The 115,343-nt window shown below is 44.7% G+C and carries 90 protein-coding genes, 1 tRNA gene and 1 pseudogene (1 of these 92 running past the window's edge); 28 read left to right on the top strand and 64 right to left on the bottom strand.

Annotation, left to right across the window (positions count from 1 at the left end; all coding sequences use genetic code 11):
• On the bottom strand, nucleotides 1-1,583 hold the 5' portion of the coding sequence (locus AB4Z50_RS23965) for a glycoside hydrolase family 2 protein (protein WP_441882906.1). It extends 1,174 nt beyond the left edge of the window; 1,583 of the gene's 2,757 nt are visible here — the first part of the coding sequence; its start codon is at nucleotides 1,581-1,583; the stop codon falls past the left edge of the window.
• Between the two features lie 255 nt (nucleotides 1,584-1,838).
• A complete protein-coding gene (locus AB4Z50_RS23960) occupies nucleotides 1,839-3,575 on the bottom strand; it encodes a hypothetical protein (protein ID WP_441882905.1) in 1,737 nt (578 codons plus the stop codon).
• A gap of 158 nt (nucleotides 3,576-3,733) precedes the next feature.
• On the opposite strand from AB4Z50_RS23960, the gene AB4Z50_RS23955 reads away from it, so the two are divergent.
• The 5 genes from AB4Z50_RS23955 to AB4Z50_RS23935 all read left to right on the top strand — a co-directional run bounded on the left by AB4Z50_RS23955 (nucleotide 3,734) and on the right by AB4Z50_RS23935 (nucleotide 9,356).
• Complete coding sequence (locus tag AB4Z50_RS23955) at nucleotides 3,734-4,729, top strand: sugar-binding protein (protein WP_441882903.1); 996 nt, start codon at nucleotides 3,734-3,736, stop codon at nucleotides 4,727-4,729.
• Nucleotides 4,726-6,177: a sensor histidine kinase gene (locus AB4Z50_RS23950; protein WP_441882901.1), complete on the top strand. Its 1,452-nt coding sequence runs from the start codon at nucleotides 4,726-4,728 to the stop codon at nucleotides 6,175-6,177. Before AB4Z50_RS23955 ends, AB4Z50_RS23950 begins: the two co-directional genes overlap by 4 nt.
• Nucleotides 6,152-7,486 (top strand): AraC family transcriptional regulator, encoded by a 1,335-nt coding sequence (locus AB4Z50_RS23945; RefSeq protein WP_441882899.1) that lies wholly within the window; start codon nucleotides 6,152-6,154, stop codon nucleotides 7,484-7,486. Before AB4Z50_RS23950 ends, AB4Z50_RS23945 begins: the two co-directional genes overlap by 26 nt.
• 234 nt (nucleotides 7,487-7,720) lie before the next feature.
• On the top strand, nucleotides 7,721-9,094 hold the full coding sequence (locus AB4Z50_RS23940) for a sugar porter family MFS transporter (RefSeq protein ID WP_441882897.1): 1,374 nt from the start codon (nucleotides 7,721-7,723) through the stop codon (nucleotides 9,092-9,094).
• 52 nt (nucleotides 9,095-9,146) lie between these two features.
• Nucleotides 9,147-9,356 carry a YrzA family protein gene (locus tag AB4Z50_RS23935; protein WP_139997791.1) on the top strand — a complete coding sequence of 70 codons (210 nt, stop codon included), beginning with the start codon at nucleotides 9,147-9,149 and terminating at the stop codon, nucleotides 9,354-9,356.
• A 226-nt stretch (nucleotides 9,357-9,582) separates the two neighbouring features.
• On the opposite strand, the gene AB4Z50_RS23930 is transcribed toward AB4Z50_RS23935, so the two are convergent.
• Entirely contained in the window at nucleotides 9,583-11,034 is a 1,452-nt protein-coding gene (locus tag AB4Z50_RS23930) for an amidase family protein (RefSeq protein ID WP_441882895.1), read from the bottom strand.
• 305 nt (nucleotides 11,035-11,339) lie between these two features.
• Here AB4Z50_RS23930 and AB4Z50_RS23925 point away from each other — a divergent pair, with 305 nt between their 5' ends.
• The gene (locus AB4Z50_RS23925; RefSeq protein WP_441882893.1) at nucleotides 11,340-12,359 is read left to right on the top strand and encodes an alpha/beta hydrolase; all 1,020 of its coding nucleotides are present in this window, start codon (nucleotides 11,340-11,342) and stop codon (nucleotides 12,357-12,359) included.
• Between the two features lie 94 nt (nucleotides 12,360-12,453).
• A complete protein-coding gene (locus tag AB4Z50_RS23920; RefSeq protein WP_441882891.1) occupies nucleotides 12,454-13,311 on the top strand; it encodes an SDR family oxidoreductase in 858 nt (285 codons plus the stop codon).
• Nucleotides 13,312-13,430: 119 nt separating this feature from the next.
• On the opposite strand, the gene AB4Z50_RS23915 is transcribed toward AB4Z50_RS23920, so the two are convergent.
• Nucleotides 13,431-13,721, bottom strand: coding sequence for a hypothetical protein (locus tag AB4Z50_RS23915; protein WP_441882889.1), 291 nt, complete (start codon nucleotides 13,719-13,721; stop codon nucleotides 13,431-13,433).
• 410 nt (nucleotides 13,722-14,131) lie between these two features.
• Nucleotides 14,132-14,485: a VOC family protein gene (locus AB4Z50_RS23910; RefSeq protein WP_441882887.1), complete on the bottom strand. Its 354-nt coding sequence runs from the start codon at nucleotides 14,483-14,485 to the stop codon at nucleotides 14,132-14,134.
• A 195-nt stretch (nucleotides 14,486-14,680) separates the two neighbouring features.
• Here AB4Z50_RS23910 and AB4Z50_RS23905 point away from each other — a divergent pair, with 195 nt between their 5' ends.
• The gene (locus AB4Z50_RS23905; RefSeq protein ID WP_441882885.1) at nucleotides 14,681-15,142 is read left to right on the top strand and encodes a VOC family protein; all 462 of its coding nucleotides are present in this window, start codon (nucleotides 14,681-14,683) and stop codon (nucleotides 15,140-15,142) included.
• A 97-nt stretch (nucleotides 15,143-15,239) separates the two neighbouring features.
• Here AB4Z50_RS23905 and AB4Z50_RS23900 read toward each other — a convergent pair whose 3' ends face one another.
• Nucleotides 15,240-15,854, bottom strand: a complete 615-nt coding sequence (locus tag AB4Z50_RS23900) for a glycerol-3-phosphate acyltransferase (protein WP_441882883.1) — start codon at nucleotides 15,852-15,854, stop codon at nucleotides 15,240-15,242.
• Nucleotides 15,851-16,945 (bottom strand): glycosyltransferase, encoded by a 1,095-nt coding sequence (locus AB4Z50_RS23895; protein WP_441882881.1) that lies wholly within the window; start codon nucleotides 16,943-16,945, stop codon nucleotides 15,851-15,853. The genes AB4Z50_RS23900 and AB4Z50_RS23895 overlap by 4 nt, the downstream gene beginning before the upstream one ends.
• A 333-nt stretch (nucleotides 16,946-17,278) precedes the next feature.
• Here AB4Z50_RS23895 and AB4Z50_RS23890 point away from each other — a divergent pair, with 333 nt between their 5' ends.
• Complete coding sequence (locus tag AB4Z50_RS23890) at nucleotides 17,279-18,028, top strand: class I SAM-dependent methyltransferase (RefSeq protein ID WP_441882879.1); 750 nt, start codon at nucleotides 17,279-17,281, stop codon at nucleotides 18,026-18,028.
• 56 nt (nucleotides 18,029-18,084) lie between these two features.
• Here the strand turns inward: AB4Z50_RS23890 and AB4Z50_RS23885 are convergent.
• The 8 genes and pseudogenes from AB4Z50_RS23885 to AB4Z50_RS23850 form a co-directional block, all read right to left on the bottom strand.
• Nucleotides 18,085-19,164 (bottom strand): annotated as a pseudogene (locus tag AB4Z50_RS23885) (sodium-dependent transporter); the annotation flags it as partial.
• A gap of 258 nt (nucleotides 19,165-19,422) precedes the next feature.
• Entirely contained in the window at nucleotides 19,423-20,394 is a 972-nt protein-coding gene (locus AB4Z50_RS23880; protein ID WP_441882877.1) for a hypothetical protein, read from the bottom strand.
• A gap of 1 nt (nucleotide 20,395) precedes the next feature.
• Nucleotides 20,396-20,881, bottom strand: a complete 486-nt coding sequence (locus tag AB4Z50_RS23875; protein WP_441882875.1) for an RNA polymerase sigma factor — start codon at nucleotides 20,879-20,881, stop codon at nucleotides 20,396-20,398.
• A 162-nt stretch (nucleotides 20,882-21,043) separates the two neighbouring features.
• Nucleotides 21,044-22,396 carry a HAMP domain-containing sensor histidine kinase gene (locus AB4Z50_RS23870; RefSeq protein WP_441882873.1) on the bottom strand — a complete coding sequence of 451 codons (1,353 nt, stop codon included), beginning with the start codon at nucleotides 22,394-22,396 and terminating at the stop codon, nucleotides 21,044-21,046.
• The gene (locus AB4Z50_RS23865; protein ID WP_441882871.1) at nucleotides 22,393-23,067 is read right to left on the bottom strand and encodes a response regulator transcription factor; all 675 of its coding nucleotides are present in this window, start codon (nucleotides 23,065-23,067) and stop codon (nucleotides 22,393-22,395) included. Before AB4Z50_RS23865 ends, AB4Z50_RS23870 begins: the two co-directional genes overlap by 4 nt.
• A gap of 56 nt (nucleotides 23,068-23,123) precedes the next feature.
• The gene (locus AB4Z50_RS23860; RefSeq protein WP_441882869.1) at nucleotides 23,124-25,082 is read right to left on the bottom strand and encodes a serine hydrolase domain-containing protein; all 1,959 of its coding nucleotides are present in this window, start codon (nucleotides 25,080-25,082) and stop codon (nucleotides 23,124-23,126) included.
• A 167-nt stretch (nucleotides 25,083-25,249) separates the two neighbouring features.
• A complete protein-coding gene (locus AB4Z50_RS23855) occupies nucleotides 25,250-26,755 on the bottom strand; it encodes a M56 family metallopeptidase (protein WP_441883068.1) in 1,506 nt (501 codons plus the stop codon).
• Nucleotides 26,756-26,768: 13 nt separating this feature from the next.
• Entirely contained in the window at nucleotides 26,769-27,143 is a 375-nt protein-coding gene (locus tag AB4Z50_RS23850) for a BlaI/MecI/CopY family transcriptional regulator (RefSeq protein ID WP_430060724.1), read from the bottom strand.
• Between the two features lie 243 nt (nucleotides 27,144-27,386).
• On the opposite strand from AB4Z50_RS23850, the gene AB4Z50_RS23845 reads away from it, so the two are divergent.
• A complete protein-coding gene (locus AB4Z50_RS23845) occupies nucleotides 27,387-28,283 on the top strand; it encodes a diacylglycerol/lipid kinase family protein (RefSeq protein WP_441882867.1) in 897 nt (298 codons plus the stop codon).
• A gap of 1,317 nt (nucleotides 28,284-29,600) precedes the next feature.
• The gene (locus AB4Z50_RS23840; RefSeq protein ID WP_441882862.1) at nucleotides 29,601-30,677 is read left to right on the top strand and encodes a protein kinase family protein; all 1,077 of its coding nucleotides are present in this window, start codon (nucleotides 29,601-29,603) and stop codon (nucleotides 30,675-30,677) included.
• Between the two features lie 948 nt (nucleotides 30,678-31,625).
• Here the strand turns inward: AB4Z50_RS23840 and AB4Z50_RS23835 are convergent.
• The 5 genes from AB4Z50_RS23835 to AB4Z50_RS23815 form a co-directional block, all read right to left on the bottom strand.
• Nucleotides 31,626-32,828, bottom strand: coding sequence for a trans-sulfuration enzyme family protein (locus tag AB4Z50_RS23835; RefSeq protein WP_441882860.1), 1,203 nt, complete (start codon nucleotides 32,826-32,828; stop codon nucleotides 31,626-31,628).
• Between the two features lie 7 nt (nucleotides 32,829-32,835).
• On the bottom strand, nucleotides 32,836-33,663 hold the full coding sequence (locus tag AB4Z50_RS23830; protein WP_076269999.1) for a carbohydrate ABC transporter permease: 828 nt from the start codon (nucleotides 33,661-33,663) through the stop codon (nucleotides 32,836-32,838).
• Nucleotide 33,664: 1 nt separating this feature from the next.
• Nucleotides 33,665-34,555 (bottom strand): carbohydrate ABC transporter permease, encoded by an 891-nt coding sequence (locus AB4Z50_RS23825; RefSeq protein ID WP_339209580.1) that lies wholly within the window; start codon nucleotides 34,553-34,555, stop codon nucleotides 33,665-33,667.
• 60 nt (nucleotides 34,556-34,615) lie between these two features.
• Nucleotides 34,616-35,929, bottom strand: a complete 1,314-nt coding sequence (locus tag AB4Z50_RS23820; RefSeq protein WP_441882857.1) for an ABC transporter substrate-binding protein — start codon at nucleotides 35,927-35,929, stop codon at nucleotides 34,616-34,618.
• A 110-nt stretch (nucleotides 35,930-36,039) separates the two neighbouring features.
• Nucleotides 36,040-36,720 (bottom strand): FadR/GntR family transcriptional regulator, encoded by a 681-nt coding sequence (locus AB4Z50_RS23815; protein ID WP_441882855.1) that lies wholly within the window; start codon nucleotides 36,718-36,720, stop codon nucleotides 36,040-36,042.
• Nucleotides 36,721-36,994: 274 nt separating this feature from the next.
• Here AB4Z50_RS23815 and AB4Z50_RS23810 point away from each other — a divergent pair, with 274 nt between their 5' ends.
• Together AB4Z50_RS23810 and uppS are read left to right on the top strand one after the other, a co-directional pair.
• A complete protein-coding gene (locus AB4Z50_RS23810) occupies nucleotides 36,995-37,789 on the top strand; it encodes a lipid II flippase Amj family protein (RefSeq protein WP_441882853.1) in 795 nt (264 codons plus the stop codon).
• 34 nt (nucleotides 37,790-37,823) lie between these two features.
• Nucleotides 37,824-38,540, top strand: a complete 717-nt coding sequence (gene uppS / locus AB4Z50_RS23805; RefSeq protein WP_441882851.1) for a polyprenyl diphosphate synthase — start codon at nucleotides 37,824-37,826, stop codon at nucleotides 38,538-38,540.
• 474 nt (nucleotides 38,541-39,014) lie between these two features.
• Here uppS and AB4Z50_RS23800 read toward each other — a convergent pair whose 3' ends face one another.
• Entirely contained in the window at nucleotides 39,015-41,564 is a 2,550-nt protein-coding gene (locus AB4Z50_RS23800; protein ID WP_441882849.1) for an adenosylcobalamin-dependent ribonucleoside-diphosphate reductase, read from the bottom strand.
• A gap of 277 nt (nucleotides 41,565-41,841) precedes the next feature.
• On the opposite strand from AB4Z50_RS23800, the gene AB4Z50_RS23795 reads away from it, so the two are divergent.
• The 3 genes from AB4Z50_RS23795 to AB4Z50_RS23785 all read left to right on the top strand — a co-directional run bounded on the left by AB4Z50_RS23795 (nucleotide 41,842) and on the right by AB4Z50_RS23785 (nucleotide 45,642).
• Nucleotides 41,842-43,668: a DEAD/DEAH box helicase gene (locus AB4Z50_RS23795; RefSeq protein ID WP_441882847.1), complete on the top strand. Its 1,827-nt coding sequence runs from the start codon at nucleotides 41,842-41,844 to the stop codon at nucleotides 43,666-43,668.
• Nucleotides 43,665-44,624: a YqhG family protein gene (locus AB4Z50_RS23790; RefSeq protein ID WP_441882845.1), complete on the top strand. Its 960-nt coding sequence runs from the start codon at nucleotides 43,665-43,667 to the stop codon at nucleotides 44,622-44,624. Before AB4Z50_RS23795 ends, AB4Z50_RS23790 begins: the two co-directional genes overlap by 4 nt.
• A gap of 124 nt (nucleotides 44,625-44,748) precedes the next feature.
• Nucleotides 44,749-45,642, top strand: a complete 894-nt coding sequence (locus tag AB4Z50_RS23785) for a hypothetical protein (protein ID WP_441882843.1) — start codon at nucleotides 44,749-44,751, stop codon at nucleotides 45,640-45,642.
• Here the strand turns inward: AB4Z50_RS23785 and AB4Z50_RS23780 are convergent.
• Nucleotides 45,633-45,845, bottom strand: a complete 213-nt coding sequence (locus AB4Z50_RS23780) for a YqzE family protein (RefSeq protein WP_441882841.1) — start codon at nucleotides 45,843-45,845, stop codon at nucleotides 45,633-45,635. The two genes, AB4Z50_RS23785 and AB4Z50_RS23780, sit on opposite strands and share 10 nt — an antisense overlap.
• Nucleotides 45,846-45,963: 118 nt before the next feature.
• Between AB4Z50_RS23780 and AB4Z50_RS23775 the strand changes: the two genes are divergently transcribed.
• A complete protein-coding gene (locus AB4Z50_RS23775) occupies nucleotides 45,964-46,665 on the top strand; it encodes an N-acetylmuramoyl-L-alanine amidase family protein (protein WP_441882839.1) in 702 nt (233 codons plus the stop codon).
• On the opposite strand, the gene AB4Z50_RS23770 is transcribed toward AB4Z50_RS23775, so the two are convergent.
• Nucleotides 46,630-47,535 carry a divergent polysaccharide deacetylase family protein gene (locus tag AB4Z50_RS23770; RefSeq protein WP_441882837.1) on the bottom strand — a complete coding sequence of 302 codons (906 nt, stop codon included), beginning with the start codon at nucleotides 47,533-47,535 and terminating at the stop codon, nucleotides 46,630-46,632. The two genes, AB4Z50_RS23775 and AB4Z50_RS23770, sit on opposite strands and share 36 nt — an antisense overlap.
• A gap of 206 nt (nucleotides 47,536-47,741) precedes the next feature.
• Nucleotides 47,742-48,332, bottom strand: coding sequence for a xanthine phosphoribosyltransferase (locus tag AB4Z50_RS23765; RefSeq protein WP_441882835.1), 591 nt, complete (start codon nucleotides 48,330-48,332; stop codon nucleotides 47,742-47,744).
• Between the two features lie 82 nt (nucleotides 48,333-48,414).
• Here AB4Z50_RS23765 and AB4Z50_RS23760 point away from each other — a divergent pair.
• Nucleotides 48,415-48,498 (top strand) — tRNA-Leu (locus tag AB4Z50_RS23760).
• 199 nt (nucleotides 48,499-48,697) lie between these two features.
• Here the strand turns inward: AB4Z50_RS23760 and AB4Z50_RS23755 are convergent.
• Complete coding sequence (locus AB4Z50_RS23755; protein ID WP_441882833.1) at nucleotides 48,698-49,192, bottom strand: DUF2199 domain-containing protein; 495 nt, start codon at nucleotides 49,190-49,192, stop codon at nucleotides 48,698-48,700.
• A 262-nt stretch (nucleotides 49,193-49,454) separates the two neighbouring features.
• Here AB4Z50_RS23755 and AB4Z50_RS23750 point away from each other — a divergent pair, with 262 nt between their 5' ends.
• Nucleotides 49,455-50,063, top strand: coding sequence for a transglutaminase-like domain-containing protein (locus AB4Z50_RS23750; RefSeq protein ID WP_441882831.1), 609 nt, complete (start codon nucleotides 49,455-49,457; stop codon nucleotides 50,061-50,063).
• Nucleotides 50,064-50,102: 39 nt separating this feature from the next.
• On the opposite strand, the gene AB4Z50_RS23745 is transcribed toward AB4Z50_RS23750, so the two are convergent.
• From AB4Z50_RS23745 to AB4Z50_RS23715, 7 genes are all read right to left on the bottom strand, one after another.
• Nucleotides 50,103-50,987, bottom strand: coding sequence for a GNAT family N-acetyltransferase (locus AB4Z50_RS23745; protein WP_441882829.1), 885 nt, complete (start codon nucleotides 50,985-50,987; stop codon nucleotides 50,103-50,105).
• Nucleotides 50,988-51,109: 122 nt separating this feature from the next.
• The gene (locus tag AB4Z50_RS23740; protein WP_441882827.1) at nucleotides 51,110-51,313 is read right to left on the bottom strand and encodes a hypothetical protein; all 204 of its coding nucleotides are present in this window, start codon (nucleotides 51,311-51,313) and stop codon (nucleotides 51,110-51,112) included.
• Nucleotides 51,314-51,449: 136 nt separating this feature from the next.
• Nucleotides 51,450-52,829: an ADP-ribosylglycohydrolase family protein gene (locus AB4Z50_RS23735; RefSeq protein ID WP_441882825.1), complete on the bottom strand. Its 1,380-nt coding sequence runs from the start codon at nucleotides 52,827-52,829 to the stop codon at nucleotides 51,450-51,452.
• Nucleotides 52,830-52,859: 30 nt separating this feature from the next.
• Nucleotides 52,860-53,672 (bottom strand): MBL fold metallo-hydrolase, encoded by an 813-nt coding sequence (locus tag AB4Z50_RS23730; protein ID WP_441882823.1) that lies wholly within the window; start codon nucleotides 53,670-53,672, stop codon nucleotides 52,860-52,862.
• A gap of 80 nt (nucleotides 53,673-53,752) precedes the next feature.
• Nucleotides 53,753-54,595, bottom strand: a complete 843-nt coding sequence (locus tag AB4Z50_RS23725; protein WP_441882821.1) for a sugar phosphate isomerase/epimerase family protein — start codon at nucleotides 54,593-54,595, stop codon at nucleotides 53,753-53,755.
• Between the two features lie 37 nt (nucleotides 54,596-54,632).
• On the bottom strand, nucleotides 54,633-55,592 hold the full coding sequence (locus tag AB4Z50_RS23720; protein WP_441882819.1) for a Gfo/Idh/MocA family protein: 960 nt from the start codon (nucleotides 55,590-55,592) through the stop codon (nucleotides 54,633-54,635).
• A 45-nt stretch (nucleotides 55,593-55,637) separates the two neighbouring features.
• Nucleotides 55,638-57,005, bottom strand: coding sequence for an N-acyl-D-glucosamine 2-epimerase (locus AB4Z50_RS23715; RefSeq protein WP_441882817.1), 1,368 nt, complete (start codon nucleotides 57,003-57,005; stop codon nucleotides 55,638-55,640).
• Nucleotides 57,006-57,318: 313 nt separating this feature from the next.
• Here AB4Z50_RS23715 and AB4Z50_RS23710 point away from each other — a divergent pair, with 313 nt between their 5' ends.
• Nucleotides 57,319-58,857, top strand: a complete 1,539-nt coding sequence (locus tag AB4Z50_RS23710; protein WP_441882815.1) for a DUF4127 family protein — start codon at nucleotides 57,319-57,321, stop codon at nucleotides 58,855-58,857.
• Nucleotides 58,858-58,947: 90 nt separating this feature from the next.
• On the opposite strand, the gene AB4Z50_RS23705 is transcribed toward AB4Z50_RS23710, so the two are convergent.
• The 11 genes from AB4Z50_RS23705 to AB4Z50_RS23655 all read right to left on the bottom strand — a co-directional run bounded on the left by AB4Z50_RS23705 (nucleotide 58,948) and on the right by AB4Z50_RS23655 (nucleotide 74,657).
• Entirely contained in the window at nucleotides 58,948-60,009 is a 1,062-nt protein-coding gene (locus tag AB4Z50_RS23705) for a Gfo/Idh/MocA family protein (RefSeq protein WP_339208604.1), read from the bottom strand.
• A 3-nt stretch (nucleotides 60,010-60,012) separates the two neighbouring features.
• A complete protein-coding gene (locus AB4Z50_RS23700; protein ID WP_441882813.1) occupies nucleotides 60,013-61,065 on the bottom strand; it encodes a DUF4855 domain-containing protein in 1,053 nt (350 codons plus the stop codon).
• Nucleotides 61,066-61,083: 18 nt separating this feature from the next.
• Nucleotides 61,084-61,767, bottom strand: a complete 684-nt coding sequence (locus AB4Z50_RS23695) for an N-acetylmannosamine-6-phosphate 2-epimerase (protein WP_441882811.1) — start codon at nucleotides 61,765-61,767, stop codon at nucleotides 61,084-61,086.
• Nucleotides 61,768-61,865: 98 nt separating this feature from the next.
• Nucleotides 61,866-62,861 (bottom strand): carbohydrate ABC transporter permease, encoded by a 996-nt coding sequence (locus AB4Z50_RS23690; RefSeq protein WP_441882809.1) that lies wholly within the window; start codon nucleotides 62,859-62,861, stop codon nucleotides 61,866-61,868.
• 15 nt (nucleotides 62,862-62,876) lie between these two features.
• Nucleotides 62,877-63,779 (bottom strand): carbohydrate ABC transporter permease, encoded by a 903-nt coding sequence (locus AB4Z50_RS23685; RefSeq protein WP_441882807.1) that lies wholly within the window; start codon nucleotides 63,777-63,779, stop codon nucleotides 62,877-62,879.
• A 2-nt stretch (nucleotides 63,780-63,781) separates the two neighbouring features.
• A complete protein-coding gene (locus tag AB4Z50_RS23680) occupies nucleotides 63,782-66,337 on the bottom strand; it encodes a DUF5696 domain-containing protein (protein ID WP_441882805.1) in 2,556 nt (851 codons plus the stop codon).
• Between the two features lie 4 nt (nucleotides 66,338-66,341).
• The gene (locus tag AB4Z50_RS23675) at nucleotides 66,342-68,405 is read right to left on the bottom strand and encodes a YIP1 family protein (RefSeq protein WP_441882803.1); all 2,064 of its coding nucleotides are present in this window, start codon (nucleotides 68,403-68,405) and stop codon (nucleotides 66,342-66,344) included.
• A gap of 20 nt (nucleotides 68,406-68,425) precedes the next feature.
• On the bottom strand, nucleotides 68,426-69,298 hold the full coding sequence (locus AB4Z50_RS23670) for a carbohydrate ABC transporter permease (RefSeq protein WP_441882801.1): 873 nt from the start codon (nucleotides 69,296-69,298) through the stop codon (nucleotides 68,426-68,428).
• A 2-nt stretch (nucleotides 69,299-69,300) separates the two neighbouring features.
• Nucleotides 69,301-70,254: a carbohydrate ABC transporter permease gene (locus tag AB4Z50_RS23665; protein WP_144376841.1), complete on the bottom strand. Its 954-nt coding sequence runs from the start codon at nucleotides 70,252-70,254 to the stop codon at nucleotides 69,301-69,303.
• Between the two features lie 15 nt (nucleotides 70,255-70,269).
• Nucleotides 70,270-73,164 (bottom strand): extracellular solute-binding protein, encoded by a 2,895-nt coding sequence (locus AB4Z50_RS23660; protein WP_441882798.1) that lies wholly within the window; start codon nucleotides 73,162-73,164, stop codon nucleotides 70,270-70,272.
• 101 nt (nucleotides 73,165-73,265) lie between these two features.
• Nucleotides 73,266-74,657, bottom strand: a complete 1,392-nt coding sequence (locus AB4Z50_RS23655; RefSeq protein ID WP_441882796.1) for an ABC transporter substrate-binding protein — start codon at nucleotides 74,655-74,657, stop codon at nucleotides 73,266-73,268.
• A 552-nt stretch (nucleotides 74,658-75,209) separates the two neighbouring features.
• Between AB4Z50_RS23655 and tlp the strand changes: the two genes are divergently transcribed.
• Nucleotides 75,210-75,425 carry a small acid-soluble spore protein Tlp gene (gene tlp / locus AB4Z50_RS23650; RefSeq protein ID WP_076270030.1) on the top strand — a complete coding sequence of 72 codons (216 nt, stop codon included), beginning with the start codon at nucleotides 75,210-75,212 and terminating at the stop codon, nucleotides 75,423-75,425.
• A gap of 104 nt (nucleotides 75,426-75,529) precedes the next feature.
• Here tlp and AB4Z50_RS23645 read toward each other — a convergent pair whose 3' ends face one another.
• The 3 genes from AB4Z50_RS23645 to AB4Z50_RS23635 form a co-directional block, all read right to left on the bottom strand.
• On the bottom strand, nucleotides 75,530-76,396 hold the full coding sequence (locus AB4Z50_RS23645; RefSeq protein ID WP_430063153.1) for a MurR/RpiR family transcriptional regulator: 867 nt from the start codon (nucleotides 76,394-76,396) through the stop codon (nucleotides 75,530-75,532).
• A 102-nt stretch (nucleotides 76,397-76,498) separates the two neighbouring features.
• Nucleotides 76,499-77,239, bottom strand: a complete 741-nt coding sequence (locus AB4Z50_RS23640; protein ID WP_441882794.1) for a glycerophosphodiester phosphodiesterase — start codon at nucleotides 77,237-77,239, stop codon at nucleotides 76,499-76,501.
• On the bottom strand, nucleotides 77,220-78,254 hold the full coding sequence (locus AB4Z50_RS23635) for a phosphotransferase (RefSeq protein WP_441882792.1): 1,035 nt from the start codon (nucleotides 78,252-78,254) through the stop codon (nucleotides 77,220-77,222). Before AB4Z50_RS23635 ends, AB4Z50_RS23640 begins: the two co-directional genes overlap by 20 nt.
• A 187-nt stretch (nucleotides 78,255-78,441) precedes the next feature.
• Between AB4Z50_RS23635 and AB4Z50_RS23630 the strand changes: the two genes are divergently transcribed.
• The 3 genes from AB4Z50_RS23630 (at nucleotide 78,442) to AB4Z50_RS23620 (ending at nucleotide 83,745) form a co-directional block, all read left to right on the top strand.
• Nucleotides 78,442-80,022 carry an FAD-dependent oxidoreductase gene (locus AB4Z50_RS23630; RefSeq protein ID WP_441882790.1) on the top strand — a complete coding sequence of 527 codons (1,581 nt, stop codon included), beginning with the start codon at nucleotides 78,442-78,444 and terminating at the stop codon, nucleotides 80,020-80,022.
• Nucleotides 80,023-80,177: 155 nt separating this feature from the next.
• Nucleotides 80,178-82,904, top strand: a complete 2,727-nt coding sequence (locus tag AB4Z50_RS23625) for a glycoside hydrolase family 10 protein (protein ID WP_441882788.1) — start codon at nucleotides 80,178-80,180, stop codon at nucleotides 82,902-82,904.
• A 40-nt stretch (nucleotides 82,905-82,944) separates the two neighbouring features.
• Entirely contained in the window at nucleotides 82,945-83,745 is an 801-nt protein-coding gene (locus tag AB4Z50_RS23620) for a creatininase family protein (RefSeq protein ID WP_441882786.1), read from the top strand.
• 63 nt (nucleotides 83,746-83,808) lie between these two features.
• Here AB4Z50_RS23620 and AB4Z50_RS23615 read toward each other — a convergent pair whose 3' ends face one another.
• The 11 genes from AB4Z50_RS23615 to AB4Z50_RS23565 all read right to left on the bottom strand — a co-directional run bounded on the left by AB4Z50_RS23615 (nucleotide 83,809) and on the right by AB4Z50_RS23565 (nucleotide 101,751).
• Entirely contained in the window at nucleotides 83,809-84,357 is a 549-nt protein-coding gene (locus AB4Z50_RS23615; RefSeq protein WP_339208579.1) for an SGNH/GDSL hydrolase family protein, read from the bottom strand.
• 150 nt (nucleotides 84,358-84,507) lie between these two features.
• Nucleotides 84,508-87,288 carry an alpha-mannosidase gene (locus AB4Z50_RS23610; protein ID WP_441882783.1) on the bottom strand — a complete coding sequence of 927 codons (2,781 nt, stop codon included), beginning with the start codon at nucleotides 87,286-87,288 and terminating at the stop codon, nucleotides 84,508-84,510.
• A 75-nt stretch (nucleotides 87,289-87,363) separates the two neighbouring features.
• The gene (locus AB4Z50_RS23605; protein ID WP_441882781.1) at nucleotides 87,364-88,317 is read right to left on the bottom strand and encodes a carbohydrate ABC transporter permease; all 954 of its coding nucleotides are present in this window, start codon (nucleotides 88,315-88,317) and stop codon (nucleotides 87,364-87,366) included.
• A gap of 15 nt (nucleotides 88,318-88,332) precedes the next feature.
• Complete coding sequence (locus AB4Z50_RS23600; RefSeq protein WP_076270038.1) at nucleotides 88,333-89,217, bottom strand: carbohydrate ABC transporter permease; 885 nt, start codon at nucleotides 89,215-89,217, stop codon at nucleotides 88,333-88,335.
• Nucleotides 89,207-91,798, bottom strand: a complete 2,592-nt coding sequence (locus AB4Z50_RS23595) for a DUF5696 domain-containing protein (protein WP_441882779.1) — start codon at nucleotides 91,796-91,798, stop codon at nucleotides 89,207-89,209. The genes AB4Z50_RS23600 and AB4Z50_RS23595 overlap by 11 nt, the downstream gene beginning before the upstream one ends.
• Nucleotides 91,799-91,820: 22 nt before the next feature.
• Nucleotides 91,821-93,878: a YIP1 family protein gene (locus AB4Z50_RS23590; protein ID WP_441882777.1), complete on the bottom strand. Its 2,058-nt coding sequence runs from the start codon at nucleotides 93,876-93,878 to the stop codon at nucleotides 91,821-91,823.
• 17 nt (nucleotides 93,879-93,895) lie between these two features.
• Nucleotides 93,896-94,768, bottom strand: coding sequence for a carbohydrate ABC transporter permease (locus AB4Z50_RS23585; protein ID WP_441882775.1), 873 nt, complete (start codon nucleotides 94,766-94,768; stop codon nucleotides 93,896-93,898).
• 4 nt (nucleotides 94,769-94,772) lie between these two features.
• Nucleotides 94,773-95,657, bottom strand: a complete 885-nt coding sequence (locus tag AB4Z50_RS23580) for a carbohydrate ABC transporter permease (RefSeq protein WP_441883066.1) — start codon at nucleotides 95,655-95,657, stop codon at nucleotides 94,773-94,775.
• A 111-nt stretch (nucleotides 95,658-95,768) separates the two neighbouring features.
• Nucleotides 95,769-98,720: an extracellular solute-binding protein gene (locus tag AB4Z50_RS23575; protein ID WP_441882773.1), complete on the bottom strand. Its 2,952-nt coding sequence runs from the start codon at nucleotides 98,718-98,720 to the stop codon at nucleotides 95,769-95,771.
• Nucleotides 98,721-98,788: 68 nt separating this feature from the next.
• Nucleotides 98,789-100,195, bottom strand: a complete 1,407-nt coding sequence (locus AB4Z50_RS23570; protein ID WP_076270042.1) for an ABC transporter substrate-binding protein — start codon at nucleotides 100,193-100,195, stop codon at nucleotides 98,789-98,791.
• Nucleotides 100,196-100,602: 407 nt separating this feature from the next.
• A complete protein-coding gene (locus tag AB4Z50_RS23565; RefSeq protein WP_441882770.1) occupies nucleotides 100,603-101,751 on the bottom strand; it encodes a GntR family transcriptional regulator in 1,149 nt (382 codons plus the stop codon).
• Nucleotides 101,752-101,868: 117 nt separating this feature from the next.
• On the opposite strand from AB4Z50_RS23565, the gene AB4Z50_RS23560 reads away from it, so the two are divergent.
• Nucleotides 101,869-104,478, top strand: coding sequence for a transglutaminase domain-containing protein (locus AB4Z50_RS23560; RefSeq protein WP_441882768.1), 2,610 nt, complete (start codon nucleotides 101,869-101,871; stop codon nucleotides 104,476-104,478).
• Here the strand turns inward: AB4Z50_RS23560 and AB4Z50_RS23555 are convergent.
• From AB4Z50_RS23555 to AB4Z50_RS23545, 3 genes are all read right to left on the bottom strand, one after another.
• Nucleotides 104,453-104,677, bottom strand: a complete 225-nt coding sequence (locus tag AB4Z50_RS23555) for a hypothetical protein (protein ID WP_076270045.1) — start codon at nucleotides 104,675-104,677, stop codon at nucleotides 104,453-104,455. The two genes, AB4Z50_RS23560 and AB4Z50_RS23555, sit on opposite strands and share 26 nt — an antisense overlap.
• A 136-nt stretch (nucleotides 104,678-104,813) precedes the next feature.
• Nucleotides 104,814-105,134 carry a hypothetical protein gene (locus AB4Z50_RS23550; RefSeq protein WP_076270046.1) on the bottom strand — a complete coding sequence of 107 codons (321 nt, stop codon included), beginning with the start codon at nucleotides 105,132-105,134 and terminating at the stop codon, nucleotides 104,814-104,816.
• An 82-nt stretch (nucleotides 105,135-105,216) separates the two neighbouring features.
• Nucleotides 105,217-105,786 carry a xanthine phosphoribosyltransferase gene (locus AB4Z50_RS23545; protein WP_076270047.1) on the bottom strand — a complete coding sequence of 190 codons (570 nt, stop codon included), beginning with the start codon at nucleotides 105,784-105,786 and terminating at the stop codon, nucleotides 105,217-105,219.
• 266 nt (nucleotides 105,787-106,052) lie between these two features.
• Here AB4Z50_RS23545 and AB4Z50_RS23540 point away from each other — a divergent pair, with 266 nt between their 5' ends.
• Together AB4Z50_RS23540 and AB4Z50_RS23535 are read left to right on the top strand one after the other, a co-directional pair.
• The gene (locus tag AB4Z50_RS23540; protein WP_441882765.1) at nucleotides 106,053-106,766 is read left to right on the top strand and encodes a hypothetical protein; all 714 of its coding nucleotides are present in this window, start codon (nucleotides 106,053-106,055) and stop codon (nucleotides 106,764-106,766) included.
• A gap of 213 nt (nucleotides 106,767-106,979) precedes the next feature.
• Nucleotides 106,980-108,020, top strand: a complete 1,041-nt coding sequence (locus AB4Z50_RS23535; RefSeq protein WP_076270049.1) for a YkvI family membrane protein — start codon at nucleotides 106,980-106,982, stop codon at nucleotides 108,018-108,020.
• A gap of 24 nt (nucleotides 108,021-108,044) precedes the next feature.
• On the opposite strand, the gene AB4Z50_RS23530 is transcribed toward AB4Z50_RS23535, so the two are convergent.
• The 3 genes from AB4Z50_RS23530 to AB4Z50_RS23520 are packed head-to-tail and all read right to left on the bottom strand — an operon-like array spanning nucleotide 108,045 to nucleotide 113,867.
• Nucleotides 108,045-111,365: an AAA family ATPase gene (locus tag AB4Z50_RS23530; protein ID WP_441882763.1), complete on the bottom strand. Its 3,321-nt coding sequence runs from the start codon at nucleotides 111,363-111,365 to the stop codon at nucleotides 108,045-108,047.
• 55 nt (nucleotides 111,366-111,420) lie between these two features.
• Nucleotides 111,421-112,707 (bottom strand): metallophosphoesterase family protein, encoded by a 1,287-nt coding sequence (locus tag AB4Z50_RS23525; protein ID WP_441882761.1) that lies wholly within the window; start codon nucleotides 112,705-112,707, stop codon nucleotides 111,421-111,423.
• 32 nt (nucleotides 112,708-112,739) lie between these two features.
• The gene (locus tag AB4Z50_RS23520; protein WP_339208561.1) at nucleotides 112,740-113,867 is read right to left on the bottom strand and encodes a glycosyltransferase family 4 protein; all 1,128 of its coding nucleotides are present in this window, start codon (nucleotides 113,865-113,867) and stop codon (nucleotides 112,740-112,742) included.
• A 123-nt stretch (nucleotides 113,868-113,990) separates the two neighbouring features.
• Between AB4Z50_RS23520 and AB4Z50_RS23515 the strand changes: the two genes are divergently transcribed.
• Nucleotides 113,991-115,163 (top strand): diguanylate cyclase, encoded by a 1,173-nt coding sequence (locus AB4Z50_RS23515; RefSeq protein WP_430061726.1) that lies wholly within the window; start codon nucleotides 113,991-113,993, stop codon nucleotides 115,161-115,163.
• A gap of 77 nt (nucleotides 115,164-115,240) precedes the next feature.
• Here the strand turns inward: AB4Z50_RS23515 and AB4Z50_RS23510 are convergent.
• Nucleotides 115,241-115,343 (bottom strand): IS3 family transposase (locus AB4Z50_RS23510; RefSeq protein ID WP_441878013.1); only part of this gene is annotated, 103 nt, incomplete at its 5' end.

Here is a 115,343-nt window from a genome sequence, read left to right as displayed (position 1 = left end):
CCTGCTCCGCCTTCGATCCCCCACACATTGCCGCATTCGCTGTTCATTAATGGTGCATCTGATTGTACATTGCCCGCAGTATAGTTAAAGGTAGAACCTACGAACGTTTGATCAACGACCTCTGTTACATGGTTGCGTAGCTCATTGTAGCCATTAATGTAGAAATGCCAAGTGTTAATATCAGACTCCACATGATCATAGTTACATGGTGAGTTATCTTCAACTATACGGGTTGGATCAACCTGTTTGGCCCAACGATAGATGGAACGAACCCACTCCTGCGTTTGCGGCAAATAATTTTGCGGATGTGATGCATCTGTTGTTAGTGACGCGGATTCACTTTCCGTTTTCAAGCCCAATGTCTCATTAAACATGACCCAAGAGAAAATCGACGGGTGATTGTAGTCACGATCAATAATTTCACGCGCTTCACTCTCGTAAGCAAGCCGTGCCTGCTCATCCGGGTCCCCCCAGAAGCATGGCATATCCTCCATCACGAGAATTCCAAGTTTGTCGGCCCAGTAAAGCTTGCGCGGCTCTTCCGGCTTTATGTGAATCCGAACAAAGTTCAATCCTAAACGTTTTAAAAGGAAAATTTCATCATGCATTTCTTGATCGGACGGGTACGTGAAAAATCCGGTTGGATGGAAGGATTGATCCAACGTTCCATTCAAATAAACAGGTTTGCCATTCAACATAATCCAGCGATAATTCCGATCACCTACAAGTGCAGTTGAAATTTCACGAATACCAAAATAAGTGCTTATAACATCCGACTGACCATTGCTGGATAGGGAAACTTCGCCTTCATATAAGAAAGGAGATTCTGGACTCCACAGCTTAGGATCTGCCACTACAAATGAAGTGCTGATCGTATTGACTCCTTCTGTCAGCTCTGCTTCGAATTGATGTGATACAGCACCCTCTGCAAACAAGAAGGAAAGCTGAGCATGACCTGCGCGGCTTGCTATCACTCTAGTCGTAACTTGTATAGTACCGTCCAATTTTGTATTAAACTTCGAATCCTGTACATAGTTTTGAGGACGAGCCTCCAGCCATACGGGCTGCCAAATGCCGCGAATTTCTCCATAACCTTGCTTGCCACGGCCTTGGAATGAATGATCAAAATCTTCAACACGAACCGTAATCGAGTTTGTGCTGTCGATTGACCAAACGTCTGTTACATCAAATTCGAAATGGCCATATCCGCCTTCATGCGAACCAATGGAGATCCCATTTACCCATACGTCGGACTTAAAATCGACTGCTCCAAAGCGAAGGATTACTCGCGCATCAGCTAGCTCTGGTGTCCAATCCACTTCCTTATCATACCAAGCGATGCCTTTATCATTGCTTCCGATTCCCGACAACGGGCTTGACCAGGAGAAAGGAACAGTAATTTCCGACTTTAAGGATTGACCTTTCGATTTATGCCAATCTGCACCGATGCCACGATTCTCATGGTCAAATTCAAAGGACCATGCTCCATTCAAATTCAACCATTCCGAGCGCTGCCAATCTGGCCGAGGATACTCAGCTCGAGGGATGTTCACTTGTGATGCATGTACCGTATTTAAAGACATTATTAATCACACTGCCTCTCCATTGATATTTTGATGACGTTCATAAGATTAATTAATAAGTTAATAATAAACTGAAATAACGACCATTTCGTAACAAGAATACGTCTTCATTAACTTGTTTGTCAACTATTACTTTGAAAACCCGTGATAAACCTATTATATAGTTAACTATTAAGTTACTCTAATATATGGTGAATCCTCATTGAAATCAAAAAAAGGAAGTTGGCCTTAGCCAAGCTCCCTCCAAATATAATGTTAAAGCTTTCTGATCTGACCGATAAATATCTCGGAAGTCAACCATCTCCGGAATATAAGAAATAACATAACTGACGGCAGGCTTGTCAATGCTCCAAGCTGCAGCATTAATGTACTGTCCATTTCTCCTCCTGAGCTTGCTAACTGTACTAATTTCATTATCGGTGTTTGCAGCTCCATATTAGAAATATAAATTAACGCTGGTAAGTATGAGTTCCATAATACGACGAAATGGAGCACGCCAAGCGCAAGCAGTGGCTTCCATATTTTTGGGATAAACAGAGTGAAAAACGTATGCAGTTCCCCTTTTCCCGATAGCTCGGCCTCAGTCTTTAAGTCGGCGTATCTACTGTTGAAAATACTTTTGAGAACAAAAACCGCCGCTAAATTAAAAAAGCCGAATATCATTTGCGGAATAATCGTATTGACCATTTCCAGGCTCCGAACGAATAGGTACTCATTAATCATCCCGCTTCCCATCGAAATGACGATAAGCAGAAACAACTTATACCAGCTGCGCCCTGGCAAATGTTTGACAGTCAGCGGATAAGCCAGTGTGACAGTCATCAATAAAAATATAATTACAGCAACAAAGTTAACGACTGAATAAGAAAAAACGTTCCAGAACGATATGAAGCTCCACACCGATTGCCTTGCTTCTCCGGCTCCAGTAAACGGATAGATGAACAGCATATACAGTAAAAAAATGACAACGATTGAATATAAGCAAGCTGTCACAATCCCAATTATGCTGCGTCCATTATTCGTTGTTTTAATGTCAGCTGCACCAGTGTGATTACTGAATAATTGCTTTAAAAACAGTCTTTTTACAATGAAATAAGCGATGATCGTAAAGAGCAGTTGAACCGCAAACTGAAAAATGCCCACAGCAGCGGAAGGACTTACGTTCATCATCAAAAAACCTAGTTGAAAAATATAAGCGTCAAGCGTCTCTCCTGTCTTCGATACCAAGGGATTCAGCAAGCTTCTAATGAGCTCATAGTCCGTGGACATGATGGCAGACAGCTGCAGCACCATAAAAGCGGCTACCGCTTTCAGTGCTGGAATCACATTCATTACAAGGTAGCTATTCCCGAAGCCTGCAAGCCCCGTTTCTTGCCGGTTCACTGAAGCATGCTTCGAGGCTATAGCTGCAAGCGCGATGATGATCGGAATACCGCATGTTTTTAACACTTCAACGAATACAATGATCGGCCGAAATAATGTCTCATCACCCAAAATCAGAGTCCCCGAGGTTAGAAAGGGAGATGTGCTTATCGAAAGTATATAAATGAAAATATACACAAAAACAATAGAAGGAATGAAAAAAGGAATAAGAAATAAAGACGAGAACAGCCCCCTCAACCACTTGTAACGAATATTGCTCAGAGCAAGCGCCAGAAGGAATGCGATACAACCGCTAGCGAGTATATAACCCGTTTTGATAACAAATGTATTTACAATTACCCTTCGGAAGTTCTCATCGTTAAACAATTGGGCAAAATGATTAAAGCCTACCCACGAACTCTCAAATAGGCCAACAAAAACTTTGTAGTCGACAACCGATAGAATTATACCGTTAGCAAATGGAAGCAGCTTAAAAATCAATATGAGCATAAGAGCGGGAATGACGATCAAGTAATGCAGCTTGAACTTCCATATTCTCTGAGGAAGACTGTCTGGATCATGTAATTGGTTATGTAGATTGCTTTGGGCATTAGGCGGTTGATGCTCCATAATAATCCCCTTTCTTTTTCCGTAATTTTACTAAATTATAATGATTTAGTTGTATGTTGTATAGCTTCAATATCGCTCATTTTCGCTGTAGCTTTTGATTATTCGCCTGTTCTTGTATAATAATCCGATATAAATGGACGCAGTAAGGGAGTTGTATAATGTCTAATCGTAAATGGAACATAGGCATTGCCATTCTGTTTATTGTATTTTCCAGCCTTCTGCTAAGCTTCTTTCTCTCCACGCTTCGGATAAAGGATCTGCTGCAGCCAATTCTCTCAAGCGAGGTAAGCCAGAAACCTCCTTATCACATTGTCCTCATCTCCCAAGAAATCGATAATCCATATTGGCGATCAATTGAACGAGGTGCAAAAGATGCAGCGGTTGAATTTGGGATGGAGCTTGAATATACAGGACCGTTTCGCATTAATCCCGCGGAGCAAATGAAGCTGCTGGAGAAAGCTATTGCAGCCAAAGCTGATGCGCTGCTCGTACAGGGGCTTAACGACCCGCAGTATATCGGATTAATTAATAAAGCGATTAGCTATGGCATTCCTGTCTTAACGATTGATACAGATGCTCCGAACAGCCGCAGGCTCTCTTATGTCGGCACAAACAATTTCGATGCAGGCAAAGTTATGGGTGAATTGGTTGCCGAAGCGGCTGGAAACCATGGGCAAATCGCCGCTTTAATCGGAAACGAGCAAGCCCCCAATCAGCAGCTGCGGCTTGCTGGATTTCGAGAGGTTATTTCACGTTACCCCGAGCTGAAACTTGTCGAGGTGCGCTCCTCAAACATTTCACGCCTCCAAGCATCAGGTGAAACAGAGGAACTGCTTCAGCACTATCCACAGCTGAATGTAATGGTCGGATTAAGCGCACTCGATGCGATCGGCATCGCGGAGACCACTGAACGCATTCGGCCAAAAGGCCTGCAAATTTTTGCATTTGATGCGCTCGATGAAACTCTGGAGCTTATTCGCAGTGGAATCATCCATTCAACCATTGTCCAGCAGCCTTACGACATGGGCAATAAAGCTGTATCGCAGTTGAACGATTACCTCCATGGCAAGGAGCTTCCTGTGCAGCATTTTACGAAAATATCGGTACAAGGCCAGAAGCCCTTCGTTCAAGAAAATGGAGAAACTAGCCCATGACCATTCGGACTAAGCTGCTCATTTTCATCCCATTACTCGTTCTCCTCATTAATTTGGTTACGTTCTTTTTATTTCAAAGTGGAAAGATGGTTCAGCAAAGCTATAATCAAATGATCGATCGTATCCTTTTGTACAACCAGTCCTCCAAGGTTGTAGAGAACAACTTAAGTACGCTGCATAGCTATTTGCTTAATCCAGACGACAGCAATAAAAAGCGATATGATCATAGTCGAGTGGAACTTCAGGATCTGCGCTTGCTGCTCCAAGAAAAGTCGAATGTTTCCATATCTTCCTCCACTATTACTAGCTACGTTCATCTGTTAGATACTTTTTTGGAGCAGCAGCAAGACGCTTTCATTGCAGCTTCTGCCGAAAGGTCGAAGGTGTCGCTCACTCAATACGAGAATGCGGAAAGGACAGCAAGCTTCATACAAGAGGACAGCCAGCAGCTGGTTGAATTGGAGTTAAACATTTATGAACCTGTATATGAGCAGATTCAAGCTGAAAATAAACGCATGTATTTGCTCGGTGCCGCCGTCTTCATAACGAACACCCTGCTGAGCATTTTACTTGCCATATGGATTTCACGCAGCATTACTGGACCTGTAAGCAGTCTTGTCTCACGTGCGAAGCAGATCTCCAAGGGACATCTAAAGCAAAGCTCAAACGAGCTGCAAGCCAAGGATGAGCTTGGCGTATTATCAGGCGCATTCGAGCAAATGTCGAGCGACCTCCTCGAATTGATGGAGCGGGATAAAGAAAGCCTGGAGAAGGATCGACTCGTTAAGGAATTAGAGCTGCAAGCGCTGCAAAGCCAAATTAATCCGCATTTTCTCTTTAATACGCTTAATGTATTATCCAAGCTAGCGCTCATTGAAGGGGCCGAGAAAACAAGTGATCTCATTATTTCGATGTCCAATTTACTGAGATATAACTTGCGCAATCTGGAGCATGCGGTCACGCTCAGAGATGAGGTAGCACATGTAGAGGAGTACTTCACCATTCAACAAGCACGCTTTCGCGACCGCATTCAGCTGGTGAAGGATATCGACCCATCTGCATTGTTATTTCACATCCCTGCGCTCACGCTTCAACCCATCGTAGAAAACGCCTTTGTTCATGGCATTGAACGTATGGAGAATGGAGCGAAGATTCGCCTTGAAATAAAGCATGATCAACATCATGTACGTATCTCCATATCCGACAATGGCAGCGGAATGACTGAAGAGATTCGAGTTTCGCTGCTCCGAATGGAAGCTGGCGCATTCACCGAACAATCAACAGGCCTTGGCACAAAAAATGTGTTTAAGCGCCTCCAACTATTTTATGGTCTACATGGATTAGTCGATATTGAAAGCGAACGGGGTAAAGGAACGACAGTCACAATCCGAATACCTGTTAGAGAGGACGGTGAAAACATACATGTACCGACTGTTAATCGCGGATGATGAAGCACTTGAGCGGGAAGGCTTGGAATTGATCATTGAACGAATGCTTCCGAATACCTTTCAAATAATCCATGCCGAGAATGGACGTGTCGCGATAGAAAAAGCAGAGGAATATCGCCCCCATATCGTACTTATGGATGTCAATATGCCCGGCATTCAAGGTTTAGAAGCAATCCGCGAAATCAAGCATACCTTGCCGGATGTGAAGTTCGTCATGGTGACCGCTTATGATTATTTTGCATATGCCAAAGAAGCCCTTTCTCTCGAAGTGAAAGAGTATTTAGTCAAGCCTGCCAAACGCGAGCATATCATACATACGCTTCAGCAGCTCATACAGGAACTCGAGCTTGAGAAGAGGAAACGCTCGGACGAACTAGAGCTGCGGCATAAAGTTTCTCAATTAATGCCTTTAGCAGAAAATGAACTCGCTATGATGTTTATGGTCGATCATGTTACAAATACCGATATCGAGCAATTATCAGAATGGCTCAGCTTTCCACTAGGACAAGGCTGTGCGATCGTGATCGCATTTCCCGAGCATGTCAAAGCTAATCGTAAGCAAAAAGTTTACGATACGATTAGAAGTTTTATCAAATCATCTTTAACGAATAGTGTTGTAAGCTCCTTAATTGATCGCCATATGGCTATCTTCATCAATCATGATAAATCTGTTGTGGACGCAGATTGGAAGGCAGCCGGAACCGCTTTAGGTGAAGAACTATGCACGATCGCAGCACGTCAGCTTGAGGTTGACATCTTAGTCGGAATCGGAAAAACGCGCTCGGGTGTTGAGGGTTTGCGCAAATCCTATTTTGAGGCTGTATTTGCCTCCAATTATTATGAGCAATGCGGCAAGATATGCCACTTTGATGAATTGATACATGGTGCAGTCCCTTCACTGAATCGTGATAACAAGCAGCATGAACATGTGGAAGCTATACCTGAAGCGTATGTTATCTCAGCAATGCAGCGCATTCGAGAGCAGCGGGAGCAGCAAACCCAATCCGTGCTAGACCGTGCACAACGTTTTATTCAGGACAACTATACAAAGGACCTCTCACTCGAAGAAGTAGCCGAATCCGTTCATCTAAACCCACACTATTTCAGTAAAATATTTAAGCAGCAAGTAGGCACAACCTTTATCGAATATGTCACTGCCCTTCGTATCGAAAAGGCGAAAGCGTTAATGGCAACTGGAAAACTGAGTTTAAAGGAAGTTTGCTTCGAGGTCGGTTATAATGATCCAAACTATTTCAGCCGTGTCTTTAAAAAAGTGACTGGTGTTCCCCCCTCCGACTACCGGGGATAAAAAAATGAGCAAAAAAGTAAAGTCCATGCTGCAACGACATGGACTTTTTTGTGCTGGGATGACAACAAAATGCTAGTTCTCTTTATTCGTTTCCCTATGCTTGCAATGTCTAAAATAAATGCGGGAACAACACTCATTAATGCAGGTTTTTACGAGCGGATTCGCTCTTTTTGCATGCTATAATAAAGTTCGTTTTCACGCAGGAAAGGTTTTTGACAGAGAGGAGAAACGGAAATGGAAATGCCGATTACTAACAAAAATGAACAAGTAAGCATGAAATTTGTGACGCTTGTTTCCATTGTTTCCGCTCTTGGCGGATTATTATTCGGATTCGATACAGCAGTCGTATCAGGTGCTGTCGGTTTTATGGAGGATCGATTCGACTTATCAAAGCTACAAGTGGGATGGGCTGTATCGAGCTTAATTATTGGCTGTATTGTTGGCGCGGCTATGTCTGGTATTTTGGGAGACCGCTTCGGACGTAAAAAGGTACTTATTGCTGCCGCGATTCTATTTATTATCAGCTCGATTGGCTCAGCTGTTCCGGATACTTTTTCCGCGTTTATTGTGGCTCGGATTATTGGTGGAATCGGAATCGGAATTACCTCTACGTTATGCCCGCTTTACAATGCCGAAATTGCACCTGCAAAATATCGCGGCAGACTTGTTGCACTTAACCAACTCGCCATCGTTACAGGCATCTTTCTTACTTATTTCGTAAACCTATGGATTTCCAGATCAGGTGACGAAGCATGGGGCATCGCCTCCGCTTGGCGCTGGATGTTCGGAGTTGGCGCTATACCTGGTTTGTTATTTATGATTTTGCTATTTTTTGTGCCCGAGAGCCCAAGATGGCTGATCAAGCAAGGGCGCGCAGCGGCAGCTCTTCCGATCTTATTGCGTATTCACGGCGAAGAGCTCGCCAAAAAAGAAGTGATCGATATTAAGCATTCGTTCGAGCAAGAGAGCGGTTCGATTCGGCAGCTATTCTCTCCAGGGCTTCGGATTGCTTTAATTGTAGGAGTTGGACTTGCTGTGCTCCAACAGGTGACAGGCATCAACGCCGTCATGTATTATGCGCCAGAAATTTTCAAAGCAACAGGCGCAGGAACAAACGCTTCATTGATCCAAACGATTTTGGTCGGCTTTATCAACTTATTGTTCACCCTCGTTGCTCTATGGCTCATTGATAAAGTAGGACGCAAAGCGCTTCTGCTCGTTGGTTCGGCTTCCATGTCGATTTGTTTGATTGTTATAGGCATCGCTTTTCAAACGGGACATGCAGCAGGTCCACTCGTGCTTATTTTTATTTTATTGTATGTGGCTTCATTTGCTATTTCGCTTGGACCAGTCGTATGGGTCATCATGTCTGAGATCTTTCCTAACCGTATTCGCGGAAAAGCGACGGCTATTGCTGCAATGGCGCTCTGGGCAGCGGATTATCTCGTTTCACAGTCGTTCCCACCTATGCTTAGCTCTACAGGACCTGCCGCTACGTTCTGGATTTATGGTGGCATGGCCTTGCTCGCCTTCTTGTTTACATGGCGTGTTGTACCGGAAACCAAAGGAAAATCACTTGAAGAAATTGAAGCTTTGTGGGTGAAGTAATATCTCTGTATAATGGGTTTAGGTTATAAATCTATTTATAGGAGATAAACAAATGGACTTCCGACTAGATTTAATTGAAAATAAGATCGAATTTTTTGAAGCTTACGATTTGAAGACGCTGGAGCGCAAGATTGATCAGCAGATCGAAAATAATAAAGGCTTGCTGCTGGAAGTGTTCCACGTCAGCCATCATGCTGTTTTTAATCCTAAAATCGAAAAGATGCTTTATAGTGCGGTTGTTCACTTTAAAGCGAAGAAATAGCGCTATAAAGGCATACAAATCCTCCCGACTCCAACAGTCGAGAGGATTTTTTTAAAATATAGGAAAGTATATCATTTTCTCATACTTATCTTATATTTCACCATCAAAGCTACACAGCGTCTAAAGGACGACGAAGGCGTTTTTGATTGTTACGCGCTTAAAAAGCTCTAAGTCAAATCTCCGTCAAACGTATAATAGTCGAGATGCGGCATCTCGTCCTATCCCATTAAATAAAGCTCTTTAATGAAGGAGGACGCCTCACCATGCTGTGCTGCTCGTATGCATAAGTGAGTTTAATGAGCATCGGCTCCTCGAAAGCTCTCGCAGCGAATGTCACACCAAACGGCACTCCTTTTGAAGTATAGCCAGCTGGGACGACAATCGATGGATAACCTGCACGCGATGTAATCCTTGCTCCAAAGTCAGCAGGAAAAAGCAGCGCGTCAAGCTGATGCTCCTTCATCGTCGCATCTATTCCCTCTTCCTTGCATAAACGGAGATCTGCAATCCGATCTCGAAGATATGGAAGCTCAGTCTGCGTACCTGAAGTCGTCGTTTCTGCTAGCAGCAGAGTGGACTGTCCATACTTCAAGGTTTCAACCGGATGCTCGTTATTAAAAGCAATAATGTCTTTGAGCGAGCGAATTTTGCCGTTTGGAGGCAGCTTGGACAAATAAGCGTTTATCGAGGATTTGAATTCATTCAGCACTACCGATGAATAAACGATTTGCCTAGCAGTTCTTACATCAGCCGGGTCAATGATGACCGCGCCTTGTTTTCTCATCACCTCTACTGCTTCGTTAAATATGGCTAGCTGCTCGTCCGTTAATTCCTCAAAAAAATAATCTCTAGGAATGCCAATTCGTGCACCCCCAAGACCTTTCGGATCAAGGAAAACACGATAATCCTTATGTTTTTTAAAGTACCCCGCACCCATTGCAGCATCCCTGTCATCATGCTCCGTTATAGCGTTTAATACGATCACTGCATCCGTTACGGTTCTTGCCATTGGTCCCGCAGTATCCTGTGAGTTCGAGAGTGGTAATATGCCTGATCGGCTCACCAGTCCAACGGTCGGCTTAATGCCCACGGTTGAGCTTAAATTGCCTGGATTTAAGATCGATCCTGAGGTTTCCGTGCCAATCGAAGCCATACAAAAATTACAAGCCACCGCGACGCCTGAACCAGCGCTTGATCCGCCTGTCGGCGTAGATATGTTGTAAGGATTAAGAACTTGGCCGCCCCGCGAGCTATAGCCAGACGGCATTCCATCTGTCATAAAGTTAGCAAACTCCGTCATATTCACTTTCCCTAATATAATGGCCCCCGCTTCGCGCAGCCTTTTTACAATAAAAGCATCTACTCCCGCATAGGAATTGGCAAGCGCAAGCGAGCCAGCGCTCGTATGCATGTTATCCCCTGTATTAATATTATCCTTGAGCATGATGGGGATGCCGTGAAGCGGACCTCTTGGGCCTTGGACAGCTCGTTCGCTGTCTAATGCAGAAGCTATAAATAAAGCATCGGGGTTAAGCTCAAGCACCGAATTTATCGTGAGTCCATCTTTATCATGCGCTGCAATTCGGTCAAAATAAAATAGTACAAGTTCGCGAGATGTGATCTCGCCAGATTCCAAAGCGGCTTGAATGGACGAAATGGTTGCCTCTACGATTTCCATGCCTCTTATACCCCTCATCAACCCGAATATGTACGATATGAGCCTAGTATATACTATTTTTTGGTAATGAACATCATTGATAAAGGCAAGCTAACGAGCTTAGACTAGAAATATTGCAGACAAGGAATGATTTTCATTAGAAAAGAAACAATAATAACGATTGATTCCATAAAGAAGCTGGCAATACCTTTATAATCTCCACACTCAAACCATCACTTCAACAATCCGCTCCCTTTTAGCAGCTTTCTTCAGTATGATAGAGACATAGCACAAATTCACACATAACCGCCTACTTGGAGGAATGAATGACTATGACGATGCTGATGAGCAGAATTGTACTTGGAATAGGAGGTTTGGCAGTCCTTTTTATCGGTTTACTTACCGTGATTAGTTATTATTTCTATTATGTGGCAATCAAACGAAACTCAAAAGCATTTTTAAGCAATAATCAGGATTTAGCGCAAATTCACGGAGAAAAGGAAACGGATGATCAAGCTGCCATTGCGTTAGCAGACGAAACTGGTCCAACACCGGTTGAGGCTATAGGGGTAGAATGGATAGAAAAACAAGCTTATGAAATTTGGCACCTTACTTCAATTGACGGTCTCTCCTTGGTTGGCTATTACCTTGAAGCCAAAACTTTGACGTCCAAAACCGTCATTCTTGCACACGGCTATTCCTCGCAAGGGAAAGATATGGGCAGTTTTGCTAAATTTTATTATGACAAGCTGGGTTACAATGTACTGATGCCCGATGATCGAGGGCATGGCGATAGTGAAGGCGATTACATCGGCTTCGGCTGGCCAGATCGGAAGGATTATCTCCTTTGGATAGACGAGGTCGTACAGAAACTTGGTGAATCGGTGCAAATCGTGCTGCACGGCATTTCGATGGGTGGAGCGACTGTGATGATGGTAAGCGGTGAAAACGTTCCAAAACAAGTCAAGGTCATTGTGGAGGACTGCGGCTATACGTCCGTTACCGATCAGCTCTCTTATCAACTAAAGCGGATGTACAAGCTGCCTGCTTTTCCGATTTTGCCTGCAACTAGCTTATTAACCCGCCTTAAAGCAGGTTATAGCTTCGAGGAGGCATCTGCAATCAAGCAGCTGGATAAAAATAAGCTGCCCATGTTCTTTATTCATGGTTCCGCCGATACTTTTGTACCTACAGAAATGGTGTGGAGGCTTTATGAAGCTTGTAAAGCTGACAAAGATATTTATATCGCCGAGGGTGCTGGTCACGGCATGTCCTATGGTACGGATACAACAGCCTATGAACAAAAAGTGGCGGCATTTCTCAGTCGATATGTTATGAATGGATAGTGTCTAAATGATTCTTTATTTTGCACATAACCTATACCACTCCCTGATATGAATAAACAGACAGAATCATTCTGATTCAGAGGAGGGTGTGCATTTGGGACCATTTACAAACGATTTATTGCAAGGAAAGGTCGTTCTCATAACGGGAGGAGCGACCGGGCTTGGACGCGCCATGGGTGAGAAATTTGTTGCGTTAGGTGCTAAGCTCGCAATTGCCAGCCGCCGTGAGGCGGTATTGAAGCAAGCTGCTGAAGAAATGAGCTTGCCCACCAGCACCGTTTACTACAAAAGCTGTGACGTTCGTGATCCATCACAAGTTCATGAGCTGATTGAAGCCGTCGAGAACCATTTTGGACATATCGATATCCTCGTCAACAACGCTGCTGGAAATTTCATCAGTCCTACCGAGAGGCTCTCTCCAAGAGCAGTAGATACGATCTTACATATTGTTTTACACGGCACCTTTTATACGACTCTGGAAGTGGGCAAGCGGTGGATTGAACAAGGAAGAGGCGGTACGATGTTGAACATCGTCACCACCTATGCTTCTACCGGCTCGGGATATGTTGTACCTTCCGCTGCTGCAAAAGCTGGCGTTCTTGCGCTTACAAGATCGCTCGCCGTTGAATGGGCACCTTACGGTATTCGCCAAGTTGCGATTGCACCAGGTCCCTTTCCGACAGAAGGCGCTTGGTCTCGCCTCTCTCCCACTCCTGAGCTTGAAGAGAAGATGATTAGCCGCATCCCCTTAAAACGTGTTGGCGATAAAGAAGAACTAGCTAATTTAGCCGCCTATTTAGTTTCGGATTTCGCGCATTATTTGAACGGTGAAGTTGTAACGATTGATGGCGGCGAGTGGCTGCAAGGTGCAGGGCAATTCAACAGCTTAGCAGAGGTGTCCGATAAGCAATGGGATGAGCTGGCTGTAATGACGCGCAAGGGTAAAGATTGAGTCGATCAGCCGCATACTATGAATCTTTGAAAAGAAAAGCAGCTCATTTCTCTAAGAGTCATGAGCTGCCATCTTGTTCAAGCATAGTTTCTACAAAACTATAGCTTCATATGCGTCAATTAAACTTCGTTGCCTGGAGCTGTGTCACCTAAAGGATAGCCGCCTGTGCGGTTTCCTCCGGTACGGTTTCCACCAGTACGGTTTCCTCCCGTGCGATTACCGCCTGTACGGTTGCCACCTGTGCGATTGCCTCCTGTTCGGTTACCTCCAGTACGATTTCCGCCTGTGCGATTACCACCTGTACGATCGCCGATGGTATTGTTGCCACCTGTTTGGTTACCCCCAGTACGATTGCCTCCTGTTCGGTTGCCTAGTGAACTGTTTTTTGCATTTTTCTTTTCTTTTGGCATATGCGTAATTCCTCCTCTTAGAAGATACTTACAACATATGAATCATCTCTATCATTTGCAACCTGACATTTGATTGATTTATAGATTTGGTTTAGTACCTATATGCTAGAACCCTACATTCATGATAATGTTTCGAATATTACTCCGAGAAAACAGGGTACGTATATTAGACGTGCTGTTTTCCTTGAATCATTCACATTGTGCTTGGATTAATGCTGCTATGAAATGAGAAGCTTGTTCCGGATATTAAAACCCTAAATCCCATCCCGCAAAACAAAGCTGTTTTCCCCATTTCTTCACTTTTTCCAAGATGCTCGTTAATTATCAGGAAGATTGAATCGTTTCGTCGTTGTCCACAAATCCCTTGCCCCACCGCTTGAATTTGAAGCTCTATTATTCATTTGACCATGTTACACAGCCTTTTTAATTTCTATTCGGTTTCCTTCAGGGTCAATCACAACTCCGATGGTTCCCCAGCTATGTCTATGAATCTTAACTTCAACTTTACGATCCATTAATTCTTTCATAGTATTATCAAAATCAATTACATCGAACCTTAATACTGTTGGGTTTTGAGCTCTTGTTTTTTCAGTGGTCGAGGACACACCATTATCCTCAATCATGAGATAGCTTCTTCCAAAATCAAATATAGTCAAATCCTCCTTCTGTTCTCTAACGGGAAGTCCTAATTTAACCTTATAGAAGTCTAAAGTTTCCTTATAATTTTCCATAAAAATAATGATCCCAGCTTCGTGTAAGTTCATGTGTACCTCCTACAACGATAATTTTAAACTTATTATATTCTTATGTATAAAAATAGACAATAGAAGTCTTACTATGATTATTGTAAAACCAGATTACACACCAAACTTTGAAAAATCTTGCAGGAAAACATTGGTAGATAATCGAATATAGTCAAAAATACTTAATAAAATTTCTGGTGACGAAGGAGAAATAAAATGAGCGAGCAAGCTGCAAAGACACTTACAGGTCAAAAAGCAATATTCGGTCACACCATTCAAGTTCGGCTGGTCTCGGACTTAAAGAAGTCCCAGGAATACTACCGTGATGTGCTCGGCTGTCATATCGATAACTGGGGACATGCGGAAAGAGACGGAATGACCGTCATTCTCCAGCAGGCGGCTTCCGCTGAAGATGTGCGGCCTAACGCACGCGCACAAAAACGTCCAGATTATCCTACAGAATGGGAAGGCCCCGACTATGGATGGGACACATTTATTCACGTGAGCTGGGATGACTTGGACTCACTTATTGAGGAAGTGCGTAGACTTGGCGGACATATTGCGGTCGAACCGTTTACTGATGCTCACGGCAATCACGAATTTAAAAACGCTTATATCAAAGACCCAGATGGATATCACATCGTATTGGGCGCTATGCGTGAAAATTCCCGTTCATAGTATAAATACAACTCCTGATGAAGGCTCGTTTGGTGGGATGAAAATTAAAGAGATTGTCTAAAAAGGCATCACCTTAAGAGACAATCTCTTTTTCATTTTAGACACCTTTGTCATATCCTTTTTTCCACGACTTCCCTATTTCAACTCTGTGCTTATAAACAAGAATTGCAAAATTTCCAAGCCATATGAGGAGTATGGCAGCTGAGAACATCCTTATATACAAATAAACGGAAAGAAGCAGCATACCAACCACAACCTGCAAGCCATCCGCCTCGGTGGATTTAGGTTTGTTTTTGTATATCAAGCGGCTCACACCGGCCATCAGCGCTAGAATTACGGCATAAGCCAAAGAAACCTCAAACCCCGTGAGCGCACTCCATATACCGAATGTGACAGCAATTGCTTTGCCGCCCTTACCTTTCAGGAAAGGAGAAAAGGCATGCCCTGCTACAGGCGCGATGGCAAGCGGAACGATTAGATAACCATGATTATAGCTGCTTCCCATTATAAAAAGCACGGGCAAGTATCCTTTCAAAAAATCCAATAAAATACCGGCCACACCGAATTTATATCCAGATGACTTCCAAAGATTCAAAGCACCAGGGTTGCCGTCGCCAACCGTTTTTATGTTTTTTTTGCGAAGTAGACCAAGCCAATACGAAAACATAAGAGAACCCGATAGAAATGAACCCGCAATCCATAATATGATCATAGGTCCCTCTTGCCCCCTACCCGGATGTGCCTGCCTTTCCAGCTTACATGACCTAGAATAAGCACCTGATACATGGAATAAAGCATAACAATGATAAAAAATAACGAAGCAAAAACATGGAGCATCGGAATAACGATCCCAAAAGCGCCTACATACTTCGTGAAGTAAAATAATTGAAACATATAGACAAAATAACCGATTAAGAGAGGCAAAGCCCATGAAGTATTCGCAAAAATAAACACCGTTTCCGATAGAAGCAGTCCTACCACCCAAATAGCTATCGGGATAATCGTCCACGGACTAAGCGTCGAAGTGCTTAATACCGCCCCTTTGCTAAATCCTTCAATTTCGCTTTGAATGCCTTGCGGATACATGCGGAAAGAAACCAAGCCATATCCGATAAAATTAGTGACTGGTACCCCCGCTGCCATAAATTTGGAGCCTAGAAACAAATCGTCCAGCACTTCAGCTTTTACGCTTTCGTGGCCATTGATTTTTTCGTAATCCTCCCTTAAAGCAACAATGCAGGAGCCATAGAGCCCTTTCATCCGGTTTTTCTTTTCAAAGACCGATGTAAACGCAAATATCCCAAGCACATTCATAATCAAAGCAAGTTTCTCATATAGCTTCTCGGTGTGATGAAAAGGAACAACTGAAATAACACCCTTCGATCGCTCCCTAGCCTTTATTAATGAAGCCAAGGCGTTAGGCGCCAGTCTTATATCCGCATCTAAAAATACAAACATATCACCAGAGGCATGCAAATATCCATTCCATACCGCCCAGTTCTTACCTGTCCAGCCTTTAGGGAGGCTGCTATTTGAAATAACATTCACCCCATAGCCTTCAGCAATTTCTTTCGTTCGATCATCGGAATAATCATCTACCACAATAATTTCAAAGGGTTGAAGCGTTTGCGACTTAAGGGATTCAAGCAAATGTGGTAAATTACATTCTTCATTTCTAGCTGGAATAATAATGGACAGTTTCCGCACGCTCTGATCTGTCTGATTAGTGACGGTCAGATTATTTTTTCTGAACAGAAAAAAACCAGAGAGACATCCGACTAGCATTAGAATGAGCATCCACATTTTCTAATCCCCCCTCATGTATTTATGTATATGAAGGGGCCGTCTGTATTATTTTAGTTTCATTGATTCCTCCATCCATATGGGATCGGTACATTTTGCACGATGGCTTGATTGATAAGCTCACTTAGCCATATAATGAGAACAATCTTTCAATCGAGGTGAATGGAATGTCTTTCCGAATGGTTCGAAGTAATTAGTTTCCGGGCTGGGTAAAACGCGTACCAGCTGCAGAGGGGATCGTCTGTCCTTCTGACCACATGAAACTAAATTTTGAACGGATATCGGCAGCAATCCATTTGTTTTTTATTATCCTCTTTGGAAGGTGGAAGAAATATGAATGCAGTAGAATACAAACAATTTTATGATCAAGTCGGGAAAATCAACGGTTGGGATTTCAGCAAAGTGAAATCTGTCTCAGAAGGAATCGCATGGGATTTTTATGATGAAGTCATCCAGTCGTGCAAGAAGTCTGATCTTTTGCTTGATATCGGCACTGGCGGCGGAGAAGCATTATTATCAATAGCAGATTCAGCATTGCTTCTAATTGGCATTGATCTTTCCACAGGCATGATTGAGACCGCATTAAATAACGTAAAACAATCAAATAAATCAAATATACGCTTTTTACAAATGGATGCGGAGAAGCTCGATTTTCCTGACCACTTTTTCAATGTAGTCTCTTGCAGACATTCCGCTTTTTCTGCCAAAGAAATCGCAAAAGTATTGGTGAACGATGGTGTATTTTTTACCCAACAGGTTAGTGAGCACGATAAGCTCAACCTTAAAGAGGCATTCGGAAGAGGACAGTCGTTTGGTATGAAAAAAGATGTGTTGAAAAATCAATATATTGCGGAGTTAGCTGATGCAGGCTTCACAGACATTCAGTCATTTGAATACAACGCAACCGATTATTTTGAGACGGCTGAAGACTTTATTTTTCTATTGAAACACACGCCAATTATTCCGAACTTCGGACAATCCGAGACAGATTTTCAAATCCTTCAACAATTTATTAAAAACAACCAAACCGAACAAGGAATCAGAACAAATTCAGAACGATTTATGATTACTGCAAGGAAATAAAATAAAAAGGGATACCCGGTTATGGGTATCCCTTTCTTTTGCTTATAATGTGGATACTACAATAATGAAGTTATTTTATCAAGCACCCCAGTAATATCAAGAAATACGATGATAATGACTAGAGGAATAATAAACCTGATAATAAAAAACCAAATAGTAAAGGCAGTAGCGCCAAAACGAGAATGCTGCAATAACTCCTCTCGAAGCGTGCCTTTCTTCATTTTAAGCGGTACAAAAATCGAAATCAAAAACACGCCAAGCGGCATCAAAATATTACTAACTAAATAATCTGCTGAATCAAATAGATTTTTCGAAAAGATTAAAATGTCGGCAAAAGCACTATAGGATAACGCAGACGGAATGCCTACCGCAAATATGAATGCACCAAGCATATAGGCATATTTTGTTCTCTTCTCCTCTTTGCCTTTAACCATAGAAGCTACAATGATTTCTAGCATCGAGAAGGCCGACGTTAATGTTGCAAATAAAAATAATGCTAAAAAGCCTAATAAAAAAACTTCCCCAAAAATAATTTGATCAAATACCGCGGGCAATACAACAAACAACAAGCCRGGTCCTTCCGCTGGTTCTAAACCTAGTGAAAATACAGCCGGAAAGATGGCCAATCCCGCTAATAATGCAATCAGCAAATTCATGGTAACGATAGAAATAGCCGGTTGAATCAAGCTTTCCTTTTTTGACAAATAAGAGCTGTATGTAACCATTACGGAAACTCCGACACTTAAGGAGAAAAACGCTTGACCCATCGCAAACAATACACTTTGGGATGTGATCCTTGAGAAATCAGGTGCTAGAAAAAACTTCACACCTTCCATCGCGTTATCCAGTGTAAGTGAGCGAATGATGAGTACGATAAAGAGTACAAATAAAGCTGGCATCAAAATTTTGCTCACCTTTTCAATCCCATTTTGAATCCCTTTTGCCACTACAACAACTGTCAAAGCCAAAAATACAAATTGTGCCGCAATAACTAAAATAGGATTAGCAATAGTATCGTTAAAGACCGCTCCATAATTTGCGCCTTCACTAATAATTCCTCCAAACAAACCTTTTGCAAAATAAATAACAATCCAACCGCCAATGACGCTATAAAAAGACAATAAAAGAAAGCAGGTGCGCTGATGTTTGCATACAAATCAATCCAGTCTATTTTTATTATGTCTTTTTTTAAAAATGTAAAAGACAAAAAAAGCCACATCTCTATCTTTAACGATAGGGACGAGGCTATTCACACGGTATCACCCTAATTGAAAACAAATTTTTGTTTCCTGCTTATCGCTCTTACGCTATTAATAGTATACGGAATTATAGTACGCCAACAACGAAAGGTCAACCTTTATTGTCGATATTTTATTACCAAAAAACTTGCTGCCTTATTGCAAACGATCCCACAGCGCTGAGAAAGCTGCCGGCTCTAACTGAAAAAAGACAGGTGCATTTGAATATTTCACATAGTTTCCTTTAAACAACCACATCTGCACTTCCGTCTGATCCTTCAGCTTAAAGAACAAAACCTTCTGATTTTGTGCACCTTCGTTGTATATGCCTTCCTTGTACAGCTTATCCCCATCAATAGGTTTAGCATCATATAATGCTGTCATGAACACATGAAGCGTTTGATCAATTGGGAACTTATTAAATTGCGGCTTGCTATAATTCCAGCTATTATAATCCTGCCATCTTACTGATTCCATATGATCCTTTACTTTCGTTTTTCCTATTAAATCTTCGCCATTCGCAATCGTAATGCCATTTAGATGCTCATACAATTCAGCATAGATCTGTCCCTCATGCTCTTGGTAGGACATAATTCTAAAATCACTATCATATCCGTTCACGGAATAAATATCAGCAACGCCAATCGTTGAAGCTAGTTCAACATAATCTGTTTTCTTGCTCCACTCGTCAATACCAGCTTTTGTACGTCCAAGCTTTTCGCCGCGCAGCTCCTTCGCATTTTCCGCAGAGATGCGAGTGTGCGTTTGTGTATAAATATTGCCTTTATAAACGATTAGACCGATCATATCAGCCATGGCATCTGATTGTTCTGGAAGCTTTATTTTCGGAATCGTAATCGCATTCGGGTCGTTTATAGGTTCAACCGGGTCTCTTTGTTCAATGGGCTCCGTTATATCAATAAGAAGTTTATTATCACTCATCCACCTATCTGCACTTATCCATCCAAGGATAACGACCAACAGTAAACTACCCACAATATATTGAAATCGTTTGATTCGAAATGGACTAGCTGGTTTCTGACGAAGCAGCTGTTGAGCAATTCTATTCTGTAAATCTGCCTCCGGCTCTATTTGATCCATAACATACTTGTACGCCTTGTGATTCATATTATCGTTCTCCTTCCAATTCCAGCTTTAACCGCTGCCTTCCCCGTTGCAAACGCATCTTTACTGCAGACTCACTAATTTGCAAAATGTCTGAAATTTGGTTGACCGAGTAATCCTCATAATAATAAAGGTGAATAACCGCTTTGAATTTAAACGGCAATGCCATGACATGATCCATAACGGTACGATCCGTTTCCGATTCAAAAAAATCATTCATTTCTTCCATCTTCACTACACGTCTTCGCCATAAGCTGCCTAACATATTTTTGCACTGATTCGTGATGACTCTTATGAGCCATGCCTTTTTATGATTCTGATCATTGAATTCAGGTGATTTATACAACAATTTCGCAAATGTTTCCTGCATGGCTTCTTCTGCGTCCTCTTTGTTTCCGAGGTGAATCATTGCGATTCGGTAAAGCATTTTGCCGTATAAAAGATAGGTTTCCCCAAAATCCACGCCCGGCCGGAGCGAACTGCTTGGCATTGTAATATGACCTCCTTTACCCATTAACACAATTAAGAACGTAGATTGGTCACATATTGTTTTTACTTTTTTTTGAAAAATCGTTTTTTCGTTTCAAATTGGGTTCTACAGTATGCTAAAAAAAAAAATGATCGGTCATTTGACCGATCACTCCAATTATTATTATTGAATGGGTAAACATACCATTACTGTCGTACCTTCGCCTAGCCTACTTTTCATTTTGATCGTTCCATGATGAAGAGTAACAATTTTTTTGGCGATCGCAAGCCCCAAACCATTGCCGCTAATATTGCGGTTGCGTGATTGGTCCGACTTGTAAAACCGCTCAAACACATGTTCAAGCTTATCCGCCGCAATGCCAATACCTGAATCGGTTATTGTGAATAGCACTTCGGTACCGGATTGAGTTATAGAAATTTCGATAAGTCCACCTTCAGGTGTGAATTTGATGCTGTTGCCGAGTAAATTCATCCATACTTGGTTCAACTGATCCTGATCTGCTGTAATCTTGATCGTGTTCGCCCATTCTAATTCGATACGAATGTCTTTGGCCGACCATTGAGGCTCGCAAGTAACGACGATTTGCCTAATTTGCTCGTCGAGATTATACGTCATCGGCTCGAATGGATGCTGATCGGAATCAAGCGAGGCAAGCCTCAGCAAATTATCGCTAAGCCTCGATAGCCGCCCGCTCTCCATAATAATAATATCCAAATAATAATTACGATTATTTTCTGCTACCAAGCTGTTGTTCTTCATCGCCATAGCAAAACCCGATATAGACGTTAGCGGAGTTTGAATTTCGTGCGATACATTCGATACAAAATCCTGCCGCATCTGCTCCAGCTGTTTCAGCTCACTAGCCATTTCATTAAAGCTATGGCTTAAGACTCCTATTTCATCCGCGCTTTTCAGTTTGATTTCCACATCGAAATCTCCCTTGGCAAGCCTCTTGGTCGCTTGTGTCATCGCTTGAATCGGTTTCACCAAATAACGAGCCGCAATGAGAATGCATAGGCTCCCAATAAATAAGCCAAGAAGCAGTATGAGCAGCATCATTCGATTTATAATATTTTCATTTTGCGCTGAAAACTGCATAAACATGGCCTGTATCTTCCCATCGATGGGAAAAGGAATACCAACAAATGTTTGACCTTCCTTACCAGGTGAGCGATAATATTGCCCTCGAAGCACCTGCTGAACAACTTCCGGCGCAATTTTCACATTACTCGTATTGTTTAAAGCATAGATCGTAACATTTCCGGATGCATCATACATGTGGATTGGATAAGCGGACACCTTTACCATTCTTGTTAGGAAAACACTCAGATCATCCGGCTTTGTTTGTTCATAGAGAGTAATCATTTCCTCTCCTGCTGCAAGCATGTCGTTCTGACCGACATGGTTTATTTCTTTCTTGAATATAAAAAAGCCTATAAAAAATGAAGACAACAAGCTGAATATGATGACGGCCAGAAACGTGCAAATGATGCGGACATATAACGTATTAATCATGTAATGACAAGCCGATACCCCAGACTACGGGCTGTTTCAATCTGAAAATGTTGTGCATCGCCAGCAAATCTTTCCCTTAGCCGTTTAATGTGAACATCGACGGTTCGGTCGTCACCTTCATAATTTTTGCCCCAGATCTGAGTGATCAGCTGTTCCCTCGTAAAAATCTGTCCGGGATGGTTCGCCATTTTAAACAGCAGCTCAAACTCCTTCAATGGAAGTGTTAGCGTTTCATCTCCTCGAATCACTTGATAGTTGCGGCGATTGAGGGTAACACCGCCAAGCTGTATCGTTTGTGAAGACACGATCATATAACGCTTCAGCAGCGCTTTTACTCTCATCACAAGCTCCATTGGGTCAAACGGCTTCGTTAAATAATCGTCAGTTCCAAGCTGAAATCCCTTCACTTTTTGCACTGACTCTCCCTTGGCTGTGACCATCAGGAGAGGAATATTGGAATCAATACGTCTAATCTCCCTGCATAATTCCCATCCGTCTACGTGAGGCATCATAATATCGAGGATAACCATATCAATTTGATTGTTTTCCCAAATTTCTTGCGCCTCCGCACCGTCTTTTGCCTCTAAAATTTCGAAACCTTCGTTTTTCAAAAATAAAGACATCAATTCGCGAATATGTGCATCGTCATCCGCGATCAGAATTTTGGCCATTAAGATGTACGTCTCCCCTCTTTAACATGCACTTCCCATATGGGTGGATTGCTGTTTCAACCAAAATGCCATCCAAGCAAGTTCCAATGATAGAAAAACAAACTGAGTGCTACTGCCGATAGCATAATAAGAGAGTAATGCACGCGTTTTAGTACCGTCCAATATTTGTTTTTCCAAGCAAGCACACTCAAAACGATCATTGCCAATGTAAATCCAACGAGTAGAATAGGCATAAACAAATAAAGATTCAACGACTGTGTAATGCGGCTAAGTCGAGTGAGCAAATCCATATTCATCACGATAACAAGCGTCGCAACAACGGTTGATAGTGCCCAGACGGCGGTGGCTGCAGACAGCCGATGTGCCCACTTCTGCTCTTTCGGCATCGCGCTGATTTCACGTCTGCGATTTAGGAAGCCCAGTATCACCGTAATAAATAGAAAGACTGAGATGCCAAGCAATGGAAACCAGAACGATGTTTGATCCAGCAGCGACGCGCGTTCAAGCGGCATCGCAGGTAAGAAATCAAGAAGCAAATGCGTGACTTTTCCTGATTCGTCGGTGCGGAATCCAATCCGTCCCTCTCCGCCTACTTGTTGAAATACATCAGGTCCAATAGGTTCAAATACTTGCTGTTCGGCACCACTCCCAATGAATAAACGATTACCGGAAGCTGCTACACTGATCTTGGACATAAGACTGTAAAACTTATCAATATCGGTATGATTGCGACGAGTAAATTGATAGGAACCCGCATATTTTTGTACAGCATCATTAAGTTCAGCGGATACTGGAGGCAGGCTGGCTTCCTCGACTGGGAAATAGCGGTCTAAAAAGGCTTTTGCGAGCCCATCCGCAGCTAATGCGCCGTCACCGCCATTGTAGGAAACAAAAATGCCAATCTGCTTATCTGGAACAAGATATAGCTCCGTATTAAACTGCATATCTGCTCCGCCGTGGGAAATAACCTTCCGCCCGTTCATGTACAGCTCATAGAAACCAAGATCCATTGCTGGTAAATCCTTATGAAACTGGAAAGCTGGTGCATGCATCAATAGGGCAGTTTCTGGCTTCAAAAGTTGCTTTTCTCCATAACGTCCATTTTGAAGATGAGCAATCATGAAATGAGCCATGTCAATTGCAGATACTGCAGCTGATCCCGCGGGCCGAAATCCCCCCTCAAACGTTGGCGGCTGAGCTGCGAATACGCCGTTTTCCTTAGCATAACCCGGTACAGAAAAAGCTTCTAATGCAGCAGGAATAGGCTCTTGAACAGTAGCGTATTTCATATCGAGCGGATCAAAAATATATTTCTGTATATAATCATTGTACGCTGTCCCGCTAACTTCCTCGACGATTAATCCTGCTAGCGCGGCGCCATAGTTGGAATAAGACGACATCTCGCCCGGAGGTCTTACTCGTGCTGGCATATGCTTGGCAAGCGTTTCCGAAATCGATACCGGCAGCTTTTTAGGATCTGTAGTAATTTGATAGCCGACTCCGCCTTCTTCAAAGCCAGCGGTATGGGTCATTAGATGACGCATCGTAATCGGCTCTGAATAGGTTTTCGGTATTTTCACCGTTTTCAAATAGTTATTGACGTCTGTGTCCAGATCGATCTTGCCTTGCTCAACAAGCTGCATCACAGCGGTCCAAGTAAACAGCTTCGTTGTTGAAGCGATTCGAAATAGATCTGTCTCTGGGTTCGCCAGCTGGTTCTTCTCGAGGTTAGAGTAACCATACCCCTTAGCGAGCAGGATTTCCCCATCCTTGACGATTGAAATAACCGCACCTGGAAACTTGAAATTGTCCATATGCACTTTCATAATACCATCAATGAACGCCGTTAGCCCAGCGACATCGTTTAGAGAGTTGGCTTCTCCCTCAGACTTTACGGGTGTGGACTGCGCTGCCGATACCGGCGCTTGTGCTCCGAATAAGCTCACTCCCGCAACAGCAACCAGTAAAGTGACTAACATTATTTTGTAACCTATTTTCTTCATAATCGATAACATGATAAGCCTCCAACATTCTGCGTATTTTTTTTGACAACCTACTCTCGACTTGCTTGTGAGAGCATATCATAAGCTTGTGAACGCAGAGTGAACCTCGCTAGTTTTCACAAAAAAAAGAGCCGCCCGCATGCTGCTTGGGCGACTCTTAATCGTAATAAACCATCTATTTATTCGGGAAACTGCTCGTAATCAAACTTTCCATCCGAAGCAAAAACATATTCGCAGCTATTTTGCCCCCAAGTGGCTGTGATGCTATAAACTCGGCCAGTTGTCGGAATGTCGCTCACAGCTGTTGGTGGATTAATGAATGCATACTTTCCATTAACATGGTTTACGGCAACTTCTTCAATCGGCAATAACGATTGCTCAAAGCTTTCAGTCAAAAAAGCCATTTTCACTGTAACTTTATCTGGTGTATTTTCTCCAAAATCGACTTTCAATTTCTCACCTGGCTTTAAACGACGCAGACCTGTTAGAAGAGTAGGCTCACTATGCCAAGCTGCTTGGTAAAAGGACATTCGATCATACTTAACCCCATTCCAACTTGATTTTAGAATTGTATAATTTTCGATGGGATCAGTATTTCTCTCATGTGAGATGACAATTGCGGGTGGTTCAACTGGACTGATGCTGCTTCTTACATTGGAATTGCTTGCTCCCACACTAGCCCCAAGTGCAATTGCACTAAAAATGACGACTGCAGCTAATACGAATGAGGATAATATTATGAATGTCGATCTTTTGCTAGGTCGCATAATAGCCACCAGCCTTTCTCTTAAAATCGTCTTCTCATCGCTAAAAGTAGCCTGTAATCCTCTAACGGGGTATTGTTCATTTGAGGCTACCGCAATTAAGGTTTCACCGTATTCCTGCTTCTCTGATGAGGTGAATTTACGAATAACCACTTCATCGCAAGACAGCTCACAAAGACGGTTAATCTCTTTTTCTACAAAATAAACTACGGGGTTAAACCAATGCAGAGAAGTAACGAGCATGGAAAACCATTTTACAACAATATCAAACCGTTTCAGATGTGTGATTTCGTGAATCAAAATATTTTTGAGCTGAACCTCAGTGAAGTGGGTATCCGGTAAGATGATTATTGGCCTAATCATTCCTATAAGCATAGGAGTGGTGATGTAGGAGTTGCGTACAAGCTTCGCTTTATACCGTCCATTCAACATCATGCCAAGCATCCTATTTTCCCAATCATATGCAGGTTTGCTTGCTGTTTTCATATACTTTAGAAATCGAGTATAGCCTCTTAATTTTATAAAGAGTGATAGTATTGTCCCAATTAACCAAACGTAAATGGCATATTGCTTAATTATTGTAATCACAAAAATTTCTGAATTATCAGCTCTGATACTTTCTACTGCTTGAGCATCATTAGCTTGAGGTAGGGTGATCGCATGAGTTGGGTCGATCTCTATATCAAAGTTTGCAGCTTCCCCACCTTGTAAAATGGGACCTGTTAGAAATGGATTTTTGTTAAAAACATCATTCATGATACTCCCATCAAACGAAAACGGAATCGTCAATCTTAGGAGAACCACGATCCAGATGTAATACTGAAGCGTCTTCGAAAATTTATACTTGATTATTGGCTTCATTAAAAACAATAAAAAGAAGAGGATGCTTCCTGATATCGAAAGCGACAATATAAGTTTCATGATGTCATTCAATTCAGTCACCTACCTTAAATAAGGTACGCAGCTCCTTAATGTCTGCTTCATTTAGCTTATTGCCTCCTAATAGCGTTGCAACTAGACTTTTTGCACTTCCAGAATATAAACGATCAATTAACGTTTGTGTCGCATGCTCGTTATATTCTTGCTCGCTCACTTGTGGCTTGTAATAGAACACTTCCTTCTTGGTTGCAATGACTACACCCTTCTCGCACAATCTCCGAAGCAATGTTTTTATTGTAGAGCTTTCCCAGCTGCTTGATTTTTCAAGACATTTTCTAATTTCAGATATAGGCAGCTCGGTCCCGGCTTCCCATAATACACGCATAACCTCAAGCTCTGAATCCGTTATCTTTGAAACTAAGCTGCTCATCATCCCACTCCTAAAGGTTACATATGTAGACTCTGATTAGAGTTTACAACAGTAACCTCTGACTGTCAAATCATTCCTGTAGCTAACTGACAGCTGTTGGTGGAGGTTAATTATTGAAGGATTCAAACCATTAAGTTTACATCGTTTTCTCCTAGTCTTTCAGATTAACGACGAACCTTGAGGGGTAATAGTAAGTGTTAAGGAACGAACTCAATAGAAATGTCCATAGAGAGGATACTATTTATGAAAAAAGCGATGATCATTATTAATCCCACTTCTGGTAAAGAAGAGGCACTCAACTATGTCAGAAACGTGGAAGACCTTTTGACTGATCAAAGGTACGAGGTTACGGTCAAGGAGACGGCAAAAGAACAGGACGCAACCCTGTTTTGTATTTCTGCGTGTGAGGACAGTTATGATTTGGTCGTTTCAATCGGAGGGGATGGCACGCTTCACGAAACGATTAATGGTCTTATCAATCAAGAACATCTTCCGAGGCTTGGAGTAGTCCCTCTTGGAACAGTTAATGATTTTGCTCGCGCATTACAAATACCGCTTCTTCCCGACAAAGCGATTCAGACCCTCTCTTCTTCCCGTGTAAAAATAGCAGATTTGGGCCAATTAAATGACCAATTGTTCGTCAACACCGTTGCTGTAGGCTCATTTGCTGAATCACTCTCTTCCGTTACGTCAGACGATAAATCCCGGCTCGGCGCTTTAGCCTACGTAAAAGAAGGGATCAAAGAGCTTATGAACCAGCCGACTCATCCTCTTTGCATTCAATATGATGGAGAAACATGGGAAGGAGAATCTCCACTCTTTCTCGCTGCGTTAACCAATTCAGTAGGCGGATTTGAGAGGTTGGCACCCGACGCGGCTGTTGACGATGGTCTGCTTCACTGTTTTATTATCAAGGATTTGACTATATTCAATACAATTACAGCCAGCCTGTCATTGCTGTTCGGCAATTTCAAAAATCATAAAGACGTGGTTTATTTTACAGCCAAAAATGTAAGTATAAGCTCGCCTGAATCAGTAAGGACTAACGTTGATGGTGAAGAAGGGCCCTCCTTACCCATCCAAATAAGCAGTATGCCTCGTCATATTCAGGTGATTGTACCGGAAGAGGCTACAGTGTAGTCCTAGTCAGTAGCTATTCGTAGATCAAGATCAATATAATCGGCTGGTGGAATCAATGAAATCGATGGAGTCCGTGCGATCGGCGAGATAGGTGGATTCGGTGAGATCGGTGGGGTCAGTGGATCGCTGCAGAATCAATAGGAATGCTAAGATTGGTGGGGGCATTGGATCGATGAGGTCGGAGGGGTCGGTGAGATAAGAAGGATCACTCAGGTCGGCGGGATCAATAGGAACTCTGAGATTGGTGGGTCAGTGGGATCGGCGTGATAGGTGTCTTTGTCAATGGGGCATTACAAGCCTTCTCGGATTCTACAACGGTAGGTCCATTCATCGTTGTTTACGAGGGCTAATACTAGCCTTGGAGCAAGGTTGCCTATCAAGATTGGACAGATGAATGTAAGACATAATGGCTAGCATCTGCTCATTTTGCTTATTTTACGGACATAGGTTCCACTATTTGTGAATATTAGCTCATTATGCTCGTCGTATGGACATTGATCCCAATCTTCGAACATTTAACCTATTTTCGCTTATCATACGGACATTGGTTCCGCTAAATGTGAATATTAGCCCATTTTGCGGGTTTTACGGACATAGGTTCCGCTATTTGCTATAAATCTGCGTAATTTCGGGGGTTTTATCACAAATAACGGATCTCATGTCCGTTAAAATCTCAAAACCCCCTTTAATTGTTATTTAGCGGAACTAATGTCCGTTAGCACTGCTCAAAACCTTTAATCCTCGAAATTGCCGCTTCTATTCAAGTTCTTTCGATGCAAAATCCCTCTCTATCAACACTTCGCTGTATGTTATTTGTCTTACAGACACATTTCCACTCTTCGAACTCTTCATCTCACATTGCTCGTCTTACAGAGATTGGTGCCGATATTCGACAATATTCCGTTCCATAAACAATTCGCGTATGTTACTTGGCTTACAGAGACAGGATCCGCACATTGAACACCTCTCCTACTTTTGTTCGGCATTCAGACATAGATTCCATACTCTGAACACTTCTTCTCATGTTGCTCGTCTTTAGGATAAAGATTCCGCTCTTTGTGTTAAAAGAAAATAAACCATTAGACTGAAAAATATAGTATTAGACTCGGAAAATATAGTTGTAGACTGGCGATAGTGTTAGACTAACTGGGAGATTTGCGCAACTTTCCAATATTGAACTGCGGATCGAGCGGATTATAAACGGCTTGGTGCCGGAGACGCATGTTCGGCCACGATGGGAACGTGTTATGCAGGATAAATGGATAGTGGCCGGGAATTTATGGTACTAGAAGGAAAAGAAAGGATAGTGATCTATCTATGAAAACTTCCCAAGAAGAACTCTATGTATCTCACGAAACTCGACTTACCCGTTATGCAGACGTGTCTACTGCCTTATCGTTGCTCAGCGATGAACAGCTTCGAGAACGAGTGGAAGATGCTAAGGTTCTTGGTACGGGGATAGGTGGTGCGACGGCGCTGTTGCAACTTGAAGACACGTCCATATTCGTGAAAATTATACCGATTACGGAACTAGAAAGACGCAAAGAGAATATCATGTCCACTAGAAACGTGTTCGAGCTTCCTTCGTTTTTCCACTATGGCTTAGGTTCATCAGGTAGTGGCGTGTGGCGTGAGGTAGCCGCCCATGCCATGTCCACCAATTGGGTGCTAGCGAAACAGTGTGAGAGCTTTCCATTAATGTATCACTGGCGGTTGTTACCTGGTTTAAAGCGATCTTCGCCAATTGATGTTTCCCGTATGGTTGAGTTTTGGGGCTCCGAGGCAGTCCGGTGTCGTCTCGAGGCCATTGAGCAATCCGTGGACAGTGTTGTACTGTTTTGTGAGTACGTCCCTTATAACCTTCATGACTGGCTTATCGAACAGGTCAATATTGGTGAGGATACAACCACATCAGCGTTTGACATGRTGGATTCCAACCTGCGATCTGCTGTCTCATTTATGAATGCGAATGGGTTATTACATTTCGATGTTCACTTTAGGAACATTTTAACCGACGGATACCGTATTTATATTGCGGATTTCGGTCTTGCAACATCTTTTCGGTTTGAACTGTCCGACAGCGAATCCGAGTTTCTCAAATTGAACAAGGCTCATGATGGGTATTTTGTGGTAACAGAGCTAGTAAACTGGATTGCAAGAATTTTAGGCGGTGCGGCGAATCATATAGAAATTATAGAATTCATACGCCGATATGCTGAGGGCGAGATGCCGAGAGAGGTAATGGATTCAGCAGCGGCGATTATCAGGAGGTATGCTCCAATAGCCATGGTGATGAATGATTTCTATATGAATCTCGTTTCAGAGAGCAGAACAACGCCATTTCCAATCGAGGAACTTCAACGAATCTGTGCAACAACGGGGTTCGAGCCGTAATATCAAAGGGCTTATGGGAATTACGCTAATGGGACACATTAGTTGAATGACTACAGCGGCAGTCGAAAACTTTGTTTCTCTAGTCTTGGTCCGCCGCTGTTTCTTTTATAGCATCAGTCTAAAATTATTTTTCAAAAGCTGATGATTCATCCATTCAAAAACCGTGTTAAATCCACGACTCCCTTCTAAAACTTTATTTTCATCGCACTATTTGAACACTTCAGCTCATATTGCTCAACTTTCGGATATAGTTCCCGCTTTTCGAACACTTCAACTCATTTAGCTCGTCATTCGGAAATGGATTCCGCTCTTTGAACACTTCGCCTCATTTTGCTCGTCTTACGGACATAGGTTTCGCTATTTGTGAATATTAGCCCATTCTGCGAGTTTTATGGACATAGGTTCCGCTATTCGCTATGAATCTGTGTAATTTCGGGGGTTTTATCGCAAATAACGGACCTCATGTCCGTTTCATACTTACAAACCCCATAAACCATAATTTAGCGGAACTGATGTCAATTTAGCACTGCTCAAAACCTCAAAAACTCGAAAACTCGAGACTGCTCCCCCTTGCTACGCTCTACTAATACAAAAAGACCACTTCCGAAGAAGTGGCCTTGAAGATGTTGGCATGATATTAGCATAATTTTCAAAGGATGTCCGAAAATCGTTAAAAAAGTGCTCGAGCACCAGGTCGAGAAAGTTCAATCCACTAAAGCAATCGTATCCTTCAATGGTTCTCAGCAGCCTTCGTTTCCTATCCCAATATCCGCAAGTTGCTCCAAATACGCTCGATAAGCTCCGCAAGGAACGAGGATTCTAAAGCTCCCAAGCTAGCAATCCGCCAAGCGTCCCCCGACAACCTGCACTTCAAAAAATAATACTGCTGCTCGCTATAGCAACTACGGTGAAATAGCAGCTATCATTCCCGATGAGTCACTATTTGCCCTAGTAAGCTTTTACTAGCTTCCACGCTCTCTCCATATCATCGATTAGCGTATACGGATCTTCCATTCCGATGTACAATCTGGCTACTGATGGGTTTGTTCCGTCCGGGTTTCTACGCTCAGGCGTTGTATTGACCGTAACGAGACTCTCATAACCGCCCCAGCTGACTGCAATTCGGAAATAATGCAGCGCATCAGCCCACTGCTTCATGACAGCAACGGGAAGCTTGCTTTCGAAAGAAAACAAGCTACTGTATCCGTCCAGTTGCTTCTGTGCCAATTCATGCTGAGGATGTGAACGAAGACCTGGATGGTTCACACGATTGACCATAGGGTGTTTCTCCAAATACTCCGCGATGATCATGCCGCTCTTCTGATGGCGCTCCATACGAAGCGGAAGCGTACGTAAACCACGAATCATTAACGACGCTGTATGAGCGGTCATGATTCCTCCTAGCAGCATATACCCTTTGTTCTCAATTTTACTAATTAGCGCAGCACTTCCAGTTACAACTCCGCCCAGACAATCACTATGTCCTGAAAAAAACTTAGTCATCGAATGCAGCACGAGATCGATGCCTATAGTCAACGGCCTTTGGAAGCAAGGTGTTGCCCAGCTGCCATCTATCATTGTAATGATCCCTGTTTTTTTCGCCAGCTCAGCTATTCCTTCAAGATCCTGCAGCTGAAAAAGGCCTGATGTAGGGCTCTCCACGTATATAATTTTTGTATTTGGCTGTACTGCATCCTCGAAATCGGAGAGCAAACTGCCATCTACATAAGTGACTTCAACCTGATATCTCTCTGTCATTTCGTTTAGAAACTCTCGTGTTGGCCCGTAAGCCTGATCAACACAGATGACATGATCGCCTGAACGAAGCAGCGCATGCAGCGTTCCTGCAATTGCAGCCATGCCCGATGCGAAGCAGCGCGACTGCTCACCGCCCTCCAATTCGGCGATTTTGCTTTCCAAATATTTTACCGTTGGATTGTTGCCGCGGGAATATACGTTGGCAGCTAATACATCCTGCATCGCATGATCGAAGGTTTCATGATTCTCGAAAGTAAATAAGCTATTTTGATAGATCGGTATGGTTACCGCACCGTAATGTTGTTTATCTACCTGATCGTGAGAGACTTTTGTATGCAGTTGATTATCCATTTCTTTTCTCTCCATCATGTCGTTTCCCTCTATCCATTCCATGAATTTATTATCCTTTTTCTGCTCCCTGTGTTAATCCCTCTACGATGAAACGCTGGGCAAAAGCGAACAATACGACGGTAGGAATGACCGAGAGTACCGTTCCAGCCGACATTGCACCCCAATCGACATCAAATTTCATAACGAAGGAGTTCATAGCTACCGGCAACGTCTTCAATGCCTCGTCATCGATAAACATGACAGCCATAAACAGCTCATTCCAGTTTTGTACAAATGCAAAGATGAAGGTTGAAGCAATGCCCGGCAACATAACCGGAATGATCACTCTTAACAACGCCGTCAGACGCGAACAACCATCAATCATGGCTGCCTCCTCTAAGCTGCTCGGAACGCGTTGGAAAAAGCCTCGAAGCATAATAGTTGAGAATGGAATAAGCATAACCGTGTAGCAGATAATTAATGACATCCTTGAATTAATCAAATCCAAGTCCGCCATCAATAAGTACAATGGAGCTAGTGCAATAAATCCCGGAAGCATTTGCGTAACGAAAAACGCCATCATAATCTGTTTATGCCCTCTAAACTGAAAGCGGGCCATGACATATGCGCTTAGAGTCGCAATAAAAATAACGATCGCGGCAGCAAGGACGGCTACCAATAAGCTGTTGAAGATGTAAATATGGAATTTCGATATTTTAAAAATCTGGATGTAGTTATCCAGCGTGAATTGCTTTGGCCAATATTGAAGCGGGAAAGAGAATATATCCTTTTGAGGCTTAAGTGAAGTAATGACGATCCAGTATAAAGGAAATACCATGATTACAAAATGCAACGCTAGATACAGCACCTTCAGACCTGTCAGTATGCGTGGCTTCATCTTAAAAATCACCCACCTTTTCTGACTTGGTCACAAACAAATAGAAAATCGTGTACAAGATTAGAATGCCGATCATCGTAACACCAATTGCCGATGCCATCCCGTAGTCCCCGCCGTAAATAATTTTATCCAGCATTAATGAGGATAAAATATGGGTTGTTCCCGCAGGACCGCCGTTAGTCAAACCGTAAATAATCGTTGGATCATTGAATATCCATATCGCTCTGAGCAAAGTCGTTGCGATAATCGTAGGAAGAATAAAAGGAAAGGTGACATTAACAAACTTGCGAATGCTCCCCGCTCCATCCATATCCGCTGCCTCATACAAATCAGCTGGCACCGATTGAAGAGCCGCAAGCAGCATGATTGCAAAAAACGCGATGCCGTACCATACATTGGCGATAATGACCGATGACATTGCCCAATCTGGATCAGAGAGAAAACCGATTCTAGTATCAATAAGGCCGATGCGCATTAAAAGATCATTAATAACGCCCATTTGGGAGTTGAACATCCATTTCCAAATCAAGCCGATTAAGAAACCAGACAAAGCCCAAGAGTAAAAGATAAACCCTTGATATACCCCTCTGCCTTTAAACGGTTTACGCAAAATCAGTGCAAGTGAGAGGCCAATCAAAAATTGAAACGTTAAGGAGAAAAACACCCAGTATGCGCTATTCGTCATTGCTTTCAGAAACTTAGCATCTTGGAATGCGGTTACAAAGTTCTGGAATCCGATGAATCGAACGTTTGTCAGATCGAACAGAACGTAGTTCTGAAACGCCATGACTACCCCTTGCAGGAATGGATAAAACGTAAATATGAGCAGCAACACCAAAGCTGGTAGCAAGCTGAGCAAAATATACGTTCGCTGCTTTCTCAATGCAATCACCGCCCTTGACTTAGAAAATGCGATGGGCGGCTGCTGAGCCACCCATCACTATTTTTCAGATTATTTTTTCATGTCCGCTTTCGCTTTCGCCCAATATTCATTCCACTTCGTTAACGTATCCTCAACTGAAGTTTGACCTAGCAGCATCGCCTGACCACTTTCCATAGCGACGGTACCCCATTGTCCATTAGCTGGATATTCGAATGGCGGTTTGAAATTGATGAACGTATCTGGTTTGTTCGTCATATCAAGCAAAGTTTTGTAAGGTCCTTTTTGGAAAAACTCATCCTCTGTAGCCGAAGAGTGGATCGGTACAGTACCATGACTTTTGGATAGCTGTGTATTCTCCTCAGGAGAGGATAGGAACGTAATTAATTTCCAAGCAGCTTCCTTGTTCTCTGAGTGGGAAGTGATACCCCAGCCTGCTCCACCTGCAGAAATCATCGCTTTGCCTGAAGGACCAGTAGGCATTGGAGCCGTTGCCCAAGTTCCTTCTTGCATGTTCTCGCTCAATACTTGAATAACGTCTGGATCTTGCAAAAGGAATGCAGTTACACCAGAAGTAAATGCCTGTACCTGCTCTTGGAAGCCCCAGTTAATGGAATCCGGAGGTGATCCTTCTTTGTACAGCTTCACATATAGATCCAATGCCGTTTTGGCTTCTGGAGAAGAGTAGATTGTTCCGCCATCTTTCAGGAACATCGCATCATCAACATTGATCTTGTCTGCGTCGTACGCTTGAATCAATGTATCCGGAACACCGTTGGCACCAGGACCGCCACGGAATGAGAAGCCGTAACGGTTTTTCGCAGCGTCCGTCAGCTTAACAGATGCATTAACTAACTCTTCGTAGGTAACCGGAGCATTGATTCCCGCTTCCTTCAACCAATCTGCACGATAAAACAATTGGCGCTGATACAATCCGTTTGGTATGAAGTAGAGCTTATCCTTGACGGAAGCAACGGATTTAGCAACAGCCGTTACAGTGCCAAAGTCGCTCCATGAGCCTGTGTAATCGTTCAATGGCTCTACGTAGTTGTTATTTACGAATTCCGCAACGTTAAGATCGCGTACTTCCAAAACGTCTAGCGGTTGTTTGGCGGCCAACATCGTTCTGATTTTGTTATCAGCCTGATCAAACGGTGGAGAAATCAATTCAACCTTGATGTTCGTGTTCTGGGCCATGAATTTGTCGATGCTTGCTTTAATCAATGCTGTACGACTCGGGCTGGTCAAGCTTTCAATCATGCGAAGCGTAATTACTTTCTCTTTACTTCCGCTGTCAGGCTTTTTCCCATCATTTGAAGAACTGCAAGCTGTAGTGAGAGTAAAAACCATTACAGCCGTCAAAGCGGATAACATCCATGTTTTCATTGGTTTACCAAACATATGAATCCCCCTAGAGACATAGTGTCATACTATCTACCTGTATGATAGGTTAAATATAATGTAAGCACTTTCATCTTGTCAATAACAAATTTTAATTAATAATGACGTATCGTTTCCTCGATAATATCCATCATTTTGTTAAATTCAGCTAATGCATGCTGTACATCATGTTTGGCAATACCGTCAAATAACGTACGATGGAACGGATAAGTATTATCAAATAATTCCTTAACGCCGAACGGGCCAGCAAAAAAACGTTTGATTAATTCAGAGATAGATTCATAGACGCTGTGAAGCAGCGGATTAGCGGCAGCATCATAAATATGCTGGTGAAACTTATAGTCAATTGCCGATGTATCCAGACCTCTGTTTTTGCACACATCATACTCTTCTAAACATTGTCTCATCTTCTCGATTTTTTCGTTGCTAATCCGTATAGCAGCAAGCTCTACAGCCTTTCCTTCCAAAGCTCTGCGCACGTCAAGAATATGAAGAAGAAACTTCTTCTCATTCTCAATTTTCACCTTTCCGCTATAGCGATAGGACTCAGAATCATTAACAAATATACCTTTTCCATTCACCACTTTAACAATATCGATAGCTTCAAGATACCTCAGTGCTTCGCGCAAAGAGGAACGTCCTACACCTAATAATTTTGTCAGTTCTTCAGCTGATGGAAGCTTGTCTCCCTCCTGCAAGCCTTTAACCTCGATGTATTTTTGAATCTCTTCTGAGACCAACTCATGGACATTTTGCTTCTTAACTTTCTGAATCATTTCTATCATCCTTTTTACCTTTCAGATAGGTGAATCTTATTCGATTATATGTATTTTGTCAATAAAGCGCTCTCTTTTTGCAAGCATTGCTTACAAGCCGATAGAGTCTGCGTTTACCATTTTCACAACTAATATTTTGCTAGATGAGAGATGAGAATGCTCCTTCGAACATAAAATAAGAAAAACTTGCTTATTTACTTTCTATTTTTTAATTTCGGTATTTCCTATTTAATGATAGTAGAATCTTACCTCCATAAGGGAAAGAGGTGCTGCCATGCTTGAGCAGATTATTCTAGTTAGCAGCTTTACGTTTATTATTCATTTTGCAGAAACGATTACATATTCTCTTCGATTAGCTGGCGTACGTATGGGAAAAATAGCAGTCGCTATATCACTAACTGGCATTATCCTGCTCGTATCGCGAACAGCCAACATGGTGCAAGCACCCCTTATGGGAAAGCTCATCGATTCTGCTAAAACTTCCATGGAGTATTCACTGATTGAGCAATTTCGAATCATAATCTTAAGCGCATCTCTAGGAACAATTGCAGCGATGCTAGCATTTCCAACCGCGGTCATGCTGGCTAGACGAGTCATTGCCCATTTGGAGGTAGCAGGCTCTATCCCAGGCTTGCTGAAAACGACAGTATCTATAGAGAAACTTAAAAACTCGCGTTCACACATCCGTCTGCCAAAGCTGGGAATGCTGGCGCGATTAAGAATTGGCGGTATACCGAAACGATTGTTTTTACTCAACATTATCGTAACCGCGGTCTATACCATTGGCGTGCTTGCTGCTTTACTCGCTTCTTCTATGACGACCGAGCATGCGATTTCCGCATCTCAATCATCAGGGCTAATTAATGGGGTAGCAACGATACTGCTGGCACTTCTTATTGATCCTGAAATCGGCTTATTGACGGATAAAGTGCTAAAGGGAGAGAAAAAAAGCGCTGCGTTAACTAAAGTATTCGGTCTGCTTATGTTGTCCCGTGTGATGGGCACCGTACTGGCACAATTATTGCTCGTACCGGCAGCAACCTTGATATTGTGGGTCGTATCTAGATAAAAATAGAATGTTAACTTGCTTGAGGAGGAAAGTCATGCTGTGGTCACATTTATTTTTCAAGCAGGATCGTTACAAATATTTTCCAAAACATATCGCGATCATTATGGACGGCAACGGGAGATGGGCAACTCGCAAAGGGCTGCCACGAAACGTTGGACACTTTTACGGGATGAAAACGATGCAGAAAATCATAAAAAGATCGATTTCGCTAAAGCTTAGCTGCTTGACCTTATATGCATTTTCAACGGAGAACTGGAGAAGGCCCAAAGCCGAGGTTGATTATTTATTGGAGCTGCCTATCAAATATTTTCAGAATCAAACGATCGAAGAACTAAACAAAAAAAATGTAAAAGTAACTTATATCGGCGACATTAGCTCGTTTCCCGCTCATACGGTGGATGTCATTCAACGAACCTGTGAAATAACGAAGAACAACACTGGCATGCTTCTAAATATGGCTCTTAATTACGGGGGGAGAACTGAAATCCTGCAAGCTGCAAAAAAGCTCATCGCAAGCGGAGCAGACCCGCTCACTTTCGATGAACAATTTGAGAAAACGATCGCTACCTCCGATTATCCGCCGGTTGATTTAATCATTCGGACAAGCGGTGAAAAGAGGCTGAGCAACTTCCTACTATGGCAGGCAGCGTATGCTGAATTATGGTTTACGGATAAAAGCTGGCCGGATTTCAACTATGCCCTATTGAACGATGCGATACAAAATTATTCGAAAAGAAAAGAACGGGAATAATGAACCTGCAAAGACCAAACCCTTCACATATATGAAGAGAATGGTCTTTTTTGTTTGAAAATCAAGCTAGTTTTGTTTCGCTATTTCTACAAACTTGGCATTGAATTGCTGAGCAATCTCATCCAACTGTGGAGTCAAAACATTAGATTTTTGTTTTAAAATGGTAAACTTATTCATTAACGCTGCGATTTCATAAGGGGACCCATCGATTAATCATTTGCATGAGCAGCTTTTTGTTCTTCGCCATTTTTTTGAATTGATTATCGCTTGTTATGCTAATTGCGTTCATCGCCAATACGGGGACGATATGACTTTTAAGCCATATCGTCGAACAATTGTGGACACTGCTGGAGCGTCATCATATCTTTCCAGAGCCAGCCTAACTCTTTTGCATTATTGGAAAGACTACACAAAATAAAAAAGAGAACCATGAGGTTCTCTTTTTTTGCTTGCCTAATTCATTTCTATACCCTATCAATTACACTTGCTAAAACCGCACTGCGTACACTGCTTGCAGCCTTCTATATTAATAAGCGCTGCCGAGCCGCAAGAGGGGCACAAATCTACGGAAGTAGTGTCTACAGCAGCTTTGGAGATCGCCGTATAATCCGCAGACGCTGCTGCTTCTTCTCTTTGCACTATTTTCGCTGCCGTCTCCTGCTCCGTCCCATTCTCCATATGAATCTCAAGCGATTTTGCAACGGCATCCGCAATGGACTCCACTCGGTTGACTCCGAATCCGATCGCCCCCGATCCGCCAATCCCTTTCAAATGCTTGACGAGCAGCTTCACCTTGTTTCCATGATCGCCATAACGCAGAAATAACGAACATACACGCCCTAATGCTTCAGCCATCGCAAACACATCCGAACCTGCCTTGCCTACGTTCAAGAAAATTTCTGCTGGTGTGCCATTCAGATCATTTATCGTAATATAAGCCATGCCAAATGGTGTGTTCACCTTATAGGTCGCACCCCGCAGCACCTGCGGTCTGCGTTTATACTGCTTATCCAGCTCCTGCTCAGGTTGCACGGCTGCAGGGACAACGGCTTCCACCAAATCCGCATCAAATGATGCTTCTGTTTTCTCTTCTTTTGAAGACGTTGAGAGAACTTGAACATCACGACTGCCATCTCGGTAAATCGTCACACCCTTGCAGCCGAGCTCAAAAGCAAGCTCATACAATCTTCCTGTTTCTTCCACTGTGAAATCTGCCGGGCAATTCGCTGTTTTGGAAATAGAGCTGTCTACCCAGCGCTGTATAGCCGCCTGTACCCGAATATGATCCTCTGCCGACAAACTCATCGAGGTTACAAAATAATCAGGAAGCTCCTCCCCCGGATGAGACGCCTTCCAAGACGCTGCAATCGGAACATCTTGTTTATCAAAACCAAGACGACTCTGACGATAGTATTCGAATGCAAAATAAGGCTCGATTCCCGTAGACGTTCCGACCATTGTTCCCGTGCTTCCTGTTGGTGCTTGTGTAATGACCGTCACATTACGCATGCCGTTCAGGGCCACATTGTCGCCAATCTCCGGAAATTCGGCTATCAATTGCTTCATAAATCCGCTCTGAACATATTTATCAGCTTCAAACGCTTGGAACGAACCTTTCTCGGCAGCGATTTCCGAAGACGCCAAATAAGACTCCCTAGCCATAAATCCATACAGCTTATCTAGGAAAACCAATGACTCTGCGCTGCCATATCGGATGCGCAGCTTAATCATAAGCTCAGCTAGTCCCATCGTTCCGAGCCCGATACGCCGCTCAAGCTTCTGATTGCGCTCATTTTCTTCAAAATGATAGGGTGTTTTGTCGATGACATTATCAAGGAATCTTACAGACCAGCGTGTAACTTTAGCAAGTTCATCCCAAGCAACGTCATGCTTCTCTTCATCATAAAACTTCGATAGGTTTATAGCTGACAAGTTACAGACGCCCCAGCCCGGCAAGCCTTGTTCACCGCAAGGGTTCGTACTTATAATGGGATTGAAATACCAGCTGTTCGACATTTGATTATAATACTCCATAAAGACAACGCCTGGCTCGGCTGACTTCCATGCGGATTCAATAATCGCTTGCCATATTTCACGAGCGCGCACCGTTTTGTAGGGGATAACCTTTTTGCCTAGCTTGCGCCATGCATCCAGATCGCCGGTCCATAGCTCGTTATACTCTATATCTTTGGTATCTGGAAATACGAGCTCCCATTCCAAATCTTCCTTTACAGCCCGCATAAACGCGTTGCTGATACATACCGACAGATTGGCATTGGTCACTTGACCCATCGTTTGTTTGACCGTTATAAACTCTAATACGTCCGGGTGCCAATCATTGATCATAAGCATCAAGGCGCCGCGGCGGCTGCCGCCCTGCTCAATGAGTCCCGTTGCATAGCTGAACAGCCCGCCCCATGATACAGCACCGCTCGATGAACCGTTCACGCCTGCAACTATCGCTCTTCGAGGTCGCAGCGAAGATAAATTCATCCCAACGCCGCCGCCGCGCGCCATAATTTCAGTCATCTCCGTGAGTGTTGTCATGATGCCTCCGCGGCTATCCTTTGGTGAGGGAATGACATAACAATTAAATAGCGTCAGCTCTTCACTAGCACCAGCCCCCGCTGCAATTCTCCCGCCCGGAACCAGCTTCCAATCATCTAATAAATATCTGAATTTGTCTCGCCATTCCTTTTGTTTCTCTGATCCATCTTCAACGGATGCCATCGCATCTGCAAGACGATCCCACATTTCCTCAGGCGTTTTCTCAATCGTAAGCGTAAGTTTCTCTGTTGTAGACTCCACATGCTCGCCGTTTCTAAGCTTTACGGTAACCTTGCTGCCATCACGGCCGATAACTTCTCCGACTTCCTTGACAGGGAATTTCGGATCATCCTTCGTTAGAACAAGCACGATATCGCCGATCGCCGTTTTACTCGTATCTGCATTTTTCCACGCATATCGATCCAAAAAGATTTTTTCACTAAGGCCCTCAAGCCGATTTCCACCAGACATCTCCATCGCAGCTGCTTCCTCCCTCATACTAACGTGCTGAAGGCATAGGTAAGATCAGATATGCTTTTAGCACAATATATTGTGTCATAAAACCATTATACTATACTACATATTGATTCACATGCTCGTTTGTGGCGAAATTTAGCAAACCTGTCCGCTTACATGCCCACTCTCGTTATATTGCTAGTCCATCCTCTTTTTTAAGCAGCATCTTATTAATATTAGATGAAAAGGCAATACTAATAACAACTTATCCCTTTTACTGCGGAAGGAGCTGTACTAGATGACATTTCAGACGACGCCGCAGGCTGCCTCAGGTGAAGCAGGCACTGCCGCCTTTACTTCTCGCAAGCTTCATCCTTTAGTTGAGCTGCAGCATGACCGCTCTTGGTTTGAAGAACTGCAAAACCGTTTAACAAAAGGCGGCCCATGGGATGATTGGACGTTATATCAGCTCGCTATGGAGGCCGAGCAAGCGAAACGAATTGAAAGCTTCGAAGAATTGTTATGCTTGCGATCTCTTCCAGCCTTCGAGCCTATGGCACATCAAATCAGCACAGCGCGCAAAGTGGTGCATGAGATGGGCGGCCGTGCGATTTTGGCCGATGAGGTTGGCCTTGGCAAAACGATTGAAGCAGGACTCGTGCTCAAAGAATATATTGTGCGCGGTTTAGCTAAGCGTATTCTCATTCTTGTCCCCGCTTCCCTTGTGCTTCAATGGGTGCGTGAGCTTAATCAGAAATTCGGCATCTCTGCCGTAGCCCAGAAGAAAGAGCATACATGGGGATATGATGTAGTTGTCGCTTCTATCGATACCGCAAAGCGTGATCCGCATCGCGAGATTGTGCTTGGAACAGATTATGACATCATCATCATCGATGAAGCACATAAGCTGAAAAACAAGAAAACGACGAACTATCAGTTTGCTAATCTTTTACGAAAAAAATATTGCTTGCTCCTTACGGCTACCCCTATCCAAAACGATATGGATGAGCTGTTCAATCTCATTACGCTGCTCAAGCCTGGTCAGCTCGGCGGTCAAAGTGAATTTGCAGCAAACTTTGTTGTCGACAAGCGGCTTCCGAAAAATGAAGATCAGCTGCAGGAAGCACTCTCTGGCGTCATGATTCGGAATCGGCGCGGGGACGGCGGCATTCATTTCACGAAACGTTTTGTCAAAAATATACCGCTTACTCTCTCAGAAGAAGAGAAAGCGCTGTACGACGCGGTGACGGGCTTCGTCAAGGAACGGTATGAAGAAAGCGGCGGCGATTTATCGAGCATGCTTTCACTCGTTACGCTTCAGCGTGAAGTATGCAGCAGCCGCGATGCGGTTTTTCTAACGCTTGTTAATCTATTTAAGAAAACGTCCGAGGACTCCCCTATGCGTCCAAAAATATGGGAGCTCGTAGAGAAAATTCGTAATATCAAAGCCAATACCAAAGCAGAAAAAGCGATGGAGCTTGTCAAAGAAATGGATGACAAGGTTATCATTTTCACTGAATACAGAGCTACTCAGGAATATTTGCTGCAGTTTTTCCGTGCTCAAAATATGATTGCCGTCCCTTATCGCGGCGGTATGAACCGCGGGAAAAAGGATTGGATGATGGATTTATTCCGCGGGCGCGCGCAAATCCTCATCGCAACGGAAGCTGGCGGCGAAGGGATAAACCTGCAATTTTGCCACCACATGATTAATTTCGATCTGCCTTGGAATCCAATGAGAGTCGAACAACGCATTGGACGGGTGCATCGCCTTGGGCAAACGGAAGACGTAAAAATCTACAATCTGTGCACAATCGGTACCATTGAAGAGCATATCGTCAACCTATTGCATGAAAAAATAAACCTGTTCGAGCTTGTTATTGGCGAGCTTGATCATATTTTGGAGCGCTTTGAAAAAGGGGATGGCTCGCTGGAGCAGCGACTTGCTCGAATGCTGCTAGAATCGGGCAACGATACGGATTTAAAACAAAAAATTAATCATTTGGGCTCCTCCCTCAGCCGCATTCGTGAAGAGGTGCTGACAGGCGAAAACCCGCTGCCGACAAGTCCCGACCTGCTAGTGAATTTGGATACGCTTGGACAAACCGTGGAGGTGCAGCCTTGAACGAAAAACAGGTGCACAAATTTGTAAACCGCTATTTAGAAGCTACCGAATGCTCAATTTTAGAAAAGTCACCAAGCCATTTCACCGTGAAGCTCTCTCCTCACGCCGACCGTGAACTTACGAATCGTCCCTACTACTGGAGCTTCGTCGATCGTGTCGACGCAGAACCAGAGACGATGACATTCTTGTTTGTAACGGACAAGAATAAATATGACGCTGCCGAGGAGCTCAAAAAAATTGAAGTCGTGAATACCGAACAGGATGCTGCGCTGAACGCGCAAGATACAGCAGCGAATGCCGCTCTTGGGCGTTCGCTAGGCTTCATTCACGGCAGCTTAGCGGCACCCGTTCGCATTCCGCGTGAAGACTTGTTTTTTGGCGCACGCAAGCTCGAGCAAATATTTGATGCTGCAAAAGCTAAGGGCAGCTTCGTCCATTTGTTTCAGGAGCCAGACAAACGCTCGAACAATCCCTTTACCTCGACCCCTTACACCGCATGGCTGTCTGTCAATATGCGGGTAGAGTTCGCTTGTGATCGCAAGCGCGAAGAAATTCATAGCTACGGTGTCTCGCTCGCGACTGGCCAATGTGTGGAGCATTTCTACGATCGCTTGCTTACGCACAAGCTTACGCCTCGCCTGCCTGCAAATATTCACATCACCAAAAATGGCCTCTCCTTCAATAAAGCGCTTAGCATCATAGAGCAAACGCTGGAGCGCAAGCTTCGCAGCTATGATTACAGCTGGGCTGAGAGTGCATCAGCAAGGTTGAAGGAAGAGCTTGATCGAATTAACGGATACTACGAGCCGCTTGTTAATAATGCAATCGAAGAAAACAAACCAGCGATTGAGGAGCAATTCGCTCAGCGTCAATCCGAAATCAGATGGCAATATGAGCCTAGGGTGACTGCGTCCGCCATTAACTGCGGCATCTTTCATCTCGAGGGTATCGATTGACATGGATCTGACGTTATCCGCAGCAATACGTCAAAAAAAGGCGGTCACAAGGCCGCCCTTACGCGACAGGTTGCAACAGCCTTCTTAAAGCTTGTCCTATACAATGATATGGAGGTGATTAATTATGCCAAAAAAATTCATCAAGCTTACAGCGGCATGTGTTTTGACCGCTATTGTATTGTATGCAGGCGGATTGCAGCCACAAGCTGCTGCGGCCGTTTCTAATCCTACAACCATTTATGAGCCTGTTCAGCAGCATGCGCAGCGCTGGGTTGAAGAACTAGCTGTACATCCTTCTTTTGCCGCGTGGAAGAAGTCGACGCTTATTGTTTCTCCTATTGGCCCTGGAACGCATAGCTGGCTTGTGCTTGTCATGCAAAATAAAAATACTGTCGGTTATCTTGTCATTAATGCGGTGGGGTCAGGTGGATATCAACTAGGCGAATACGGAACAAACAGTCATCCATTATTCGATGAAAGCACACTTACACGAGCGATTAAGCAGCTCGAGCTTCTAAAGCCTGCAACCCAAATTGATCGAATATATGTTCATCCTCTCCTTGCCGCATGGAAAATAACGACAGAGAAAGAAACGTATTATGCAGATGCTGTCAGCGGTGAATCGCTCCCTGCCAAGAAGGAAGATTGGACAAATGCTGCCGCAACTAAGCTTGATAAAGCGGCTCCATTACTTAACACTCAGAAAGCAGTCCTTATTAAACAAGTCTCACTGCCGTCATTTAATCCATTCGATAAGCTTCCCTGGCTAACGAATAAACCCATCACATTGAGCTCCAATTCCTACACACCTCTCTTTGCCAAAATAAACAACAAAGAACAGCTCCGCTTTACCGCTGAGCTGTTTGATGGCCAGATGTTATATGTCTGGTCTGTCGTCGGATATAACAAATGGGATAACGGTCAAATCTATGTCGCGCTTGAAGCAAGCGAGGATGGTTCTGATCGCCGCTATATTCCCCTTCAGCTTTTAATCGAGCTTGGTCACTTTTACCGATGACGCTCAGCGCGTCCGCGCCACCATAACATTACACTCACTGGTCCCCATCCGAACCAACGCGTCAGCCAAGGCTCTCTCCGAGATTTGGCTAATACGTTGGTTTGTTTCCGTTCTTCTCTTGGTGTCTCCATATAATTTATAAATTTTTCGGTCATAAATTTTACGTATTCATCGCCTTTTGCCATGCTAATCAGTCCTTTCAATACCGTATGAATTAATAATTTAAGTTTGCCCCTTAACCATCCAATCTAAACATGCATGAGTTTCCCTCCAAACAGCCACGCTAACCGTATGTCAAAGAAATCTGGAGGAACAATCAGCATGTTTCGTAAAATGGCACTAACCTTTGTTGTAGTATGGCTGGCTGCTTCCAGCAGCTCATCCAGCGCTTTTGCATGGCCTCTTTTGCCGGTAGGCTACAATCAGGACTGGGCGCTTCCGTCAACTGTCGTCATCATCGATGCTGGACATGGCGGAATTGACGGGGGAGCCTCATCAGCTGATATTTTAGAAAAGGACATTAATTTAGCTGTTGCGCGTAAGCTGTATTTTATTTTGCGAAGCCAAAACATACCGGCTATACTCAATCGAACCGGCGACTATGCACTCAGTGACGATAATCGTTGGCATAATACACGTTCGAGACATCGTAAAGATTTATCGCAGCGCCGGCAATTAACCGATGAAATTGAAAGTGAACTGCTCATTAGTTTGCATGTCAATTGGTCTAAGAAAAGTATGCAGAAAGGCCCTCTAGTGCTGCATCAGAGCAGCGGTGAAAGCTCGTTGCTTGCATTTTGCATACAAGATGCGCTTAATCGACAACAAAATACGGCTTTCCTCCCAAGGGAAGGAAAACCGTTTTATTTACTTAGAAGGGTGCAGGACCCTGCTGTTATCGTAGAAATGGGCTTTATTAGCAGCGAGCATGATCGTACGATGCTGACAGATCCGCAGCGTCAGCAAGAAGTTGCTGAAGCGATTGCTTCAGGGATTAGGCAATACAAGTGGATCGTTCATTGATTCTCCGCCAATAAGCGCAGTCAGCTTCACGAATCTCACGGTAGGCTGCATCGCAGGTATGGACTGATGGAGAACCGAGGATGTATATTTCCCAGGTGCTCCAACATGTCCGATCGTGATGCAGCTGTCATGTGACTCCAAATGCTTGCGAAGCACGCCGATTTGTTTGGATATATGCTGAACGGTATAAACGTCATCAAGAAAAACATCATTGGAGACAGTCGGCACGCCCAGCTCTTTGGCTAATTTGGGAACAACCGTTTTGAAGGTGGTCCGGCTATCTAGAAAAAAGAGCCCCCGCTCCTTGCACACGCTTAGCACAATTCGCATCATTCGCTCATCTGCTGTCACCTTTGAGCCCATATGATTATTCATCCCAATGGCATGAGGCACATCGTCAATGGCATCCTCTACCCGTTTACGCACCTCTGCATCGCTTAAATCAGTTGTGAGCGCTCCAGGGCCTAACCAGCTTTTTAGCCCTTTGTTCGGTTCCATCGGCATATGAACAATGACATCATGGCCAAGCCTATACGCTTCCTCTGCATCCTTCTTAGTCGTTGGCATAAAAGGCATAATCGCCGCTGTAATTTTGACTGGAAGCTTCATCATTTCCTCAGTTCCGCTCATGTTATTGCCAAAATCGTCAATTACGATTGCCACTGGCTTCCGTTCATCCACCTGCGCAGCCGCACTTATCCCTTTAGCTGAACTTTGAGCAGAAACATGATTATAGCTGAGCGGACTCATAGCAGCTGAAAGTGCACTCAGCAGCATGACTGCCGCAGCTGCCTTAGCAACCGATGACCATCTCAATTTACGAAATTTCTGTATTTCTCTTTCCTCAATTAATTTATGCTGTCTGCTCATTGCTGCACGCACCTTTCACCGTTTGCTGTTATTGTTTGTGAAAATGCTGGAAAATATGCGAATGCAGCATAATATCAGAAGCATAAACCTAACTTATAAATATAAAAAAAGAGACCTGATTTAGGCCTCTCTTGTCATTGATTCCTATTTATAATTTATTCGAACTTAAATTTCTGTGAACAATTTAGTTATATACAACTTGTTGTTTAAGCGTGAGCGACTGGATGTGGTGCAAATGTTACTTTTCCGCCTGCTAATGATGCCACTCTTGCCAATGAATGTACAAGATAACCATGCTCGATCAGCTTTTCACGTCCTGGCTGGAACGCCTTCTCGATCACGATGCCAATTCCGGCTACCGATGCACCCGCTTGCTCAACGATTCGAGCCAAACCAAGTGCTGCATCGCCGTTTGCTAGGAAGTCATCTATAATGAGGACACGATCTTCAGCTGCCAAAAACTTGCGTGAAACAGTAACTTCACTTTCCTCTTGCTTCGTAAAGGAATAGATTTTCTCGGTATAGAGATCATCCTTAAGTGTCAGCGACTTGCGTTTACGCGCAAATATTAACGGCACGTTCATTTGCAGAGCGGCCATAACCGCAGGTGCGATGCCTGAAGACTCCAGTGTAAGTACCTTCGTAATTCCTTGCGCTTCGAATAGGGAAGTGAACGTTTTACCTATGGCAAGCATAAGCTGCGGATCTACTTGATGGTTTAAGAATGAATCCACCTTCAATACATTGTCATTAAGGACGATTCCTTCTTGCATGATTTTTTGCTCTAATTGCTCCACAGCATTTTCCCCCATTTTTATAAAATATTGTTGACTATTCCAGCTTACTCATGATACGATATTTTTTGTTAAAACATGTTTTGCGGTCGTGGCGGAATTGGCAGACGCGCTAGATTCAGGTTCTAGTGGTGTAACAGCCGTGGAGGTTCGAGTCCTCTCGACCGCATCCTTATTGGGTTTATAGACTATTTTAGACGATGTTTAATCTAGAGGTCAATACGAGACCCCGTTTTGTAAATTTAAACCACTTTGATATCATGACACTTAATTCATGATAACGAAGTGGTTTTTTTGTTGCGTAAATTTGCGATTCACTCATTGCAATTGAAAATAGATGTTCATAAAAGTCAGTTTTCATTGGCTATTCAATCATTCATGTGGTGATTTGTTAAATGAGCAATCTCTATTACTCTCTCCATTGTAATTCCTTCTCTTTGTTCAACTGCAAGTGGATGATCAGTCTGTTCTAGTTCTATTAACGGAACGGCGCCAACTTCTTGTGTATGTACCATTGTTTTCAACGACAGTGTAGATATTGGATATATTGAAAGTTCCGTCGACAACCAGCCAAAATATGGTTGTTCGTTTTCTCTTCCTTGTACATTCAATAATTCATTGGATTTCAAAAAATTTTCGCCACTAAGTGAAACCCAAACACTCCATATAAATTTTTCATTACTATCAATAATTGGTATTTCAATGTGTCCCCTAATATAAAAAAATTGTTCATCAATTACGCAAAAATCTCTAATTAACTCTGTTCTTTGCTCTTCTGGCACCTTGTAAAAATAGTCTGGTGCTTCAATTCCGTAACATAAAGGGACTTCAATTAATTCATTGTTGCAATGAGGGCATTTCATCGTTTCTACTCCTGCCTGTTTTCTAATATTTTTATAACCACTAAATTATGTTAATTCTTAAAGCACTTTACTTCTATATTCTACCGTATATAATTGCATTTTCTCAATAATAATCCGTTCTATTGTACCATATTGCATTTCATTATTCAGTCATAAAAACTACTAGGTCAACAACGGTTGAACGAAATTAGTTGTTGTATATTAATTCATTTAAATGCATAATAATTCCTAAGAATAAACTAATAACTGGAGGCATTATGCTATGAACATAACGTGTGAGTCGGATAATATAGAAGATTATTTGGAGGAAACAGAAGACATCGATTTCAGTCACCCGACAATCAACAATTTATCAGATGGATTATTTTCTAGATCTTCTAACGAAGTCGATTTTATAAAAAATGCTTACGAATTTGTTCGAGATCAAATAGCGCACTCTTGGGACATTCAAAGCAATCGGATAACATGCAGCGCTTCAGAAGTCCTATTTTATAAAGAAGGTATTTGCTACGCCAAATCAAATTTATTATCTGCACTGTTACGAAGCAAAGGGATTCCAACAGGATTTTGTTATCAACGACTTACAATTGGGGATACACCCGACACAGGATACTGCATTCATGCTCTTAATGCCGCCTATATAAACAGCATTGGAAGATGGGTTCGCTTTGATGCTCGTGGAAATAAAGCCGGCATTGCTGCAGAGTTTTCTTTAACTGAAGAAAAATTAGCTTTTCCTATACGGCAACAATATAACGAGATAGACTATTTAGAAATATATAAACAGCCTAACTCTAAAACGATTCAAGTACTTAAACAAAGTACAAACGCTATTCATATGTATTTGAATGGATTGCCTTCCGTGCTTTAGATTCATTTTGAGGCACTTTTCGGCATCCAAAAGTATTGTTTAATAAGGGTCGGGTGGAGCACTTAGTCTTGTATCCGGTCTAAAATATTTAATATAGTGGTGATAAAACGCCGTTTCTTCAAACCCAAGGCTTTCATATAACGTTTTCGCAAAATTACCTTTTGCAACGTCAAGGATTACCTTTTCTTCACCCCTGCTAATGATTTCATTAACAAGGTATTTCACAAAAACTCTTCCATAACCGCGTGATTGATGTTCTATGGAAATAGCAACGGTACATATTTTATTCCCTTCAATTTTTCCTATTGCTACTATAGTATTATCTACTATCATTACAAACATATTATTTTTATTTTGGGCAAACTGCTCGCGTTCCCATTCCACAGGCTTATAAAAAAACGAAGGATACAATCCTATACGCTGTCGCATATGATAGAAAGCTAATTCGCAAATTCTATCCCATTCAAAATAATCATTCTCTTCATAATTTCTAACTATGATGTTATCTGAAGGGAATGATTCACCCTTACGCTCCATAATGTAAGAGGATAAATATAATCTGTATCCATTATTGTCCAAAAGACTTATTAAATCAGTGTCACGATGAGAACACGTAAATAGGGTATGCTCTATTTTTTCATTAGGAATAAGCATTTTTTCATATTCTTGAATTAGCATTGAGCCGATATCCGCTGCTTCATGCTCTTTGTTCACATATAATATGGCCTGAGGTTTTCTGCCGAAACCATTAAATGAAAGAAACCCAATGGTTGTAGTGTTATTAAGAGCAACCAAGATATTATCTTTGTTACCTTTTTCATCATTATAAAACATATTCAATAGATGATTGTAGTTAAGCAGCATGCGTTCGATTTGAGCTTTATCTCTTTGAGGATCATATTTTTGTATAATAATTTGGTTCAATACTCACACCTCGATTCTGTTTTAGTTCAAACCATACACTTGTCAAAAACTCTTTCGAATTCCTCATTTTTAATTTAATGTCCAATTACCTCTTCAATACTTCAACAAAACTCTATTAACTCTTAAAAAAATAATCTATTTATGCTGTCATTGATTTTCTTGTCTACATTCTCTCTATCAGCACTGCCTTGATCATAGGCTTTATTTAATTCTTCAGCAATTTTCTCAGCAAAAATTTTATCCTTCATTCCTTTTATGATTTCTTTTCGGCCAGCTACAATATCCCATTTCTGTTCTATCGCATTTAGTTTAACATCATAACGCATCGAATGATCTCCTCCAAATATAGCTCTTATTATAAGATGAAATGATTAACCTTTTCTCCCAGTATACAACAAACCCAACACCTTGGCGGTATTGGGTTTATTGTATTTGTATCGCTTTCAAATTGTAGCAACCCCATCATTTCAAATAAGGATTATTTGCAATCAATTTCACCGTTCGTTCTGCCAGATGAGAAAGAGACACGACGCCGAAGCCATCTACGCCGGAACGAATTTTATCGTTTAGCGGCTTCACCCATTTCTCGGGTAGTTGGCTCGCACCTTTTTGCATACCTACGATAGAACCTGCGGTAGCCGCATTGCAATCCGTGTCAAAGCCCGAAATGATTGCTAAACCTATTGTTGCTTCCAGATCACCTTCACCATAAAGCAGAGAAGCGGCCACAATCATCGCATTTGAGATCGTATGGCACCAATGATGTGCATTGCTTTCATCATATTTATGGTGAATACGCTCAACTACTGAATCGAAGGTCACCTGCTCCTCATACCAGCGTAACACCGTCCGAATATCGTCTGCAAGCCGGCAATTTGCAGGAATTTGACCGAGACCGGCTCTGATCACATCCTGCCTGTTGTCCGTCACAGCAGCCATGGCCAGCATAGCTGCAGTCCACATCGCGCCGTAGATGCCATTTTTCACATGCGAGATCGAAGCGTCTCTCCAAGCCATTTCAGCAGCTTTCACTGGATTCCCAGGATTAATATAGCCATACAAATCAACACGAATTTGAGCGCCAATCCACTCTCTATAGACATTTCGATATGTAGCTGAGAGTGGTGGATCTAAGCGATTAACGAGATTCCGGTAAGCAATGCGTTCTGCAGTACAGGTGCGCAGCAAAGGCAACAGGTTAAGCCATGTTTCTGCTACATCGTCAGGAGAGAAGTCATAGCCGAATTTTTCTAATACAGCAAGGCTGATGATTGTATAATTCATATCATCGTCCTCGACCATATGCTTCACATTATTAATCCAGCTTACGAGCTCGTTTCCATACGACCCGCCTTCGTTAATGACGCCGTACTTCTCCGCAATTTCAGGATCAATTTCAGATGAAATATAATAATGAACTGGAAGATTGTTTGTTTCCTTTAACAAGCCTGTAATACGTTCCTTTCTCCACCCTTCGATCGGCTGCCCCAATAAGCAGCCTGCGGATCGACCGAGCCATGCACCATACATTTTATCCGCTAAATCTTCATATAGAGCAGGTTGATTCACCGGGAATTCGGCAACTGGTCGTTCCGCTACTATTTCCGTCAGGTTAGAAGGCTCAACAAACGGGAAGTCAGCTCTTAAAGGCAGCTCTCCCATTTCGTCGATATAAGCCGCAGCCATTTGTTCACGTTGCGGGTCATTCCACGGCATGGAAGCCAGCTTCTCATACGTAGCAGCCAATTCTGCGCTGATCTGTTTCCCCTCATCCATTGCCTGCTGCCTTTCAATTTCAACATGATGGCTGTATTGCAAGTAATACTGCTCGGAGGCTTTCATGAACGGCATTCACTCCTTTCAGGAACCGTATTATAGCTGCAAAATCATACCGTCAAAAGCTACTATGATATCCTCTTGATCAAAAAACTGCGTAAGATCATCATGCAGCAGTCCTATATTGTGAGAGAAATGTGTGACCACAACCTTGCTTTCCCGGCTGAATATCCCATTGCTGCGTAACCGATTCCTAATATCAAGAACAGCTGCGATGTTGAGATGTCCGCCTGTAAACGGCAGATGGCCGTTCGTACAATCCAATATGGCGAGGTCCAATTTCGTCTGTTCCAGCCATCGCCATGTTTCTTCAGGAAGAAGCCCGGTATCGTGTCCATAAAAGATGCGCTTCCCATCCTTTTCGATTAGAAAGAGCAAACAGGTTTCATCCGGATCATGATTAGCCGGTAGCGCCGTCACCTTGGCATTTCCGGTATCGACGGTTTCGAACAGATCTATTTTTCGCAGCACCAACCGCTCCGCATCTGGTCTTCCAACAGCATCCCGGCATTTGCGAATGACAGCATCGTGGCCGTAAACGTGTAACGGCGCATCCAATCCATGAGCATAAACAGGCATCCGCAGCTCCAAATCCTCTGCACGAAGATGATCCAGATGCGTGTGCGTGATGAACAAATCCTTCACAAGACCGAGATCGATGCCGCCCGTCAAAACATGATGAAGCGTATCTGGCGGAAAATCAACCTTCAACACGCCATCAATAAGGACGGAGCTCCGTGTTCTCACATTTTTACCGCCAAGCTCTCTTGCCTTCAAGCAGTGCACACAACGACAAAACATCGCAGGAAAACCTTCCGCAGCAGCAGTGCCAAGAAAATGCACCTTCACAATATATCTCCTTCCAAATCGTTCTTAAGTTTTGGTCGTAGACAGAATCAATTAACTATCCTTTATCATTTAATGCTTTCTTAAAGGCCGGCCACTATTCGTGTTACATGATTAACTGCTTCAATAGAGCCAAACTTAGGCTCTTCTTCGCCTTCGAACTCTACGGTAAGCCACCCGTCAAAACCGGATTTCTTCAGCTCGCCGAAAATATATTTCAAATCGACAGCACCTTCTCCAGCAATTTTCCCTAAAAACAGTTCCCCCGTTAAAGCCCGAGTGACGCCGCCAGCCGTACCTTCCGGCACTGGTAGAAAGTCTTTAACATGCACATGACCAACATACCCATTCAGCTCATCAATCGCATCGCTAGAGCTTTGGCCAACGAGCAGAAAATTTCCGGTATCGAACGTGCTTCGCAGTGCATGGGAATTAATCTGTTGGATAATAGCCATAACCTGGTCGCTGCGTCCTGCAAATAACCCGTGATTTTCTAGGCAAAGTGTTACACCCTTCTGTTCGGCATAATCAGCCGCTGCACGAAGTCCATCAATTACGAATTGCATTCCCTGCTCAAACGAAATGGAGTCATTGGGCAAATCCCCTGAGAATACACGAACGACCTTTGCTCCAAAATGAACAGCCGCGTCGACAGCATCCGTTACTTCCTTTAATTGTGCTTGCCTTTGTGAATCATCTGCTACCACAAAGTTGTTGCACGCGCTGAAGCACGCAACCTGCAAACCATATTTACGAAGCGCTTCATCGATTAGTGGGATATCCTTCTCCTTTTCCTTCCAAAAACAACTGAGCAGCTCCACTCCCTTAACCCCTGTCTCGGAGGCAAATGCTAGGAAATCAACGGTATCCCATTTTCCCTCGTACCAATATTTATGCACGCTCCACATACTCAAGCTAACGTTCAAACCAATCACGCTCCTCATGGAAATTAGAAGTGCCAAATCAAACTTGATAGTCTGCTGAACGATATATCGCTTCAGTCAATTGGATAACCTTCCTAGCATATTCTCCCGATACCAATATTTCATGTTCTCCTCTGATCGCGTCAATGAAGCTTTTGTCCTGATTCGTGCTTTGAGCTGGCAGCTGAACTGGCAGAACGCCATCCTTATAGGTTGAAATTTCAATTCTGCCATTCTCGAGATAGATCACGCCTAAATCGCCGCAGAAGGAATAAAACTCCTTATAGCCCGGTACATAACCAATAATGTTCAACGCAGCAATGGCACCCTCTTCAAAGGTGATGCTCGTAAAAGAATCGATTTCCACCGGTGCACCATGGCTGCTAAGCGTCGACTTCACCTCAAGCGGCGTAAGGCCTGTCGTCCATAACAGAACGTCAATAATATGGCTGCCTGAATCCATTAGCATACCGCCACCAGAAAGCGCAGCATTTTGTCGCCATGTGCCTGTTTGGCTGCGTTTCCAATCCTGATAGAGCGTTGCGTTAATCGAGCTTAGTTTGCCAATTACGCCATCTGCTATCGCTTGGCGAATAAAGATGAACTCCGGTTGGAAATGCCTTTGGTAGGAAACCTGAAGCAGCCTCGAATTTGCCTCTGCAGCATTTATTAATTGCTCAGCTTCTTGGGAGGTGCAGGTCATCGGCTTCTCAATCAATACATGACAGCCTGCGTTCAATACATCAAGTGCTTGGGCAAAATGCAAAGTATGCGGTGAGCATATAATAACGGCATCCAAGCCGCCTTCTTCGAGCATTTCTTTATGGCCTGCGTATCGTCGGGTATTGGTCAAATGGAATGTTGATAGAAACTGCAGAGCAGACTGTTCATTTGGGTCTGCCACTGCAACGATTTCCACGCCTTCCAGCGCTTGCATCTGACCAGCATGAAGCTGTGCGATACCGCCAGTACCTATAAAACCAATATGAATATTTTGCATTTAATCATCTTCACTCCCCATGAGTAATGATTGCTGCGTTCTTGCTCAATAAACTCCTAGAATGGACAATCTCGTACCATTTGGAATCACATTTGCGGGTCTATCCTTAAACAACCATCTCTCCGGCGTATCACGAATATCACTTAGTTCTAGCACAAATGAAGCTGCCGGCAGCTGTTCCCAACGAAGAATAACTCTATTTCCATCAACCGCTATACTATCCCATATCAGAGAAATAGAAGCGCCGTTATTCCAAAGCTTGTAGCAGTAATCATTCATAGCCGAGTGTTCGTCAATCCGTTTGTTGAATGAAATCACAATTTCGTTTCTGCTTCTCCGTTCAGTTAGCATGGGAAACGGCTTATGATCATACATATAACCGCCTGTATGATACTCATAAGCTGTCCAAGATGCATAGCCGAGCGCAAAAGCCGTTTGACTGAATGTCTCCAGCCATTCCCCGCTTTTAATCATTGGTTGTGCAGAACCGATATCCGCCTGAACGGCTAATGGCAGCTCGGGAAATCGCTCCTTGATCTGATCGACAAAGGGCTGGTAGCCTTTAACGTAATCAGCTGGCAGATCACCGCGCAGCCAATCGGGCCAATGCGTTTGCAAGAAATGGATATCCGGCTTAACCTTTTCAATCATCGATGGAGCATCTAGGCCTTGGTCTTCACGGAGTCGTTCAACGCTATCCTGTCCTGCATTAATCGCAAGCGACCAAGTGGCGACAACGATATCTGGCCTAACCTCACGAACGCCTCCTTCTCCATTTATCATTTCATTTATAAAGCCATTGACTGCTTCTACACGGAACTCGATCCACTTGTTGTAGGTTTGAACATCCCGAAGGTAATAGTTAGGAGCAGCTGCATTTGTAAAATCAGGCATATCTACGCCGTAACGTGCTCGGAACGCCGACTTAGCAAGCGGCCCAACATCTCCGTAAACCCCTCTCTCAATCCCGCCCCACTCTGGAAAATACGGTTCGGCAATTTCTATCCCGTCAAAAGGATACTCCGTCACAAGCTTAGCCATCGCTGATTTTTCCCACTGCACGTAGCCTTCACTAAATGGTGACAATCGCCAGAAGCCGTCATTCGGCTCCTTAAGCAGCTTCATCTGCCAAGAGGGCCATTCTTCTGGAAACCTGTCGGTAGAGAAGGTACCGTTTCCTATCACCATCGCCCACACCGGAATTCCATTTTGACGGAAAGCGAGCAGCAAGTCCTTCTGAATGACATGTTCATTTACAACAAAATAATGGACGCTTTGATACCCTGCAAGCATAATTTCTTCAACAATACTCTCTGGCGACCTTTGCTGATAATAGGGAAATGAGGGATCAATCTGGATGCTAGGACCAGAAACGGCTTGGTTGCGAAATGAGTCCTTAAACAACGTAGACAACCATTTATACCTCCTTTTTCCAATTTCACTTGTAGTGTACCACCTATTAATTGATAACGGAATATTTTTTTATTTATTTTAAATTTTTAGAATAAATCCTCCAATCGTTTCAATTTCGACTTTTCTAGTAGAACGAGACCACGCCTCATAAATGATCATCCAACAGCTGATGTGAGATCTCATAATCCAATTTTTATGACCATTTTAGAGAAAAAATCCTTTTTAAATTTTTTTTATAAAAAAATATTCCATTTACTCAGCTTGATGTATAATAGGTGTAATTCATCATTTATCCAAAAATGGAGGTCATTGTATGAGTAAAGTCGTTTACCTTCCGCTAGACGAACGTCCTTGCAATGCAAAATTTCCACAAATGATAGCTGCAATCAGCGATCTCTCGCTCGTCGCTCCGCCACTAGACTTGCTCGGAAGAAAGAAACAGCCTGCCCGCTATGAAGGAGTACATGACTGGCTCATGCAGCAAGCTGTTGATGCAGACTATTTGATACTTTCCATTGATATGCTCGTTTACGGCGGCATTGTTCCTTCCCGTCTGCATCAATTATCGCTTCAAGCATGCATGGAGCGTCTCCAACTGCTTGATCAGCTGAAGCAGCGCAATCCCGCACTTCGCATTTATGCGTTCAATTTAATTATGAGAGCCCCAGCTTACAACAGCAGTGACGAGGAACCTGATTATTATGCGCATTATGGACACTCGATTTATCGCTATGGCTGGTTAAAAGACAAGCAGACTTCCGAGCTGCTGAACGATGATGAACAAAACGAATGGCTTCAGCTTCATAGCTCTATACCAAGCGCCATTCTAAATGACTTTCTAAAGCGCAGAGAAACGAACTCACAAGTAAATGAGCATATTATTACACTCGTACAATCCGGCATCATTGATCATCTTGTTATTCCTCTGGACGATAATTCGAAATACGGCTTCAGTCCAATGGAGCAGCGCAAGCTTCTTATCTCGGTAGAGGAGTACAATCTCATGGATAATGTGCTAATCTACCCTGGTGCTGACGAAATAGGAAGCATCTTATTCGCCAAGGTGTTTTGCACGATCAAAAAATACCAACCTGAGGTTTTTGTTCGTTACTCCTCGACACTTGGGCCAACAATCATTCCGAAATACGAGGATCGTAGTCTGAATGAAAGCATAAAATCTCACTTAACTTCAGGAGGCGCCTTCTTGGGTGATTCCTCGATGACAGCCGATTTTGTACTCATGGTACATTCTCCTCCAGTGTCTTCGCATGATGCAGCTGAATCACCAAATTTATACCGGGATCGTCACCGTTCCTACTTCTCTGAGGTACATATAGCTGAATTCGTTACGGCGATTGAAGCGATAGCTAATAAAGGGGGCATGGTCGCACTGGCGGATGTCGCTTCATGCAATGGCGCCGATAATAGTCTCTTAAAGCTGTTATCCAAGAAAAACCTAATTTCCCGCCTCTCCGCTTACGCTGGCTGGAATACGTCCGGCAATACACTCGGAACAGTGATAGCGCATGCCATCGTAGCTTCCTACTATCGCCAACAAAGCAATAACCAAGAATCAAGCACACAGATGAGCGAGCATTTCATGCTCTATCGTTTGATTGAAGATTGGGGTTATCAAACGATCGTAAGACAGGAAGTCGCTCATCACTTGCCAGAGCTCGGGGCCAACTACTTCGATGTGAGCCAAGTTAAAGAGCATGTATCTCAGCTCATCACCCAAAAGCTGCAGCGCTTCTGCAATGATTATTTAGCTGAACTCGCTGAGGGCAGGATCGACGAATTAAAAGCCGATCTCCCTTGGAATCGCATGTTTGAAGTCGATTTATCCTTATAGCACAGCGCTCGCAAGCCATCAACATCAGATATGAAAATGCTGTTCCAAGGCTTGCCCGATGGAACAGCATTTTTAATAATCCTTTAAAGCTCAGCTGAACTGAATTTCTTCACCCTTCTCTGCTGATTCGTATATGCCGCACAGCATTTTCATCACCTCAAGACCATCTTGTACTGGACTTAATGTTTCTTTTCGTCCGAGACAACTGTCGATGAAATGGTTGATTTCATTTTGGAATCCRCTGGCGAAATCAAAGCCTAGCTGGTCAACCTGCGGCGTAATGTTCAGAATCGTATCATGTTTCTCCGCAACGATGAACAGCTCCGGCTCGATTTCGGCGCCGCCCTTGTCACCAAAAATTTTAACGGTAATCTCATCTTTTTTGGCATGCAGCGTAAAGCTTACATCAACCAAAAGTGATGCCCCGTTGTCGAAACGGATAAGCGCGTTTGCCAGATCCTCAACGGTGTTTTTGCTGGAATCATAGTCGGATGCTTTGTAAAACGATAGATTTTGGACATTTGCCCGATTCCCAAGCTGACGATAGGTATTGCCGCTGATCGACTTTACTTTCGGCTTGCCCATTAAGTACCAGCATAAATCAATGATGTGTACGCCAAGATCGATTAAAGGTCCGCCGCCCGAACGCTCCTTGTCAGAGAACCAACCGCCTGGGTTCCCTAGCCTTCGCAAACAAGTCGCCTTTGCATAATAAATGCTGCCGAGCTCACCTGCACTGATGAAACGCTGCAAAACGTCTGTATTCGATCCATATCGCCTCACGAAACCAACCTGCAAAACCTTACCGCTATTTTTCACCGCTTGCTCTACCCGCTCCGCTTCTGCAACGGTTTTGCAAAGCGGCTTCTCCACGAGCACATGCTTGCCTGCCTCTACGGCAGCAATGCTAATTTCAGCATGTGAGTTGTTCCATGTGCAAATGCTTACTGCATCGATTGCTGGATCAGCGAGCAGCTCGCGGTAGTCGGTGAACACCTTCTGCGCGCCAAATCTACTCGCTTTGTTTTGGGCCCGTTCTTCGTTTAAATCACATATGGCATAAAGGTTAACTTCTGGATTGCCTGCATACGCATTCAGATGAACCTCCGAAATAGAGCCTGCCCCGATCACGCCAATATTCACTTTTGTCATCGTTTATAACGCCCCTTTTATAAATTTATAGGTCAAATCATAAATCTCCCTTTTTTCCGGCTCCTCCGCATATGCTGCATCAAAGAGCAGCTTGACGTCTTGATAATAACCTTTAAATACTTCCCCGCTATAACCATACCTTGCGCCGCCTGCCAAATAATTTTCATATTTTGCGCGGAAATCGCCATTGCTTTCAAAAACCCGAGAATCGACCTCGATCTCTACGCCCATGCCGGCTTGTTTGGCCATGTTGGCTGCGATCCCGACTCTCGATTCGCCTGTCTTAGTAAAAAAGTGATTAGGCTGCATAGCTGCTGCGTCAAAGCCTAGCTCCTTCCATTTCCAATACAAGCTGGCCCTGTAATAGGGAATCCAGAAAAATTTCAGCCCCTTTGCGCGAACCTGATCTCCCGTCCAGCCAATCAGCCCTTCCTCGTAGGGAACGCTCGTATTCACAGCTTCATTCATCCAATAGAGCGCCTTCAGCTCGAGAAAGGGCAAGTCAGCATTCTCCCAGCGCTCTAGCAGTTGACCAATATACCACTCAAGCGCTTTTTGTTTATTTCGAGTCGCTTCCACTGCAGAAACAATCGTATGATCGAAGCAAAGCGAGTTGCTATCATCGCTTATTGCTCCAAAGTTTTGCTGATTCGGTGCCGGATAGGGAATCATGAGCACAACCTTCATTTTATGCTCTGGGTCTGCTAATTTTAGAGCAACTTCCTCCATGGCTTCATTTAATGCCGATAGTTCACCTGATTCCGCAAAGGTCTTATCCAAGTACCATTGCCAGTCATTTTGATCGTTTGGATGCTCCTCTGATTCTTCAAATCCATTTGATGAATGAGACCACTTGGCTAGAAACAAAGCCCCGTCAAACAGCCATTCGAGCGGCTTGCCTTCAGCATCGATATAGCTGATATAGGGTATAAATTGCTCTTTCCTCCATACGCCCGCATCGTTTTCATAATGACCGTTATAAAACAACATCAGATTGTTTATTCCTGCCGTTTGTTCCCCTGAACGAAGAAAAGCTCCACTATCCGATCGCTCCATGTCGCTGCCTCCTACTAATTACTTGATGCTCGTTACAAAACGTCTCACAACCTCTTGCGGCCTTGTAATAGCGGTTCCGATTACGACAGCGTGCGCGCCAGCGTCAAAGCAGCGCAAGCAATCCTCGATCGACCATATTCTTCCTTCCGCAAAAACGGGTGTCTGACCAAGCGCAGCTAATTTCCCGATTAACTCAAAATCAGGGGTTTGTTGCTTCGGACTTTGTGGCGTATAACCCGACATCGTCGTAGAGACGACATCTACGCCAAGCTTCATAGCGGAAACGCCTTCCTCAAAAGTAGAAATATCCGCCATGATCAGTGTATTAGGGAATTTTTTGCGAATAGCAGCAATGACATGATCCAGCTTCTCGTTTCTTGGTCTCGGCATGGAAGTGCAGTCTATAGCCACGATATCAGCACCCGCTCGAATCACTTCCCCTACCTCTAGCAAGGTTGGAGTAATGTAGACATCGCTATCGGGATAATGTTTTTTATATAGTCCGATAACCGGAATCTTGCATTTGCGTTTGATAGCGGCAATATCCTGCGGCGTATTGGCACGAATAGCTGATGCCCCTCCGGATTCCGCTGCCGCTGCCATCGCAGCCATAATATCGGAGCCATACAATGGCTCATGCTCAAGCGCCTGACAGGATACGATAAATCCTTTTTTTAGTCCGGCAATTAATGGTGGGATCATAGGGTCACCTGCTTATCCAAGAGCCCCTCGCTATCTACTCCTATGGCATCGTTCATTGCAGAACCCTCCAATCGTAAGTACGGTTGCCCGAATAATCGCTAGCCTACCAATCCTGTGCGCTCTACGCTCTCTACAAAGTATCTTTGTGCGAATAAATAAAGAATGAAGATCGGCAAAATACCTAGCAGTGTACCAGTGTTCAAATATAAAGATGTATGAGAAATACCTCCAACATATTCGGGTCGAACAGCACCAGGCAGCAAATCGAGCATTCTTGCTAGAAGGGTATAATTTGGCGCAAAGAGATTTACAAAGTAGCTGTCATTCCATTGCCAGATGAACGAGAACAGCATGACCGTAGCTATCGCAGGTACAGCATTAGGCAGCATGACTCTTGCAAATGTACCCAGAATGCCCGCTCCATCCACATACGCAGCCTCCTCCAAATCCTTCGGCAGTGAGCGGAAAAATTGACGGAAAATATAAATATACAGACCGTTTTTCAAGCCCATCGCAAGCCCCGAAGAAATAAAGAAAGGCCAGAAGCTCTCCAGCAGATTCACACCATCTTTTCCTGTGAACAGATGATAGAGCCCAAACACATCAAAAAAGCGATAATGCAAATACGTAGGAACCATAATCGTTTGCGGCGGCACAACGATGGTAAAGATGACGACTCCGAACAAAATGGCGCTGCCCCGGAACTTGAGCCTTGCAAAGCCATAACCAGCCAGTGCACAGGAAGCGAGTTGAAGCAGCGACGTTCCAAGGCTAAGCAGCAGCGTGTTAGTGACGGATTCCGAATATTTTAAATAACCCATGACGATTTTGATATTATCCAGTGTAAAATGCCGCGGCAGCCATACGACGGTTGCATCGAACATATCCTGCTTGTCGCGCAACGCGATGGACAGCTTCGTAATGATCGGATACAAAATGATAAAACAAATCCCGACGATAAGTACGGAACGGATGAATATCCAAAGCCAATGCTTCGCTTTTTCAACTGGGCTATGGCGATCGTACCAGCTCGTTGCGGCCCGCACTAAGGCAGAGTCCGAGATGCGGCTTTTCACCTTCGTCTCAGCTTCCATATCTCTTCCTCCTTGTTAGTCATAATAGAAAACACGCTTCGAAATCAGATACGTCGATACGACTAGAATGATCGAGATGACTAGAAAGTAAATCCACGACATCGCCGAGCTAACGCCAAAGTCCAATCGACCAAAAGCTGCGTCCTGAATCATTTGCGTCATTTTATTGTCATAGAAGGAATCAATGATGGTATACACCACATTCGTCAGAATGAGCGGCGAAATCATTGGAAACGTTATTTTCCAGAAGGCTTCATAACCTGTGGCCCCTTCCATCTTCGCCGCTTCATAAAGAGAAGGCGAGATCGACTGCAGCCCCGCTAAAAAAATGAGTATCTGGACGCCAGACGAGCTGATGATCTGGTAGATTCGATCCACCGCACTCGTCAAATACTCCACAATGTCCCGGCTAAGACCGGCTTGGAATAACAGCGGCCTAAGCTCAATGCTTCGCAGTCCAGAATAGTTGCCCTCCATGTCGGTTGAAGCGGAGCCGATCATTTGTGCTAGAAAATTGCCGTTATCAAGCTTAGCTATAACCCCTGAGGCTAACACGACTGGCAGGAATATGATCGCTCTCGCAAGCATTCTCCCTCTGAATTTCTGCACCAATAATGTGGCTGTAAATAAGCTGAAAAAAATAATGAGCGGTACGTTTAATGCCATCACCGTAACGGCTTCCGTTAAAGAACGAACGTACCACGCATCAACGAAAAAGATGTTGCGATAATTTTCAAGGCCGACGTATTGAAGCGAGTAGCCTTCCGAATTAAGCGTCAGCTTATGGAAGCTGAATTGAAGCGACTGGACGAATGGGATAACCATCAGCAGTATGAATCCAAGCAGCCAAGGGGTTACGAACAACACGCCGTATATTTCCTTTTTGCGCTCCAAGCTCAGTGTTCGTCTCTTCGACATCCTTATCCCCCCTTAACGATGTAATCATGGGCTTCAATGGTCACACCATCCGTTTGAACAACGGCATCGCTGTAATTTACGTAAACCGTTAAGCCGCTCTCATACACGGTTTTGTAAGTGCGTTCCGCCAGCTTTTCGTGCTTGATCATGCTCTGACCGCGAACCTGCCGCAGCACTGCATTCACTTCGCCATAAGCGTCGACAGCCTCATCAAACCATTGCTCATAATCATTCGAATAAAGATAACTGAATCGAGTGTCCTTAAGAACGGACGGCTCCTCATAAAACCAGCTAAAGTAGACATTTGAACCCGTTTCAAGCGAGCGCAGTACACTTTCCCGAATGTCTTGCTCATCAGCCATGTTGTATGCTTTTCCCGCATATTCGATATAACCGTGCAGCACCATTTGGTTAAACGGTATCGACTCACCGGCTAGCTGATATTCATTGCTTTTTTGTGGCATGTTTAGAATATGCGATACATACGGGAGCACATAAGCATTGCCGCCATTGACCATTATGCTTGGAGACATCTCCGAGATGGCTTCGAGCTGATCTGTAACGATTCGTTTTGCGTCCTCTCTTGTCACCTCTGCATTTCTTCGGAAATCCGAATGAAGCTCAGAGCCCAGATCCCTCAAGGAAATAGCTCCAGGATTCAGCTTCTTGAAATCAGACAGAAAACCTCTGACCGTTGAACTTAGCTTTCTTGGAGTCAACAAATAGTGTGACAACAGCTCGTTATGCCGAAAATATGCTGCGCGATCGAATTCATAAATTTTCGCATAGCGCCGAGAAATGTACTGGGCAGAGTCTTTGCTCGGGCTAAATTTCCCGGAATTCTGATAGATAAGCTGGAAGGCTGCATCCGGATAAAACCCGCCTCCGCTCTTCTGCAGCTTTTCCGCTAATCGCTTCCAATCGCCTCTGCTCCCTATCACGTTATCCATGTCGATATTCGATGCTATCGTATGATTTAAGCCTTCATTAAACCAGCCCTTGTAACTCAGCCGTATATTTTGTATTTGCTTGCCGTGAAGCTGATCAACGAGCTGCTCAGCTTCCTTCAAATTCGTTAAAGGCACAAGAGTCTCATAAGGAAAACCTAACATGTTTTTCTTTTTCGGGATGCTGCCAACAAGCTCCATATAAAATGGCGCATCTCCTTCTGCTTTCAGCTTTGATAGCCCATCCGCCTTCTCCAGATAAGTGCGATAGCTTGCTGCCATGCCCGAGTAATCAGCCTCATCGTCGCTTAATAAGGAATAACGAATTTTCAAATTCCCCTTATACGTCTCCTTTGGCGTTTTGTGCATGATCTCATTATTGCTTAAACGCACCTCGTCCTTCGGCAAAATAATGAACTGGGCAGCAATCGTATTAAACTCATGCAATCGCCCGCTTATATCCGCGGAAATCTTGGCGAGCGCTTCCCCCTGCTCAATAATGGCAAGAAAAGCAGCATCGTTCTTTTTCATTCCGAATACCGGCAACCGGTTTGGCTCAAGCGTATTAAACTTTTCATTTACATAGATCGAGCTGTCTTCACCGTATATCGGGATCAGGATAGGCTGCGCTTGAATATTTCCAGTGTTGAACCTAATAAGCGTTCCCGACCCGTCAGGAAGAAAGAGGTAGCCGTCATCCTTCTGGCCCGCAGCTCCGAAATTTTCTAGAAGACTGATCGAATGAATCCGATAAGGCGGAGTATCTTCAGTGATGTTCGACGTATCCAATGAAGCGATTAGGTCTCTGCCATCCAATGTGTATTCAATCGCTGCCGAAAATTTCGGTTTAACCGATTCTTCAGCTGCTCCACCGCCGTCTCCCTCACCATTATCGATAGCAAAATCCTCTTCCGTATATTCCGCCTTCTCAAAGATTGCCAATAGCTTTTTCACGACAGCTTTTGGTATTTCTCGGCGTTCGTAAATACCCTGCTCCTCATTTAGCTTGTATCTAACCTTCAGCTGTTCTTGATCCGCTGGATCTTCCAATCGCTTCAGCAATCTTCCTTCGAACCGCTCCTTGCTTATCTTCTGCGGTATGGACTCGAGCCCTTTCTGCGGATCACCGAACTGATAGGTGACCGTCACCCCATTATCCGCTTGCTTGATTTCAAACTGATTAAATTTCACGCTGTTGTTATAGCTGTCATAATCCTTGTTCTGACCGCTCTTCGTGAGGTAAACGAAAGAGATTTGGGAGGATAATTTCCCCTTTAAATAAGGTGAAGCAAGCTTATCCTCCGAGCTGTCTGGATTCGAGCGCCATATGTTCCCGCTTTTTTTATCCACGACCGCGATTTCAGCAGTAGCTTTGCTGATATACAGCCGAAGCGCATCGTTCTCCAGCACCGGATCAAGGCCTTCTATTCGAGGCTCCACTTGAGCTGATGCATCCAGTGCACGGAGCGAAGCATCCGTTGCCGCGGCAACTTTACTCGGCGTCCAGGAAGTGAGGGTGCTGTTAACCGTTCCCGATGTGCAAGCCTGCAGCGACAGCATCGCAAGCAGCAGGGATAATGCCACCCATTTCCGTGTATTGTGCTTTGACATGGCATTATCCCTCCCCTAGTCTAAACATCGCTTCTTTGTATACCGTAGCCGCGAAGGAAAGCATCTGCTGCGCTAAGCTGAAGAAAAGCAAGCCTAAGAAGATGATGATGCCCATCACAAGCATCGTTAGCAGCATCGTAATGACCGTTTTTCCCACCGTATACTGATGAACGGTAAGCATACCGACAAATAACAATCCAAAAAACCACAAGAAGCCGATTGACTCCAGCAATCGATAGAACGAACCTTCCTGAATCGTAATGACATTGGATAATAAAATGAGCGGAATTTGCATCAGCACAACTGGAATAAGCGCATAGGCGGTAGCCATTACAATTTCTTTGAATTTCCCCTCGCCATCCATCAGCGTCGTCATCGACCAGTTGGCGATGCACCATAGAAAAAACGGGAGCACAATAAATTTAATCTCATCAATCACGTTTACATTCTCTGCATTGACCGTTGGATTAAAGATAAAGCCGGTAAACTGCCTTTTGAGCACGTAGAGAAGAGAGAGAATAAGCAGCAGCAGCAAAGCAAACCAGATCTTCCCTTTTCGCTCAAACTTCAGCTCCCAGAATCCATTAAACGGATGGAAGATCGTATACCAGCCCATTCCCACTACGCCAGGCTCAGCTGTTCTGCGCTTGATAAGCACTCTCGCAGCGATGAGCAGAACGACTGCTGTGATCGCTACTGCCGCAATTTTCCCGAAATGCTCCCACATGAAATCCTTACGGTAACGTTCAAAAGCCCGTGAATAATACTGCGTGTGCATGCCCAGCTCAAAATGCTTCATCGCTTCGTAATTATGTCCCTGTCTGAGCTCCGCTTTCCCGATCCCCAAATAAGCGATTTCGAGATTGTTGTTTAATCGCAAAGCCTCGCGCCATTTCTCGACCGACTTTTCTTCCTCGCCAATATCATTATTAATAACGGCTTCCCGAATCACCTTTCCATAGCGAGTTGGCTCAAACATGACCAGCTGATTCAAGCCTTTATCTAGCACAATCATCTTATCGCCCAACATGTCAATGTCGGTTGGCGTCTTAAACGTCCCAACCTGCTCACCAAGCAGTCCGTAAATATACATCAGCTTGCCTTCTCTGTCGTACGTAAAGATTCTCCCGCGCGTACTGTCCAAAATGCTGTAAATCCCATTTCGATCAAGCGCGACGCTTTGAATAGCTGATGTTCCGGGCCGTGTGCCTCCTGTGCGGAATCGAATATCACCTTTTGGGGGCTGGTAGCCCGTTCTCTTCAGCACGTCCGTTCCAGATGGATTCAGACGCTTAACTGGTGTATCCGAGAATGCCTCGCTTGTCGTAGCATAAACAAAGCCTTCACTGTCAATATCGACGTTGTTGAATTCGACAGGGATAAAGAGCACCATTTTGGAACGCTGCTCCTTCGTCATGACGCGCTTCCAGAACAAATCCGCGGCACTGTAGCGTACTTTATTGACGCCCATAAACCCTGAGAACTTGCCGCCGGAATCAAACTGCATAATGCCATTGAACACGCCTTTTCCGACAACATATAAACGACCTGCAGAATCTCCGACCAGCTTGATCGGCTCATAGACAAAGTTTCCGCCCAGCACATCGCTCTCCGGAGCGCCAATGACGCGTACCAGCTCGCCTTCCTTCGTTAACTCAACAATGCGTTTGTTTCCTGTATCGGCAATGAACAAATGTCCATTTGAATGTACGAAGATCCCTTGCGGAGCTGAGAAGCTATCCGCTTTATTGCCATTCACAAAAGCATCAATCGTCTGAATTACGCTTGCTTGCTCATCAAGCACTACGATGCGGTTATTGCCTGTATCCGCGACATAGATCTGATTGTCAGCGGTGATGAACAAGTCCTCTGGCGATTTGAATGGTCCGGAGCTTAATTGCTCCCCGCCGATTTGCTTCACTGGCAAGTACGGCACAGGCGCTGGCTCAGGATCTCCCCACCACGAATAATTGTAGCCATCGTATGGCGCAGCATAGACTGGAACTGAAATGCCAACCAGGATCAGCATTAGTGGGAAGAGCAGCAGAAATTTACATAATCGATTCAACGTAAGCCTCCCCTTTCCCATCATTCTTTCATGCCGGAGGTTGACATCGTTTGAATAACGCTGCTCTGCGATAGCACAAAGATGAGAATCGGAACGGTGAGCAGCAGCAATGTTGCTGCCATCGAAGGACCCGTTCGTGCGATGCCTCCCGCCAGAATCTGACTTAGCGCGTAATCAATTGTTTTGAGCTGCTCACTGTAAATATACATCGAGCCCGCTGCTCCGCCTGCCCCCCATAAACCTTGGAAAGAGAAAATAACTAGCGTAAGCCATGCAGGTTTGACGACAGGCATAACGACACTCCAGAAAATGCGAACTTCACTGCAACCATCAATCTGTGCAGCTTCGAGCAGCGCATCCGGTATTTGCTCCATAAACTGTTTCATAAGATACAGCCCAAGCGAGGAGCCAATTGCCGGAATAATAACCGCCCAGTGGGTATCCAGAAAACCGAGCCATGACATCGTCATGTAATTCGTAATCTGAGTAACCGTAGCTGAGAACATTAGCGATAGCACTACAATGGTGAAAAGGAATCCCTTTCCTGGAAATTTCCGCTTCGCCAGTGGATAAGCTGCGAGGGAAGCAATGAGCACGTGACCGACTGTACCAACAATAGCAATAAAAAAAGTGTTATAAATGTAACGAGTAAAAGGCACCCATGAGCCGGATAGCAGATGATATAAGTCCGTAAAGTTAGTGAATGTTGGATTTTTGACCAAAAAATCAGGCGGAAACTTCAAAATTTCGTTAATCGGCTTGAATGCATTGCTGATCACAAATACGAGCGGCATTGCCATAAAATATCCTACTGCTGCAAGCAGCATGAACAGAAAGACATCGCCCATCCATGAGCGGCTTATTCTTTTTTTTCTTAGACGAATTGTGATCATCGCTACTCACCGACCTTCGCCAGCAGCCTACGCACAATGAGATTCGAGCCAAGCATCATTGCGAACAGCACGGTCGCAATAGCTGAGGCGTATCCCATCTCAAAGCGAATGGAGCCGTAATCCATTAAATGCGTAACGATCGTATGGCCCGCATACTTCACGCTTGGGAACCCAGCGAGCGCAGTCGCTACCTCCGCAACGCCGAAGGAAGCTGTAATTTGGATGACTGCACCGAACATCAGCATCGGCCTCATTGAAGGCAGCGTAATGAACCAAAGCTCCTGCCAGCGATTGCGTATGCCATCGATCGCACCCGCCTCGAATAACGTTTTATCAAGTCCTTGCAGCCCTGCGATAAAGGCAAGAAAACTCGTTCCAAGGCTGAGCCAAAGCTGTACGATAATGATGATCGGAAGAATATATTTAGGTGTCTTGAGCCAAAGGATGGGCTCCAATATCAAATGCCACTTGAGCAGGAAGGCATTGATATATCCATAGGAATCGCTGCTGAACAAGAGCGTCCACACGATAAAGGCGCTCCCTGACAAGGCAGGCGCATAAAAAACCAGCGTCGCAAAAGCTCTAATCTTTGGCGGAAACTCATTAATAATCCACGCGAGCACAAAACAGGCGATATAACTGACAGGTCCTGTGATTGCGGCGAAGATCAACGTGTTTTTTAGAGCGATTAGAAACACATCATCCCTAACAAACAATTGAGCGTAATTGCGCCAGCCTACCCACTTCGGAAACTCCAGCATATTAAAGTTAGTGAAGCTGACCAGCAGCGATAAGCAGACGGGAAGGACGGTAAAGGTGAAGAAGATTAGAAAGAACGGTGCAATCATGGCATATAAAACCTTGTTCTTCGAAACTTCCTTCCACTTCAGATTCAACCGCGGCCGCAGCGTTTTGCTGTCCAATTTTAACTTGCTTTTTTTAACAAGCTGAATCATATGGACCCCTCCCTTCTACTTTGTCGGCAAATCAAATTCTTCGCGCTTGATCGTAATTTCCTGATTGATCGTTCGGACATAGTTTTCCAGCGTTTCCCGAGGTTCGCTGCCGTCGGTGTACACCTCGTAAAAGGCATTATAGATGTGCCGATCGAGTGAATAACCGCCTGGGACAGCAGGTCTGCCGACGACCCAGTTCAGCTCCTCAACCAGCTGATTCATTTCCTTTGCTGACCATGGAAGACGCTGCAAAGCTTCTAAATTCGCAGCTGCATATCGCGCCGATTCCCCTAATATCGCTTCCATCTCACGCCCAAACGTGACCTGTGCCTCCGTGTCCGTCCACCATTTCATAAACGCCCAGCCTGCCTCTTTATTTTTGGCGTCTTTGAACATCACGGTGCCTGTAGCTGAGCTAAGTGTGTCGTGGCGAACCGTCCCCGCCTCGCTCTTCGTACCCGGTACCGCGACAAAACTCCACTGGCCTCTAATTTCCGGGGCAAAAATCGTCAAGAAATTGAACGTGGTGTAATCCGCAATACCAATTGGCATCTCACCTGTGCGGAAACGGTTAATGAAATCAAATTCAATTGGCAGCTTATAGTTGGTATACAGCTCCGTCCACTTTTGGAACGATTCTATGCCAATGGCTGAATCAAGATCCGTTGCAATCCCGTCTTTTTGGTAATATTGGCCGCCATTTTGATAGAGCATCGATTCAAACACGATATTTTGCGGCAGCGCCAAATCCATGTTGTGCTTCTGGAGCTCGGGAATGATACGGTACATATCCTCCCATGTTTGCGGCACGTCCAAATGCAGCTCTTCCAAAATATCTTTACGATAGAATAGCATTGGGAACGATTGTGTTTCTGGTAGAGCAAACACGCCGTTCTGATACTTAAAGCTTGCGAAAGCGCTATCCATAAACCGGTCCTTAACCTGTGCAAATTCCGGGAAGCTGGATAAATCCTGAAGCGCGTTCCGCATCGCAAAGTTGATTACATCGCCTTGGGTCAGCGCGATATCCGGGCCTTTCCCCGCTAGCGTTGCTGGCAGAACGACTGCTGGATTCACGAGCTGTAAATTAACTGAAATGCCGGTTTGCGGCGTAAAGGTGTTGTCAATCATAGACCGAAGCAGCTGAGCCTGATCTCTTCCTGCTGCAATCCACACGGTTACTTCCTTGTCTCCTTGCTTGACGTTGCTGATGTGGCTGTAATCTTCGGAAAACGATCTGGCAAAGGACATCACTTCATGTACAGACTTCCCGATGATTCCAGTACTGACCTTCGGCACAGGTACGTCCTGCGATTTGAAAAACAAATAATCGATTTCAAGCGGCTGTTGATTTACGGTAAGCAGCCAAGTTCCGAGGGCGGTCACATTATCCTTGAAGCCTTTGAGCCGTGAGGTCAACGTCTCGGTACGGCTTCCAATATCCTTCAATTGATAGGAGGTTGTTCTTAAGATCGTCGTGCTGGCGCTCGTGCCGCCAACCAGCTCATCCATCCGATCTGCTGCAGCGGTAAGAAACTCGCTCTGCTCCTTAAACACCTTTTGCAGCTCAGGAATTTTTTTCTCCAGCTCATAATCGCGCAGAGGGTCTGGCGAAGCCGAAGTGATCATGATGATTTTGAGATACAATGCGTTGAGCTGCTGGATGCTGGAACGCACCATTCGAATAATTTCAGCGAGGTCGCCCATCGTCAGCTCCAGCTTGATTTCATGCTTCCCCTTGGTCAAATAAAATAAGTACGGCTTGCCATCCTCGCCAGGCATTCCAATCTGCCATGCGCCGTCATATCGGAAAGGGATAGCTTCCGCCTCCTTGAACGGAATTTTCCCGTCGATGGAAAGCTCTCTAACTACGTTGACGCCTCTGACCGTATTTTGCTTGTATCTAAGGCCAAATTCATAAAGCCCGTCTTCTGGAATGTCAAGGTTCCACGAAATCCACTGTCCGGGAATTTTCCAGTTGACGCCTCCGATTGTATTCATTCTTATTTTTGATACATGATAGGGTTCCGTGCCAGGACTGGAGCGATCATTCAGCGGATACAATGAGGGATTCGATTTGAACGCGGCGTCCTCGCCTTGAAGCTTAATAAACAAGCCGTTCGTCGCACTATAGCCTTGCTCTTGATACTCTTGCGCCACTTTCTCATAGGGAGGAATTTCTTCTTGCTGGTAAAGCTTCAAATAGTCTATAATCATCGGTTCTCTTAGAGAAACGAGTGAAATTCGATGTTGGCCTTTGGATAGATAAAAGGAGAACGGCTCACGATAATAACCTTCCGCATCACGCAATACTCTCTCCTGCCACTGCGGGCTTTCAACTTGTCTCGGCCGCAAATCATTTTGCTTGGCATCCTGCTCCAGCTCGGCCAGCTCATTGCGCCATACCCGTGAGAAAACAAGTCTGGATGCTTCTTCAAAAGGAACTTCACCGTCGATACGCAGCTCTCTCTCAATGGGTGAAGTGTTGCCTTCCACCGGAAAATAGCGCAAAGCCATATGATATAATCCGTCTTCTGGCACATCAACATCCCAATGAATCACACCTGAATCTTCCGTTTCAACGACTGGCGTCTCGGCACCGTCGTAAACTTCCAATTTTTCAGCATTCATACCCTCAATCGCAGCAAAGGATTCGGCTTCAATTGTTTGATTGATCGATGGATGCGGCTCATTTGCATACTCAGCTGCATACTCTTCATAGCGATTGCCTGCTGAAGGGAGGTTTGCTAATTTCTTCTCCAATAAGGCTGATGCCGCATGAGTAGACTCAAGTATGTGATCGCTGCCTGAGGAGCGGCTCGCAGGATAAATGGAGACGATTGTCAGGCATAGGACCAGAGCCAGCAGTGCGCCAACCACTCTCTTTGTTTTCCTGGTTACCTTCAGCATGCGAACCCCTCATTCCTCTTTAAATGGTCGTCCATATAAAAGGATGGGAATCCCTTATGGGGATTCCCTATGATGCTGTTTCATCAATCTAGTCTCATCCTTTATTGTGCTGCCTTTGTTGTTGTTTGTGTATTCAAATCCTTATCAATCGCATCCTGCGCAATTTGTTTATTTCGCTCAAGCACCGTCTCTGGCGACTCGCCGCGATTGGCAATCGAATAGGAAATATCGCTTAAAGCTCCGCCTAGCGGTAGAAAAATAGGCTGTGCATATTTGAGAGAATCGAGCATCACTTCAATATCGCTTTCATCAGCAAGCAGCTGCTTCTCCGCTTCCTCGCGGTTAATCGGCTCTACGCGATCCCACATTTGAATTTGTTCCCAAATATAAGCTTTCTCTTTTGCTCTCTTAACGATGGCAGGAATATAGAACTGCACGTAGTTTTCAATGCTGCCTTGCCATGTTGTTGCTTTTGGACCTTTAGGGAAATAAACAAAACCTTGTTCATCGGTCATTGTTGTTCTTGTTGCGCCTTCCCATACTTCACCAGTAACCATTGCGGCTTTACCGGAGTTGAATAGCGTTTGCGACTCATTATAATCCTCGAAATTCTCGTTTTTGTTAGGAGCGACGACTTTATGCACATTGAATAGATCACTAAAAAATCGAAGTGCTTCTAGTAGGTTTGGATCGTCATAGTTGAAGACGTTTTTGCCGTCTTTGAGTGTAATAAAGGAGGAGTTGTTGGAGTGAATCAAGATGCGCGATAGATTTCCGACGATATTGGTGACGCCCCATTGGTCGATTACACCGTCGCCGTTCGTATCTTTTGTCGCTTTTTTGGCGATGTCTAGGAAAGCGTCCCATGTCCATTTGTCTTGAGCGATCAAATCATGCGGATCTGGAAGACCTTCTCGCTCAAATAATGTTTTATTGTAGTAGAGACCAGAGGCGTTGTTGATATTGGAGGTAAAGCCGTACATTTTGCCATTGACCGCACCGTGCTGCTTCAAGCCTGCAGGCCATTTGGGATCATCAAAATTGAAGAAATCATCCACCGGCATAAACAATCCTTGATTGATGGCCGGCACTGCAAAATAGTAATCCAAAGGTACGATATCGGCGGCCGACTCACCAGAGAGCGCGGCGTTTGTAACCATTTTTATGTTCTCGCCCCAAGGCACCTTCTCCCACACGATCTTCACATTATATTTCTTCTCGGCAGCTCGCCACTTCTCCAGTGTCGCTGCACCTTCCGGCGTATCCTCTGACGGTCCGTCGACCCAGTGAATAATTTTCAACGTCTCGCCGTTCATGTCGATAACCGGCTCTACAGGCGGAGCTTCTGTCGGAGCTGCCGTTTCGGCAGTCGTATCATTCGTAGGCTTATTCGTAGCTTTCTCACTTCCGTTATTGGTGCCCTTGCTGCATGCCGATACAAAAACGAGCGTAACCGCCAATAAAACCATTGCAAACCATTTTATTTTCCGCATAGCTTTACCCCTCCAATGGATGAAATGCAAGAGCTCATGCTTACTCTACATTTGCTGCGATCAACTGCTGTTTGGTCATCCCTCCCTGTTATCAGTTCAAGTTCCAACCCCGCATCGATGCCTTCATGCCCCACTTACTTGGAAGGTCTCGGCTTACTTTTTATGTGATTGTCATGGTAGTCCACCAATAATGAGATGCTATAAATCCTTCCAGAAAGTGATGATCTTTCCTGTTTACAACATATCATCACTGGAGGAATTTTTCAATAATTTTATTTTTTCTGAAAGAAAATTCTTTTATTCGAAAATCTGCTTTAAAACCGTTTGGAAAAATCGTATTTTAAAAGGTTCGTCCTTTTCTGGCTGAATCCTTTTTTAAGCTATCATACAATGGATTTTTTCTCCACTATTAATTTATATATTAAAAAAATATGCCTTTATTCTATATTGTCAGAAAATTTAAACATTAGCTGCCAGCGCTCTCTATTGGCATAATTTCGGTGCTTGTCGGACATCTTAATCAGGACTATTGTACAGAGAGGAGGATTACAAATGGCTAAACCAGACAACAGAGAAGATAATGCCGCTCATTTGCAGCAGCATATTAACAACACAAAAGAAAATTTGCAAGAAGCAGAACAGTACTTAAATGAATTTGCTGATGAATTATCTTCGGATCAGCAGCAATCTATCGAAGCTAAAAACGAGCGCCGCAAAGAAAGCATTCAATCTTTCGCAGCGGAGAAACAGGACGAAGCAGGGCAATAAGCGCTCTTTATCTTTATAGAGACCCATCAAAAAAAGGAGACCCCCATGAAGGTCTCCTTTTTTTTGATGGGCTTTGCGATATGATCGAAAGACGGCCCTATCGATTAGTACAGCTTGTCTACGACGGAGCGAGCCGTCTTCTCCAAAGCTTCTGTAGCATTATTTTTCTTATGAGACAACAAATTGCACAAAATATCCAATAAATGTACCTGAGTAATTTTTGTTGACCAAGAACCGCCTTCGGTAGGCATCTCACGTGAGGGCACCAATAAAATGGTATCGGCATGTGCTGTAATCGGAGAACGCATATGGCTTGTCAAACAAATGACCTCAGCTCCATTAGCTCTCGCTTGACGCAGCGGATCTACCAGATCCCTCGTGCTCCCCGAGGTTGATATGCCAAACACCACTTCCCCTTTCTTCACAAGCGATGCAGACATGGCGATAATATGGGAATCCCTATGCGCCTCCACATTCATTCCAATTCGCATCAGCCTATAATGAAGATCAAGCGCTGTAATACCGGATGATCCTACTCCAAAAATATAAATTTTGTCCGCCGCGAGCATCCGATGGACTGCTTTCTCCAAATCCGCCGGATTGATTAGATCAAGCGTATTTTTCAGCATCATTTCGTTGCGAAGCGTAATCTTTCTTGCCTTCGTCAGCGTGCTGTCTTCTTCTTCTATTTCAACGGTTGAGTACGACGGACGGTTGACCAAATCCTGCGCAATAGACAGCTTAAACTCTTGATAACCGCGGAAGCCTAACTTCCGGCAAAACCGAATAACGGACGTTTCGCCTACCCCCGCCTGCTCAGATAAATCGGTTACCGTCGCCATAACCGCTTCCTCGGGATTTGATTTCACATAGTCGGCTACTTTTTTCTCCGCTTTGGTCAAGGAAGTATATATACTCGAAATCAACAAAAGCGTATTGGATTGGTTAATTTTTTGTCCTGCCATCTTCATCGTATCAGCTCGCTTCATAGTGTACTTATCTACATGGTTTAGATGATCTACTCATGGCTTACAATAAATGTAATACCCTCAAAACATCCTGATCAATCCCTATCACTTCACATAATCAGGATAATCGGTAATAATGCCATCAACGTTAAGATCGAGCAATGGCGGCACTTCCGCTGCCGAACGAACCGTCCAAGGCGTCGTTTTTTTGCCTAATACATGAATGGTATATACGAAACTTTTTGTAACGAGATTCAAGCTCGGGTTCACATAATCCGCATACACAGCTGTTTCTTGAAGCTTCTCTGCCGTTACATCTTCAGACTGATAAACAAGCAAACCAACTAAAACCTGGGACATAATAGCACTAAATCGCTTCACAGAGCTCTGATCAAAAGATTGAACAATAATAGAAGCAGGATCTTCATCCAGCATGCCGTGAGCACGCAGCTCTTCGGCTAACTTCTGCTCTATCCCCGGATATAGCCAAGGCGCCTTAATCTCGATTAAGATACCGATTTTCCCTTTGCATAAGTCGAATACCTCTGATAGTGTTGGAATTCGTTCACCTTCAAATTTCGCATTAAACCAGCTTCCTGCGTCCAGTTCACTCAGCTGAGCCATCGTAAAGTCCAGCACCTTGCCTCTGCCATTACTCGTACGATCAACCTCTGTATCATGAATAACAACAAGCTGCCCATCCTTTGTAAGCTGAATATCCAGTTCCAAGAAATCAGCCTTCATCTCTATCGCAAGCTGAAAGGACGCCATCGTATTCTCGGGTGCATACCCGGCCGCACCTCGGTGGGCAATGACGATAATTTTTTTATTGATTGCTGGTTTCATTCTGATCCCTCTCCTCTATCCATTCCATCCACTCATCAATATTTGCTGACATTTCCTTTAAGGACGAGAAGGTCAACAGCACCTGCTCATTGCCAAGCTGCTGCTCCGGCTCACCGAAAATATCTTTGTGCAGTGAACGTCTCATATTGTACTCCATCCATTCGAGCATGCTGCCCATTCTGCCGTAGAAAGCTTCCTTCACATGCGTTAGCTCTGTCCAACCGGCCTTTTGATATGAGCCTAGCATCGTCATAAAAATCTCTTTATTGACGTGACCCGTATCAATCCCGCTCCAGCTTAAGGCAGCATCAAATAGCTCCATTGTTGGATTTGTTGAACCAGCTGCTTCCCAGTCAATAATATGCGGATGAAGACCGTCCTTCCAAACGACGTTTTTCGGATTCAAATCGCGATGGCTGAAGCACTGGCTATCGTTCAACATCTGGCTGGCTTGCTGATACTGATGATTCCATTCTAACAAGTCATTGAATCCAGCATCAATCTGCTGCGCCCATGGCGTCGCTGTCCTAAGTCCATCATCTATCAATTCCCTCAAGTAGTCCTGCCCGAAGGAAGTCCAGAGTGGGCTATGCTGCTCATCGAATTTTAAGTTGTGAATCTTATGAAGCAAAGCTCCAATTATACTTGCGTGTTCCCTGCGGCAATCAGCGGGAGTAATGACAGCTCCATCAATCCAATCAAATAGCATAACATCCACACCAGAAACCTGAGTAATGATGTCATTATTAACTGTCTTTGCTAAGACGGCAGTTATACCTGCACTTGCTGCGGCTGCTGCAATACGCTCCGAGAGCAAATAGTTGGACAAGACACCTGCTCTTGACATAATTTCAGGGTTTAATATTTTCAAGGCGAATTGGCCTTCTGTTGTGCTGAGCTTCCACATGTGATGAAGCAAACCGCCAGTGACTGGACTTGGCTGAATGAGAGGCACTCCAATATCATAATGAATACAAAGACTCGTAACCCATTGCATACTGATATCTTGAGGCAATAGAATCCCTCCTCTTTCCTTCAATTGACTTTCACAAATTAAAATAATGTTCGGATATTGGCTTCATGGACTGCCAGAATTTTGAAAAAGATATTTTTTTTAATAATATCATAATTGGTGGATATAATCTCTATCTCGTGTTACGATATAGCAAATTTTCATTCAATTCTAGAAGGGCGGGACTCGAATGGAACAACAATCGATTACGGCTGACATCATTATACTTGGCGGAGGGCTTGGTGGATGCATGGCTGCACTATCCTCAGCTAAGTTAGGCATGAAGGTGATTGTTACGGAAGAAACAGATTGGATTGGCGGGCAGTTGACTAGTCAAGCCGTTCCTCCCGACGAGCATCCTTGGATTGAAAGCTTCGGCTGTACCCGTACATATCGTGAGTTTCGCAACCGTATTCGCCGTTATTACAAGGAAAACTATCCCTTAGTAGAAGACGCCAAAAATAATGATCGCCTAAACCCAGGAAACGGCTGGGTCAGCCGACTTTGCCATGAACCAAAAGCCGCGCTTCATGTGCTTGAGACTATGCTTGCTCCTCATATCAGTAGTGGAAAAATAACTATTCTACTCGGCTATCATTTAGAGTCCTCTGAAACAAACGAAGACTTGATTGAATCTGTCCTTATCAAACATATCACCTCAGGTGAAATGAAGAAGCTGCATGGCTCCTACTATTTGGACGCGACCGAATGCGGCGACCTTCTTCCTCTTGCCGGTGCAGAGTATGTATCAGGAGCTGAAGCAAAAGCTGAAACAGGAGAACCGCATGCGCTCGAACAGGCCGATTCCCTTGATATGCAATCCTTTACGTATGTATTTGCTTTGGATCACATGGAGAATGCAGATTATACGATTGAGAAACCAGAGCAGTATGACTTTTGGCGAAGCTTCATTCCTGCGCATTCACGCTTCCCGCTGTTCGGCTGGAAAATGGGAGACATTCATGACAAGGATCAGGATAAAGAAATCATCTTCATGCCCGATGGGAAAGAACCCATGCCCTTCTGGACTTACAGGCGCATTATTGACCGTTCTTTGTTTAAAGAAGGCTCGTTTGAAAGCGATATCACTTTAATTAACTGGGCACAAAACGATTATTATTTAGGACCTATTTATGAGGTAACTGAGGAAGAAAAACAAAAACATTTGAAGAGTGCGCGTCAGCAAAGTCTATCGCTCGTTTATTGGCTGCAAACGGAAGCACCGCGTCCAGATGGAGGCATTGGTTATCCCGGCCTTCGACTTCGCGGTGACATTGTTGGAACAGAAGATGGTATTGCCAAACATCCTTATATACGGGAATCTCGCAGAATAAAGGCGAAATATACGATTACGGAGCATGATGTCAGCCTCGAAATCAGGGGGGATCAAGGGATCAAACGATATGAGGACAGTGTAGGCGTCGGAAGTTATCATCTAGATCTCCACACAACAACAAAATCCAATCGCGGCTTCTACATTCCCAGCTTGCCTTACGAAATTCCGCTCGGAGCCCTCCTCCCCGTTCGGATGAAAAATTTGCTCCCTGCGTGTAAAAATATTGGCACCACTCAAATTACAAACGGCTGCTACCGACTGCATCCAACCGAATGGAACATCGGTGAATCAGCAGGTTATTTAGCCGCTTACTCCATTATAAATCAAGTCACCCCGCATGAAGTACGAGAAAATAAGCTGCATCTGGAAGCTTTTTTAACGCTTATTCAAAATCAAGGCATTGAGACGCATTGGCCAGAAAATTTGAAGCGATAGCTTACAAATAAAAATATTATCCTCTTTTTATAAAATTTATGGAAAAACAATCCGCTTGCTGTTACACTACTGCTAGATAAACAATCCATCATGAACATGAACAGCTACTTTATCCGAAAGGCGGTGAAGTGTAAGGTTCTGTTTTATGCGTACAAATGAGAAGATTCGAGGTGTATGCCATGATGACCAAACGATTGTTTAATCTCGTTCTTTGTGTTGCCCTTCTTCTGATCAGCATTTCTTCAACCGCCTTCTCAGAGCCCGCTTCTCCTGACCAGCCATCCATTACGCTTGAGGACGGCACAAACCACATCGTTGACCTCATTAATCAAGAGAGTCAAGACAACAACCTCATGATATTTACCCGCAGCTACGGAACCACAACAAAACCTCCGCTCGTTCCGACAACAGAAGCCATCATTACAAACAATATCGTTACAGCCATATACACAAACAGCACTAACGGCACTTATATTCCTGCTAACGGTTACGTCATATCTGGAACGGGAAACAAAGCTTCATTGATCAGCGGCTTCAAGATTGGAGATTCCATTACAACGAGCTTTCCTATTTCGGTTTATCCAGCCCAATATTTTACCGTTAATGAAGAGATCGTTCCAATTACTCAGGTTAATGCAGGGCGCGGAGCGGCAGATATCGTTCTGTATTTGCCAGAATACGGCCCTGCAACAAAAACAAATCCATGGGGCATGGAGATCACCGTTGACGGAGGTTCCGTTACGCGAATAGCAACGATGACGCAGGATACTAGCGGCAATTGGCTCGATAACAACTCATCCATTCCTGCAAGTGGATACGTTCTCTCTATTCAAGCTGAAAGTCCGTTTTTTGCCAAATTAAATGGAACTGTGCGGATTGGAGATGCCGTTGAATTGAATATGAACAATGAAGTGTTAGTTGAAGCCTCCAAAATAGGATACGACGCCTTAAATCCGCGAACGAGAGAAGATAATCCCGGAGGCTGGGATGACGGCAGCAATGAACCATACCCCGGACACCGCGGAACGGATCAGCTCATTATTTACGACAACAGCTATGGCGCAGCAACGGGAACGAATCCTTGGGGATACGAGGTTGTCGTAAACTCGGAAGGCAAGGTCACGCAGGTGAGCGGTAATAATTCTACCATTCCAGCTGGCGGATATGTCATATCCGGGCATGGCGTCAAAGCAAGCTGGCTAAGCGAGCATGTATCCATAGGCAGCAGCTTCAAGCTGCTCACGGATAAGAAACAAGCGTTATTTCTGTTCACACCAGAATCCTATCTGGATAAAGCGCAAATAGGAATAGATGCCGCGAAGCAAAAGCTTATTCTCTCCAAGCAGCAGTTTCTAGACATTAACTATAACGGTATGGAACAGCAAATTACATCTGCACAAGCAGCATTGGTCGATTTGAAAAGCCAGATTGCACAAGGTGATTTCACTTCCTTCGCGGTTCAGTTCGCAGAGCTGAACGCACGGGTGGAGAAAGCCAGCTTCATGGGCTATGAATCCCGCGCTGTAGACCATCGATCCATTTGGATTCGTCCGAAGGAAACGAATCTCGAACAGGTTCAGCAGCATATTGCGAAGCTTCACGCTTTAAATATCAACTCCATTTACTTAGAGACGTGGTGGAATGGCTTTACGATTTACCCAACGAGCCATCCGCTAGCTGCTCAAAATCCGATTTATGGCGGTTTTGACGTATTGAACGCCTATATAACAGAAGCCAAAAAAGCAGGCATCGAGGTTCATGCGTGGGTTGAAAACTTTTTGGTAGGCGTTGGCAATATGGCAGGTCCCGTCAGAAGCCTTAAGCCGGAATGGTCCATGATTAGTAGACAAGGCCATGATTATCAAGACGTTCCACTTTACAACACCCAGTACTATTTCCTCAACCCTGTAAGGCCTGAAGTACGGGACTTTGTTTCTGAAATTTATAAGGGGCTGCTTCAAAAATATAAAGTAGACGGCTTGCATTTGGACTATATTCGTTATCCCGATGCAGGTGATTACACGAACGATTTTGGTTATGACTCTTATACGCGCAATCTGTTCAAGCAGAAGCATGGCGCAGATCCGATCGACCTTCGTCCCGGCGACAACCTTTGGCAAGCGTGGGTTGATTTTAGAAAAAATACGATTAATGAGTTCGTATATCGGATCTCCAGTGAAGCCAAAAAATTGAAGCCGGATATCCGAGTCTCCGCAGCCGTATGGCCGAACTACGTGAATGGGCCAGAGTTCATGCACCAAGAGCCAAAGGATTGGATTGCCAAAAACTATATTGACCAGCTCTTTCCGATGTCCTATCATCCAGACGCTTCATCTGTTGCCACTGATTCCTTAAACTCCGTTGCACTCGCAAACAACAAGGCGCTGATCGTCATTGGTGTCGGAACGAATCTTGGCTTAACGAAGGAGATGCTGCTTAAACAAATTAACGACTCCGTCGCAGTAGGCGTATCCGGCTCAGCTTTGTTCGAATTTGAATCGTTGTTTGGAAATGAATATGACAAGGCGCTTTTAGCAGGTCTCTACAGCAAACCCGCCATCGTCCCAGACAAAGATGTTTTAACATCCTTCAAAACGATCATTTCCGAAATGCAGCGCAAAATCAAAAAGATTTATGTCACGTTCAATGGGATGGATAACGATAAGAAATATGTAAAAGAGCTGGAGCAGCTTGAAAAAAGCTGGAAGGATAAAAAATCAGTCGGCAAGGACGCCAAAGAAGCTCTTAAGAAAATAGAGAAGCTTCTGGAGCGTATCGAATCGGATCGTGCTTTGAACATAGAAGTTAAAAAACGAATGGCTGCGGATCTTAATTATTTGGAAACCATTATTCTCGTTTATGTATCCAAGGCAGCGCTCTAAACAACACGCAGAAAGGACCAACTGTATGTTATGGGAAAACTTGACCGTCAAGGAATTTGAGGCGGCCGTTAAGTCAACGAACCGAGTCTGCGTGCTGCCAATCGGCTGTCTTGAAAAGCATGGCGATCATCTTCCCCTCGGAACGGATATGATGATCGCTAGAGAAATCGTAGAGAAGTCAGCTCAATTAGAGTCCTGTGTTATCTTTCCTTATTATATTTTCGGCCAAGTATCCGAGGTGAAGCATTACGCAGGCACAGTTGCTCTTGGCAGTGAGCTGCAGCTGCGCCTCTTGCAGGAAGTGTGCAAGGAAATTAGGCGCAACGGCTTCAACAAAATTATTTTGGCCAATGGGCACGGCGGCAATAACAATCTGCTGAGCTATTTCGTCCAAACGATGCTCGATGAACGCAAGGATTATGTTGTGTACGCCTATAATCTATGGGAATTAAATGCCGAGCAGCTTGCTCATCTTGATCAATCCTATGAAACGCCAGATGACTATGGGCATGCCGATCATATGGAAACATCGCAAATTCTTCATATTCATCCGTCTCTTGTCCATATGGACCGTTTGAATCCAGGCGAGTGGGAGTCCAAAGGTCTTGGACAAACGCTAACGGAGCATAGGCTGTCCGCTGGCATCCATTGGTATATGGAATTTCCAAATCAGATTGCGGGCGATCCTTCATTGTCGACGGCAGCGTATGGTAAGGAGTATATTTCAATGTGCGCAAGCAACTTCTCCAAAGCTATACACGCTGTCAAAAATGATGAAACCTCTTTGCAGCAGCAAGCCGCTTTTTTTGATCGATGCGACGATGTGAACTTTATCCGTTAAAACAAGAAATGGCAGTCCGGCCTAGCTTCAGGCTTTGGACTGCCATTTCCTTTATTCCTTACATTACAAATATTTATGTATGTGCTCGATGACTTTCTCCGCGCATCTACGATTTCCTCGTTCAGACAAGTGCAAACGGTCCTCGCAAATATGTAACGCTAGATCTTCTTTTATGGTAGCGTTCAGATCATTTATTTGTATGCCTAGGCTTTCCATCAGCTTTACAGCTGCAGCATTGTATAAATCAATCTCCGCATTGCTGCGCCCAATCGCATCGGCTGGAACAGGCGTCGTTGTTGCAAATATGATGTTTGCACCCGTTCTTTGCAGCTCATTCGCCGTCCGTTTAAGCGTTTCCAAATATTCTTCTAATGAAGTGAGTGCCTCGACCATTGGCGCTTCATGATGCAAATCCCATAATCCGTTGTTCCAATGAACGATATCTGGTTTGCCCAGATCTCTAATCCACAAGTTAACTCCCCATAACGTATGTTTCGCAAATCTGCCGTTCTCCTCAGGTGCAACAACCTCTGCCGTTTCATTCAAAGCCTCGCGCACAAGCGGTTCATAGCCCATTCGGATCGAATCTCCGAGCAGCAGTACTCTTTTCATCCGTAACACCTTCCCCTTGTTTTCATAATATTTGCCCATGCCGCAAACTTGATGCTTACGTCCATGTCATCCTCATCCCTCTTGAAATATAGCACACCCCCAACCGTTTCTCAAAGACAGTTAGGGGTGTGTTATACTCCATATGCTAATTTACAAAGAAATATCTAAACTCAGCGTAATGATTTCAGCGGGACAAACCACCATTCGGCCAAGCTCTGATTCCTCCAGCCTCTGTTCCATAACGCTGCTGCGATGTGCTGCGTTCACGCCCAGCGAAGGGTATACGCTTAACGTTTGCTCATCTCGTGATAGATTATACCAGCGCGCGATCAAATCCCCCGTGTTCTCCGATACCTTAAGAGCAGACAAACATAGTTTGTCACCCTCCCATTGCATAAAGGAAAAACGGCTTGGAAGCTCACCCTCATGTGTACCCGTCTGCTTCACTATCCATGGAATTTGATATTGATAAGCTTCCTTCATCGATGCCATAGCTCCATGTCCAATGAACTCCGACTTTACATGTTGATTCTCCACCGGAAAAGGTATAATTTCAAGCTTAACCGTATGCTCGCCGAGACACTGCGCCTCAGGGGTCGGGAAGTATCCCCAATCACCTAGCTCTCCCACCGCACGCAGCAAAGTAACCGCAATGGCATTGTTTTCATCTTCATCTCGCAAAACTTCATATTCATTTAAACCAAGGTTGGCGATCGTAACACCCTGCTTCTCGCCAATCAACGTCACAAAAGCTTGCTGATGCTGACAATTGCTTGGGTTTCTCCATTCCTCTGAAGGGGTATTATCCCGTTCCACCACTTCAAAGATTGAATCTGCCAAGTGAGTCTGCGAATGAAAGTTTACTGGGAACAACATACGCAAACGATGGTCAAGAGCCTCGTTGTTAAAGGTGGTTTCTATTTGCAATGCTTGCCCGTTTTTGTTAAGTGATACCTTCGTCTTAATCGTAAAAGGAATAAGCTTATCCGACCTGCCTGATTTTCGTCCAGTAAACCAAATCAGCTCTTCTCTCTCCTGCTGCAACAGCTCTTCTGCCGACTTCGGGATTAACATCTGGTGCGTAATTTCAAAGCTGGCTTGAAAAGGTGTATCTTCCGTTATGCGTATTTCGGCTTGAAGACCTCTCGTTGTCAGCGGGACGTCACCGTTTGGCTGGCGGTACATATACTCATTACCGATGTCTCCTGTATCTTCATATATACACTGATTGTGTAGCACTTCATTCGAACGATGATCAACAATAGTCAAGGAACCGTCATCAGCGATCGTTACGGTCAAATAATCATTGCCCATCTCTCGTTCATTCCTAATTAGAGAGCCTTCTTCTGCTTGAAGCTGATTAGAATGATCATTTCTAATCAGCGCATAGGTTTTGTAGCCAAGTGCTGGTACACCGTGCGCCTCAAATCGAATACGTACTTTTCTAGCAAAATAAGGCTGACGGAACTGATCCTCGGGCAAATCGTATCCGAATTGTACGCCTAGATCTTCTATGCCGCTGGAGACCTTGCTGCCCTCTGACTCCACGAGGTATAGACCTGCTAAATCAATTTCCTTCAGTCGCTGCTTCATCGTATAAAAATCTATTCCACTATTGAAATAGATGCGCTCGATCTCAACATCAGTGGTAACAATACCAGAACGCAGCCAGCCCGTTGTATTAACAACAACGAGTGAAGAAGCAACCCCTCCAAAGGAAGCAAATCCGCTCGTGTCTACCTTCGAAGCGACTGCGGATAAACTGTCTTCGATTATGCTCTCGGCGACATGCTTGCTTTTGGCAAAACGGGTCACCATCTCTGCATGGACCTCATCGACACTGCATCCGCAAATGCTGTCATGCGGATGGTTTTGCATCAATGTTTTCCAAGCATAAGTGAATAGATGATGAGGATAAGCATGGCCTGTCAAATAAGCAAAGGCTGCTATCGGTTCGGCCACTTTCTCCAGCAGCGCCTGGCCTGTTTGGTTCATTTGCTTTAGATAGATTCGCGAAGATGCCGTATTAACTAGCGTCGACCAGCCATCGGTATGCTGGCTTCTTAGTTCACCTTTGACGACGGACAATTTCTCAGGAAGCGATGCGGTTACCGCCCCAATATAATCTTCAAAATTCGAATGGACAAATTGATATTCCGGAAATAGCTGCTGCGCTGTCGCAATAGCTTGTGCTACATCCGTCTGTACCGGCTGATGATCGCAGCCATTCATCATGAGCCAGTGGGGCGTTGAAGCATACTCGGCGACATCCTTTAATTTACGCTGCCAATAAGCACCTGCAGCTTCAGGATCAGTTGGAATTTCATTGCCGTTGCTGTACCAATTGGCGAACAGAATGCCGATCACTCTTGAGCCGTCAGGAGCCTCCCAAATCATCTCGGAGAACGGTGATTCGTAGGCTTTCGTTTGAGAAACTTCATTATTAAAGCCAGTTGGCTTCACACCGCGTCCGAACACAGCATTCTCGATCCCTGCTTGCAGCATCAGCTGCGGTGCTTGCCCAATGTTCCCGAACGAATCCGGAAAATAACCCACCTTTGCAACTTTGCCGAACTGCATAGCATCTCGGTGTCCATAAACGAGATTGCGTACATTTGCTTCACCGCTCGTCAAAAATTCATCCTGCAAAATATACCACGGTCCAATATGAATACGTCCTTCGCGAACATACTGCTCAAGCAGCGCTCTTTTTTCCGGACGAATTTGCAAATAGTCTTCTAATATAATCGTCTGGCCATCAAGATGGAAGCTTTTGAAATCCGAATCTCGCTCCAGCGTCTCAAGCAAACGGTCGATGAGCGCAATTAATCTAACATGGTGCTTCTCATATGGCAAGTACCATTCCCTGTCCCAATGGGTGTGTGAAATGATATGAACAGTAGTAGATGATATCAAAGTATCCTTCTCCATTCTCTGTTTGGGATGAAAGCAAAGACGCTGCTCCACGTTCTTGCCTAATGCCGATTAATGCTCACTTTGCTTGCGTTAGCCTACGATGCCTGTACGCTCTACACTTTCGACGAAGTAGCGCTGTACGAACAAGTACATAATAATAAGCGGGAGCATAAGCAGGAGAACGCCTGTATTCAGCAGCATGGATTGATACACAAGATCGGGTTCTTTGCCAAGCACAGAGCCCATGTCTGCTAGCTGCGTTGACAATACTTTTACTTTGCTGAGAAACAACGAAACATAATAGCTGTCATTCCACTGCCATACGAAGGAGAACAGCACAACCGTAACGATAGCAGGAAYGGCATTCGGCAGCATGATCTTATAGAAGGTTTTAAAAACACCTGAGCCGTCAACAACGGCCGCTTCTTCAATCTCCTTCGGAATGCCTCGGAAAAATTGCCGAAAAATATAAATATATAGACCGTTTTTGAGCCCCATTCCCGTAGCGGATGAAATTAGGAAAGGCCAAAAGGTATCAATTAGATTAAAGCTGTCCCTCTTCGAAAACAAACCTACTAAACCGAACATATCAAAGTACCTGTACGTTAAATATAGGGGAATCATAATCGTCTGCGGCGGTACAACAATGGTGAATATAACGAATCCAAAGAGGATGCCGCTGCCTTTAAACTTCAACTTTGCAAATGCGTATGCCGCTAGCGCACAGGATGCGAGTTGAATGGCAGTCGTTCCCGCCGATATCAAAAACGTATTCAGTAGAGTAGCCCAATAGTGGGTCGCTTCCATCGCAATTTTAAAATTGTCCAACGTGAAGTTTCTAGGAATCCACAGCACCGTCGGATCATAGATATCAATTTTGTTGCGGAATGCGACCGAGAAACGAAGAAATAGCGGAAATAATATAATAAAACAAAAACCAGAAACGAGTACTGACCTTAGCAACGTCCATAACAATCGCTTCGATCTCTCGACCGGATTATAGTGGCGGTGAAACCTTTCCGCGTGAATGGCCGGCAGCTTCATGGCCTCTCCTCCTTCTCAATCGTAGTAAAACACTTTTCTCGAAATGATGCCCGCCGATAGGCTGAGTACTATAGCGACAACGATAAAATACACCCAAGACATCGCTGCGCTCTGCCCGAACTCAAACGTTTTGAATGCCGTTTCCGAAATAAGTGCGTTAACCGAATTGTTATTGAATGAATCAATAATGGAATAAATTAAATTCGTCAGAATAAGCGGCGTCATCATTGGGAATGTAACTTTCCAGAAAATCTCATAGCCCGTTGCCCCCTCAATTCTTGCAGATTCGTACAGTGAGGGTGAAATGGATTGCAAGCCCGCAAGAAAGATAAGAATTTGGACGCCGGAGGAGCTAATAATTTCATAGATTCGGTCAACCGCATCCGAAATATAATTTACGAATACAGGCGCCAAGCCGGACTCCATCATCATCTTTTTCAGCTCGAAGCTCTGCATAAGGTTTCCGCTTCCGCTAGATGAAGAAGAGCTTCCAACAAAGCTGCTAATGTCCATATTGGCTATAGCCGCAGATGCTAGAATAACGGGTAGAAAAAAGACTGCCCTTGCCATCGCTCTTCCTCTGAACTTCTGATTCAATAGCACCGCTGCAAAGAGACTGAATACGATGATGATTGGCACATTAACGATCATATCTGTAACCGATTCAGTCAGCCTGCGCGGAAAATCTGCATTTGTCAGAAATAGATGACGAAAGTTTGCGAAACCCTCATACTTTACTGCGAAGCCGCCTTCAACCAAACTTATTGAGCTTAAGCTGAAACGTAAGGATTGAATGAGCGGCATGATAAACAGCATGACTAATCCCAGCATTAATGGCGTGGCGAACAGCACTCCGCACCATGCTTTTTTCTGCGCCAAGGTCAATGGCTTATTGAACATCTGCCTCACCGCCTACCTGATAACTTTGAGCTGCAAGCTGCATGCCCTCTACTGCTATCGCCTTATTATTGTAGTTGATCGTAATGACATAACCGTTCTGAAATGTCGTTTCCGCGACGCCCGGCACGATTTGTCGATGCTTCACAATGACCTGATTCCGAACCTTCGACAATACGCCATTCGCTTCCTTATAGAGCTGCACCGCTTCATCTAGCCAATCTTTGTAGTTCAAAGCATAAAGATTATCGTAGTCGGTGTCCTTCACTTTCGTTGAGTCACTGGCGTACCATTGATAATATAAGCTCGAGCCCGTTTCCAGCGCCTTCAGCATCGATAGACGAGGATTTTGTTTATCATCCATGTTGTAAGGTGAGCCAGCCAAATCATAATAGCCATGCAATGCAATTTGATAAAACGGAATATCCTGATCTGTAATATTCATCAGACTGCTCTTGGTCGGTGCGTTTACGATTACATCTGCATAAGGCAAGCTGTATGCATTGCCGCCATTCACCATGATCGATTGCGTCTGAAGGCTCAGCTTATTTGTCTGTGTCTTAATCATTTCCAGCGCTTCCTGACGGGTTATCGTTTTATCCGGATTGTAATCGGAATTGACCTGATTTCCCATATCTCTTAGCGATAATCCGTGCAGGCCGAGCGCTTTGTAATCCGCCAAAAAACCGTTTATTTGCTTCGGCAGCGCAGCAGGCGATAAGATATAGTGGGAAAATTTCGAAGTATCCTGATCGTACATAACCGGATTATATTGATAAACCTTTGCTTCTCCGCGATCAAGCCATGTAGCCGATCCGCTGGAACCTTTGTATTTTTCCAAAAAGGCTGTATCCGGGTAGAAGCCGATCCCGTTTTTCTGTGCAAAATCAGCTAGCTCACGAAGCCCTTCTTTGCCTCCCAGCTTATTCACTACTTTGATACTTGCTGGCGAGCTGTGCCGAATACCATCATTAAACCACCCGACATAACGCAAATCGATATGGTGGATATCCGTATTCATCAGCTCTTGCAGCAAGTTTTTCGCTTCAGCAAAGCTGGTTAGCGATTGTGTTGTTTCATACGGTATTCCGAGGAATGATTTATCTACCCGGAATGCTCCTACCAGTTCCATCACAAACGGCGAATCCTCGACTATATCCAGCTTTTGTATATTGAATTTTTGGATTAAGTAATTGCGATATTCAGCAGCCATTCCTACATAATCGGATGTTTCACCGCTAAGAAAGGAATATCTTATGGATAAGTCGCCTTCGTACCTTTTCTTTTGGAACATCGGCACGGAGCTCGTTTTTGTCCCCGACGTAAGCGTGTAAAAGTCCATTGATGAAATTTGAAACTTGCTGCCAACGGTATTATAGGAGTCGTTTCGTCCGCTTACATCTGCTGTGATGCTTGCCATCGCATCTCCATTTTCAATGATCCCAAACAAAGCATGGTCGGATCGCTTAAGCCCAAATACCGGCAGCCTTGTCATCTCATTCGTCTGTATTTTCTCTTTCACATTGTACGTATCGTCATTGCCGTACACAGGCAAATTATAGGGTTCCGCTTGGAGCTTTCCGCTGTTCAGCTCGATTAGAGCGCCTGCGCCGTCAGGCACGAACAAGTATCCCGATTCCTTCACACCAGCAGCGCCAAAATGTTTAAGCACCTGTACGCTGGCAATTGGATATTCCGCATTGAATTGCAGCTCCTTGCCCGGAATCGTTACGACAAGCTGCTCATTATCCAGCGTGTACTGAATTGGAATCGTAAACTCTGCCCTTGCGGCTGATGCAGCATCGGCTGCGCCGTTCTCTTCGTTATCCTGCTGCGCATCTTCCGCTGTGTAGCCCGCAGATTCAAGTGCCGCAGAGATTTCCTCCGCTACGTAATCCTGCAGCTTGCGGACGACATAAATTTGTTTTGCCTCATCAAAGCTGAATTTGTATTCAACACTTTTCCTCAGCTCTTCATCGGCAATCTGATCCAAGATTTGCTCTTGAAATCTTTTTTTGCTGATTACCTTTGGAATATTAGCAAAACCTTTGGCAATATTGCCTAGTCGATAAACGACTTTGATCCCGTTCTCTTCGTCCGTTATTTCGAATTGCTGCTTAGCGACGCTATCATCATAGCTGTTGAAAGCATTGACCTGCCCTTTTTCATTGTAGTAAGTAAGCAGCACCTGTGAGGATAGCTCTGAATGGTACAAAGGCGAAGCTTTCTGATCCTCGCTTCTCTCTACCGGGTTTGAAAACCAGACGTAGCTGTCGCGTTTGTCCTTTAGGGCAATTTCTGCCGTTTCACGGTTGATATAGAGCTGAAGCGCGTCATTTTCTTTCACTAATTCCATCGCTGACAACGCTTGCAGCTCTTTATCCGTGTTGACCGCAGTTGATTTACGTCCTGCCCCAATCACCCGGTCTTCCTGCTGAGCAGAGACGGCCTCGGCTTCATTTGTAACGAGGTTTATCTGCGCTCCAGCTTCTTCCTTCTTACTGCAGCCTGCCGCACTTGCAGCAACAACGCTCGCAAGCAGTGCCGCGAATAGGATGCTGGACATCTTCCTCTTACCTGTCACGACCATCTCTCCTTCCCGCACGCTACAATCTGAACGATAATTCCTTATAGACAGAAATGGCGAAGCTGATCATCTGCTGGAGCATGCTGAATAATAATACCCCGATAAAAACAATAATTCCGATGACAACGAGTGTAAGCAGCATCGTAATAACCGTTTTCCCAGCTGAATATTGATGCACCGTCATCGTACCTGTGAACAGCAGCCATGCTGACCAGATCAGGGCAACCCCATCAAGCAAATAATAGAACGAGCTTTCGCTGCCTGTAATTAAATTGCTGTACAGCGTTTGAGGCAAATAAATGATAACCAATGGCATCATCGCATAAGCTGTCGCCATCAAAATTTCCTTGAATTTACCTTCACCATCCATCAAGGTCGTTAAGGACCAGTTCGCAACACACCACAGAACAAAAGGCAATACGATAAAAGTTAATTCGTTCAAGCTGTTCAATTGGCTTGGGTTGTTGAAATTGACGACGAAGCCGCTGTATTGCCGCTTAATAATGGTGAAGATGACAAGCAGAAACACAATGCCGAAAGCGAGCTTGAGCCTGCCCTTTTGCTCGTACTTCATTTCCCAGAAGCCATTAAAGGGATGCATCATCGTGTAGAAAGGATTTTTGATAATGCCGAACTCCTGAAAGTGTTGACCATTCACCTTTCTCCGATTCCACTTCATGATGGCAAAACCAAGTACAACAGCTAGTGCAACAACGAGAACAATAGTGCCAAAATGCGCGAGCACGATGCTTTTTCGATAACCCTTAAAGGCTTCGGAGTAATACTCCCTGTTGTTCCCAAGCTTGAAATAAGACATCGCCTCATGATATTCGCCTTTTTTGAGCAGAGATTTGCCGATGCCTAAATAGGCCACCTCCACATTTCCGTTTAGCTGAAGCACCTTCTCCCAAGCGGCTGTGGATTGCTCTGTTTTGCCATGATAAAGCGAAATAACGGCTTCCCTAATCAAGCTGCCATAGCGGGTTGGCTCAAATGCGGTCAATCGTCCGTTATCTTTATCCAGCACAAGTATATGATCATCCATAATTTCAATGGCAGAGGGGGTACGGAAATTCTCCTGCTTGCTTCCTAACCCTCCAAACACGTACAGCAGATTTCCATCCTTGTCGTAAGTAAATATCCGTCCCCGCTTAGAATCAAGCGCGGAATACATGCCAGCTTGATCCGCAGCCACATCGATGAATATGGAGCTGCCCGGATTGGTACCCGTCTTCAAAGTGCCAATATCACCCTTGGGCGGAAAATAACCCTTGCTCCGCAAAATATCAGCTCCCGATGGATTCAGCCGTTTGATCGGCCGGTTCGAATCCTCTTCTGAGGTTGAGGTGTAGATGAACCCGTCCTCATCAAGATCGAGATTGTTAAATTCAAGCGGTATGAACTGCTCCATTTGCTGTCTCTGTGCTTTGGTCGATATCCGTTTCCAGAACAGATCAATCGGGCTGAACTTTACGCGGTTCGTTCCAATAAAGCCGATAAACTGCCCTTCATCGTCAAACTCCATCATTCCTTCGTAAGACCCGCGGCTAACGACTAATATTCGCTTCGCTTTATCAACGGCTACCTTAATTGGCGCGTACTGAAACCCTGGCCGCAGCAGCGTTGATTTAGGCTCGCCTATTGCTCGTATGAACTTACCCGCAGTATCAAATACGACAAGTCTTCGGTTGAGTGTATCTGCCACATAGATGAGTCCATCGTTTGTGCCAAATACCCCCTCCGGCTTATTCAGCGCATCTTCTTTTCCTTCATTATTAAATTTGGAAATGACCAGTTCTTCTTGAAATTCCTTGTTCAATATAATGATTCGGTTATTGCCCGTATCCGCAATGTATATTCGCTCATCCCTGCCAACGAACATATCCATTGGCGAAGCAAGACGTCCACTGCTCCAGTTGTCACCGTAAATGACTTGCTCCATTTTGTATGCATTCGGCGAGGGCACAGCATCTCCCCAATAGGAATACTGATAGGTATCTATTGCGGCTTCTGCAACAGGAGCGGCCGCACCGATCATGAGCGATGCGATAAATAACGCGGCGATGATTCTCTTCATCCGTTGCTTCCCTCCTGTTATTCCTTCAAGCCTGATGTAGACATGGTTTGAATAATATTGCTCTGCGTTACGATAAATACGGTGATCGGCACAAGCATCATCAGCAGTGTTACTGCAGCTACCGGTCCTGTTCTAACAAGTCCTCCGCTTGCGATTTGGCCAAAAACGTAATCTACCGTTTTTAATTGCTCGCTGTAAATATATTTGTGGCTCGTTACTGAACCATTTGTCCATAAGCTTTGCAAGGAGAAAATAATTAACGTCAGCCAAGCTGGCTTAACGATCGGCATAATAATTTGCCAATAAATTCGGTATTCACTCGCTCCGTCAATTTTGGCTGCTTCTAGCAGAGCATCCGGGATTTGCTCCATGAATTGCTTCATGAGATACAATCCTAGAGTCATGCCGAAAGCAGGCAGCAAGATCGCCCAATACGTATTAATCAGACCAAGCCACGATATGATCATGTAGTTCGGCACTTGTGTAACGTAGGCGGTAAACATAAGGGAGAGTACAACGAGCGAGAACAACACTCGTTTCCCCGGAAATTTAAGCTTGGCAAGAGGGTAAGCCGCTGCCGAAGCAAATATGACATGCCCCACGGTGCCCATGATAGCAATGAAAAAAGTATTGAATACGTATCTTGAGAAGGGCACCCATGAATCACTGAATATACCAAGCAAATCTCTGAAATTTTTGAAAGTAGGATTTCGAACGAACAGCTTTGGAGGAAAGGAGAAAATTTCATCCAACGGCTTAAATGCATTGCTGATCGTGAACACAAGCGGCAATGCCATAAAACAAGCGACGCCGCCAAGCAGCAGAAACAGCAGTATATCGACTGACAAGGAACGATTCAGCCTCTTTGACACTTTAAAAGATCGTTTCATCCCTCTACTCACCCACTTTTCCGAGCAGCTTCTGCGTTAAGAGATTTGTAAGGAGCATGATACTGAACAATACCGTGGCAATCGCCGACGCATAGCCCATCTCATACCGAATGGATCCGTAATCAACCAAATGGGTAACAATGGTGTGTGCTGCGTAATCCACACTTGGAAAACCGATCATATAGATGGAGATCTCTGCGATGGAGAACGCCAACGTAATTTGGATAACCGCACCAAACATCAGCTGTGGACGCATAGCAGGCAGTGTTATGAACCATAATTCCTGCCAGCGGTTGCGAATGCCGTCAATGCTTCCCGCTTCGTACAGGGTGCGATCTACATTTTGCAGCCCTGCGATAAAGGCTAGAAAGGATGTGCCGAGACTTAGCCATAGCTGAACGAGAATGAGAATACCCAGCACATACCTCGTATCTTGCAGCCACTGAATCGGCTCCATAATGAAGCCCCACTTCATTAGAAAGGAGTTCGCATAACCATAAGAGTCGCTTGCGAACAATAGCTGCCAAATCAAATAGGTATTGCCCGCAATCGATGGCGCATACAAGACGAGCGTAAGAAAAGCTCTTATCTTCGGCCTTAGCTCGTTAATAAGCCATGCAAATAAGAAGCATGCCAAGTAACTAATCGGCCCCGTAATGGCCGCGAACAAAAACGTGTTTTTTACCGCAATCAGAAAAATATCGTCTTGAACGAGTAATCTTGAATAGTTTTGCCAGCCAATCCACCTAGGCTTCTCAAGAAAATTAAAATTCGTAAAGCTGAGCAGCAGCGATAATAGCACAGGGAGTACAGTAAATGTGAAGAAAATAATAAAGTATGGTGCCAGCAGCACATAAGCGTGTTTACTTTTTTTCATTTCAACAAACATGCGCGTTAATTTTGGCTTCAGCTCTTTCCCGTGAGCTAGAATACGTGAATCGCCTTTCCCCCTTGTTACGGGGCGGGCTGCTAACTGCTGTTTCATTTAAGCCCCTCGTTTCTAATAAGGAAGATTAAATTCCTTGCGCTTTAATGTAATTTCCTCATTCATCGCCCTTACATATTTGTCCATCGTTTCACGCGGATCTTCTCCTTGAACGACAACACGGCGGAATGCATTATCGATATTTCTGCCTGTCAAATATCCACCCGGAACCTCTGGTATGCCCTTAACCCATTTCATTTGCTCCTGCAGCATTTGAAAATCCTTCGTTGGCCAAGGAAGTGAAGCTAACGCTTCCATATTTGCCGTTGGGTATCTAGCAGCAGCACCCATTCGAATTTCCATTTGTCTACCAAAAGCAACCTGCGTGTCTTTGCCTGTCCACCATTTCAAGAAGGTCCACGCCTCTTCTTTGTTTTTCGCTTGCTTGAACATAATCGATGCCGAGCCTCCGCTGCCTACCTCGCGGTGGAAGGAACCATCGGCAGCAGCAACGCCTGGAACAGGCGCAAATGACCACAGCCCTTTGATCTCAGGTGCAAAAACAGTCAGCTTGTTATACATCGTATAATCGACGATACCGATTGGCATTTCGCCTGTTCGGAAGCGGTTTGCGAAATCAGCTGCGATTGGAATTTTATAATTGACATAAAAATCGGTCCACTTCTTGAACTCCGAAATCGATGTCTCTGAATCCAAATCACTCGATTTACCACCGTCCTTATAAAACTGGCCGCCTTGCTGAAGCAGAAACATCGCAAATGCAGGATTGGGCGGAAGCGTCATAATATTCGTCGTTGCAAGCTCATTGCCAATGGAATCAAGCGGTTTTTGTGGTAAACCAAACTGCAAGTTATGCTTCTGGAGCGTAGGCAGCATATCATAGACATCCTGCCACGTTTCCGGCACTTTCAAATGCAGCTCATCCTCCAATATATCTTTTCGGAAAAACATCATCGGAAACGTTTGCTGCTCAGGCAATGCGTAATAGCTTCCTTTATATTCATAAGGCACCATGGCGCTTGCTAGAAACTGCTGCTGTACTTCCGGATAATCTGGAAACGCAGATAAATCCTGAAGAGCGCTGCGGCTCGCGTAATTCATCGGCAAGTCGTTGCCAACCTGCAAAGCAACATCCGGCCCTTTCCCCGAGACGGTTGACGGTAGAAGCACATCCGCGCTTACGAGTTTTAAATTCACATGTATGCCCGTCGTACTCGTAAAACGATCATCTATCAATCGTTTAATGACTTGTGCTTGGTCACGAGCCGATGTTACCCATACAGTAACGCTTTGCTTCGTCTCTTCTTCATCCGAGAAATCATCGTAGTTTTCACTAAAGGATGCTGCGAACGATTTGATCCCTGTTAACATCTTTGCCCATCTGGTTGCTTCGGGCTTCGGCAGCTTTGCTTCTGGCGAGCTAACGATCAAATAATCCAAAGCAAGCGGCTGTTCATTGATCGTAAGCATCCATGAGCCAAGCGCGCCAACATTCGTCTTAAATGCTTCGATCCGTGATGGCACGGATTCCGGGCGGCCCGCCATGTCCTTAAGCTGATACGCTAGTCTATTAATAATCGCTGTACGGTCATTTCCACTCTCGGATGGTCCTTCCATACTGCTCGCAATGCTATAGAGCAGCTCGCTTTGTTTCTCAAACACTTCAATCATTTCAGGGATGCGCTGTTCCAGATTGTAATCACGAAAGGTATCCGGAACGGTACCTGTATAGCTGATGATTTGGCGATACATGGCATTTAGCTCAAGAATGCTCGTTTCCACCGATCGCAGAATTGGCGCCAGCTCGCCCAAAGTCACTTCCATCCGCAACCGATGCTTGCCTTTAGTGAGATGGAATAAATAAGGCTCATCTTTGCTCGTTCCCAAAACATTCATTTGCCAAGAATGGTTATATGGAAACTGAACCTCTTTCAACTCCTTAAAGGGCAGCTTCCCATCTATATAAATGGAGCGCAGCGCAGACATGCCATTCAAATAGTTTTGACGGTTTTTCAAAGCGATTTGATAGAGCCCTTCTTGCTCTACTTCAATTTCCCATTCAATCCATTGTCCCGGCATTCTCCATGCCCATCCACCCATTGCATTATTGCGAAGCTTTGATACATGGTAAGGTTCGACCGCGGGAGAAGAACGATCATTATAAGGCAGCAAGCTTGGCGTAGATTTGTATAAAGCTTGCTCTGCTTGAAGCTTGATCGAAACGTCTGCAGCCTGCTTTAGCCCATCTTCTTTATACTTGCTGGCAACCTCTGCATATGTAGGAGCAATTTCCGGTGCAGACAGCATCAGCCAATCGATGACGAGCGGCTCTTTAACCGAAGTCAGCGTCAGTGTATGCTGGCCTCTCGAGAAATAAAATAAAAAAGGCTCTTCATAAAAGCCCGTGTTATCTTTAATTAAGCTTTCCTGCCACATATACTCTTCGATTTGGTTAGGCAGCAGATCATTTCCCCTTGCATCGCGATCGAAGCTTTGCTTCTCGTTTTTCCATATTCGATTGAAGGTTATGCTTCTAGCTTCATTAAATGGCGATTGCCCATCCACTAACAGCTCCCGTTCAATATCTGAATCCTTGCCCGGCTCGCTATAAAAATATATACCGAGATTGTATAGTCCTTCTTGCTTAACCTCGAATGCCCAGGAAATCGCACCTGAATCTTCCGTGAGAACCGCTTGTCCCTCGTTGCCCGCTCTATTCTCAACGATAGAAACTTCCATTCCCTTAACTTCGCTGTAGCTCTCCCCTTCGATTACAATCGTATCGTTAGCAGCCAGTTGAATAGGATCATATTTAGACAAGTATTCGTCATAACCACCCTTTTCATATGGCGCATCTAAAGCCGTCGAATGGGTATTCCGATTGCTTGCCGATGTTCCTTCAGCAGTAACCGTGCCATTTAGTGCGGACTCCTGAAAAAACAAGGAGACACAAACAGCTAGTGACAGAAGCAATAACGAAATGACTTTAACGCTTGGTCGCCGCATCGTTTCCCCCTCCTCCCTAGCAGGCTCTCTATTAAAATAGGAGCCTGCCGAGAGTTTTTGACAAAATTTTATTTGTTGTCTTGAAGCAATTTGTTCATGTTCGCTTCAAACTGCGGTTTGATTTTGTCAACTGCAGTGGACGGCGATACTTTGCCTTCTGTAATTTCTTTGACGACACCTTCAAAGAGCTTCTCGCCATCTGGAATGCCATAGTAGGAGATATACTCAATGTTGTCGGCCATCTGTTTCCGAGTATCGAGCGACTCTTTACTTGGGTAAGAAGTTTCCCATGACTCATTGGCTAGCTTTCTGCCCTCTTCATGAAGACTAATCTCATCAAGAATTTTCACAGCAACCTCAGCATTTTTCGAATATTTAGCTACCATGAACATATTGCCAAACGGTGTGTAGGAAACATAGCGATCAGCCTTAGGGCCTTTCGGGAAGAAAACATAACCAAGTTGTTGATCCTTCATACTATCGACAAACGTGCCAAGCTCCCAGCTGAATCCTGCATAGATAACGCCTTTGCCAGCGATGAATTCTTTCGCTGCATCCTCAGGAACCGGCTGCATGATCGATTTATCTGTGTTGTAGAGATCAGAAATGAACTGCAAGGACTCAATCGCATTTTCACTATTCATAGCGAATTTGTATTCTCCACTTGCATCCTTGTCCAGAGCCCCGTTGTTCGTGTAGACCATTTGCTCTGCAAATGCTTTAACTTTACCGTAAGCCCCGGTTACGCCAAATACATCTGTTTTTCCATCGCCGTCTGTATCCTTCGTTGCTGTTTTTGCAAATTCACGGAATTTATCCCATGTCCATTCGCCTTTTTGTTGAAGCTCGTATGGATCCTCTAGGCCAAGCTTCTGAACGAGCGTTTTGTTATAAAACATGCCGTACGGAGAAGGAGCTGAATCCGTCATCCCGTATTGCTTGCCGTCATAACTTCCTCCAACCTTCATCCAGCTAATATATTTCGGATCATTCAAATCCAAAAATTCATCAACTGGCTGAATGAACTGTTTGTTCACAAGCTGTGGAAACGCCCAGAAAAGCTCGATCCGAACGATATCCGCAAACGGTGTGCCTGAGAGAGAGGTCGTCGTAAAATTTTCAATATACTTTCCATAGTCGCCGAACTTTACAAATTCAATTTTGCCGTTATATTTTTTCTCCGCATCTTCAATCAATTTGATTTGTGCTTCTTCTGCGGGACCTTTTTCTTCTACTAATCTTGGATCTGCTCCGTCGTACCATACGCCGATTTTAATCGTCTGACCTTTTAAATCGTATTTGTTCTCTTCCGGCGCCACAGTCGCTTCTGTTGTTGGTTCAGCATTTGTCGGAGAAACTGCATTCGTTTCTTTCCCTTGATTGCTGTTAGCACCATTTTTTCCGGAGCATCCTACAATTGAAACCATGAGTATTAAAGCAATGACTGCAAACGAGCGTAATTTCAGCTTTTTCATTTAAAATCCCCCATCATTCATATTGGATTGAAATTTTAAAAAGACATGATTACGAAACGCTTTAACCAAGCTCTAGACAGAAATACCGAACAGCCCTCCTTAACGGCATAATAAAACCAGTTATAAAGCGCTTACATTCTTCGCAAGCAAAAATAACCGATATATCCATTGTTGTACAATCGGTTCGTTCTCAAGGTGCATCACTTCAATTACAAACCGACTTTGCTATGTAATTAGATATATCTTTTAGCCTGCTTACAAAAGTTATTATAATCGCAATACTATTTTTTGTAAACAATGAATATACTTAATATAGTAAAATACATTATTGATTATACCAAATAAAAAAGCTGGCCATAATGGCCAGCTTTTTACACTAAAATGAATGACGCAGAACAATAGATTGCCTATACCGATTTGACCGAGGCTTGATCATCTACCGTCTGCACGCCAATGGAGTCTCTTTCTACCACACGAACGGGAACCTGTAATTTTTGCGGTGAAAAATCAGCTCGTTCAATTCGATTAACGATTAATTCAGCCGCTTTACGGCCTRTTTCGTTATAATCTTGGGCTACGGTCGTAAGTGGAACCTCTACATGCTGAGCAATGATATGATCGTCGAAGCCGGCAATTGAAAGCTGTCCTGGAACTTGCAATCCCATTTCAATCGCGTTTTTAAGAAGATCGACGGCAAGGTGATCATGCTCAACTTGAATCGCTGTTACTCCAGCCTGAATCAGCGAAGCAATCATTGATTTATAGAAGGTTTTGCTATTTGTTTCATCTACTTGTCTATAGAAATCCGAAACGATTAAGTCAGGATCAATCGGAATTTTGTAATCCTTCAGCGCATTGCAGTAGCCTTGATACCGGTCGCGCACCGAACTGCGAAATTCGATGCTGATGCTGGAAACAAAAGCAATTCGCTCATGGCCAAACTCAAGCAGCTGCTTCGCTATCTCATAACCGCCTTCAAAGTTATTTGAAGTAACGCTCGTAATCGGAATGCCTTCAAAGTACTGATCAATCGTTACAATCGGGTAGTCGTTCCAATAAATAGCATTGATCAAATCGATATTGCTAATGGTGCTGATCGGATACAATATGATGCCGCTTGAACCGTTTTTAGGTATTCGAACGAGCAGCTCCTTCTCTTTGTCCCTGCTCCAATTGCTGTTATGAATGCTTAAATAATAACCTTTATCGTCCAAATAGTCCGATGCTCCGGTTATATAGTCCGATTCATGTGTCGCCATATAAGGAAGAATCATTGAAATAATCCGATTGGCATTTGAGGTGCCTGTATCGGATTCGATATAAATCTCTTGTTTTTTGACGAAGCTCCCGCTTCCGCGCTTCCTGTATATTAGGCCTTCCCGTTCCAGCTCGATTAATGCGCGCTTCGATGTAATGCGGCTAACCCCTGACTTCTCTGCCAATTCCACTTCTGTTGGAAGTTGTTGATCAGGCAAATATTCACCCGATTTTATCTTTTCCTTGAGATCCTCAAGAATGACCATATACAAAGGTTTGTTATCGGACTGCATGCTCATTCACTTCCAGTCTATCCGTAATGCATTTCTTGTATTGATTATACCAAATCAATTCTTTATAATGCAAATTAAATATACCAACTTCATTCGAGTATACCTGCAGTATTTAGGAGAGGAATGATCATAATTATGAATTCAGACTGGACAACACAGGTTCTAGAAAAATTCGTCTACAAAAGGAGCCTAGCCAGCTTGCGTGAAGAGCAGCTATTCAGCGTTTTTCAGCAGCCCTTAAGCGCGGATGAGCAGTTTGCGCTGCAATTTTTATATGCCTACATGCCTCTTAATGACTTAGCTGATTATAATGGTGAACTTTTTCTTAGCCATGTACGGGCTTCCCTTGCTATTCGGAATAAAGTGCCATGGGGCAGCACGGTATCCGATCATTTATTTTACCACTTTGTTCTCCCATATCGGGTTAATAACGAGAACATCGAAGATATTCGAAGCTTGTTGTTTAATGAATTGTTCGAGCGCGTTCGAGGACTGTCCATGGAAGATGCCATTTTGGAGACTAACTACTGGTGCCATGAAAAAGCTACCTACATAGGAAACGACCAGCGCACCGTATCTCCTTTAACCATTATCCGTACCACTCTCGGACGCTGCGGAGAGCAGTCCACACTTGCAGTTGCTGCACTCCGCAGCATCGGAATTCCTGCAAGGCAGTGCTATACACCACGCTGGGCCCATTGTGATTCCAATCATGCTTGGGTTGAAGCTTGGGCTGACGGTCGTTGGCATTTTCTCGGTGCTTGCGAGCCAGAAGCAAGGCTAGACCAAGGCTGGTTTAGCGCCCCTGCCCAAAGAGCTATGCTCGTTAATACGAGAGTTCCCTCCAACTATGCAGGCCCCGAGGAAATTACGCTGCAGCATCCTTGGTATACCGAAATTAATTTACTAGACAACTATGCCGTAAACAAGACCATTACGATCAAAGTACTTAATCAAGCTGGTTCCCCATCTAGTGCTAAGGTACACTTCCAGCTGTATAATTACGCCGAGTTTTCTACTATTGTGACAAAGACGACAGATCAAGCCGGGCAAGTTACCCTTACAACTGGACTTGGCAGCTTATATATACATGCTGTTGGCGAAGAAGGCTGGGGCTCTATACTTATCCATACGGGAGACGCGAACGAATTTACAATGGTTATGAGCAAAGAGGAAGTTCGAGGCGGCATTTCGGATATTGAGATGATCCCCCCGCCATCTGTGGACAGCAAGCTGACTTCAGCCGCCACTGAGCAGGAGAAACAGAAAAATAGTGAGCGAATTCAAGAGGGTTCCCAAATTCGTGCTGCATATGAAGCAACATTTGTTAGCTTGGAGCAGTCTTCTCAGCTAGCTGATCAGCTCTCCCTAAATGGAGATCGGGTATGGAATGTCCTTCAAAAAGCTAGAGGCAACAGCCATGAGATTTATGCTTTTTTACAAAATCAATCGCCTTTATATGGAGAATGGCCGCTTTTGCTGCTGGAATCACTTCATGAAAAGGATTTGACAGATACGTTTCAAATCTCGTTAGATGATCATCTACTTGGTTCTTTGCCTCTGATTGAAAGTCAGGATACCGATTTAGATAAATCTTTTACCAGCAAGTATCTACTTTGTCCGCGTATACATTATGAGATGATTGCACCCTACAAGCATCGTTTCCAAGAGCATTACTCTGAGGCAGAAAAGGAGCTGTATCGCGGTCAACCTGAGGCCATGTACGAGCGGCTTGCAGGTGAATTTGATATTATCGAAGGCATGAATCATTATAACGGCTCTGCCACGCCGCTAGGCAGCTTTGAATTACAAAAAGGCGATCGGCTTTGCTTCCACATTCTTCTAATCGCAACAGCAAGAAGCATAGGAATACCAGCTCGCCTTGAACCAACTGATTTAAGGCCGCAATACTTTATGCTAAGCCATTGGACTGACTTTTGTTCGGAGGGCACCTCAGCGCCAGCTCTAGGTTTTGTTCATTTCATCAAAGACATAGCAGCAGATGTAGAAGAAGCCGCCTATTTCAATAACTTCACGATTGCGCGCTTTACGAAGGGCATGTATCACACACAGATGCTCCCCTTTGGCAAAAAGGACGTATTCGACGCGCCAATCGAATTGGTATGCGGACAATATCGGCTAATAACCGGAACAAGACTTCCAAATGGTACTGTAAAGGTCCGGCTTGCTTATTTCGACATTTCTCCATCAGTTACAACAAAATTGACATTGAGCTTCCGCAGCAAGGATATGGAAATTCCAATTCTAGCCTCACTCTCCGCTGATGCCATGGATAAGGAGTTATTCTATCCACAGATTAGCATGAAGGCAGCCGTTCAGCCTCGCGGCGCAGTCATCGCTTGGATCGAGCCAGACCGTGAGCCTTCAAAACATCTGCTGAGAGAGCTTCGAGAGCTGGCTCCTGCATTTGAGGCATGGAATGGCCAAGTCATATTGACAGCGGGTGAAGATAAGCTGACCGCATCCTTCTCATTAGAACAAGATGCTGCCTTGCCCCGAAACGCTTCTTTCCACCTTGACCATTCATACACTGGCCTTAACCTCTTTCAGCCCTTGATCGTGCCGAAGAGGATGGAACAGTTTCCCATCCTGTTTGTTTTGGATAATATTGGACGAATCCGTTACATGTCAGAGGGATACAAGCTCGGAACCGGCAAAGATGCGCTTGATGCCATTCATGCGATTGCTAATTCTCATCAGGAAAAAGATTAAGCCGATCCTCGGATGCTGGTGTATAGCTATATGTACGGCTTAGCTTCACTACTCGGCGATTTGGTCTGCGAATAACGACAGAGGACTCGTCCCATGCTACAACGATACCTTTAACATCATTTGCTTCGATTGCATCTCTTACAACTCTTATCGTCTCACCGCTTACGCGATATTGATCCAATTGCTCTTCACTTATCATTGCAATTCCTCCTGCTTCTATTCTAACCCGTATGATTATTGAAAAACCTCAATGGATGCTTACGCATCACATTGAGGTTTACTTCAAAATATAAAATAATAATAAGGTTTAACTTATACTTATATCATTCTTTACGTTAACCTGCATGCTCTTTCGCGTCGTTCGTTTCATACCACTCATCCAGCACGCGTGATGACATCACCCGTTTGCCGATATATTCGCCTTGACGGTCAGTGAATTGCTCCCGCCATTCAATAGACAATTCATCGCAAAGCTTCACGATAGTGAGCAGCTCTGACCACGCGACATAACGTTTGTACCAGAAAAATTGCGGATGCTCAATCATATAAGGATATAAATCATCAAATTCCGTATGTTTACAATCTAGTGCACGCTCAAAGTGGACTTTAGCATCGCTTAGCTTTGTATACATAAACTCTGCAGACATTTCCCCCATAGTATGTGCCTCCCCTCGATCACTTCTGTACCATTATAAGCGATAATGCCGGATGCGAAAAGAACATTTGTACTGGAACTTATTACTCAAATTTAATTTCACCGTTATCAAGCGATGAAATGCGAACGAGCGGCTCCACACGAATTCCTTGTTCCCGTAATGTTCTTCCTCCAGCTTGAAATGACTTCTCGACAACGACGCCAAGTCCAACTAAAGCTGCTCCCGAGCGCTGAATAATTTTTATCAATCCACGCGCTGCATCGCCGTTGGCAATAATGTCATCAATAAAGAGTACCCGATCTTCAGCCGTTAGAAACTGTTTGGACACCATAATATCAGTCACCATTCCCTTTGTAAAGGAAGGAACACGTTCCACATAAGCATCTGGATCAGCAATTAATGTCTTCTTACGGCGAGCGAAAACGAGCGGTACTCCTAGAGTATATGCGGTTGCAAAGGCAGCGGGTATTCCCGACGACTCCACCGTTATCACCTTCGTAATTTGCTCCTCCGCGAAGCGCCTTGCAAACTCTTGTCCCATTTCCATTGTCAATGCTGGGTCGACCTGGTGGTTGATCAAAGCATCCATCCGCAGTACATTGCTAGACAATACGGATGATTCTGCTAAAATACGTTGTTTTAAACTTTCCATCTTTCATTACCTCCACCAAAATCCTTTTTGATACCGTACCATAGGTCAGGCAAAAAGTGCAACCCTATTGAAGGGATCGTTTTTAATCCCAAAAAAATCTAGCGAATTCGAGCGAGAAATTTCATATCTACAGTAAAATAGAGAAACTTTTACCACATTTTACACGTCTAATTTAATAACATAACTTTTTAACGAATTTAGCAGCACATTTATAAATATGGTTCATTATACCGATGATATTTCCTATAGGGAAAGGAGTGAAAACCTTGAAAACCAATCGATTATTTACGAAAAAAGCGGCTATGGTCGCGGCAACTTCAACGCTTGCTTTATTGCTTGCCAGCTGCCAGAGCGCATCGACAACCACGCCTGATACTTACACGGATGACACAGCTCCTCTTCTGACCAAGCAGACGAGCAAGCCTAACAGCCCTCAGAACTCTTACTCTGAGCTAACGGAAAATGAGATTCAAATGGACGAGCCTCATATGAACAAGGTGGATACGAGCAGCAATACAAACGCTGAAACCTCAGCAGTCAGCAAGTCAGAGAATCCCAAAGCGCCGGTAAAAACCGAAAGTGAGGATGCATTGTGGCAAGCAGACGCGCCTCTTCTCCATGGGGTAGCAATTGGCGATACCCATGCTTCTGTTGTTAAGCAGTTTGGCAATCCGCAAGACAGCTACAAGCTTGAGGAAGAGACGGATCCTGTTACCGTGCTTGAATATGACGGATTTGCAGTTGGAATCAATGCTAAGAAAAAAACACAATTTATAGAGCTTTTTGAAAAAAACATTCAAGCTGGCCTAAGCGGCCTGCAAATTGGCGACAATCCGGAAGCTGCACTGCTTGCACTCGGCAAGCCTGAGAAGCAAACCGCCTATTTGCTCACTTACAAAGCAAACAAAGCGCTGCTAAAGCTGGATCTTGACCCCGAGCATAACGAAATCATTTCCATTAAGCTTCTCGCTATTAGCTAGACAGAATTTAGCATGCGTAACTAATGTAAAGAGCAAACCAAGGCTGCCATTGAAAAAAACACACCACAGCACTACCGCCGCTACTAGAATGAAGGCCCTCTCTGCTTCTAAATATCCCGTAGAAAATCGTAATATTTTGAAAAAAGTCATGCCTGTCCCCGTTTGGACATACCTTCTAATTATAGAGGGTTTTCGAACGGAGGACGGTAGACGATGTGGAAACGTACTGGGAAAGTATTGCAAATCGCTTCAACTTACATGGGGACAATCGTGGGGGCCGGTTTTGCCACCGGCCAAGAAATACTTCAGTTTTTTACCCGCTTCGGTTACTGGGGTACGGTCACGATTGTTATATCTACCATTTTGTTCATTTGGCTGGGCACCAAAATGATGCTCATTGCAAGTGAAATTAGAGCAAAGTCGTACGAAGACTTAAATAAAGCATTGTTCGGCGACAAATATGGACGACTTATCAGCCACTTTATGTTAGTCGTACTCCTTGGCGTAACCGCTGTTATGCTCGCAGGTGCCGGCACCATCTTTTATGAGCATTGGAATATTTCTTATCAATCAGGTCTGCTTATTACGATTGCCGCTTGTTATTTTTTGCTGCGCAAAGGAATGAATGCTATTCTGACGGTCAATGCGATCGTCGTCCCTGTTATGCTGCTGTTCACTGTACTCATCATAATCAATACATTTCAAACGCCAGGCGCAGACAAGTTCATTACTTTATCAAGCGACCATTCCATCTGGGCCGCTTGGGCTTCACCTTTTTTATATACCGCCTTTAACCTCTCGATGTCGCAAGCTGTGCTTGTACCGCTGGGAGCAGAAATTCGTGACCGCAAAGTCATTATTGCTGGCTCATGGGTCGGAGGAATCGGAATTGGGTTCATGCTGCTGGCTGGTCACATCGCGCTTTCCGTTCATATGCCAGGCATTCAACAATTCGCAATACCGATGGGCGGGATTGCTAGGCAGCTAGGGCCTAGCGTACAGTTTATTTACGTTTTCATTATTTTCGCTGAAATCTTCACGACACTCATTGCAGACATTTACGGCCTCACCCTTCAGCTTCATGAGCGTTTGAAATGGGCTCGGAGCTTGATTGTACTTCTTATTCTCGCGATTTGTTATGTAGCCAGCCAAATCGGATTTGGTCCGCTGCTATCCACTCTTTATCCGTTATTCGGCTTGGTCAGCTTGGGCTGGCTCATCTTAATTATCCGCAAACGTGTTATTACTCATTAGAGAGCAGCTGGCTGCTATGAATCATCATATTTGTACGAGTAACGCACCCTCGCAATGCTCAAGCATTGCGTCTCGAACATGCTCATGACAAGTCATAACTATAATTTGCCTTTCACTCGATAAGGATGCGAGCAGCTTGGTTACTGCATGCAGCCTGCCTTTGTCGAAATTAACAAACACATCATCCAGCATAAGAGGAAGCTTCGCTCCACTTGTTGCTTCCTCCGCCAAAGCAAGGCGCATCGCCAAATAAACCTGCTCCGCTGTTCCTCTGCTTAACATTCCGCTGTCGATGAGACGGTGCTCCGCTGTTTCCAGCCTGATTCCCGGTTCGCCTGGCGTTGTAAGTACCCGAATATATTTGCCACCTGTCAGCTCCATCATAAAGCGCGACGCATTGCGAAGCACGACAGGCTGACGCTCTTCTTCATAAACACGTTTAGTTCGGCTAATTAATGCTGCACTAATAGAAAGGACCGCATACCGCTCTGCATCCTTCTCGATCTGGGCAACCGTCATCGCTTTATCAGAAAGCAGCCTTTGATGCTCCTCTTCCTGCAGAAGATGGTCTAGCGACTGCCGCACTCTCCCCCGCTTTTCAAGCTGTTCCTGCTTTTGCCGCTCCAGCTCTTTCAGCTCCGTCTGCGACTCCAAATGCAGCTGCTGCAGCTGCTCTTCATCATAGCTGCCAAACAAATGCTCGAGCTCGGAAATTCTCTCCGCTGACATGCCAGCCGTTATTTCCAACGCAAGCTTCGACAACTCAAGCTCAAGCGCCGTCCATATCCTATGATGCGAAATAGCCAGCTCATATTGGGCTTCACTTGATAGACCAGCCGCTTCCACTGCAATCAACACTTGGCTCTCTAGCCCAAGCTGCCGGGATTCAGCAGCCTGCTGCGCCATGCGCAGCTCATCGCGGCGCGCAATAATAGCGCGCGCTTCTTGTTTGGCTGCAGCATGGCGGCGAATTTCGGCATGCAGCAGGCGCAGCGCGAGGGCTGGGTCAGCAGCAGCCGCTGCGGCAGCTTCCTTGAAATGCCCGCACAGTTCAGCTGCTTGCGCAGCGAAAGCAGCCAGCTGTTTGCCTGCGGCGGCTTGTTTCGCCGACAGCCGGTCATAATGCTGCAGCCGCTGCAAAGCTTGCTCGGCAAGCTCGAATGCTTCGAGCGCAGCGGCCGGCGACATTCCCGCCGGCAGTGAGCGAGCTGCAAGCCAGTCAGCCCACTGATGGGCGATGGCTTGCCTTGCTTGTGCAGCAGCGGCGGCAGCCTCGCTGCGTCCTGCAGCGTGCGCGCGCAGCCGCTCTAGGCGGCGGGCGAGCTCGCTGCTATGGTCGATGAGGCGCTCGCTGCGCTGCAGCGCCTCGAGACGGGCTTCGACTGCGGCGCGCAGCTGTGTGCGTGCTTGTTCCGCAGCGAGCAGATGCTCTGGCGAGCTGTAATGCTTTGCCGCAAGCAGGGCAGCCGCTGCCTCTTGCGGATTATGTACAATCATCTCTAAAGCTTGATGCACTCGTTTTTCTCGTTCATTAAGTTCCGTGCCAGTAAGCGCAGCTGCTCCGCCGCGCCCTCGCGAACGTCCGCGTCCACGCAGCTGATCGCTGCTCTCGCCTGCTGCTGCATTCCCAGCGCCGCGACTCCGCAGCAGCGCCACAACAACAAACGCAAGCGCCGCTCCCGCCAGCGCCAGCGCAGCAATACCTGCACCGCGCCCTGCTCCGCCAAGCGCGGCAGCTCCAAGCGCCAGCGCGGCTCCGCCCGCTCCTGCCGCCGCAGCCCACCAAGGGCCGGCTCCGCCTCGGCCCGAAGCTGCCGCGCCGCGGCCAGCCGACTCGCTATCGCTTGCGGCTGCAGCGGCTCCGGCAGAGCGCGCGCGCTCGAGCTCCCACTCGCGCAGCGCGCTATCGAGGGCGTTCCACGCCCCTTTCAGCGCATCTCGCGTGCGCGGCAGCACCTCAAATCCGGTGCCGCCCTCCTGCTCGCTGCGCTCCTTCTCCCGTGCGGCGGCAGACCTCGCCTCCTCCAAAGCGATAGACGCTTCCTGCTCCTGCTGCTTAAGCGTCTCAAGCTCAGCCGCGAATCGCTCCTCTCCTCGCGCGTGCTCAAGCTCCTGCTGCCTGGCGCTGCGCACAAAGTCACGATCGGCTATCGTAACGTGAAGCTCCCTCAGCTGACGCTCTGTCCATTCCGGCGCGATGCTGGTAACGAGCCTCGCAATCATCTCATCATGCTCGCGAAGCTCTGATTCCAGCTCTATGCTGTCCTGCTTCAGCTGGCGCATACTCTCAGCTGCCTGAAGCAGTGCTTCCGTCTCATCTCCAATACGGAGAAGCTGCTCATCATAACTTATCGCTTCAAGCTGCAGCTCTATCAGCAGCGCTTTCTGCCTTTGCTTCTCAGCTTCTTCGCGCAGCTCAGCTCTTTGCCTTTGCAGCTCGTCCCATTCCTTCTCCGCATGCGGCGAGAGCTCTGCAGCGTAAGCGACTTGCTCGCGCTCAATCATCAGCTGCTGCTTGCGAATCCACAATGGCCTAGTCGTGCAAGCTTTATGAAGCAGCATTTGCCTTGCTTCTTTTGCTGGCAGCTCCAATTCCAGCTGTTGCAAGGATGCATCCAGCTGGCCCGTCTGCTGCGTCAACTGGTTGTAGGAGACAATGGCATCTGCGCGCTTCCGAAGCTGAACATCTATTTGCTCAAGCGTTTTCAAATGTTGATTAATTTGTTGATTAGCTCCGCGAGGCTTAAAGAGAAGGTCCATCTCCTGTGCTAGACGCTTCTCAGCTGCTGCTATCGATTTTCCGTTGTCCCACCCTGCTTGATACAAATATTGTCCAAGCTCTTCTCCCGACAACGCGCCGATTTCTTGCAGTTCAGTCAGCGTAATAGCGAACAACTGTCGATACAATTTTTCGCTAATGCCTCCTAGAAACTGCCGTTCCCATTCCGTTTGTGTGAGCGCTACTTCTTCGAGAGATTTATCTGCTGCAGCAATGACGCTAATGAATGGATCATTTAACAATTCGTCATTGCCAGCTGCATGGCTTAAAGCGCGCAGCTTAAGCTTGCCTAATCCGTCAGCCACATATCGCTCAACCACGTATGCTTCATCTTCTGCACTTTGAAAAAACATCCGACCGCCATGCTTGCCGCCATTCACCGGTTCTTGCCGCTCATTCGACTGTCCGCGTTTGGCAAAACCAAAAAGCATCGATCGGATAAAGCCGAACATCGTGCTTTTTCCCGCTTCATTTGGACCATATACGATAATGACCGCCGCATCGAGCGGTATTTGCTTCCTATATAGCTGTCCGAAACCGTCAATTTCAGCCTTCAAAAGCTTCATGCTACCTGTCATCTCCTATAGGCTTATGCAGAAACAAGCTGCACTCGCCCTATCATCATCCGCCACGTTCATGATCATGAAGCAAACCAAGCGTCAGCTCGCGCGCTTGCTCTAGCCAGCGCTCGGGAGGCTCGTCCCATTGGTTAAACATAAGTCTACCAAGCTTCGCATGCCCTGCTGCCGGGCTCACAGCATTTTTGGCAAAATCCTGCCATAACTTCTCATCCTCCGTTAATGCTGCGCTAAATCGAACGAGCTCTCCGGTAAAGCTGTCTTCCAACGCCAGCTCCTCCCAGTTGATCGCAGCCCCTGTGTTCACCTCTAGCCCATGCACGAAGATCCATGGTTCAGCTGATGATATCTCCCTGCCCTCCTGTAATTGCTCAAGCAGCGTTCGAACAATCGCTGGCTCCGAGAGCTTCTGATGCAGCAGCCCGCGACCTGTCAAACAAAGTCGAAGCATAACCGAGCGGCCTTCCGCTTCAGCTAATATTCTGTCAATTAAACCTTCCAATTGCTGCAAAAGCTCCTGTTCTGTACTCAGCTCAGAGATGGAGCAGTCATACTCGTGCCACCTGACTTCATCTAGCGGCATAAAGGTCAGCTCTACCGCTCTTGCAGCGGTTACCTCCACCAAGTAACAGCCCTTTGCTCCTACTTCACGCGGATTTCTTCCTTGTGTGTTGCCTGCGTATACGACATGAGGGTATTCATGCAGCACCCTTCGTTTATGAATATGGCCTAGCGCCCAATAATCGAAGCCCTTGCCCCCAATAAGCTCGCCCAGCGAGCATGGCGCATACGGGTCATGCGTTCCATCGCCATCAACATTTCCGTGCAGCAGCGCGATATGAAAGGGTGCTTCCTGCTGTATTTTATAAGCCGCAGCTATATTTTCCGAGACGACGCGTTTTCCGTATGACCTTCCGTAAACAAATGCAGCCAGCTCACCGTTAGTACGGTAAGCCGGCCGATATTCCATTTGATCCGCTCCAAATATATGCACGTTTGCCGGCAGTTCTAAGTCTGCTCGCTCGCCATTTAACGGGTCGTGATTTCCATGGATTACATATACGGATATTCCATGCTCCTGCAGCTTTTGCCACTCTCGTACGAGCATAAGTTGTGCTCTGAGCGAACGGTCTGCTTCATCGAACAAATCGCCAGCCAGCACGATAAAATCCACCTGCTCGCGAATGGCGGTCTGCGTTAGCTGACGCAGCGCTGCAAAGGTGGACTCGCTGAGCACCTCTCGCACCTGATCCGGAGCCTTCGCAAGCCCTCGGAAAGGGCTGTCTAAATGCAAATCTGCTGCATGGATAAATCGAAAAGGTACCGACATTTTATAACCGCCTATTCCGATAGAATGAGCCGTTATTCCGGCTTCATATGAATATAAACTTTTTTCAGCTGTGCAATCACTCGTTGAAGTGAATATACCTTTTTGGCTTTATCTGAACCAGACCTTGCCAGATGATAGCGATAAGTGGGATCGGTTACGACCTTCTCCAGCGCATCAGCAAGAGCTGTCGCATCTTCCGGCGGTACTAACAATCCATTAACGCCATCTTCGATTTGCTCGGCAATGCCTCCTACATTCGTGCCGACAAGCGCAAGCGAGCATAAAGCAGCTTCTGCGAACACAGAGCCGAAGGCCTCAGCGCGAGAAGGCAATACAAATACATCAAAAAACGGCATAAACTCTTCCGGATGCAGCATATAGCCGTAAAAGATAATATCATCATACAAATCAAGCTCAACTGCTAATGCTTCAAGCTCCTCGCGAATCGGTCCATCGCCAATGATATGAAGAACAAACGGATGACCCTTTTGCTTAAGCTCTGCACATGCGCGCAGCAGAACATCAAGTCCTTTGGCAGGGACGAGCCTGCACACCGTAATGAGCTGCGTTACCGCATTCTCATGGGATATCGGTTTAAATCGTTTCTCGTCAAAACCATTTGGAATAACCTTTATTTTCTCTGGATGCTTGATATGAGGAGCGATATAGGTACGGAAGGACTCGGAAACGGTCAGCAATTGATCCGCCTTCGCCTCCAGCTCGCCATAAAGACTCATAAGAAACCGGTGTTCAGGTCCGCCCTCTTTAATCTTGCCGTTTAGAATAAGCTCCCGTTCATAGCTGGAATGGATCGTCATCGCAAGCGGAGTATCTGGAAATAGCTGCTTCATGACAAGTCCAGCAATCGGATGATGCGCATGTATAATATCGTATGGTTTTTTGATCCGCATCTTTGTCCACCATACGTAATCTTTATACGTTTGAATATATTTATCGACCATTACATTTCCGCTGTAGATCGTATGATCAAAGGTTTCGAATGTCACTTCTTCCTGCCCTTTGCTTCTTACTCGCTTAGGCAGAGAGAACAATTCCATTTGCCAACCAAACTTAATGAATCTATCTTGAATATACGGGATCATGGAAGAAACTCCGCCCGGCTGCTCCGGTGGAAAAAATAACGCTTGTAAAATATTCATGTGTCCCATCCTTTCAACGTAAAACATGTATTCCAACTATTCGTTCACCGTAAAACATGATATATTAGAACATATGTTTCTGTAAAGCTATTGAAACTAATACTAGATAACGGTGGGTAACTCATGACTCTTACACAATGGCTTTCAGGCCCAAATGGACAACTGCTCTCTTCATCGGCGGTCATCGTCATTCTGATCTTAATGCTCTTCATGTCGGTTCGGCTTTATGTAAGCTACCGCAACAAACGAATTTATCGCTTGCTCATTACAGCCATCCCAATCATTATTATTAAGCAATGCCTGCTCGTCGTGCTTGCTTATCCAGGCTGGTCATTATCACCATTTCTACATTTAGCCTTTACCATACTTCAAATCCTATCTTTTATTATTATAAACTTTGTTTTCATGAAATTATATACTCATCGAACGGCACAGCTTAAAGTCATTCCCTTTATCATTATGAGTATGATGACATTCGTTATTGCAGGCATACAATTTGCGATTATGCCCAATTCGATGGACACGGTCGTTCATGCGCAAGCTTTTACATACCCGGCACTCGATTTCTATGGATTAATCGTTATTTTCATGATTATGCTTGATACGAGAAGCGCCCACATGAGCTCCAAATATTACGCGAGCTTAATCGTGTTTTTTGCAAGCGAGCTTGCTAGGCTGTCGAATGCCTATGTATTTCATGGCTCATTGACTTGGTTGCTGACGATTAGCCAGCTGCTGCCGATTGTGTATTATACCCTATTGTTTATCCTCTTGTTCGAGTGGGTAATCGAGAGGTTGATGTTTACCTATCAATCGTCTATTATGGATGGCTTGACTGGATTGTATAATCGGCGCCATTTCTCTTCGAAGGCGGAGCAGCTGCTTCAGAGCAACAAGCCGATGGCTATTATTTTTTGCGATATCGACAACTTCAAGAAATTGAATGATACCCATGGCCACCATAAAGCCGATGGCGTACTGAAGCAGGTTTCCGAGATTATTAAGGAAGAATCGAGCGGCATCGGATCAGCGGGCCGTTATGGCGGAGAAGAGCTGCTAAGCTGCATTAGCACGGAGCGCGTAAAACCTGAAATTGTAGCTGAATCCATTCGGCGCAGAGTCGAGCAGGAAACGATGGTTACAATAAGTGTCGGCTTCAGCACCTCCAAAGAAAGCAAGGCTGTTCAAGAAATGATTAAGCAGGCTGACGAAGCGATGTACTATTCCAAAACGACGGGCAAAAATAAAGTAACCCCGTTCAAATCATCAGCTGCTTCCAAAAAATCAAAAGCATAAACAATGAAAAGGCACTGATCATAAGGCGTTTGGGACTGACCCCCATTTGTGAGACAGGGATCAAAACACCTTCAAGTTTAAACGGCCAGTCGCCTGTAATCAATCGGCGACTGGTTCTTTAGTTTCGTTTGAATACGAATTGCGTTATAGTAAGTGATGTAGTCTCGAACGGTCTGTTCA

This window comes from Paenibacillus sp. 2TAB26 (assembly GCF_052115145.1).
In the GTDB taxonomy this organism is placed as follows: domain Bacteria; phylum Bacillota; class Bacilli; order Paenibacillales; family Paenibacillaceae; genus Pristimantibacillus.
Note: the sequence above shows the minus strand (reverse complement) of the source record. Positions and strands in the feature narration are given on the sequence as shown.

What these genes read in the sequence shown, in the direction of transcription:
- AB4Z50_RS23960 (WP_441882905.1), bottom strand. Translation starts at nt 3,575, where the DNA reads ATGGAGCATCAACCGCCTAATGCCCAAAGCAATCTACATAACCAATTA.
- AB4Z50_RS23955 (WP_441882903.1), top strand. Translation starts at nt 3,734, where the DNA reads ATGTCTAATCGTAAATGGAACATAGGCATTGCCATTCTGTTTATTGTA.
- AB4Z50_RS23950 (WP_441882901.1), top strand. Translation starts at nt 4,726, where the DNA reads ATGACCATTCGGACTAAGCTGCTCATTTTCATCCCATTACTCGTTCTC.
- AB4Z50_RS23945 (WP_441882899.1), top strand. Translation starts at nt 6,152, where the DNA reads ATGTACCGACTGTTAATCGCGGATGATGAAGCACTTGAGCGGGAAGGC.
- AB4Z50_RS23940 (WP_441882897.1), top strand. Translation starts at nt 7,721, where the DNA reads ATGGAAATGCCGATTACTAACAAAAATGAACAAGTAAGCATGAAATTT.
- AB4Z50_RS23935 (WP_139997791.1), top strand. Translation starts at nt 9,147, where the DNA reads ATGGACTTCCGACTAGATTTAATTGAAAATAAGATCGAATTTTTTGAA.
- AB4Z50_RS23930 (WP_441882895.1), bottom strand. Translation starts at nt 11,034, where the DNA reads ATGGAAATCGTAGAGGCAACCATTTCGTCCATTCAAGCCGCTTTGGAA.
- AB4Z50_RS23925 (WP_441882893.1), top strand. Translation starts at nt 11,340, where the DNA reads ATGACTATGACGATGCTGATGAGCAGAATTGTACTTGGAATAGGAGGT.
- AB4Z50_RS23915 (WP_441882889.1), bottom strand. Translation starts at nt 13,721, where the DNA reads ATGCCAAAAGAAAAGAAAAATGCAAAAAACAGTTCACTAGGCAACCGA.
- AB4Z50_RS23910 (WP_441882887.1), bottom strand. Translation starts at nt 14,485, where the DNA reads ATGAACTTACACGAAGCTGGGATCATTATTTTTATGGAAAATTATAAG.
- AB4Z50_RS23905 (WP_441882885.1), top strand. Translation starts at nt 14,681, where the DNA reads ATGAGCGAGCAAGCTGCAAAGACACTTACAGGTCAAAAAGCAATATTC.
- AB4Z50_RS23900 (WP_441882883.1), bottom strand. Translation starts at nt 15,854, where the DNA reads ATGATCATATTATGGATTGCGGGTTCATTTCTATCGGGTTCTCTTATG.
- AB4Z50_RS23895 (WP_441882881.1), bottom strand. Translation starts at nt 16,945, where the DNA reads ATGTGGATGCTCATTCTAATGCTAGTCGGATGTCTCTCTGGTTTTTTT.
- AB4Z50_RS23890 (WP_441882879.1), top strand. Translation starts at nt 17,279, where the DNA reads ATGAATGCAGTAGAATACAAACAATTTTATGATCAAGTCGGGAAAATC.
- AB4Z50_RS23880 (WP_441882877.1), bottom strand. Translation starts at nt 20,394, where the DNA reads ATGAATCACAAGGCGTACAAGTATGTTATGGATCAAATAGAGCCGGAG.
- AB4Z50_RS23875 (WP_441882875.1), bottom strand. Translation starts at nt 20,881, where the DNA reads ATGCCAAGCAGTTCGCTCCGGCCGGGCGTGGATTTTGGGGAAACCTAT.
- AB4Z50_RS23870 (WP_441882873.1), bottom strand. Translation starts at nt 22,396, where the DNA reads ATGATTAATACGTTATATGTCCGCATCATTTGCACGTTTCTGGCCGTC.
- AB4Z50_RS23865 (WP_441882871.1), bottom strand. Translation starts at nt 23,067, where the DNA reads ATGGCCAAAATTCTGATCGCGGATGACGATGCACATATTCGCGAATTG.
- AB4Z50_RS23860 (WP_441882869.1), bottom strand. Translation starts at nt 25,082, where the DNA reads ATGTTATCGATTATGAAGAAAATAGGTTACAAAATAATGTTAGTCACT.
- AB4Z50_RS23855 (WP_441883068.1), bottom strand. Translation starts at nt 26,755, where the DNA reads ATGAAACTTATATTGTCGCTTTCGATATCAGGAAGCATCCTCTTCTTT.
- AB4Z50_RS23850 (WP_430060724.1), bottom strand. Translation starts at nt 27,143, where the DNA reads ATGAGCAGCTTAGTTTCAAAGATAACGGATTCAGAGCTTGAGGTTATG.
- AB4Z50_RS23845 (WP_441882867.1), top strand. Translation starts at nt 27,387, where the DNA reads ATGAAAAAAGCGATGATCATTATTAATCCCACTTCTGGTAAAGAAGAG.
- AB4Z50_RS23835 (WP_441882860.1), bottom strand. Translation starts at nt 32,828, where the DNA reads ATGGAATGGATAGAGGGAAACGACATGATGGAGAGAAAAGAAATGGAT.
- AB4Z50_RS23830 (WP_076269999.1), bottom strand. Translation starts at nt 33,663, where the DNA reads ATGAAGCCACGCATACTGACAGGTCTGAAGGTGCTGTATCTAGCGTTG.
- AB4Z50_RS23820 (WP_441882857.1), bottom strand. Translation starts at nt 35,929, where the DNA reads ATGAAAACATGGATGTTATCCGCTTTGACGGCTGTAATGGTTTTTACT.
- AB4Z50_RS23815 (WP_441882855.1), bottom strand. Translation starts at nt 36,720, where the DNA reads ATGATTCAGAAAGTTAAGAAGCAAAATGTCCATGAGTTGGTCTCAGAA.
- AB4Z50_RS23810 (WP_441882853.1), top strand. Translation starts at nt 36,995, where the DNA reads ATGCTTGAGCAGATTATTCTAGTTAGCAGCTTTACGTTTATTATTCAT.
- uppS (WP_441882851.1), top strand. Translation starts at nt 37,824, where the DNA reads ATGCTGTGGTCACATTTATTTTTCAAGCAGGATCGTTACAAATATTTT.
- AB4Z50_RS23800 (WP_441882849.1), bottom strand. Translation starts at nt 41,564, where the DNA reads ATGGAGATGTCTGGTGGAAATCGGCTTGAGGGCCTTAGTGAAAAAATC.
- AB4Z50_RS23795 (WP_441882847.1), top strand. Translation starts at nt 41,842, where the DNA reads ATGACATTTCAGACGACGCCGCAGGCTGCCTCAGGTGAAGCAGGCACT.
- AB4Z50_RS23785 (WP_441882843.1), top strand. Translation starts at nt 44,749, where the DNA reads ATGCCAAAAAAATTCATCAAGCTTACAGCGGCATGTGTTTTGACCGCT.
- AB4Z50_RS23775 (WP_441882839.1), top strand. Translation starts at nt 45,964, where the DNA reads ATGTTTCGTAAAATGGCACTAACCTTTGTTGTAGTATGGCTGGCTGCT.
- AB4Z50_RS23770 (WP_441882837.1), bottom strand. Translation starts at nt 47,535, where the DNA reads ATGAGCAGACAGCATAAATTAATTGAGGAAAGAGAAATACAGAAATTT.
- AB4Z50_RS23755 (WP_441882833.1), bottom strand. Translation starts at nt 49,192, where the DNA reads ATGAAATGCCCTCATTGCAACAATGAATTAATTGAAGTCCCTTTATGT.
- AB4Z50_RS23750 (WP_441882831.1), top strand. Translation starts at nt 49,455, where the DNA reads ATGAACATAACGTGTGAGTCGGATAATATAGAAGATTATTTGGAGGAA.
- AB4Z50_RS23740 (WP_441882827.1), bottom strand. Translation starts at nt 51,313, where the DNA reads ATGCGTTATGATGTTAAACTAAATGCGATAGAACAGAAATGGGATATT.
- AB4Z50_RS23735 (WP_441882825.1), bottom strand. Translation starts at nt 52,829, where the DNA reads ATGAAAGCCTCCGAGCAGTATTACTTGCAATACAGCCATCATGTTGAA.
- AB4Z50_RS23720 (WP_441882819.1), bottom strand. Translation starts at nt 55,592, where the DNA reads ATGCAAAATATTCATATTGGTTTTATAGGTACTGGCGGTATCGCACAG.
- AB4Z50_RS23710 (WP_441882815.1), top strand. Translation starts at nt 57,319, where the DNA reads ATGAGTAAAGTCGTTTACCTTCCGCTAGACGAACGTCCTTGCAATGCA.
- AB4Z50_RS23700 (WP_441882813.1), bottom strand. Translation starts at nt 61,065, where the DNA reads ATGGAGCGATCGGATAGTGGAGCTTTTCTTCGTTCAGGGGAACAAACG.
- AB4Z50_RS23695 (WP_441882811.1), bottom strand. Translation starts at nt 61,767, where the DNA reads ATGATCCCACCATTAATTGCCGGACTAAAAAAAGGATTTATCGTATCC.
- AB4Z50_RS23690 (WP_441882809.1), bottom strand. Translation starts at nt 62,861, where the DNA reads ATGGAAGCTGAGACGAAGGTGAAAAGCCGCATCTCGGACTCTGCCTTA.
- AB4Z50_RS23685 (WP_441882807.1), bottom strand. Translation starts at nt 63,779, where the DNA reads ATGTCGAAGAGACGAACACTGAGCTTGGAGCGCAAAAAGGAAATATAC.
- AB4Z50_RS23680 (WP_441882805.1), bottom strand. Translation starts at nt 66,337, where the DNA reads ATGTCAAAGCACAATACACGGAAATGGGTGGCATTATCCCTGCTGCTT.
- AB4Z50_RS23670 (WP_441882801.1), bottom strand. Translation starts at nt 69,298, where the DNA reads ATGATCACAATTCGTCTAAGAAAAAAAAGAATAAGCCGCTCATGGATG.
- AB4Z50_RS23665 (WP_144376841.1), bottom strand. Translation starts at nt 70,254, where the DNA reads ATGATTCAGCTTGTTAAAAAAAGCAAGTTAAAATTGGACAGCAAAACG.
- AB4Z50_RS23660 (WP_441882798.1), bottom strand. Translation starts at nt 73,164, where the DNA reads ATGCTGAAGGTAACCAGGAAAACAAAGAGAGTGGTTGGCGCACTGCTG.
- AB4Z50_RS23655 (WP_441882796.1), bottom strand. Translation starts at nt 74,657, where the DNA reads ATGCGGAAAATAAAATGGTTTGCAATGGTTTTATTGGCGGTTACGCTC.
- tlp (WP_076270030.1), top strand. Translation starts at nt 75,210, where the DNA reads ATGGCTAAACCAGACAACAGAGAAGATAATGCCGCTCATTTGCAGCAG.
- AB4Z50_RS23645 (WP_430063153.1), bottom strand. Translation starts at nt 76,396, where the DNA reads ATGAAGATGGCAGGACAAAAAATTAACCAATCCAATACGCTTTTGTTG.
- AB4Z50_RS23640 (WP_441882794.1), bottom strand. Translation starts at nt 77,239, where the DNA reads ATGAAACCAGCAATCAATAAAAAAATTATCGTCATTGCCCACCGAGGT.
- AB4Z50_RS23630 (WP_441882790.1), top strand. Translation starts at nt 78,442, where the DNA reads ATGGAACAACAATCGATTACGGCTGACATCATTATACTTGGCGGAGGG.
- AB4Z50_RS23625 (WP_441882788.1), top strand. Translation starts at nt 80,178, where the DNA reads ATGAGAAGATTCGAGGTGTATGCCATGATGACCAAACGATTGTTTAAT.
- AB4Z50_RS23615 (WP_339208579.1), bottom strand. Translation starts at nt 84,357, where the DNA reads ATGAAAAGAGTACTGCTGCTCGGAGATTCGATCCGAATGGGCTATGAA.
- AB4Z50_RS23610 (WP_441882783.1), bottom strand. Translation starts at nt 87,288, where the DNA reads ATGGAGAAGGATACTTTGATATCATCTACTACTGTTCATATCATTTCA.
- AB4Z50_RS23600 (WP_076270038.1), bottom strand. Translation starts at nt 89,217, where the DNA reads ATGTTCAATAAGCCATTGACCTTGGCGCAGAAAAAAGCATGGTGCGGA.
- AB4Z50_RS23590 (WP_441882777.1), bottom strand. Translation starts at nt 93,878, where the DNA reads ATGAAGAGAATCATCGCCGCGTTATTTATCGCATCGCTCATGATCGGT.
- AB4Z50_RS23585 (WP_441882775.1), bottom strand. Translation starts at nt 94,768, where the DNA reads ATGAAACGATCTTTTAAAGTGTCAAAGAGGCTGAATCGTTCCTTGTCA.
- AB4Z50_RS23580 (WP_441883066.1), bottom strand. Translation starts at nt 95,657, where the DNA reads ATGTTTGTTGAAATGAAAAAAAGTAAACACGCTTATGTGCTGCTGGCA.
- AB4Z50_RS23575 (WP_441882773.1), bottom strand. Translation starts at nt 98,720, where the DNA reads ATGCGGCGACCAAGCGTTAAAGTCATTTCGTTATTGCTTCTGTCACTA.
- AB4Z50_RS23570 (WP_076270042.1), bottom strand. Translation starts at nt 100,195, where the DNA reads ATGAAAAAGCTGAAATTACGCTCGTTTGCAGTCATTGCTTTAATACTC.
- AB4Z50_RS23560 (WP_441882768.1), top strand. Translation starts at nt 101,869, where the DNA reads ATGATCATAATTATGAATTCAGACTGGACAACACAGGTTCTAGAAAAA.
- AB4Z50_RS23555 (WP_076270045.1), bottom strand. Translation starts at nt 104,677, where the DNA reads ATGATAAGTGAAGAGCAATTGGATCAATATCGCGTAAGCGGTGAGACG.
- AB4Z50_RS23550 (WP_076270046.1), bottom strand. Translation starts at nt 105,134, where the DNA reads ATGGGGGAAATGTCTGCAGAGTTTATGTATACAAAGCTAAGCGATGCT.
- AB4Z50_RS23545 (WP_076270047.1), bottom strand. Translation starts at nt 105,786, where the DNA reads ATGGAAAGTTTAAAACAACGTATTTTAGCAGAATCATCCGTATTGTCT.
- AB4Z50_RS23535 (WP_076270049.1), top strand. Translation starts at nt 106,980, where the DNA reads ATGTGGAAACGTACTGGGAAAGTATTGCAAATCGCTTCAACTTACATG.
- AB4Z50_RS23530 (WP_441882763.1), bottom strand. Translation starts at nt 111,365, where the DNA reads ATGAAGCTTTTGAAGGCTGAAATTGACGGTTTCGGACAGCTATATAGG.
- AB4Z50_RS23525 (WP_441882761.1), bottom strand. Translation starts at nt 112,707, where the DNA reads ATGTCGGTACCTTTTCGATTTATCCATGCAGCAGATTTGCATTTAGAC.
- AB4Z50_RS23520 (WP_339208561.1), bottom strand. Translation starts at nt 113,867, where the DNA reads ATGAATATTTTACAAGCGTTATTTTTTCCACCGGAGCAGCCGGGCGGA.
- AB4Z50_RS23515 (WP_430061726.1), top strand. Translation starts at nt 113,991, where the DNA reads ATGACTCTTACACAATGGCTTTCAGGCCCAAATGGACAACTGCTCTCT.